The organism is Ensifer sp. Root278, from assembly GCF_001429285.1.
Taxonomy (GTDB): Bacteria; Pseudomonadota; Alphaproteobacteria; order Rhizobiales; family Rhizobiaceae; genus Ensifer.
Genome location: NZ_LMJJ01000040.1, coordinates 562,460 through 672,901 on the forward strand (window position 1 = coordinate 562,460; position 110,442 = coordinate 672,901).

The following is a 110,442-nucleotide window of genomic DNA, read 5'->3' on the forward strand; positions in this document are numbered from 1 at the left end:
CCGATCCTCGGCGCGAACGAAAGAAGATGTTGCTGCGACGGCGTCCCGTGAGATGTCAGGGACTAGCGACTTGAGCCGTCCGAGCAAGTCCGTGGCAGCCTCCTGGTTGTCCAGAAGTCCGGCACAGGCCGTGCCGATGATCAGCGGAACCGCGTGGCCGGACCGCAAGCGATGCGCCTCCCGTGCGTAACTCAATCCAAGTTCGTAATTCGCGCCCTGGAAATAAGCCATGGCGTAGTAAAACTGAAAGTCGCCGAGAAAAGCCTCGCGGGGGCTCAGTCTGAGGGCGTAGTCGATGCAAGGAATGGCGTCCGCCGCGCGGCCCCCGTTGGCATGCGCAAGCCCCAACTGGCCGTGCGCAAACGCGGAGTTGGGGTTGATCGCGACAGCCTGGCTGATCGCTGCCATCGCCAGGACATTGTCACGCGTCGCAAAGGCTATCATCGCCTGCGCAAGGTAAGTCCACTGTTCCTTATCGTCCGCGGCAATGGCTTGTTGGACGAAATCCCTGGCAAGGGCCAGGGCGTGTCCCATGTCCTCCCACCCCTGGAACGCGCGCCACACGGTAATCCAACCTTTCATCGCGAGCGCCTGGGCATAACCGGGAGCCAGTCCGATTGCCCGATCGAGCAGGGGGAGCATCTTGCCGCTGCTCTCCTCAGACAACTGGGAACACAGGAACACCGCCCGCACGACACATTCCCAAGCATCAAGGCCATGATGCGGCTTGGGGCTTTCGCGGGCATGCTCTGCCGCCAGGAGTTCCGGCCCGATGCGGCCGACGACGCTTGCAGTGATTTCGTCCTGAATGACGAAGATGTCGCCGAGGTCGCCGTCGTACCTCTCGGCCCAGAGTTGGACTTCGGAGGCCGCATCGATGAGCTGCGCGGTCACCCTTACCCGGTTGCCGGACTTGCGCACACTCCCCTCGAGAATATAGCGGATCCCGAGTTCGCGCCCGATGGCGCGCACATCCACGGGCTTTCCCTTGTAGGTGAACATCGTGTTGCGGGCGATCACGAAGAAGCCCTTGAGCTTGGATAGCGCGGTGGTGATGTCCTCGGTGAGTCCATCGCTGAAGAAGTCCTGCTCCGGGTCGGCGCTCATGACGTTGAACGGCAGCACGGCAATGGATGGTCGATCCGGAAGTGCGGGCCTGGGCGATACCGTTCCTGCGGTCGTCCTTTCCAGAAGGGGGCGGTACAGTCGCACCGGCCGCTCCATGTTCTTGAGCGCGCGTTCGCCGAGGTACTCATAGCCGCAGTCAAGCTTGCCCGGGAGGTGATCGTACGCCGTGCCGGAAATGCAAATGCCGCCTGGATCCGCCAAGGTCTGGAGGCGGGCCGCGATGTTGACGCCATCGCCGTAGAGATCCCCATCAACCTCATGGATCACATCACCGAGATTGACGCCGATCCGGAAGATGATGCGTCGCTCCGTCGGGATATCGGCCTGGTTCTCGGCAACCCCCTTCTGGATGGCGACCGCGCACGCGACGGCATCGACGACCGAGCCGAACTCCACGAGCGCACCGTCGCCCATCAGCTTGACAATACGGCCCTGATGGTCGGCCAGCAGCGGATCGATCACCTCCCGGCGCAGAACCTTGAGGGCCGACACCGTCCCAGCCTCGTCATGTTCGACGAGGTGGGAATAGCCGACGACATCAGCGGCCAGGATCGCGGCCAGCCGCCGCTCTGCTCTTGCAGTTGCCATGGCTGTCTCCCCCTCAGGAGATCCGCCGGATGAAGCCAGGCAATTGACGCGACATGCACCATCCGGCTGCCCGACACCGCGACCGTGCTGGTTCATGATACCACTGAGACGGTCGTATAGCGACGCTTCACGAGAGTACCGCCTTCAACAGGAACAGGATCCGCGAAGCGGTCACTGCAAAGGTCTGTTGCGGTCCAATGGAGAAGGGAGGTCGGTTTTCCTCACGAGATCGCGTCGGCCTTCATCGGAATCTTGTGGCACTTGCTCCATGATGCTGAAGAGGCGTTGGCGAGCCGGATAGGGCACCTTCCTCTACAAATGCGGCCCCAGCAGCGACAGATCCGCTTCGCCGAGCCGGTCCTTGGCGCTCCGGAGCTGGTGCCAGTAGGGGTAGATCACCGGCGGCAGGCTGACGGCGTCGAGCAGTTCCTTTTCCTCGTCGGAAAGCTTCAGGCCGGCGGCGGCGAGGTTGTCGCTGAACTGTGCTTCCGTGCGGCCGCCGATGATGACGGACGTGACGCCCTTGCGGCCGATCAGCCAGGCGAGCGCCACCTGCGCCGGGGAGACGCCGCGCTCGCCTGATATCGCCACCAGCATGTCGACGATCTTCCACAGCCGCGCCTCGTCGCGGATCGGCGGCTCGTTCCAGCCGGCGAGCTGGCGCGTTCCCTCTGATGTCTCGCCCGGCCGATGCTTGCCCGAGAGCAGGCCGCCTGCAAGCGGGCTCCAGACGAGCACGCCGAGCCCCTGATCGATCGAGATCGGCATCAGTTCGTATTCGGCCTCGCGGGCTTCCAGCGTATAGTGGATCTGCTGGCTGACGAAGCGCTGCCGGCCCTCGAGCGCGCTGATGCCGAGCGCCTTCATGATGTGCCAGCCGGAATAGTTGGAGCAGCCGATGTAGCGGACCTTGCCGCTTCGGACGAGGCTGTCGAGCGCTTCCATCGTTTCTTCGAGCGGCGTCTGGCCATCCCATTCATGCACCTGGTAGAGATCGATGACGTCGGTCTTCAGCCGCTTCAGGCTCGCCTCGCAGGCGGCGATCAGATGGTGGCGCGAGAGCCCGCCGTCGTTCGGTCCGGGCCCCATGGAGAAGCGTGCCTTGGTGGCGACCAGCACGCCGTTCTTGCGCTTGCCGCCAAGCACCTCGCCGATGATCTGCTCTGAGTAGCCGGTCGAATAGATATCGGCGGTGTCGATCAGGTTGACGCCGGCGTCGAGGCAGAGATCGACGTAGCGGCGGGCGTCCTTGAGGCCGACATTGCCGACCTCGGCGAACTTGCCGCGGCCGCCAATCGTCATCGTGCCCATGGTGATAACAGAGATTTTCAGGCCGGAGCGGCCGAGCAGCCGGTATTCCATGGTCTCGGATCCTTTGCTGATGCGCTGGGAAAGCAACGAAAACGCAAGCCTCCGTTGTGGAACAAACCGAAGGCGACAGGCGGTAAGGTAGCGGCCTGTGCCGGGCGGGCAAGATGTGTATGCCTGCACCGTCCTGCAATCGGATGTTGCGGTTCTTGAGGCTCCTGTTTCTTAGGGCTGGCTTGAAGATGGCGGAATGCTATCGTCTCTGCCGAGAGATGAGGGGGGTCACTCGATGAGCGTTGCCAAGAGTTTGCTGTCCGCATAGGCAATCGCTGCCGGCCTGTGTTGCGTGGTCGCGCCTTCGACGGCGAACGCGGCTGAAAACGGTGCCGGCTTCTATCTGCTCGGTGCCCGTGGCCCGATGGCCGGCCTTCTCGCACCGCCCGGAACCTACTTTCAGAACGACACCTATTTCTATGTCGGTGAAAGCAGCTTCCGCTCGGCGGCCAGATCGTCGGCGAAGTCGACGCGACCCTGATCGGCGTCTTCGGCACCGGCCTCTGGGTCATGCCCGAGGAGGTGCTCGGCGGCAATCTCGGCTTTACCGCGATCGTGCCTTTCGGCGGCCCCGACATCGATGCAACGCTGTCAGCGCCGAGGGCCGGCCGTTCGGCCTCCGCAAGCGACTCGATCTTCACCATCGGCGACCCGGTGGTTGGCGCCGTGCTCGGCTGGCACGAAGGCGATTTCCACTGGACGGCGAACGCCAGCCTCAACGTGCCGATCGGCGACTACCAGAAAGGCGAGCTCGCCAATCTCTCCTTCAATCGCTGGGCAGGCGACTTCACCCTTGCCGGCACCTGGTTCAACCCGGAAGCCGGTTTCGACCTTTCGGGTGCGGCGGGCTTCACCTTCAACGGCGAGAACCCGGCGACGGACTATCGCACGGGTACGGAATTCCACGCGGAATGGGCGGTTACCAGGCACTTCGGCCAGGATTTCTCCGCCGGCGTGGCGGGCTACTTCTACCAGCAGGTGACGGGCGACAGCGGTCCCGGTGCAAGCCTCGGCGACTTCAAGGGCCGTATCGCCGCAATCGGCGGCACCATGGGCTACAATTTCAAGATGGCCGAGACGCCGGTCTCTCTGACGCTGAAGATTTTCCAGGAATTCGGCGCCAAGAACCGGCCGGAGGGTACCGCCGGCTTCGTCACCATCGCCTTCCCAATCGGCACGCCGCCGGCGCAGGTGAAGTAGCATCGACTATAGAGGGAAGCCCCTCATCCGCCTGCCGGCACCTTCTCCCCGCGGGCGGGGAGAAGGGACATGTGGCAACCGCTCGTCTCAACAGCAAGCATCTTCGATTTTTCTCTGACGGCGGCTCCGCTCGACAACGCTGCGAAGGGGCACGTTCCCTCGCCCCGCAGACGGGGAGAGGGTTAGTCCTCGGGTTAACCCCGAGGAGAGGGGCAAGCTTCGCTCATGCTGGCGCTTTCAGGAGCGGACGGGGCGGTGGAAGGCGTCACCGCGTCTTTCCCATATCGATTCACGAAGGCGCTCTATCTCCCTGTATCCCCTTGTGTTTCTAGCGCTTGGCTCACATCTCGAAAAACCGCTCGGGCATCAGGTTCCGGTAGGGAAACATATGGAAATAAGGCCGCGCTTCGGTGAGCACGCGGCGCACGGAGGCGCGCTCAAGCAGGCGCTCGAAATAGGCTGCGAGATGCGGGTATTTCTCATCGAAGGGCTCGACGATGCCGCCATAGAAGAGCGCAGGCGTGGCCGCGCAATCGGCAAGGCTGAAGGCATCGCCGGCGGCGAAGGTGTTCTCAGTGAAATGCTTGTCGGCCATGCCATAGGCAACGGCAAGGGAAGCGCGGGCGTCGGTGACGCCGCGATGGTCGTTTTCGCCTGATGCACGCAGCGTATCGGTGACGATCTTCTGCATCGGCACATGGATGTAGAGATCGAAGAAGCGATCCCAGAGGCGCGCCTTGAGGGCGGTATCCTGATCGTCGGGGATCAGCCGCTGGCGGCCGGGATAGTGGCGGTCGAGATATTCGATGATGATGGAGGTTTCGGGCATCACGACATTACGGGCGCTGTCGGTCAGAACCGGCATCTTGCCGACCGGCCAGAGTGCTGCAAAGCGGGCCGCTTCCTCAGGATCGAGCAGATCGACAAGGCTGCTCTTGAAGGGGGTATCGTTCTCGTAAAGCGCGATCAGCACCTTATGGCAGAAGGACGCAAGCGGATGCTGGTAAAGCGTGAGGGACATGCGGACGGTCTCCGGCTCGGACGGTTCCAATGAATGGATGGCGCTTCGATAGAACTAGCGCCGCGCTTTCGATTGTCGATCTCGACAATGATATAATTTCACAACCGGTTTAAATTGACAATCAGATTATGGGCATCCGGCGACGCCGATTGTCGACGCAGCGGGCACCGGAACTGTGCCGAATTTGCGCATAGCCATTGAAAGCGCAAAAGCTGCCCTAGAATTAATAGAGTAAGGGCGTCGCAACGCTCGGCGCCTTCTGGCAATCGCGACAGGGGAGGATCGCCGATGCGCTGCTTCACGGTACTTGGGCCCTCACAGACCGGAAAAACCACGCTGGCAGAAAAGCTGGCCGGTCTGGAGGGGGCCTCCAGAAAAGCTGTTTCGCCCTATGGACTGAACCTCACGGAATTCGAGTTTGGCGGCGAACCCTGGTGCGCGCTCGATGCACCCGGCGGAACCGAGGCGCTTGGCCACGCGCAGCATGCGCTGATTGCCAGCGATGCCTGCGTGCTCTGCGTCTCGCCGGCGCCGGAGGAGGCGGTGCTGGCCGCGCCCTATCTCAAGGTGATCGAGGCCTCGGGCACGCCCTGCATTCTCTTCATCAACCGCATGGACGAGCCGCGGGCGCGGCTGCGTGACGTGATCGCCGCGCTCCAGGACTATTCCGGCCACATGCTGCTCCTGCGCCAGGTGCCGATCCGCGAAGGCGACAAGATTGTCGGCACCTGCGACCTGATCTCCGAGCGCGCCTGGCGCTACCGCGAAGGCCAGACCTCGGCGCTGATCGAGATCCCCGATACGGTGATGGAGCGCGAGAAGGAGGCGCGCACCGAACTGCTGGAACATTTCTCCGAGTTCGACGACTGGCTGCTCGAGGAGCTGATCGAAGATCGGGCGCCGGCAAGCGACACGATCTACGCGATCTCCACGCGGCTCTTGAAGGAAAACCGGATCATCCCGGTGCTGGTCGGCTCGGCGAGCCATGCCAATGGCATCATGCGGCTGATGAAGGCGCTGCGTCATGAGGCGCCCGCTGTCGATGCGCTTCGAAACCGGCTGGCTGCGGCCGGCTCGATTGCCGAGACCGCCCTTTCGGCTGTCAGCTTCCATGCCTACCACCGCGCCAATGTCGGCAAGACCGTGCTGGTGCGGGCGCTGACATCGGGGATCAAGCAGGGCATAACGCTCGGCGGCGGCAGCCTCGGCTCGCTGCAGGACCCGGCGACCGGAAAACCGCTGCCAAACGCCACGCCGGAGGCGGGCGCGATCATCGCGGCGGTCAAATCCGAGCACCTGCCGGTGCCGGCGCTGCTTGCCGGCAATAGCACGGCCGAGGCGCCGGACTGGACGGTGCCGCCGACGCCGATGCTGGAGCGCATCCTGGTGCCCGACAGCGAGCGCGACGAGACCAAGCTTTCCGGCACGCTCGCCAAACTTGCCGAGACCGACCGCGGGCTTGCGGTCATGCAGGAGGAGGGAACCGGCGCCCAGCTCGTCTGCGTGCAAGGGCCGATGCACCTGCGCGATCTCTGCAAGACGCTCGCCGACGTCTTCCACGTCGGCGTCACCGACAAGCCACCGAGCCCGACCTATCGCGAGACGGTGCTGAAACCCTCCGACGTGCACTATCGCCACCGCAAGCAGACGGGTGGCGCCGGGCAATTTGCCGACGTCAAGCTCAGCGTGCACCCGAACGAGCGCGGCACCGGCTTCTCCTTTGCCGAGACGGTGAAGGGCGGGGCGGTGCCGCGCAACTTCATCCCGGCGATCGAGGCCGGGGCGCGGGAGGCGATGGAGAAAGGCCCGCTCGGCTTTCAGGTGATCGATGTCGGCGTGACCTTGACCGACGGCCAGCACCATTCGGTCGACAGCAACGACTTCGCCTTTCGGGCGGCGGCCAAGATGGGCGTGCGCCAGGCGCTGTCGCAGGCCTCCGCCGTGCTGATGCAGCCGGTCATCCGCATCGAGATCCACATCCCCTCGATCTATTCCGGCAGCCTGGTGCCGATTGTCTCCACCTACAAGGGCCAGGTGCTCGGCTTCGACCGGGACGAGACCGCCAAGGGCTGGGACATCTTTCGCGCACTGGTGCCCGGATCGGCGCTTGACGATCTCGCCCGGGCACTGCGGGCGGCCACGCAGGGGATCGGCTACTTTTCCAAGAGCTTCGACCATTTCGAGGAGCTCTACGGCAAGGAGGCCGATGCGGTGATCCACGCGCATGGGGCGCAGCAGGCGGGGTGAGGCGAGCGGCCCTTCGGGCAGATGTCGGTGTTCATGGGGTGGTGCGGACGGCTCAACTCGATTGCCGGGCTCTACGGCGCCGCGCGTCTTATCAGACGCGCAAAGGTCGCTGTAGAACTTTGCTTGGCTGCATGTCGCGCAAGAGCGCCGCGCTTCAGGCTGCCAGGCTGGCGATCCTGGGAATGAACCAGAGCATCGCGCTGGTGCCGATGCCGTAGGCGATTGCCCGGCGCGCGAAGGCGGCGTGGTAACCAACCACCGCGCGCCCCGCCCAGGCAACCGCCAGAGCCGCGGCAACGAAGATGATCTGTCCCGCCTCGACGCCGAGGTTGAAGGTCAAGAGGCTCAGCGGCACATCCGACTGCGGTAATCCGATCTCCTTCAGCGCGCCGGAGAAGCCGAAACCGTGCAGCAGGCCGAAGGCGAAGGCGACGACCCAGGGATAGGTTTCCGACAGGCGCGCTTCGTTCGGTCTGGCCTTGAGCAGTTCGCTTGCGACGAAGGCAATGCTGAGGGCGATCGTTGCTTCGACCGGCTTCTGGGGAAGGCTGAAATAGCCGAGCGATGCTCCGGCGAGCGTGATGCTGTGGGCGACGGTGAAGGCCGTGATCGTGTTGAACAGCATCCAGCGGTCATGGATGAGCAACATGAGCGCAAGCACGAAGATCAGATGATCGAAGCCCAGGAGTATGTGCTCGATGCCGAGCAGGAAATAGGTTCGGGCCACTTCAAGGCGGGTCTGCGCGCCGGCCGCAGTGAAGGAGGGCGCCTCGGGCATGAGGCGCCCAACCTCCGTGTCGCCATTCTCGTATTCGATGCGCACCAGTGCTTCGGTCAGCGTGGCCTTGAGCCCGTCGATGACGATCGTGCCATTCCGCAATCCCCCCGCGCAGTCGACGGTCCACCGCTCCAGATAGGCGCTGCCTTCGAACCACCGCATCGGCGTGGCCCTTTCGATGCACTGTTTTGGCAGATGCGCGTCGAGCGCCAGCCGCATCCTGCCCTGCGCCGGCACCTTCCAGAGAACGGCGAAGGTGTCGTGCGCGGTTTCGCGTATGTCGAGATAGGCCGGCCGAACCTCATGAGCGATAGCGGAAGCGCCGAGCAGCAGGAGGATCGGCAAGGCGAGAAGGGCACAAGGCGGTCTCATCTGCCGTCCCCCGCGGCAGTGGGGGCTTCGACGCTGACCTGGTAGCGAGCGAGCAATTCACCGAAGCGTTGCTGCTCAAGTTGGGCACGCTTGGCGTTTTCCCACTCCCTTGCCACTTCGTCGCGGACGTCCTTGAGTTGCGGCACCCGGCCCGGCGCATGCTCGGACACCCGGACCAGATGGAGGCCGAAGCTGCTGGCGATCGGCCCCGTCCACTGACCGAGCGGAGCCTTTTCGAGCCCGTCCGCAAGGTCGCCGCCGAAGGTCTGGTCGATCGCCGCCTTGCTTGTGAGCAGAACTGCCGCGGGAAGCAGGGACGCATCGCCAAGCGAAGCGGGGTCGGCCGTGTCGTTGCTGCGGAGCTCCGCGAGCAAGGCGGCGGCGTCCTCAGCAATCGTGTCGCCGTGCCGGGCGGGATTGAGAAACACCTGCTCGAATGCCAGCTTCGCATCGGTGGCGAAGGTTGCCGGATTGGCCTCGAGATAGGCTTCCAGTTCCGGATCGGTGACCGTCACGGGGACGGCGTCGGCGGCGTTCAGGAACTCCATTTTCTGCCGCAGGCGGCGGCGCACGACCGTGTCGTCCCGGTCGAGCCCGAGTTCGAGCGCCTGGCGCACCAGAATTTCCTCCTTCACATAGTCGTCGATCATGCCTTTCAGCTCTTCCGCCGTCGGCGAGCGCTGCCAGGTCTTGGTGAAGACCGTTGCCATCTGCTCGATCTTCGACGCACTGACGACCATTTTTTCCGGCGCATCGGCGCCGGTGCGCAGAAGGCCGTGCGCGGCGAAAATCAAAAGTGCAAGTGCCAGGAAATGGACCAGCGGCTCTCGTAAGATGCGTTTCAGCATGGCCGTGCTCGCTCGCTTGACGGAGGGCGGCGGGCGCATGGTCTTCGTGCGTCCGCCCGCATGCGGTCATCCATCTCCCGGATTATGGCGTGTACCAGATCGGAGAGGTGTAGGCGCGCTCGGTCACGGTCATGCGCGTGCCTTCCAGCGGCCTCGTCCCGAAACGCTTGGCGTCATAGGCCGTCCACCGGGGCGTCGGGATCTCGATGACGCGGCCGTAGTAGAAGGCCTTCTGCTTCGGGTCGAACTCCGGGTCCTTCCAGACGGCGATCAGCTCGGGCGCGCCGATGGTGTTGGTCCATGTGGCGTTCTCGATGTCGACCGTATCGCCGACAGACGGCACTTTGCTGTCCGGGCCCGGCTTGCGGTCTCCGCCCCAGGCGACATCGTAGACCTGTTCGTGCGTCTCGCCCTTGTCGTCAAGCCAGCCCTTGACGACCTGGTAACGATCGAGATTGGCGCCGATCGGGTCCCTGAGCGCGGCAACGAGAAATGTCGGTGCCTTGCCCTCAGGCGCCGCCGTCAGATCGCCACCCATGGGCACGCCCTTGGCATAGCCGATGGCGCCGGGATTGCGGCCTTCGGCATCGGCCGGTTCGAAGTCCCAGCCGCCGAAGAAGCGCACGAGCATGCGCGGTCCTGTTGTCGCATAGGTCTCCTTGCGCTGCATGGCGTCCCAGATTGACTCGCGGGTGTTTTCCACCGCCCAGACGGCTGCGTAGCCAGACGCCCCGACCTCCCAGTCCATCACCGTTATGTTGGTCTTAGGGTTCTTGACGAAGGTTGCAGTCAGTCGTTCCGGGCTCGGTTCCTGGGGGGTCGTCTTGCCGAAGAAGTTCTCTTCCTCCATGGCCGACAGACCGGTATGCGAGTCCGAGCTGCCCACCAACCCGAACTTGTAGGGATTGGTGCCGAGTTGAGCCTCGAGCTTGAGGCCGTTCTTGAACGCCGAGCGCGCATATTCGAATTCGAGCATGTCCGGCGTCTTGCGCTCGCTGGCATCGAGGTTGCCGAAGTCCCAGATCTCGAAGTTTGCGAACTCGTCATTGGGCGCGAGCGCCGGGTGCGCCTCGCCGGTGCCCTTGGTCTGGGTTGTCTCATAGAGCCGTTCCCAGCGGGCGCGTTGCTCGACATAGTCCTTGTCCACCGGCTTGCCGGTGAAGGATTCGATCATCGGGAACATGCGCCCGTTGGACAGGTTGCCGTTGTGGGCGATCGCCAGCACACTGCCACCGGTCTTGTCCTCGTAGGCCTGCATCCACTTCCACAGGTCGCGCGGATTGTCGCTGCCGAGCGGCTTCAGCGTCGTGTAGGGCAAGACCTCGTTCGCCTTGTCGGCATTGTCGCGGAAGATGACGTTGCGGTGCAGGTTGTTGCCCGCTGTGTTCGATGTCCATTCGTAGCCGATGAAGGCGGTGAAGCGGCCGGGCTCGTTATATTCCTCGGCCGCCTTGATCGTGTCCTGCCAGGCGTTCTTGTAGGGGCGGGTGTCGGGCCCGTAGATCATCGACTGCGGCAGGGTGCCCTCGCTGAACCCGACGATGATTTCCATCGCCGCCTTGCCGCCCTGGCCCGACTTGATCATGTCGTACCAGGTCTTGGCCTGCGGATCGGAGATAACCTCCGGCTTGCCGGCGAAGAGGTCCGGAAACATGCCCATGTTGTCGGAGTGGTCGGAGACCACCAGGAAGTCGAGCGGGCGCGACAGCTTGGCGGGCTGGCCGCTCGACGCCATGACCTCTTCGCCGCGGGCGAAGCGATAGGCGTCGCGCGGCGTCAGCCGCGCCCCGAACGCGCCGGCGTCGAATGAGGCTCCGGTGTGAAGATGCGTGTCGCCGAACAGGGGGCGGGTCGGAAAATTGCGGCCTGCGTAGGGCGAATAGAGCGGCTTGGCGGCAAAAGCCTTTTCGGCCTTGGCCGTGTCCAGCGTGCCGGTGTCGTTATGTTCCTGTGCGGCTGCCGGGAGCGCCGGGCCAAGGCTCAGAATGCTTGCAAGGATCAATTTGGCAGACTTGTTTCTCATCGCTTTCCCCTCCGTGCGGCACGGCCGCTTCGCGAAAGACTGAGCTACTGCACGGAAACAATCGCACGGCGCTGCGGGGATTTCCTTGACTTTGATCAAGATCACCAGGGCGATGAGGGGGCGGGCCAGCGAGCAGGACAAGCGGGCAAAAGCTCGCCCGCCGCCCTCCGATGCCAGCTAACGGTCAGTTGGCAAACTCGGCGTTGCGACCTTCCCGTTCCTCTGACTGCAGGCGATCGCCTCCGGGCAGGCGCGCGTCTCCGGCACGGCGGTGGCGCCGGAGGCGGTATCGGCCGCACCCTTCATCGTGCGGATCAGGCTGGATGACGAGGCCTTTGCCGCAAGGCTGCCCGCGGGCGCGGCAGGGGTTGCCGCTGTATTCACCGACCGGGTAAAGGCGGCGCATGTGATCCGCCGGGTGCTTTTGCGCCAGATCGCGATCACCAACTATATCAACCCGTTCTGATGGAGCAACGGAAGCCTGATCTGGCAGCGGAAGCAAAGGTGGCGATCAACTGCGCGCCCGCCGTTGTTAAGCCGCCTGTTGCGACGTAGCATGGCCACCCCATGCCGAGGTCCAGGTCGCAGCAGGTCATGTCACTTTCTTCCATTCAACCATCGCCACAGATCCTGCTCACCAGTGCCGGGCGGGCATGGAACGTGCTTTCGGCCGACTTCATCCATATTCCGCGCGGCCGGGTGCATGTGCCGGGCGGCGAGATGCACCGTCTGGGCATGCATTTCGGTCCGCCGGTCAACGCCGATTGCCAATGCGGCGGTCGGCGCATGCGGCGGGTGCAGAAGCCGGGCGATATCGACATCATTCCGGCCGGCGTCGACGGTTCCTGGGAGGATGATGCCGACTGCCGGATCCTGCGGCTCAGTTTCTCGCGATCGCTGCTCGACCGGGTCGCGGCCGACCTCGGGCGGCATGGCGACAGGGTGGAATTGATGCCGCAATTGCAGCTGCGTGACACCAGGCTCGAAGCGATCGGCTGGGCGATCAAGGCGGATCTGGAGGCCGACACGCCATCCGATCCGCTCTATATCGACCTTCTTGCCAATGCGCTTGCCGTGCGGCTGATCGAGACCGCGACGGGCGGACCGCAACGGCCGGAAGGGCGGAGCGAACCGAAACTCTCGGCGCGGCAATTGCGGGTTCTGACCGAGTTCATCGAGACCCATCTGGACAAGAGGCTTCATCTTGCCGACCTTGCCGCGGTCGCGGGCTTGAGCGCCACGCGGCTGAAGACGCTCTTTCGCAACAGCACCGGCCTGCCGGTGCACCAATATGTGATCCGCCGCCGCGTCGAGCATGCCCGTGCGCTGATGACCACGACGATGATGCCGGCGAGCGAGATTGCGGTCGCCGCCGGCTTCGCCCATCAAAGCCATATGGCTTCAACGATGCGCCGGCTTCTGGGCGAGACGCCTGGCGAGATCATGCGACGCGCGGCCGAAATCTGACCGAAGCTGCAAAATCCTGGCCGAATCTGTGCGACGAGGGCCCTCGCGGTCCCTAGAACTTGCCGATCTTCAGCAAGGAACGAGATCATGTTTGTTATCCTCGGGGCCGCCGGAAAGGTGGGCTTTTCAACGGCATCGGCACTGCGCGCGGCGGGCCTGCCGGTCAGGGCGGTGCTGCGCGACGCGGCCAGGGCGGACAAATTGCGCGCGATCGGTTGTGACGTCGCGCTCGCCGATTTGCAGGACCCGGCGGCACTCCGTCAGGCATTCGCGGGTGCGCAAGCCGTGCAGATCATCCTGCCGCCGCCGCTCAGAGCCGAGGACGCCAGAGCTGAAATGCGCCGGATGACGGCGAACATGGCCGAGGCGATTGCGCGCGCAGGGCCGGAACGCGTGCTGGCGATCTCCGACTACGGCGCCCATGTCGACGAAGATATCGGCATGCCCACTGTGTTCCGTCACTTCGAGGATCGCCTTCGCGAGCTCGCCATGCCCAAGGTGTTCCTGCGCTCGGCGGAGCATATGGAGGGCTGGGCCCGCAGTATCCCCACGGCGATCGCGACGGGCATTCTGCCGAGCCTGCACCACCCGGTCGAGCGGACATTTGCCGCCGTTTCGACCGGCGATGTGGGCCGATCGGCAGCCGACCTCCTGCGCCGCCCGAGCATGGAAAAGGTCGAGCGTATCGTTCACGCCGAAGGACCGCGCCGCTATAGTGCCGCGGATGTTGCCGGCGCCCTCAGCCAGTTGCTGGGCCGCACGATCACCGCTCAGGCCGTGCGGCGCGAGCATTGGCAGGCGGCGCTTGAGCGGGCTGTGAGCGCGAGCACCGCCGGGCTCCTGGTCGATCTCTACGACGCGCACAACAAAGGCGGGCTGATCGACATCGAGCCGCAGGGCGAGGTTTGCTACGGCACCACCGAACTGGTCGAGGCTCTCCGGCCGTTCGTACCGGCATGACGGGACAGGGCGACAGGTCGAGGTTTCCGCGATAGCCTGACGGCGGGTTTTCGAATTCGAACCGGGTGGCGTCATGGATAACCGCGCAGGCGAGATGATGGTCTTTGTCCAGGTGGTCGAGGCCGGCAGTTTTTCCGAGGCGGCGCGGCAGCTCATGATGACGCCGTCGACCGTATCCAAGCTCATTCAACGGCTGGAAGCTCGGCTCGGCATCCGCCTGGTCGAGCGTTCGACGCGGCGGCTGCTTTTGACGGATGAAGGCGCGTTCTATTACGAGCGGAGCCAGAGGCTGCTTGCCGATCTCGACGAGACCGAGCAGCAGATCGCCCAAGGAGGTGCAGCACCCGAGGGGCTGATCCGGGTGAGTTCGTCCGTCAGCTTCGGCACGGCGGCGCTGGAGCCGATCCTGCCCGCTTTCTTTGAAGCCTATCCGAAGATCGTCATCGACCTCTCGCTGTCCGACGAGGTGGTCGACCTCTATCTCGAACGGACCGATGTCGCGATCCGGGTCGGGCGCCTGCCGGATTCCAATCTGGTGGCGCGCAAGATCGGCACGACAAAAAGGCGCATCGTCGCTTCACCCGCCTATCTCGCCAGGTGGGGCGTGCCGAAAACGCCGGAGGATCTGCTGAGGCATAATTGCCTGGGGTTCAATTTTCGCCGGGCAAACCCCGTCTGGCCGATGCGCGAGGGCGGGCGGATCGTCGAGCGGATGCTGAGCGGCTCGCTTCTGACCAATAACGGCGAAACCATCCGCCGCATGGCGATGGCAGGCGTCGGGATCGGGCGGATCGCCGACTATCACGTCCGCGGCCCGATCGCCCGCGGAGAACTCGTCGAGGTGCTTGCCGACAGCGCCATTGCCGAGGCTGATGAAATTCATGCGCTCTATCGCGGTGCCCAGCATCTGCCGGCGCGCGTGCGCGCGTTCCTCGATTTTGCCGTGCCGCGCCTGCAGCGCTTTCTGGCGGAGGATCCGGTAGCGGCTGCCCCGCCCGCAAGATAGCGGGCGGGCACAGTTCACGCTCTCGCTCAGGCTATCGGCAGGGGAGCGGCGGGATTGACCAGACCGGCTTCCCTGAGTTCGCGCCAGAAATCGGCGGGAATGACCTCGTTCAGTGCCGCGCGATCCTCCGCAATCCGGCTCGGCTGGCTGGCGCCGGGGATGACGGCGGCGACCGCCGGGTTGGCGAGCGCGAATTGCAGACCCGCGGCCTTCATGCTGATGCCGTGGCGGTCGGCGATCGCCTTGATGCGCGCGACCTTTGCAAGGATTGCGGGCGTGGCCGGGGCATATTCGAAGTTCGGTCCGCCAACCAGGGCACCCGAGCTATAGGGGCCGCCGACGATGATGCCGAGGCCGCGCTCTGCAACCATGGGCATGACGCGCTGGAGGGCGCGGTCGTGATCGAGCAGGGTATAGCGGCCGGCAAGCAGTAAGCCGTCGGGGCGGGGGCCTTCGAGCGCGAGCAGCAGTTCGATCGGCTCGACACGGTTGACGCCGAGGCCCCAGGCCTTGATCACGCCCTCGTCGCGCAGCCGGTCAAGCGCCTTGAACGCCCCCTTGCGGGCGGTCTCGAACACATCCAGCCATTCGTCGCCGTAGAAATCCTGGGCGACGTCGTGGACGAACGCGATCTCGATCCGGTCGGTCTTCAGGCGCTTCAGGCTGTCTTCGATCGAGCGCAGCGTCGCGTCATAGGAATAGTCGTTGACGATCTTGTTGGGCCGGCCATAGCGGAAGACGTCGCCCTTTTCCCCGAGATCGCGGGCGCTGACATCCTCGATCTCGTCGAGGATGACCCGGCCGACCTTGGTGCTGATGACGTATTCGTCACGCGGACGGCCGGCCAGCGCCTCGGCCATGCGGATTTCGGCGAGGCCGGCGCCATAGAAGGGGGCGTTGTCGAAATAGCGGATGCCGTCGTCCCAGGCGGCCTCCACGGTGCCGAGCGCTTCCCGTTCCGGGATTTCGCGGAACATGTTGCCGAGCGGTGCGGCGCCAAAACCAAGCTTGCCGGGAAGAATGTCCTTGAGTGCCATTCACTGTCCTTTGCTGATCAAATGGGGCAGGCCCTGCCTGCGTGGGGATGCTTCAGCGATGATCGCTGCGGTGCGTTGCCGTTGGACAGAGAAATAGGTCAGCCCGTGGATCGCCGGTAGGCAGACCGGGTTCGCAGGTATTAGGAAGCAAATTCACAGATGCCGAGACGGTCGATCTGTTGGGGGCGGCATGGCGCTCGCAATCTTGCGCCGCAGGGTCGATGCCGAATGGGACCGCCCGGCCAACGCTCCAGGCGCAGGGTGGGGGCGATCCGTTTGGCCGCGCAGGGTGCGCTCTCTCGTCAGCCTGATGCAGCGCGCCATCTCCATAAGACGAACGGCTGTAAGCCGGCCGGGCAAAGCTCCGGCGGCAATAAGGCAGCAGGTGCTCGGGCGGTTCAAAGGGGGCGAGCCGAAGGGCCCTGTCGTCACGGTGTTTGGAAGGCGCCAGTATCGTCCGCCGACGGATGAGGTTCACGCCGCGGGCCGGCCAGCCGTTCGCAGTTGGGGGTGGAGGAGAGGCCCGGGTTGGGCCCGTCCACCCGGGTGGGGGCGAAGATCGCCCCAACCGTCGACGGAAAACCCCCAATGCATTTTACCAGTTGTTATAGCCGCGAACCGGGCAGTTGGGCTGAAGGCCGAAGACGATCGTGCGACGGTGCGACCCTCTAATTTCGATCCACTGATTGGTGGTTCGACCGACTCTGGCGCCCTGCAAGCCCTCGGCCCGCGCTATCGCCAAAGCGCGTTGCGGGGTACAAATGCGGCGCTGGGCGCGGCGATCGCGATACTGGCGGTCGCGATAGTAGCGGTCGCGATAATAGTCGTCGCCGTAGTCCTCGTCGTCGTAATAGCGTCGGCCATCGTCATATCTTGGCCCACCGCCATCGAGATAGAGCTCTACGCCTTGGGCCAGTGCTGTGCCCGGCGTCAGTGCTGCGCCCGGTATCAGCGACGCGAGCAGCAGGCTGATTGAAATGATCTTCTTCATGTATGTTACCTCCTAAACGTCGGTCCCATTTAGCGCTCGTAATTATGAACGCAGCCAGAACGGAATTGTTCAGGCAACGAAAGACGCGACGCCCGCGTCGATCGCTGGGATGCTTGCATCGCTATACGTGAGTCCCGCTCAAACGAGCATGTTTTTGCGTGATTCATGTTTGCCTGTGGCGGCATCAGCCGCCTTGGGACATTGAACCTAACGCGCGCGAGTTTTACGACCGGTCTTTTACCTTTCCCACACGCAGTGATATGCGTATATTAGACCGTTCTAATTCGGAGAGAATTCAACGATCTGCAGTAGAGGTGTTCGCCATGACCATTGGCCAGAGCATGCTTGCGGGTGCAGCCTTCTTCGCGCTTGGTTTTACGTCCGCATGGGCACAGCAGGTTTCAGGGACGCTCGGCGCACCCGGAGCGACCACGACAATTACGGGTAAGCAGCTTCCGTCGCCAAGTCCGGCTTTTGGCGGCGTGATCAAGGAAAAAGCCTCGGAATCGACGCCCTGGTGGACGCCGCGTGTCGTGCCTCCGAAAGGCGCTCCCAATGTGCTGCTCATCATGACGGACGACCAAGGCTTCGGCGCGCCGAGCACCTTCGGCGGGGTCATTCCGACACCGGCGATGGACCGCATCGCCAAAGAGGGGTTGCGCTTCACGAACTTCCACTCGACATCGCTTTGCTCGCCGTCTCGTGCGGCGCTGATCACCGGGCGCAATCACCATTCCGTCGGTTTCGGCGTGGTCGGCGAAATCGCTACCGGGTATCCCGGTTACGATTCAATCATTCCCATCGAGAAAGGAACGATCGGCACGATCCTCAAGGAAAATGGCTACGCCACCTCATGGTTCGGCAAGAACCACAACACGCCGTCCTATCAATCGAGCCAGGCGGGGCCCTTCAACCAGTGGCCGACGGGCATGGGCTTCGATTATTTCTACGGCTTCGTCGGCGGCGATGCCAGCCAGTGGCAACCGAACCTGTTCCGCAACACGACTGCCATCTATCCGTTTGAAGGCAATCCCAAATGGAACCTGGAAACGGCCATGGCCGACGACGCGATCCAGCACATCAAGCAACTGAGCGAGATCGCCCCCGGCAAGCCCTGGCTCGTATATTACGTGCCTGGCGCCACCCATGCGCCGCACCACCCGACGCCCGAATGGATCAAGAAGATCAGCGACATGCACCTCTTCGACGAGGGCTGGAACAAGGTTCGCGAGACGATCTTCGCCAATCAGAAGCGGCTCGGCATCATGCCTGAGAACGCGAAGCTCACGCCTTGGCCCGACAGTTTACCGCAATGGGATTCGCTCAGTTTCGAGCAGAAGAAACTGTTCATCAGGCAGGCCGATGTGTACGGCGCCTACCTTGCCTATGCTGACAACGAGATCGGGCGGGTCATCCAGGCGGTGGAAGACCTCGGAGAGCTCGACAACACCCTGATCATCTACATCGGCGGCGACAACGGAGCGAGCGCCGAGGGCATGCTCAACGGCACACCGAATGAGTTCACCACATTCAACGGTGTCGAAGTTCCGGTTAAGGACCAGTTTCTCTGGTATCCATTCTGGGGTTCGGAGCGGACATTCCCGCATTTCGCAGCCGGCTGGGCCTGGGCAATGGGGACACCGTTCAAGTGGGTAAAGCAGGTGCCGTCGCATTTCGGCGGGACGGCGCAGGGCATGGTCATGTCCTGGCCCGGCCATATCAACGACGCGGGCGGGATCCGCGCGCAGTTCCACCACTTCATCGACATCGTGCCGACGATCCTGGAGGCGGCAGGCATCCCGCAACCGGAGACGATCAACGGCATCAAGCAGGAGCCGATCGAAGGCGTCAGCTTGGCCTACACATGGGACAAGGCGAATGCCACTGCCCCGACGCAACACCAGACGCAGTACTTCGAGATGCTGGGAAACCGCGCGATCTATCACGAGGGATGGGTCGCCGCGACGACGCCCGCAACACTGCCGTGGGAACTCAGCACCAAGACGCCTCCCGACGTGATCACCGGCTACAATTGGGAACTCTACAATGTCGACGAAGACCCGACGCAGTTCACCGATCTTGCCGCCAAAATGCCTGACAAGCTCAAGGAGTTGCAGGACCTCTTCTATGCCGAAGCGAAGAAGTACAACGTGCTGCCGCTCGACAATTCGACGCTCGCACGCTGGAACGCCCCTCGACCCAACCTGACCGCCGGACGGACGGAATTCACCTATCAGGGAGAATTGAGCGGTGTGCCGGGCAGTGCTGCGCCCAGCACCTTGAACAAGTCCTATACGATTACTGCCGACGTCGAGATACCGGACGGCGGTGCGCAAGGCATGATCGTCACCGAAGGCGGCCGCTTTGGCGGTTACGGCCTCTTCCTCAGCCAGGGAGACTTCGGTGTCGGCAGTGGGAAGGTCGTGTTCCTCTACAATCTCCTCGACCTCAAGCGCACCATGTGGGAGGGACCGGAACTCGAACCCGGCAAACACACGATCGTCTTCGACTTCAAGTCGGATGGAAAGGGACTTGGCGCCGGCGGCACAGGCGTTCTGTCGGTGGACGGCCAGGAAGTCGCCACGAACAGCATCGACCACGGCATCCCGGTTACCTTCCCCGAGGATGAGACCTTTGACGTCGGTCTCGACACACGCACCGGCGTTGCCTTGCTGGAATACCGCTACGACACGCCCTTCCGCTTCACGGGCAAGATCGACAAGCTGACTTTTGAACTGAAGCCAAACGCAACGCCCTAGAGCGCCGTGCGTTCAAGCGAACGCACAAAGGACGCTCTAGCACTTTGAATCTAGGCCATTTTTCCGCTTCCAGTGATTCCACTTGAGAGCGGGATGCTCTAGCGCCGGTGCATCGCAAGGCTTGGACATAAACGGCTACAGCGCCGCGCGTCTTATTAGACGCGCAAAGGTCGCTGTAGCACTTTGATTTTCTGCATGTCTTTGTCCTTAAATCGAGGTCGATTTAAGGAGACATGCAGTAGCAGAGGTGCGTTCCTATGATACGCGTGCTTGATCTCGCCGCCTTCGCGGAGATGGCAACAGGGCTCGCGCTGGTGGTGGTGCCTTCGTTCGTGGGGCAGGTATTGCTTGGCGAGGTGCTGACCGGGCCCGCTATCCCGACGGCCCGGGTGGCCGGTATTGCCCTGATCGCACTCGGCGTTGCCTGCTGGAGGAACTCAGGGCTCCTCGGCATGCTGATCTACAGTGCGGCAGTCACGCTCTATCTGGCCTATTTCGGACTGACTGGCTCCGCGGGCTTCCTTCTGTGGCCCGCGGTCGCAGTTCATGCGGTGCTGTCGGTCTTGCTCTGGCGCAGTCGCAACTAACCCAACGTCACCTAGAGTGCCGTGCGTTCAACTGGACGCACAAAGGACGCCATAGCACTTTGATTCTAAAGCATCTTTCGCCTCCAGTGCTTCCACGTGAGGAGCGGGATGCTCTAGGCCGTGAACCCATAAATCAACCGGGCGGAAGACTTGCCGGCGTCCGCTATGCACCGAAAGCGACCAACGTTTGCAGGGCAGCTAAAAGAAGCAATGGGCCACAAGCAGAAGTTAACTCAACTTGCTCGTAAGGGGCGCACATACTGCTCCGGCAGCCCCGCCTTCCGCAGGGCATCAATCAAGTGTTGCTGAGCTTCAGGGCGTGCGTAGTGCAGTACCTGGATCACATTCCGAAGCGATAAATCCGGTTTCACCAGCTTCACCTTGGCGATCACCTCACTTGCACCAGTTAAGTCGCCTAATTGCGCGCGCGCGGCGGCTAGGTACAAGAGGCCACTGGAGCGTTGTACAGGGACACTCTCGAGCGCTTCGACTGCGTCAGCATATCGAGCGAGGTCAAAGAGCGTCAGGCCGCGAACCGCTGCAAACCAATCGGGCACGAAGGGACCCAAGCCTATGGCGGCATCGATTGTGGCCAACGCATCGGCCGGCCTGCCACTGGCGCGCTGCCAGTTCGCGTAGTCACCCTTAATCTGTATATCGGCCGGATTGAGGGTCAGCGCCCTGTCAAAATGGAAGCGTGAACGGTCATGGTCGCCTGTCCAAAGGTAGTAGAGCGCTCTTGCCCAATGAGACGTGGCGTCGTTGGCATCTAGTTCCAGCGCTTGTTTCGAAGCGCTCTCAGCCTTGGCCATCTGATCGTCATCGAGCACAATGATATTGCTGATGGTAAGAGCTATCGCCAGCCAGGCATGCGCAAGTGCAAAATGCGGATCGACGGCAATTGCCCGCTCAAGTAGGGGTACGGCTTCGGCATCACGCTGATGGTCACATAGATTGCGGCCTTGTAACAGACAGTCATAAGCCGACCAGCTAGTAGTTGGTTTTGCACGGGCTTTTGCTGCTTCTGCAGCGTACATACGGCCCTCCAGCATTGTTACGATTGCCGCGACAACAAGGTCCTGGACAGCGAAGATATCCTGCGCATCGCGATCGTAGCGGTCGGCCCAGACGTGAGTGCCGGTTATGGCATCGACCAACTGGGCTGTGATGCGTATTCGGTCGCCCAATTTGCGTAGACTACCCTCAACTACATAGGCAACGCCCAGTTCCCGCGCTACTTCGATATGACTTTTTCCTTTGTTGGCAAAATGAAACGACGCGTGGCGAGCTACTACGGATAGGCCGTGAAAGCGGGCGAGTTCGGTAATGATATCCTCGGTGATCCCATCGGAAATGTACTGTTGCCCGGGATCACCACTCATGTTGGTAAATGGCAGTACTGCTATGGACGGTTTGATTCGTTCTACCGCTGTTGGTCGCACCGATGTTCCTGAGGGAGCTCCCAGACTATAGACCCGGACCGGCTGGGCGATATTCTTGAGTTGCTGCTCACCCATGTCTTCAAACGAGAGATCAAGGCGACTTCCTACGTTGTCGTGAACCATGCCGGTGACTGCAATGCCGCCCGCCGGGGCAAGTCCCTCGATCCGCGCAGCGACGTTCACGCCTTCACCGAAAACATCGCCATCCTCAGCAATCACATCCCCCAAGTTGACGCCAATGCGGAGTTGGATGGCTCGGTCCTCTGACAGCTCTGCGTTCCGTGCTGCCATATCCTTCTGTAATGCGACTGCGCAGGCCACGGCCTTCACGACGCTGGGGAATTCCGCGAGAAAGCCATCCCCCATAGACTTAAACAGCCGACCTTGGTGCTCGGCGATCCTGGTTTCGATCACTTCGGCGCGGAGGTTCCGCACGACCGCCAAGGTGCCGTCCTCGTCCACGCCCATGAGGCGACTGTAACCGACTACATCGGCGGCAAGGATGGCAGCCAGACGGCGCTGAACGGACTTGTCCACCACTCGATAGTGTCCCTGTTGGTCACCTGGGCTCCCTTGCAGAGCCTGGTTGATGACAGGATAGCATACATAGCCGCGCCTGGCCGCAACCAGTTGTCCCAGAGCGAAGTCAGGCTGCTACGCGTCAGGTCTGCTAGGAGTCATTCGCGACGAAGCGGCGGTCGATTTTTCTTTCGTACCTGTCGGCGCGCGGCGCCTTCGTTCGTCTTCATGACGTGCACCAACGGAGAGCCACCGCATGAAGCTCTACTTCAGCCGCAATCCTAATCCTCGCCTGGCGGTTGCCGTCGCGCGGTATCTGCAGGCCGGGGTCGCGTTCGAATTTGCCGAACCCATGGCGCCGGGCCAGGCCGAACGTTTCCGGTCACTCAATCCGAACCTGCTGCTGCCGATCCTGGAGCGCACCGGCCGGTCGCTCTGGGAGGCGGATGCGATCGCCTGCTATCTTTCCCGCCAGACCGGTTCCAATTTCTGGCGGACGGATGACGACGAGCCGGAGATGATCCGCTGGATCAGCTGGGGGAAGGAGAACTTCGTGAAAGCCTGCGACATGGTGCATTGGGAGCGCGGCACCAAGCTGCGCTACGGCATCGGCCCCTGCGAGGAAGCGATGGTGGAGGAGGGGCTGCGGGAGTTTCATAGGGCGGCGAGGATACTCGAGGCTGAGCTCTCCGGTCGCGCGTGGCTGGTCGGCGACACGGTGTCCTTCGCCGATTTCCGCATGGCGACATTCCTGCCCTTTAACGACGCGGCGCGGCTACCGATCGGTGATTATCCGGCGCTCATGCGCTGGTCGCGGCGGCTTGAAGAGATCGAGACGTGGCGTGATCCTTTCCATGGTCTGGTCGCGCCTGAACTGCCGCCGCTGCCGGGGTGAAGGGTACAGATTTTGCCTTTGGTTCGGACGGCGCTGGCAGCGGCCCGCGTGGTGATGCCGGCGGTCGCCGCTGCCGAGCTTCATACCCTCGGCGCCTATTCGACAGGTGTCGCTTTGTGGACGACAACGCCCGCGACCAGTCCTGCGGTTTCTTCGCGCCACTGTTTGATCGAGGGGCCGTCGAGATGCAGGTCGAAAGCGGCTGCATCCTGATAGACCTCGTGGATGTGGATTTTCGCCTCGTCATCGTTCGACGTCATGATGTCGAAGCGGAGCGTTCCTTTCTCATCACGCAGGCAGCGAGCCCGATGGGCTTGCAACAGGGGGATGAGCTGTTCTCGATGGCCGGCAACGGCTTCGATTGTTCCAAGTACTACGAATTTTGACATGGTCATTTCCCTGGTCACTGGGGACGGCGCGACAAACCGGCGTGCCGTCCGTGTCTCTTCGTTTCAGAGCAGCGGGCCCGAGGCTCTCGCCGGCGCCTTTCGTCACGAAGCCGGCAGGGCCTCGAGCAGTTCGCCCGTTGTCAGGATCGCGTGCGCGAAAGTGGGGCCGTTCAGATCGTGGGCGGCATGCATCATTTCATGCGTGAAGGCGGCCGTCGCATCGCGCACAAGGGTCACGTGATAACCGAGCTCCATGCCGTAGCGGGCCGTGGATTCGATGCAGGTATTGGCGAGCAGGCCGACGATGATGAGATGCGTGATGCCGCGTTGCCGCAGCTGCTGGTCCAGGTCGGTATTGGCAAAGCCGCTCTGGCCCCAATGCTCCTTGGCCACCACGTCCCCCGGCTTCGGCGCAAAATCCGGATGCCATTCCCCGCCCCATTCGCCGCGGGCGAACGAGTGGCGGTGCATGATGGCCTGCTGGGTCGGACTGGGATGCGCCCAGTCTTCGTAGTCGCCCGGTTCCCAGCGGCGATGCGGGGCGATGAAGACGCGTATTCCGGCGGCGCGGATTGCGGCATCGATCGACTTCAGGTTCTCGATCAGCCCGACGTCCTCGGCGATCGGCTTGATCCGGTCCCAGATCTTGCCGCCTTCCGAAAGGAAGTCGTTATAGGGGTCGACAAAGAGCAGGGCTGTCGTCTCTTTGCTGTAATTCGGCTTTGACATGGTCGTCTCCATTTTTATTGGTTCATAGAGACCTAGTTTCGAAGCGCCGCACGCTCGATGCTGGCAGCAAACAGCGGTGTCTCGCCCTTGTTGTGCGCAATCGACATCGGCTGTCGCTGCGCGCGGAACACGTCGAAGGGGATGCCTTGCCGGTCGAGCGAGGCCTTGAATTCCTCCGTCGCCCTGGAGCGAACGTGGTTGGTGAATTCGCACGTGTGCTCGTCAATGCGCCTGACGCTCAGTTCCCAAAGCACATGGATCGTGGTCCGGCCCGAAGGCGGGAAGAGATCCGAGACCGACTCCAGCACCAGGTGATGCTTCTCGCTCAGCGTCTCCACATAGTGCTGCACCATCAGGGTGCCGCCAATCGTTTCGACGTTGATCGACATGCGTCTGCCGTCGGGCGCTGTGGTAACGCCGGCGGCAATATGGGCCGGGGAGCAAAGCCGGTATTCCTCCTCGGCAAGCGTAAAGCACCAGCTCGGTATGTCGACCTTCTCGAAGGGGGCGTTGATGATGGCGCTGAAGCTGGAATCGACGATCTCGAGATCGCCGGTCTCGTGGCTGTTCATGGCAGACTCCTTTTCATGTCTGGCCTTTTCATGCTTGGCCTTTGAATGCCTGGCCGCATCGCGGGGGCCCTCATGGCCCGTTGCATTCCGTGCGACATCGCTTATATTAGATATGAAAATCATAGTGACAAGTGCCTATGAAAAAGAAAGTGACAAAGTGGAAAAGAATTCTGCCGAACGCACCTTGTGCCCGGTGGCGCGCTCCGAGGCCGTCGTGGGGGACCGCTGGACCGTGCTGATCCTGCGCGAGCTGTTCATGCGCGGACATCGCTTCGAGGAGATCCAGGCGCAGACGGGGGGCACGCCTCAGATGATCACCGCGCGCCTGAAGGCGCTGGAAACGGAAGGCATGGTGGAACGCCGCCAGTACAACCAGCGCCCGCCGCGCTTTGAGTATCACCTGACGGAAAAGGGAAACGCCTTCTACCCGGTCATCCTGGCGCTGCGCGCCTGGGGCGAAGCCTGGGTGAAGGCACCCGAAGAGGGGCGGGCGGTCAACTACACCCATCTGACCTGCGGCAAACCGGCAGGGCTGGGTCCGCTCTGCGAGAGCTGCGGCGAGCCCTTGAAGCGGGCGGATCTCAGCGCCGAGCTCAATCCGGCCTATGCCCAGGAAAGGGAAGAGCGGTGGGAACGGTTCAAGGAGAGCCGGTAGTCCGCATTCCGCTGCCGGGCGGGCGGCACGCCTGAGACACCACTGCCAGGCCATTGCGGAATGCGATCATCTCTGCTCTCCTCTGGACGTGCCGGGTGACGGCGCCAGACCGCCCGGGCGGTCGGACGCTTGCGGCTGCAATCGCCGGAAATGGCCGAGAAGCGGCCTGTCTCGCCGACTTTCCCGCCCAACCATTCCCGCCCAAAATCCGAAAGGTGTTTCGCGTTTTTTAGGCAAGCGCGATTTGCCCTCCTTCAGTAGCCTTTGCCTTGTCCCGCTGGAGACGGGACGCGTCGCAAAGGGATGGAGGAGAGACCCTTGGCAAGCATTTCAGAGGACACTACGCGTACCCAGAATCTGGCCCAGAATCCGGCCCAGAATCCCGAAGACGAACGGCTGAGCATCGGCGCCAACCTCGCCTATGGTCTGCAGCACGTTTTGACCATGTATGGCGGCATCGTTGCCGTCCCCTTGATCCTTGGCCAGGCGGCGGGCTTGAATTCCGCCGATGTCGGCCTGCTCGTCACCGCATCGCTCTTTGCTGGCGGTCTCGCAACTATCCTGCAGACGATCGGCTTGCCTTTCTTCGGCAGCCGCCTGCCGTTGGTGCAGGGCGTTTCGTTCTCGGGCGTCGCGACGATGATCGCGATTTCAGGCAATGGCGGCATTCCGGCCATTCTCGGCGCCGTCATCGCGGCCTCGCTGATCGGTCTTCTGATCACGCCGATATTCTCGCGCGTCACGCGCTTCTTTCCGCCGCTCGTTACCGGCATCGTCATCACCACCATCGGCCTTACGCTGATGCCGGTGGCAGCGTTCTGGGCCATGGGCGGCAACAAGGCGGCGCCGGACTTTGGCAGCACCGCCAACATTCAGCTTGCGGCGGTGACGCTCGTCATCGTCTTGCTGCTCAGCAAGCTCGGCAGTGCTTCGATTTCCAGGCTTTCGATCCTGCTTTCGATCGTGATCGGCACGGGCATCGCCTACGTCGCCGGCATGACCGACTTTTCGCAGGTGGCAAACGGCCCGGTCTTCGCGCTGCCGAAGATTTTCCACTTCGGTTATCCGACCTTCGAACTGGCGGCGATCATCTCCATGCTGATCGTCATCATCGTGACGCTGGTCGAAACTTCGGCGGATATTCTCGCCGTCGGCGAGATCGTCGAGACCAAGGTGGATTCGCGCCGGCTCGGCGACGGCCTGCGCGCCGACATGCTGTCGAGCATCCTGGCACCTGTCGTCGGCTCCTTCACCCAGAGCGCTTTTGCCCAGAATGTCGGCCTCGTGGCGGTCACCGGCGTCAAGAGCCGCTATGTGGTGGCAACGGGCGGAATGTTCCTGGTGACGCTCGGCCTTTTGCCGATCATGGGGCGCGTCGTTGCTTCCGTCCCGACCTCCGTTCTCGGCGGCGCCGGCCTCGTGCTCTTCGGCACGGTCGCGGCTAGCGGCATCCGTACGCTGTCCAAGGTCGAGTACAACAACAACATGAACCTGGTGATCGTCGCCACCTCGATCGGCTTCGGCATGATCCCGATTGCGGCCCCCGGCTTCTACGAGCATTTCCCGGCCTGGGTCGCGACGATCTTCCATTCGGGCATCTCGTCGGCCGCCGTGATGGCGATCCTGCTCAACCTCTTGTTCAACCACTTCACGGCAGGCAATTCCGATCAGCAGTCGGTCTTCGCCGCGGCAACGGAGCGCACGATCCGCTACCAGGACATCGCCCGTCTGCATGACGGCGACTACTTCCTCAACGGCAAGCTCTACGATGCCAAGGGCGCGGAAGTGCCGCTGATTGCGGCGGAGGCGCACTGAGCCGGCCCGATCTTTGGAACACGCAATCCCGGGCGGAAGTCGCTTCAGACTTTTCCTGGGATTGTTTTGAAACACGCAATCCCGGACGGAAAACCGCTTCGCACTTTTCCTGGGATTGCTCTGAAATACGCAACTCCGGACGAAAAACCGCTTCGCACTTTTTCTGAAGTTGCTCTGAGACCCGCAATCCCGGACGGAAAACCGCTTCGCACTTTTCTTGGGATTGCTCGGAAATACGCAACTCCGGACGAAAAACCGCTTCGCACTTTTTCTGGAGTTGCTTTGAAACCCGCCATTCCGGGCAGGAAGCCGTTTCCTGTTTTTCCTGGCGTTGCTCTCAAAACCCAACAAAAGGACACTGGGAATGACACAGCAGACCGATAACTACCAACTCCTCGATGCACTGCTTGGCACGATGGAGCGCGGCATCATCCCGGCAACGGAAGCCGGTGTTGCTGCCGGCAACAAGATCTTCGGCGCGGCACTGATGCGCAAGTCCGATCTTTCGACCGTGCTCGTCGAGACCAACAACGAAACGGAAAACCCGCTCTGGCACGGCGAAGTGCACACGCTGAAGCGCTTCTACGAGATCGAGGGTACTGAGCGCCCGGACTCCCGCGATCTCATCTTCCTCTCCACGCATGAGCCCTGCTCGATGTGTCTGTCGGCGATCACCTGGGCGGGCTTCGACAATTTCTACTACTTCTTCAGCCACGAGGATTCCCGGGACAGCTTCTCCATTCCGCACGACCTGAAAATCCTGAAGGAGGTCTTCACGCTGGAGCCCGGCGGCTACAACCGCACGAACGCGTTTTGGAAGGGCCAGTCGATCCACGCGCTGATCGACGGCCTGCCCGAGCCGCAGCGCAAGGATTTGAAGGCTCGCGCAGACGCGATCCGCGCGAAGTACGACGAACTCTCCTCCACCTACCAGGACAGCAAGGACGGCAACGCCATCCCGCTGAACTGAGGCCTGAAAGACGGCCTGCGCATCGGACCATTTCATTGTCTCCTGCAGCGCCGCGCGTCCTATCAGACGCGCGGCGCTGTAGCGCTTTGAAGTGCTGCATGTTTGTGTCCTTCAATCGGCTACGATCGAAGGAAACATGCAGTTGATTCAATGAAATGGTCTATTTGTTTGAAAGATTGCGCATTCCTGCCGGCCCGAGCAGGTGATAGTTTCGCCGAAATAAAGTCACGTTTCGGGGGAGTTGCGTGAACTGGTCCAGGCCTCTCAGGGTGCACCTCAGCGTTCTGGTCGTCGCCTTGCTCATCTGCACGGCGACGCCGATCATCTGGATGGCGTTCAGCCAGGGCAGGGCGGCGGCCGTTCTCGGCGGCGCCAAGCACATGCGCGAGATGAGCTTTCGGCTGATCGAAGGCTACAGGAATGCGTTGGAAGGCGGACATGAGGCCGTCGGACTGGCGTCCGCGGTACCTCAGCTCATACCCACGCCGCCTGCGGAACTTGAGGCAAAACAGCAGTTCTTCCTGGAGGTGCTTCGAAGCGTGTCCAACGCGACGAGCATCTATGCCGGTTATCCTGACGGTTCCTACGTGCAGGTGATCAACACCGAGAGGGACTATGTCCGCCAGAGCCTTTCGGCGCCGGCGGAGGCGAACTTCGCCATCCGGACGATCACGCCCAGGCAGGGTTCGCAGGCTCAGTCGACCCTTCAGTTTCTCGACCGCGAGACAAGGCCGATCGGAGAGCCGAGGTTTGAGCCGACATCCTTCGATCCACGGCAACGTCCGTGGTATCAGGCCGCCGTTTCAAGCGGTGCGCCGGTGTCCGTCGGGCCCTTCGTCGCGGGAACGCTCCGGGTTCCGACGCTCGCTTTGGCCGCGCCGATGAAGGGCGACCACCGGGTCGTGGTTGGCGTCAACATTCACCTGCAGACCGTCAGCCGGCTGCTCGATCCGCGGGAGATTTCGCCGCGCGCCCGGTCCTTCATCATCGGCGACGGCGACACGATCGTCGCCCATTCCGACCCGGCGATCATGGGCAGGATCTTGGGAACCTGGTCGGGCGGGCGCGCCGTCGACATGGGCAGCCTCGACATGAGCGTGGAGGCCGTGGCGCGACTGCGCAAGGATCCGCGCTATGCCAATGGTGGCCTTGCCGAGATTGATCTTGAGGGCGAAAGCTATCTGGCGCAGGTCGCGCCGGTCAGCGTTGACGGCCTGTTCAAGGGGAGCTCGGTCGCAATCGTCGTGCCGCTCGACGATCTCGTGGCGCAGGCCAACCGGTTGCTGGTGCGCAACCTGTTGATTGCCGCCGGCCTTCTGGTGGCCGGCGTGTTCGGATCGCTGATGCTGTCGCGGGTGATCAGCCAGAAGCTTTACCGGCTTGCCGACGAGGCGCGCCGGATCGGCGATCTGAATTTCACCGGCAAGGGCGTGGCGCATTCGTGGATCACCGAGATCAACACGCTCGGGGGCGCGCTTGCTGCCAGCCGCCGTGCCATCGTGCAATTTGCGCTCTACGTGCCGCGCGAGGTGGTGCGGCGGATCATAGACCCTCAGGGCGGGGCGGTGGTCAAGGGCAGGCGGCAGGAGGTGACGGCACTCTTCACCGACATTCGCGACTTCACCACCATTTCCGAGCAGCATTCGCCGGAGGATGTGGTCGACATTCTCTCTGCCTATTTCGAGCTCCTGAACGGCATCGCCGAAGAGCATGGCGGGACCGTGGTGCAATATCTCGGCGATTCCATCTTCGTCGTGTGGAATGCGCCCGTCGAGGATATCAGGCACGCCGAACACGGCTGTCGTTGCGCGCTGGCGATGAAGGCGGCGGTCGAGGGCCTGAATGCTGCCAACCGCCAGGCGGGCCGGCCCGAATTGTTCACACGCTTCGGTCTGCACACCGGTCCGGCCGTCGTCGGCAGCATCGGGGCGGCCTCGCGCCAGCAATACACGGCCATGGGCGACACCATCAACGTCGCCTCCAGGCTCGAAGGGTTGAACAAGGAGTTCAATACGTCGATCCTGGTGAGCGTCGCCGTGCACGACGCGGTCGCCCGCAGCTTTGTTTTCCGCGAAATCGGGCTAGTGCAGGTCAAGGGACGCGCTGCGAAGATCGACCTTTGGGAACTGGTGGGGGAACGCGGCGGGTAGGGCCGGCGGATCGCGCCGCCTGCCTCATCGATCCGCCAGAAAGCCCGAGACCAGTGCGCGGAAAGCATCAATCGCCTTCGGCAGCACGGCCTGCGGATCATCACTGGCGGCGACCCATAGGGCGGCGTTGAGCGCGGCACCGCTCAAGAGCCTTGCGGCGGCTTCCGGATCAACCGGCTTCAGCACGCCTTTCTCCAGCAGCTGCTCCACCGACCGCTTCGTCGCCACCAGGCAGCTGTTCTGGCTCGGCCATTTCGAGGGGTCGCCGAGCACGGCGGGGCCGTCGAGCAGCACGATGCGCTGGACCTCCGGGTCGAGCGCCATCTCGATATAGGCGGCACCTTCCGCAAGCATGGACTGCCAGGCGTCGTCGTTTGCGCCGCCGATCTCCTTGGCGCGCGCGGCCATTTCGCCGTCGATCTCATTGACGACGGCGGCGAGCAGCCCGCGTTTGTCGCCGAAATTATGGTAGAGCGCGCCGCGCGTCAGGCCGACATCGGCGGTGAGCTCATCCATGGAAGCGGCGGCGTAACCCTTTTCGGCGAAGGCCTTTCGGCCCGCCGCTATCAGCTTCACGCGGTTTTCTTCCATCGTTTCCTGGCGCGTTCTGGCCATGTTGTCCTCAAATTCATATACGATGCGTATATGAATTTGACATACGCGCCGTATTTGGTTAGTTCATATACGTGGCGTATATCAAATGAAGCAGGTTTTGTGAAGTTCTGCCGGATCGGGCAGCGCTCGCCCGTTTCTGCGCCCTGGATTTAGCAAAGGACCAGACAGATGACTTCACGCGACGCAATCTTTCCCGCAAACAGGCACGCGCTTTACGAGGCCCACGGCTATTCGGCCGCGATCCGCTCTCAGGATCTGCTGTTCGTGTCCGGGCAGGTGGGGAGCCGCGAGGACGGCTCGCCCGAACCGGATTTCGCCCGCCAGGTCGAGCGCGCCTTCGACAATCTCAAGGCAACGCTCGCCGCGGCCGGCTGCAGCTTTGACGACATCGTCGATGTCACCACCTTCCACACCGACCCGGAAAACCAGTTCGAGACGATCATGACAATCAAGAACCGGATCTTCCCGGAAAAGCCCTATCCGAATTGGACCGCCATCGGCGTCAACTGGCTTGCCGGCTTTGATTTCGAGATCAAGGTGATTGCGCGGATTCCGGAGAGTGCTGGAGTTGGGCGCGAGCGGGCGGCCTGACACCGCCGGTAGACCGCTGACAAAGCCGAAATGCTTTTTGGCGAGGGTTGTCCCATTCTCCCTCATCCTCGCCCCTGTTGTTCAGTCCGGGGAGATACCTGACAGGTGTTCGGGGAGATAGCTGACACATCATCGGCTGGATTTGGTCTTGAGGAGATCGGTCCATGCCCTGGCGAGAGGTGTCGGCGATGGAAGAACGTCGCGAGTTCGTTCGTCTGGCGATGATGGAAGGAGCGAACCGGCGGGAGCTTTGCCGTCGGTTCGGCATCAGCGCGGATGTTGGCTACAAGTGGCTGGCGCGATGGGCGGCAGGCGATGGCGATCTGGGGGACCGGTCGCGTCGTCCTCATGCCAGTCCCGGCCGCTGCAGCGAGAGGATCGAAGCTGCGGCGCTTTCGGTGCGCGACGCTCATCCGGCCTGGGGCGCCCGCAAGATCGCCGCCTGCCTGCGGCGCGACGGGCTGGAGCCGCCGGCGGTCTCGACCGTCCACGCGATATTGCGCCGTCACGGCCGGATCGATGGCTTCCCGACTTGTCCCGGCAAGGCCTGGCAACGCTTCGAAAAAGCCGAACCCAATCAGCTCTGGCAGATGGACTTCAAGGGCTGGGTCAAGCCGACGGGAGGCGAGCGTTGCCATCCCCTGACCATCGTCGACGATCATTCCCGCTTCTCGCCCTGCCTGAGGGCGTGTGCCGACCAGCAGGGCGTGACGGTCAAGGCTGAGCTGACGCGGACCTTCCGGCGCTATGGCCTGCCCCAGGCCTTCTTCGTCGATAACGGCCAGCCCTGGGGCGAACCGGGCGGCGAGCGGTGGACCCGCCTGTGCGTCTGGCTGCTCAAGCTCGGCGTCGAGGTGTGGCACAGCCGGCCCTACCATCCCCAGAGCCGCGGCAAGATCGAACGCTTCCACCGAACTCTGGAGGCCGAAGTCCTCGATCTGCGCGGCTTCAGCGATCTGGGCCAGGCCCAGATCGCCTTCGATCGCTGGCGTGAGATCTACAATCACCAACGGCCCCACGAAGCCCTGGGCCAGAACCCGCCAGCCAGCCGTTACCGACCGAGCGCACGGGCCATGCCCGGCTGCCTCCTCGACCCGCATTACGACAGCGGCGACGTCGTCTCCACCACCAAGGCCTATGTCAGCTTCAAGGGCAGGCTATGGCGTGTGCCAAGAGCCTTCTGCGGAGAACGCCTCGCTATCCGCCCCCTGACCCGGGACGGCACCTATGGCGTCTTCTTCGCCTCACACAAGGTCGCAACCATCGACTTGACCAAACCCAAAACTGTCAGTCATCTCTCCGAACAGGTGTCCGCTATCTCCCCGGACTGAACACCTGTGGCGGGGATCCAGCGGCCCGACGTCGGTCGGGTCAAAAGACCTTTCAGCCCAAGGACTTGGGCTGGTCCGCAGTTCCATTGGAACTGCTAGAGATTCCTGTGACGAGCACAGGAATGACGGAGATTTTGGCTGACGCACCGGCTTCTCCCGCAAGCTTACAATGATCAAACATAGTTTTGTCAGCAGTCTGTCGGGTGGCTTAGTGCCGCCCGGAACAGTAACGCCGGATAATGCCCACGCCTAATGCAGATGCACCAGCTTGTCCGGGTTGCGCACCACATAGATCGCCACCACCTTGCCGTCCTCGATCTCAAGCGCGGTCGTCTGCAACTCGCCGTCGGCTTCCCTCGTTACGAAGCCGGGGAGACCGTTGATGAAGCCGGTGCGCACCAGGGTTGAGCCGTGTTTGGCAAAGAGGGCGGCCAGTTGCTGGTGCACCTTCATGACGGCATCGAAGCCGAGGATTGGCCGCATCGCCGCCGGGCGTTTGCCGCCGCCGTCGGAATGGACGCTGACATCGGCCGCCAGCATCGCGCCGAGCGTCTTCATGTCGCCGTTTCTGGAGGCCGCGAAGAAGGCATTGGCCAGTTCGAGCCCACGCTGTTGTTCGATCTGGAAGCGCGGTCGTTCCTCGCGCACATGGGTACGGGCACGGGCCGCGAGCTGGCGGCAGGCGGCGGCATCGCGGTCGATCGTCGTTGCGACTTCGTCGAAACTCAGGCCGAAGACGTCGTGCAACAGGAAGGCGGCGCGCTCCAGCGGGGAGAGCCGTTCAAGCGCAAGCATCAGGGGCAGGGTGACGTCATCCTCCGGCTCCTCCTCGACCACGGGGTCGGGCAGCCAGGGGCCGACATAGGTTTCGCGCTTGAGCCGCGCGGATTTCAATTGGTCGAGGCAGAGCCTGGTCACGGTACGGCGCAGGAAGGCTTCGGGTTCGCGCACAGCCGCACGGTCGGCCCCCATCCAGCGGATGAAGGCCTCCTGAACCATGTCCTCGGCATCGGCGACCGAGCCGAGCATGCGGTAGGCGACGCGGATCAGCTTCGGACGCAGCGGGTCGAAAACCGCCGCTGCGTCCTCTTGGGGGGTGCCCGTCATCAGGCGGCCTTCTCGGCTGCGGCCTTTGCCTCTGCCGGATCGACCCAGAGGCCAAAGCCGACGGCCAGGCGGTTCCAGCCATTGATGACGTTGATCATCAGCGTGAGCTTCACCTGTTCCTCCTCGGTGAAATGGTCCTTCAGCGCTTCGTAGGCCTGTTCATGGGTGTGGCCTTCCGAAAGCCGCGTCAGCGCTTCGGTCCAGCCTAGCGCGGCGCGCTCGCGATCGGAATAGCACGGCGCCTCGCGCCAGGCCGCAAGCAAGTAGATGCGCTGCTCGGTCTCGCCCTTGGCGCGCGCTTCCTGGGTGTGCATGTTGATGCAGTTGGCGCAGCCATTGATCTGCGAGGCGCGGATCTTGACGAGTTCGATGATGGTCGGGTCCAGGCTCGCGGCAACGGCGACGGAGGTGCCCATCCAGTTTTTCATCAGCTGGGGGGCGGCAGCGAAAAGGTCGATCTTGGCAGTCATGGTTCCGTTTCCTTTCGTTGGTTCCGATACCATGACGAGCGAGCTACGGCCGGTGTGACATCGGCGCGAAATTTTTTACGGAATCTTTTGCGGCGGGCTCGTCGGTAGCTTGGTTGATGCAACATTTGAAGGCGCATCTGGCGGCATCCTTCCCCGTCCGATCACGCCCTTTCCACCCGCGATCCACACGGTCGGCAGCGCCTATTCGGCGGAAGGTTGGCTGCGGCGTTCCAATATGGACTGAAACAGATCGGCCTGGCGCTCGGCGGCGAGGCGAATTTTCTTGAGCTGTCCGAGCAACGAGCCGAAGGCCGCAAGCGCGATGCCTGCGCCGACGGTCGGCAATGCCGACTGCACGGCAAGAATAATGCCCAGCCAGCCGAAAGACGGCACGATTGCGTGCAGCGCATCCGCCAGCGATACGACGATAAGCACCGCTCCGGCAATTTTCAGAAAAGTGTCCATGGCAGTTTCTCCACTCGCATTCCGTGCAAACTTTCTCCGTCTGCACGTCTTGTCAAGGGAGCGTGCGTTCTCTCGCTAAGGGAGCGCGACAGGGGGCTTGCGGTTCTGGTCTGTCATACCCCTGTAAAACGTCCTCTCTATCCCTCGGCGCCAGTTTCAACACGAGGGTATATCCATGAAATCCTTTGTTTCCGTCCTTGCCGGCGCTCTCGTCGCGGGCCTGCTTTCGACCGCGGCCTACGCCGAAAGCCTGGTGCTCTATACCAGCCAGCCGAACGAGGACGCGCAGGCGACCGTCGATGCGTTCCAGGCGGCCAATCCGGGCATCGAGGTCGAATGGGTGCGCGAGGGCACGACGAAGATCATGGCGAAGCTGATGGCCGAGATCGAAGCCGGCAATCCGGTCGCCGACGTGCTCTTGATCGCCGACACCGTGACGATGCAGCGGCTGAAGGAAGCCGGGCATCTGGCCGACTACAAGTCGCCGGAAGCGGGCAACTACGATGCTTCGCTCTATGATGCCGACGGCGCCTATTACTCCACCAAGATGATCACGACCGGCATCGTCTACAACACCGCGGCCGCGATGAAGCCTGCCGGCTGGCAGGATCTCACAAAGCCGGAAGCCAAGGGCCTCGTGACCATGCCGAGCCCGCTGACCTCGGGCGCGGCGCTGATCCATGCGCAGACGCTGACCAACATCGATGGTCTCGGCTGGGACTATTACAAGGCGCTCGCGGCAAATGGTGCCACGGCCGCTGGCGGCAACGGCGGCGTGCTGAAGGCGGTTGCGACCGGCGAGAAGGCCTATGGCATGCTCGTCGATTTCATGGCGATCCGCGAAAAGGCCAAGGGCGCGCCGGTGGAATTCGTCTTCCCGGCCGAGGGCGTTTCGGCTGTGACCGAACCAGTCGGCATCCTGAAGACTGCCAAGAACGTCGACGCCGCCAAGAAGTTCGTCGACTTCCTGCTTTCCGAGGAGGGCCAGAAGACGGCGGTGAAGATGGGCTACATCCCGGCCCGCAACGGCGTGGCGCTGCCCGAGGGCTATCCGGCCCGCGAGACGATCAAGGTGTTGCCGGTCAACGCCGCCGACGCGGTGAAGAACTCCGACGCCGACCTCAAGACTTTCTCCGGCATCTTCGGCACGAACTGATATCGGGAATGCTTGAACGCAATGACCTGCGCAGCCGGCCCCGCTGGCTGCGCTTTCCCTTTCAAAGCCGGACGCAGGACGTGCCGCAGGCGAGGGTGGGTGCCAGACCCGCCGCCGAGCCGCGCTGGCTGGTGCCCTTCGTTTTCGCCTGCCTGTTTCTGCTGTGCCTGCTGCCGCTCATCAGCCTGGCCAAGGCCGGCTTTGCCGGGCTCGTCTCCGGGCAGTCGATCGGCGTGCTCACCGAACCCGCGACCTTTGCAGCGATCCGCAACACGCTGATAACGGCGACCGGCGGCATGATCGTCTCCGTCGTTATCGGCGCTATCTTCGCCTTCGCCGTGGCGCTGACGGATGTGCGCGGCAAGCAGAGCTTAAGCTTCGCCTTCATGCTGCCGATGATGATCCCGCCGCAGGTGACCGCACTCGCCTGGGTGGAGATGACCGGGCCGGCGAGCCCGCTTCTGAAGACGCTGGGGATCGCGCCGCCGCTCGGCAGCCCGCAGCCGCTCTATTCGCTCGCGGGCATCTCGCTGCTTCTCGGCGTACAGCACGCACCACTGGTCTTCTTGGCGCTGAAAGCCGGGCTTTCAGCTTCCCCGCGGGATGGAGTGGAGGCGGCACGGCTTGCCGGTGCCACGCCGTTCCGCGTTTTCCGCGATATCGTCGCGCCGCTGTCGCTGCCGGGGCTGATTGCCGGGGCGGCGATCGCCTTCGTTTCGGGTGTGGGCAATTTCGGCATTCCGGCGATCCTCGGCATTCCCGCTGGGATCGAGGTGCTGCCGACCTTGATCTACACGAGGCTGGCAAGCTTCGGTGCCGGCACCTTCGGCGAGATCGCGCTGCTTTCGAGCCTCATCGCCGTGATCGCCGCGGCCGGGCTGATCCTGCAGCAGCGGGCGCTCTCAGGGAAGGACTACCGCATCATCGGCCTCTCCGGCGCCAATGCCGCTTTCGCGCTCGGGCGTTATCGCCTGGTCGTGGAGATGGCGCTGGTCGCGATCCTGTTCTTCGTGCTGGTGGCGCCGCTGGCTGCGCTTGTCGCAAGCTCGATGGTGCCGGCCTATGGCGTGCCGCTCAACCTTCAGACCGTGTCATTGCGCGCTTACGAAGAAATCCTCTTTCGCCAGTCGATGACGCTGAAGGCGCTTGGCAATTCGACGTTCCTTGCGACCACCGCAGCACTTGGCCTGCTCGCGGTCTCCGTACCCGCGGCCTACCTGATGACCCGGCGCAAGGGCTTGCTTGCCAATACGCTCGGCATCCTTATCGAGATCCCCTATGCGCTGCCCGGCATCGTGCTGGCTGTCGCCTTCATTCTCACCTTTGCGGCTCCGTTGCCTCTCCTCAGCGTCTCGCTCTACGGCACCATCTGGATCATCCTGATCGCCTATTTCTCCTCGTTCCTGGCCGTCAGCCTGAAACCCGTCATGAGCGCCTTTCTGCAGATGGATCCGTCGCTCGAGGAGGCCGCGCGTCTCTCGGGTGCCGGCTTCCTCAGGCGCATGCGTGACGTGATCCTGCCGCTGGTGGCGCCCGCCGCCGGGGCTGCGATCATCCTCGTCTTCCTCATCGCTGCCAACGAACTGACGGTCTCCGCACTGCTCTGGTCGGCCGGCACCCAGACGCTCGGTGTCGCCATCTTCAATCTCGACGACAGCGGTTCGTCCGATCTTGCCGCAGCGCTCTCGGTGCTTGTCGTGGTGATGGTCGTGCTGTTGATGGCGGCGCTCGAGGCGCTTGCGAAATATCTTCCCGAGGGCGTGCTGCCGTGGCGCAACTGATCCTCAATCACCTCACGAAACATTTCGGCGGCGGGCGGCCGGCGGTATCGGATGTTTCGCTGACCGTGCGGGAAGGCGGCTTCCTGGCGCTGCTCGGTCCCTCGGGCTGCGGCAAGACCACGGTGCTGCGCATGATCGCCGGCTTCGAGCAACCAACCGACGGCTCGATCGATTTCGGCGAAAGGCGGCTTTCCGACGCATCGCGGGCGCTGCCGCCGGAACGGCGCAACATGGCGATGGTGTTTCAGTCCTATGCGCTGTGGCCGCATATGACGGTGGCCGAGAATGTCGGCTATCCGCTGAAGGTGCGCGGCATTTCCGGTGAAGCCTGGCGACGAAACGTCGGCGAGGCGCTGGCGCTGGTGAAGCTCACCGATTATGCTGATCGCCGGCCCGCGGCCCTTTCCGGCGGCCAGCGCCAGCGCGTGGCGCTTGCCCGCTGCCTGGTGACCTCGCCGGATGTGGTGCTGCTCGACGAGCCGCTCGCCAATCTCGACCAGCATCTGCGCAAGTCGATGGAGGAGACCTTCCGCATCTTCCACGAGCGCTCGGGCGCGACGATGATCTACGTGACCCACGACCAGGCCGAGGCGATGGCGCTCGCGACCGATGTCGCCGTCATGTCCGAGGGGCGGCTGATGCAGATGGCGTCGCCGGCGGAGATTTACGCGAGGCCTGAGGGTGCCGTCGTCGGCGGTCTGATTGGCCGCGGCTCGGTGCTCAGGCTGCCGCTGTCCGAGGGGGCGCCCAGGGCGCTGGAGTGGCCGGCGCTGCGGACCGCACTTGGCGGCATGGGCAAGACAGGCGCTGCCGATGAGGCAGTCCGCGATGTGCTGGTGCGGCCGGAGCATGTGAGCCTCGACGGCGAGGGGATGGCGTTTCGCGTCATCTCCTGCGTGTTCGAGGGTGAGCGTTTTGCACTGACGCTTTCGCTGCCCGACGGGCAGGCGCTGAAGGCGTATTGCGACAGGGTGACGACGCCGGGCGAGACAGCACGCTTCGTCATCAGCCGCGGGTGGCGGCTTTGAAGAATGAAGTGGGCTGCTCGGCGCCTGTTCAACCTTTGATTAGCGCGATCATGTTAGCAAATCCTGCGTGCTAGGATTGATGCTGAGCGAAGCGTGAAATGCCGGGAATGGATGAACAGAGCCTGTGGGACCTGCGGTCCCATCATAACGGAAGAACGGGATACATTGATCGCTCCGGCAACTGGGCAATCGAGCCGCGTTTTGACCAAGCCTATGCGTTCGACGGCGACAGAGCGGCGGCTGTGTTCCAGGGGCGGTGGGGCACCTTGGACCGGAAAGGTCAATGGACGCATGCTCCCGGCGAGGTTTCTCACATCTCAACTTATGGCGAAGGTCCATTGCGTGCCCAAGTCGGTCAGAAGTGGGGCCTCCTGGATGAGCGCGGCCGCTGGATTGCACAACCACAGTTCACGTTCATACGCGGCTTCTCGAATGATCGTTGCGTCGCCATGCATGACGGCCTTTATGGCTGCCTCGACGCAAATTTCAGATGGATCATCGAACCCCGTTTCCAGTATCTCGGAGCTTTTTGCCGCGGGCTCGCGGTCGCGAAGTTACCCGGTGGCAGCTACGGCTACATCGACGAGAATGCCAACTGGATCATTCAGCCGCAGTTCAGCACAGCCCACAGCTTTCAGGGCGATGAAACGGACACGGCAGTGGTGGGCTTGAGATGGAAGGATGGAAGCTACCAGGAAGGCTACATCGACCGCGGCGGGCGATGGTTCATCGAACCTAGCTTCAAGTCCGCCAGTGGATTCAAACAGGGAGCCGCCGTCTGCAGCCGAGAAGATCCCGGCGACCCATATCCGCTCGATTGGCCGTGTGGTCTGATCGACACATCGGGAGAATGGGTCGTGGAACCGCGCTTCGAAAACCTATGGATTGCGGGTGACGACCTGTTTGCCGCCAAACACGATGGCTGTTGGGGTTTCATCGATCGGTGTGGCAATTGGCTGCTCGAACCGGTCCTCGATATGATCTCACATGTTGAAGACGGGCTGATCGAGGCTGCGGACGACCGGCGCGGTATTCTCAGCAGGGCCTTCGAGTGGGTGGTCGACCCGATCTATGATGCGGTTGAAATCCGTGGCGAACTGATCAGCGCAGTTTACTTTGGTCGACAATGCTATCTGGATCGAAATGGAAAATCTGTCACCGGCTGGTTTTTATGATGGCGAGCGAGCTAATTAGCTTACCAGGGAGCGAGAAGGGGGACGAGCGCCCGCTTGCCGGCGGCAACGTCAACGCCGGCGTCGTGCGTGTGGGCGATACGGTGCGTCGCGCAACCGCGCCGCAGAGCGCAAGCGTCCACCGGCTGCTCCTTCATCTGGAGGCAAGGGGCTTTCAGGCGTCGCCGCGCTTCCTGGGCCTCGATGATCGTGGGCGCGAGGTCCTGAGCTTCCTTGATGGCGAGGCCGGCGGGTCTTCGGAGATCTGGCTTTCCGAGCGTGCCTTGACCGCCGCTGCCGCGCTGCTCAGGGCCTATCATGACGCGACTGCCGATTTCGAATTCACGGCGGCCGATCTCTGGGCCTCCCGGGATCCGGATCAAAGCCGCTCGGAGGTCGTCTGCCACAATGATTTTGCGCCGTACAATCTCATTTTCCGCGGCGGCGAACCGGTGGGGGTCATCGACTTCGATCTTGCCGGGCCCGGGCCTCGCCTGCGCGATCTTGCCTATCTCGCCTATTGGATGGTGCCGCTTTCCTTCCATACCGAGGAATTGAAGGTGGCGGCGCTGGCGGATCTCGACGACGGCAGCCGGCGTCTCAAACGCTTCTGCGAAACCTACGGCCTTGCCTGCGACGACGCGCTGCTTGCCATGGTGGTCGAGGTGCTTCGGCATATGGGCGACGAGGCGGCGATGCTGGCGATGATCGGCGCGGCCGCGACCGAGCGCCTGAAGCGGGACGGGCATCTCGATCACTGGCAGCGGGAACGGGAAGCCTTCGAGCGCCATAGGGCATTGCTGTCGCTAAACATTGCGTAGCGGCCTTTGACGCACCGAGGACAGGCCGATGGCTCAGTGAAAAGATTTGCTGTCCTTTGAAATAAACCATTGAGTTAAATGAAACCGGTTGCTATATACAACCAGTATCCCGCGTAGATGCGTTGGGGAAACGAGGCGGGTGGCCTCATCGACAGGAGGATAAGATGAAGCTTTATCAGGGCATGGGGCCGAATTCGTACCGCGTGCGCATCTTCATGGCGGAGAAGGGGATTTCGGTGCCGATGGTGGATGTCGATTTCGCCAAGGGCGAACACCGGGCGCCGGAGTTCCTGGCGGTCAATTCGCTCGGGCAGATCCCGGTGCTGGAGCTCGACGACGGAACGATCATCACCGAGAGCGTTGCGATCTGCCGCTATCTCGAGGAGACGAATCCCGAGCACCCGCTCTTCGGCCGCGATGCCGTCAGCCGCGCCAAGGTGGAGATGTGGAACCGGCGCGCCGAACTGGTGATCCTCGGCACCGTCGGCAATGTGGCGCTGCATTCGGACGCCTTCTTCGCCGAACGGCTGACGCAGTTTCCGGCTTTTGCCGAGACCGAGCGGGAGGCGGTGCCGAAGAAATGGGGCTGGCTCGACGACGAACTTTCGGATGGCCGGCCGTTCCTCGCCGGCGAGGAATTCTCGATTGCCGACATCACTGCAGGTGTGACGGCCTGGCTCTGCGATGTCTTCGGCATGGAGATCCCGGCGTCGGCCCGTCATGTTCAAAGCTGGCTGGAGCGGGTGCGCTCGCGGCCGAGTTTTGAGGCTTAGGGCTCAACAAAGGGCAGGGCGGTGGCCTGTACTGCGGATTTGCCCCTCATCCGGCCTGCCGGCCACCTTCTCCCCGTTGCCACGGGGAGAAGGAGACTCGTGGCGGCCGCTCGTTCCATCGTCCAATCTGGCAGCCACGTTCTCGGTCGCACGTTGCGGTTTGGGGGCCAGCCGTCGCCCGCGTTCCCTCTCCCCGCCTGCGGGGAGAGGGTTAGGGTGAGGGGCAGATGCGCCGCTAGGGACTTGATTGTTTGGCGTTTTTCGTCGTTCGGCAATGGATACCGTATGGGTGATCTTTCGTCTCCACGGACCCGCTAAAATTCATATGTGGATAGCCGTTTCGTCCTTTTTCCTTGCCTTCTCCATGGCTTTTTTCAATTCCTAAAATACAAGCTGCCCGATTCGCCGCTGCCGGTGCCCGCAGGGCGCTGGCTCTAGGAGACAAAGCCATGACCGATTTCAAGAAGCCCACGATCACCGAAATGCGCCCGAAGATCACCGTCATCGGGGTCGGCGGCGGTGGCGGCAACGCCATCAACAACATGATCAACGAAGGGCTTCAGGGCGTCGAATTCGTGGTGGCGAATACGGATGCGCAGGCGCTCGCCATGTCGAAGTCGTCGCGCATCATCCAGCTCGGTGCTGCCGTCACCGAAGGCCTTGGCGCCGGCTCGCTGCCGGACGTCGGCCGGGCGGCGGCGGAGGAATCGATCGACGAGATCATGGATCACCTCGGCGGCACGCATATGTGCTTCGTCACCGCCGGCATGGGCGGCGGCACGGGCACGGGGGCGGCACCGGTGATTGCGGCTGCGGCGCGCAAGGCCGGCATCCTCACGGTCGGCGTCGTCACCAAGCCCTTCAGCTTCGAGGGCAAGCGCCGCATGGAGACGGCGGAGCAAGGTGTCGAGCGGCTGCGCGAGGCGGCTGACACCGTCATCGTCATCCCCAACCAGAACCTCTTCCGCATCGCCGACGCCAAGACCACCTTTGCCGATGCCTTCGTGATCGCCGACCGGGTGCTTTATTCCGGCGTCGGCTGCATCACCGACCTGATCGTCAAGGAAGGTCTGATCAACCTCGACTTCGCCGACGTGAAGTCGGTCATGAAGGGCATGGGCCGGGCGATGATGGGCACCGGCGAGGCGACCGGCGAGGGCCGGGCACTGAAGGCTGCCGAAGCGGCGATCGCCAACCCGCTGCTCGACGAAGTGTCGATGCGCGGCGCCAGGGGCGTGCTGATCTCGATCTCCGGCGGCATGGACATGACGCTGTTCGAAGTGGACGAGGCTGCGACCCGCATCCGCGAAGAGGTCTATGACGAGGCCGATATCGTCGTCGGCTCGATCTTCGACCGCACCCTCGACGGCACCTTCCGCGTCTCCGTCGTCGCGACCGGCCTCGATTCCGCGCGCTCGGCCAACAATGCCGCCGGCGCCGCCGCCGGCCAGCCCGCACCGGCCCCGACCCGCACGCTGCAGTAGGGCTCACACGCCCCAAGCGGGCGTTGCTTCAAGACAACAGGACGCCATGCGCTCATCCGGGTGCATGGCGTTTTTGTTGCGCCCCTCATCCGGCCTGCCGGCCACCTTCTCCCCGCAGGCGGGGAGAAGGGACGTTGCGGCATGCTCACCGTTTCCTCTGCTCGCTTGCAGCCGCAGGATACCTTGAGGGAGCACAGCCGGCTTCTTGTTTCCGTATGCCAGAGGTGGCGGAAAGGAGACGTGGGAGCTGCGCGCGATTCCCTCTCCCCGCAGGCGGGGAGAGGGTGAGGGGCGGGGCCAACCGGAAAGGCTTCGTCACGGCTTTATGAAAATCCATGTCGCGCGCCCATGAGAGCCGCAAACCCGCCCGCGACGGGTGAAGCCGAGCGGTTCAATTCGAAGCCGCCGCATCCGCCCGAGGTGCCAGCCGGTAGATCAGCATCGTGTCGTCGTCGACGACGCGTTCGGCTGTCCGGTCGAGATGGGCGATCAGCCCCTTGTTGTATTCGAGGAACTTGCGCCGCTGCATGTCGCGGGCGTTCTTGGTGATGCCGAACCAGGTGGCGTTCCGGGCGCGCAGCTCCTCCAGCGCCTCGATCGCGTCGCCGTCTTCCATCAGCATCGACCATTCGGTTTCGCCGCCGCCGGGCGGGAAGACCCAGCCGCGGCGGCGGCTGTAATAGATCGCCACGGGATCGCCGATCGTCGGCGTTGCGGTGATGACGAGATCGCCGGGCTGGCTGAGCTCGCTGAGTTTCGTGCCGAGTTTTTCACCATGATCGGCATAGGGCGCCTTCATCAGCGAGAGGCCGGGGATGCTGCCGCCGAAGACGACGACTGCGGCGATCGCCGCGAGGCGCAGCGCGCGCGTGCGAAGGCCGTGTTCGCGGCCGATCTCGACCAGCAGGATCAGGCCGCGGCCGGCAAGTGCCGCCATCGGCACATTGAAGATATGGAAGTTCCAGGGGTTGGTCTTGATTTCGCGGGCGGCAAAGACATAGACGATCGCTGCCCCCAGGAACCAGACATGGAAGAACCATGGCGCGCGACCGGACCTTGCCTGCGTCTGCGCATCGCCTGCCGTCGGCGGCGCGGTCAGGAGCGCGATGCCGGTCAGCACCACCACCGGCAGAGTGAAGAGCCAGCTGCTGGCGATCCTCCACGTGGCGGGAATGTAGAAGGCTTCGTCGAGGAACCGGGAAAGCCCGTCGCTCCAGAGATAGCCGCTGCCGGCGACATGGTAGGGCGGGTAGTTGGCGCCGAGATAATGCGCCCACCAGTAATAGCCGAGAATGAGCGCACCGGCGGCGAGTGCGACGGGCAGGATTGCCAAGAGCCGACCGAGGCTGAGCCTGCCGCGTTGGTGCAGGATGGCGAATGTCGCGTAGGTCATCGGTACGACCACGGCGATGCCCGGGAGCTTGGCAAGCACGCCTGTCGTGGTGAGGAGGCCGGCCGCGATGAGAACGGGCAGGCGATCGTTCTGGAGATAGGCGACATAGGCCCAGGCGCCCGTTGTCACCAGCGCCAGCATGGCCGGATCCGGCAGAAACGAGCGGTCGATCATCACCGCGCCCGGCATGATCGCCAGCAGGAAGGCGCCGGCATGGGCGTGGGCCTCGTCCCAGAGCCGCGCGATCAGCCGATGCAGAGCGAAGACGCCCCAGATACCGAAGGCGATGGCGACGAGCCGGCCCCAGGTGTCGTCCCAGCCGAAGACGGCATAGAGAAGGGCGGTGATATAGGAGACGACCTGCAACTCGCGGCCCTGATAGGAAGGGTCGGGGCCGGTCCAGCTGACCTCCGGAAAGAAGATGTTCCAGCTGCGCAGGAAGAAATTGTCGGCCATCATCGCCGTGCTCGCCTCGCGCCAGCTGAAGGCATCGACCAGCGGCTGCTGAACGTCATGCAGGCGGAACAGGGCGGCTACCACCAGGATCGCGGCGAGTATCGCGCCATTCATGTGCCTGTGATCGAACCCCGACATATGCCTCCCCAGGCGCGCCGAACGACCCTGACGACGACCGCGAGCGAGATGGGTGCCCTCCGGTAGGCTTCCGCCATGCGCCGTCGCCTGTATCCCTTAGTCTAGGACGAATATAATTAAGTAATCGCTGATTGTCTTGGCGGGAAAAGCTGGAAAACGGCCCCGTTTTCGGGCCTCGATGCGTCGCCAAGACTAATCCCTGGCGTGTGCCGTAGCCCAAAGGGACAGCTTGTCCAGAAACGCGCCCGGTCCTATAAAATTAGTACAAGCAAACTGTTGAGCACGACGCTCGCAGTTGCGCGTTGCTTTCGACCTTGACCACGGATGTACTGGCACGCGTTTTGAGAGCGAAAGAACAGAAGGGCCGGAGCCGCGCGCTCCGGCCTTTTTTTGTTGGGACGGGTTCGCAGGGTTCCCGGCCAGACCGCCGGCGCGGTTCCAGTACGCTTCCATCATCGCGGGAAGCGTGGTTGCCGACGTTCAGCCTCCTCAAGCAAAGAGAGTGGAAAGGAGCCGGAGAGGTTGATCTCCGCGAGCGTAAGCCTGCCATCAATCACCACGGCGAAATAGCGCCGGCAGAGATCTTGCGCCATCTCGGCTCGATTGGAGTAGGACGTTTCCTTGAGGTCCGTCTCCTTGAGTTCGGATTCGATTTCCGGAGCGCACATCGCGATGAATTCCCGTGCGGCGTCCGGGCGTTTTCGCAAGGCGGGCAGTACAAACTCGTACTTATAATAGCTTATCGTCAGCGGTTCCGTTCGTGGCGCGAACAGAACGATGGCGATTGCGCACAAAAGCGCGACGGCCATGCCGCCGGCAACGAAACGAAGGTTCATGATGGTGATCGTATAAATTGTCTCTTCTGGTCTTCTATCGCAACTTTGCCGTTTGGCAAGGCGCCTGAGGATCGTGACACCAAGTGGAGGCGTGAACGCCGAACGGCGGACGCTCAAGTCTCGCGCGGTCGCTTTCACGAATTGTTCCTCACCCAATTGGGGGAAATGGTTAGAGCGAGACCGCTTTCGTGCTTGGAGCGTTCTCTCATCGTTCGTCGCGTATTAGTCATTGCGCAATTGGGCGCGACCAATTTCCGGGTGGCGGAACGATAGACAGGCCGCGGCTGGGGCAGGCGCGGCCACCCTGTGACGGCCGCCCGCGTCGCGGGCAAGGGGAAAGGTTTACAGGCCCAGCAACCAGAAGAGCGCGCCGAACACGAGGATGAAGGCGACGACGGCGCCGATGAATCGCAGCATGCCGGTGTTGGTGTCGCCCGTGCCGACAAGACAGTACCAAAGATTGTCATTGTTCATGTTGCAGCGCTCCGTTTTGCCTGTCTCGCTCTTACCAGAACCACCCGGGGATGTTCTTACCAGAACACCCCGGGGATATTCCTACTAGAATACCCCGGGGATGGAAGCGCAAGCCGGGGGTGCGCCCCGGCTGGCCATGTTTGCGGGATCCAGGAAGAGTTCCCGCCGGCGGCACGAAACCGCGCCCAGGGGGCGGTCGTCTGCCGCGGTCGCCTCTATGCGGACGGAGCCTCCTTCAGCTTCGGCAGTGCGCATAGGATGGCGACCGAAAGCAGGTGGATTGCGCTGACGACGAGTGCGAGGGCTGGCAGTCCCTTGGTGATGACAGGCGCTGCCGCCATCGTGCCCAATTTGGTCGTCATGAAGATGAAAAAGACGATCAGCGCCGAGCCGCGGGCATCATTGCCGCCGGAAGCGACGATGCCGCGGTAGAAGCCGATGGGGCCGCGCAGGCCCAGGCCAATGCCCATGGGCAGGAAGAGAACGGGCACGAACAGCGGGTTCGTTCCGCCGGAGAAGGCCATAGGCAAGGAGCGCGAGCGCGCTTGCGGCGGCCATCGCGCTGCCGGCCATGATGACCTCCTCCGTGCCGAAGCGCTCGGCGATCTTCGCGGTCAGATTGGCGGCGATGATGAAGCCCGCGACGCTGACGATCTGCACGATGATGAAATCATTGAGCGTGCCGCCCATCGTCTCGACGATCACCATGGGAATACCGAACACGAAGGTCAAAAGGCCGCCGAGCGTCATCGTCTGGCTTAGCGCATAGCGCATGAACACAGGATCCGTCAGCAGTTGCAGATAGGTGCCTTGCCTGCCTGACGTTCGCTGTTCGCGCGGAAGGCCGATCGCCAGCATCAGGACGAGGACGATCGCTCCGGCAGCGCCCAGAAGCTCGAACGACGATTGCCAGCCGAAATGCGCAAGAAGTGCCACGCCGGCGATGGGCACAAGCGCCGGAACCAGCGACTCGACGCTTCCGAGGAAGCCGACGGCGCGCAGGGCCGTCTTCTCGCTGAACAATTGCCGGATGACGCCCGGCGCAAACACGGGCGCAGCGCTGGCGGCGATACCCTGCAGGAAGCGCAGGCCGATGAGGGCGGCGACATCAGGCGCAAAGGCGCCGGCAAGGGAGGTGGCGGCAAAGGCGGCAAGGGCTGCGACCATCAGCGTCTTGCGATCGAAGTGATCGGCGAGGTGGCCGAAGAGCAGGAGGCCGAGTGCACTGCCGCCGACATAGGCGGCAAGCACCATCTGCGCGGTCGCTTCGCTGGCGGAAAACACGCCCGGCAGGACCGGCATGGCGGGCAGGATCAGGTCGGTTCCGGCAAGGGAAAGCGCGGTACAGATGATAAGCAGGATGAAGGTGAAGGAAGCGCTGGATGATCGTGTCATAGCAGGATCACCAGGCTGCGGGAGAGCGCATGTCGCATCGTCAACGTCTCGATATCAGTTGGAAGGATCGGCCTGATCTCCCGCCCCTAGAGCGAGAAGGTCGGCCAAGCCGTTCCCGCTGCTATCCAGAGACGCACATAGGGAGTGGGGCCGCCGGGGCGGTCAGACGTTTGGCAGCAATGATGAGCCGATACGATCGCATGCGATGAGGATTGCAGAAGACGGAGATCGCTGCAAGACGGAATGAAACCTGTGCGGGAGGGGCTGAACGACTTCTGCGAGCATCGCCCGAGCCGGTCCGGTGGTCAGGACCCGCTGGGAGCGGGAGGGGGCGACCGGTCTATTTGCAAAGACCGCTCAGAGGGCGGCAAGTTCCTCGGCCGTCGCAACGATGTGCGTGTTGCCGATGGAATGATCGGCATATTTGAACGCCAGAATGCTCATGACTGACGCGACGAGGGCTACCAGGATGATACGCATTGGGGCGCTCCGAGCTCTTCCTGCCTGACCATGATCTTTCGTTGGGCCAGGCGTTGACCGAACCGGAACCGATGCCCCGATTGAAAGGCCATCGGCCTTTGTGCATTTGTTTTAGCAACGGAAACCGGGTGGATGTTGTTCCCGCGGGGACAGGGCGCAAGGCGTTGCCCGATGGAAAGGCCATGCTGACACGAGCCGCGACGAGCACAGGAAGTCTGTCGCCGCGTCGCGCCGAGTTACCCTTCCGCGTCTGCTGCTTCCGGTGCCACCGGCTTCTTCGCCAGCGCCAGGTTTGCTGCCGCCGCCTCCGCTTCCGCCGCACCCGCTGCACCGGAGCGCACGGTCACGGCGTTGGAGGCGAGGTCGAGGCCGGCTTCGCGCAGCGCCGGAAGCAGGCGCTTCATCGCCTCGCGCTGGAGGATGCTGGGGTTGCCGGGGCGGGCGGTGAACTTAAGGCGGACGACGAGGGAGTTTTCGGTGACGTCCTGGATGCCCTGCATCTTCAAGGGCACCAGGAATTCGCTGCCGATCTCCGGGTCCTCCAGCATGGCGAGGCCAACCTTCTTGATGGCCTTGCGGATCTTTTCAGGGTCGGCGTCGCGCTCGAATTTCAGCTCGAACTTCACCGTGCTCCAGTCGCGGCTGAAATTGGTCACCGCCTGAAGCTGGCCGTAAGGGACGGTGTGGATCTGGCCGTTCTGGTGACGCAGCCTCAGCGAGCGCAGCGAGATGCGCTCGACCGTGCCCTTGAGCTTGCCGGTATCGACATATTCGCCGACGCGGAAGGCGTCGTCGGCGATGAAGAAGATGCCGGAGACGACATCCTTCACCAGCGTCTGCGAGCCGAAGGAAAGCGCCAGACCCAGCACGCCGAAGCCCGCCAGCAGCGGCGCGATGTTGATGCCGAGTGCTGAGAGGACGACGAGGCTGGTGACAGCGAAGATGGCGCCGAAGATGAGGTTGCGGACGAGCGGAAGGATGGTCGACAGCCGGCTTGTCTGATGAACCATCGTCTCGTCCTCGCTATCGCCGGGCATGGCGACGCGGGCAGACGGCGAGAAGGCTTCGAAGCTCCGCCAGAGGAAGCTGCAGATCACCCAGGCGGCCACGACCGCAAGGCTGATGCGCTCGAGAACGACGATCCAGCCGACGGCGGCGGCGGTGTCGTCCTGGACCATGATCGGGCGCCAGAGCTCGATGATGATGTGCAGGCCGATCAGCCAGGTGGCGCCGGCAAGCGCCGTCTGGATGCTGCCTGATATCGCCGCATGCAGGGCGTGCGAGGCCGGCGTGCGCCGACGCGCGGCGGCCGCACCGGCCAGCGAATGGATGCCGAAGGCAAGGATCGGCAGCGCAAGCAGGATGATCTGCGTGGTGCCGCCGGCAAAGCTCCAGGCCGCGCTATTAGGGCTGCCGGCAACGATGACGCTCATCAGCCAGAGCACGATGGCGCTCAGTGCGTAGAACTCCGGCACGCCGAAGGCGATGGCGCGGCGCACGGGGCCGGGGTTCTCGCCGGTAAAGAGCGCGCGGATATCACCCGCGCCACCGATGAACCAGTGGAGCTTCACCACCGTGAGGATGCTGACGCCGATCAGCAGCCAGCCATCGGTGGCGGAAAGGTCCAGCCCGCGCTGATGGGCGAAACGCATGCTGGCGCCGACGACGGCGCTGGCCGCGCCATAGGTGGCAAGCATGTTGGCGTGGAAGCGCGGATGGGCGATATCGAGCAGGCGGATTTCGGGTCGCGTCGGCGCGAAGAGGAAGCGGGCGCCGACGGCATAGAAGGCGGCGACGACGGCGATGGTGATCAGGGCATGGGCAAGCTCGGCCGAGCCCGTGCCGCGCGTCAGGAGCAGCTGGGCGATCGTGTGGGCGACGGCGGCGAAGATCACCAGATAGGCGATGTCGAAGCCGAGCCGGATCACCGAGGCGCGCACGCGGTGCAAGAGGTCGACCACCTCGAAGGAAGCGCCGAAGAGCCGATGAATAAGGGAGCGACTGGCGAAGGCGGCGGCGAGCCCCGCGGCAATGGCCAGCACGGAAATGGCGGCAACCGAGACGACCGACCAGCCTTCGGCGCGGATGCCTGCCGCGACGTCAGCCATCACCCCGGCGATGCCGGAGATGCCCGCAAAGCCCATCTGCAAGCCATTGAGAAAACGGGCGGAAAGGGTGTCGAAGGAATCCTCGGGGTCAGCGACCGGAGCGGCTTGCTGTGGCGTACCCGCCGGGTTCGCGGCGACGGCTGGTGTGGCGGCGTGGGCGTTGTCAGGTGTCGCCGCGCTGGCCGGCGCTGCGGCCTGATTTGCCGCGTCGCGCCATTCGACCGTGACCGGCCCGCCTGCCTTCGCCGCGGCGCGCAAGGTTTCCTCGATCTCGGCAGGGCTTTGGCCGGGCGTGAGAATGACGGTGATCGGCGCTGGTGCCGTCTGGGCAAGGGCGGGCAGGGCGAGCGCGAGAAGCAGCGCCAGGCTCGCCAGTAGGTGACGGCAGAAAAAGCAGTTATATGCCATGAATTTCACTCATCGAGCCCCGTCGCGCGCCATGCGCTCATCCGCATCACATTACACAACGTCCTAAAATTCCAATCCTATTTTGAATGGAAGGGGCGTCAGCAGCACGCACGCTCTGCCCGATCGCTTCGGGTTGGAAGCGAGCTCGGCCGGAATGCCCGATGGGTAAAGCCGACCAAGAGGTGGTCGCCTGGCCGAGCCGCGCAATTCCCCACAAGCATATGTGCATGAGCACTTTAACGGACCCGGCTGCTCCAGCCTTCCGCGCACCCCATCAACCAAGCAACTTCCTTGCCCAGTCCGAAACATCATCGCCGCTGCTGACGTCCGGTTGCACGATTCCGTCGATCATGAAGGTCGGGGAGACGTGGATGCCGTTCTGTCGCGCATATTTGCAATGCCACTTGATTTCCCGGTCGAGATCCGGGATCGCGAATGCGGCCTTGAGCTTGACGCCGCTATAGCCTTCCAAGCGCTCGATGATCTGGTGGGGTGTAGCGTCCAGATTGGGGCCGCCGGCATGATGGACGAATTCGAACTCTTCCCGATGCGCAGCGACTGCAGCGATGACTTTCTTCGCGGTATTCTTGCCGCCCTCAAGTGTCGAGGCCGCGATGATGCAGCGAACGATGACACCGGAATACATATGCCAGGGCTGCGACTGCAGGCGGATCTTAATAGTGACGTTGTCTTCGCCGGCCTGGTCGAGCAGGGCGTCGAGCTTGCTAAATGCCTTGGTGGAGTAAGGATCGGTCGGCTCCAGAAAGACCTCGAAGAGATGTGGACCGGTGCCCCAGGTGAGTGGATCGGCGTGCCAAGCTGAGTTGGTCATGGGACTTCCTCTCTTTTCAGGGGCGACGGGTTGGGATCGTTGAATTTTCAGAGTTTTCCAGTTTCGATTGTCGCTGAACCGTCCATGGGCAGAGCATGCATCAGGCTTGTGTGCCACGCTAGGTGATATCATTGGGGCGGGGCATCCCTGACAGCCGCTGCCCCTCTCCTCGGGTTTAACCCGAGGACTAGCCCTCTCCCCACAGGCGGGGAGAGGGGACGGCGCCGCGTGTGCTGCACTCTCGTCTTCTTGCCTTGGCCGCGAATACAGCCACACGCGGACGTCCTGGTTCCCGCGGTATGCCGTGGCACGACGCCTCGCGGTGCGCCGAAGTAGAGCGCGGAGAGAGCCACGTGTCCCTTCTCCCCGTGATTACGGGGAGAAGGTGCCGGCAGGCGGATGAGGGGCGTTTCACTCACCGCGCGGATGAGGGGCGCTTCCCACTTACTTCGTCGTGTAACCGCCGTTGACCAGGATCGTCTGGCCGGTCATCCACCAGCCGTCGGAAACGAGGAAGCGGATATAGGGGACGATGTCCTCGATGTCGGTAAGGCCGGTCTTCGAAAAGCCCGAGAGGGCGGAAGCGGTCTTGTGGTAGGCGACGGCGTCGGCTCCCTCGGCCGGGTAGAAGAAGGGCGTATCCATCGGGCCGGGGCCGATGGCGGTAACCGAGATGCCGCGTGCGCCGAACTCCTTGGCGGCTGCGCGGGTGAAATGCTCGACCGGGGCCTTGGTGCCGGCGTAGGCGGCGTAGAAGGGCGTGAAGGCGCCAAGCAGCGAGGTGACGAGCGTGCAGACCTTGCCGTTGTCGTTCACATGTTTGCCCGCTTCGCGCAGGAAGAAGAAGGCGGACTTGGCGTTGACCGCGCTCATCTCGTCATATTCGGCCTCGGTGATCTCGACGAAGGGCTTCTTCAGCACCTTGCCGACGGTGTTGACGGCGATATCGATGCCGCCGAGCGCCGCCTTGGCATCGGCGAAGAGCTTTTCGACATTGGCCGCGCTGGTGAGATCGCCGGCATAGGCGTGGGCTGCAGCACCGGCTGCCTTGATTGCCGCCACGGTTTCTTCGGCTGCCGCCCTGGTGGCGGCGCTGTTGTAGTGGATCGCGACGCCGCGGGCGCCATGTTCGGCGAGATCGCGCGCCAACAGGCCGCCGAGGTTCTTTGCGCCGCCGGCGATGAGAACGGATTTACCATTGATGCTGTGGTCTGCCATGGGTTTCTCCTGTTATCGGCCGCTTGCTGCGGCCGGTTTGCGGCGAGCGGGAACGCCGGCGCGAAAGGTGCGCAGGTCCCCGGTCTGCTCTGGCGCTGACGGCCTGTCCCGAACACGTTGTCTGTCCTGAACGCCGCACGCCGCGTTTCAAATAGCGCGGGCCTTGCCGCCGCCAACGCGAGAGGTCAGCGGTGCGACAGGCATCGCAGGGTTGAGAATACCGTCCGCGCCGCTGGTATAAAGCGCCAGTTCGTGACATGACTTGTCAGAATTGACGAACAATTGGCGTGGCCCGGCATGGACAGGATCGAGCTTTTCCGCATCTTCACGCGCGTTGTCGAAAGCGCGAGTTTTACCCGCGCGGCCGACACATTGGGGCTGCCGCGCTCTTCCGTTTCGGCCGCGGTGCAGACGCTCGAAACCCGGCTCGGCACACGGCTGCTGCACCGCACGACCCGTAAGGTGGCGCCGACGCAGGACGGGGCCGCCTTCTACGAGCGCTGCCTGCGGCTGATTGAGGACATGGACGAGGCGGAGAACCTGTTCCGCCGCAGCGCTTCCGACCCGACCGGGCGGCTGCGCGTCGACCTGCCGAGCCGCATCGGCCGGCTGATCGTGGCGCCGGCGCTGCCGGAGTTCCTGACGCGCTACCCCGGCATCGACATCGATCTCGGCATGACCGACCGGGCGGTGCACCTGATAGAGGAAAGCGTCGACTGTGCGCTGCGGGTCGGGCCGCTCAGCGATTCCGGCCTGATCGCCCGGCCGTTCGGCACGCTTCGCCTGATCAATGTCGCAAGCCCCGACTATCTCGAGCGGTATGGTATTCCGCTAATGCCCAGCGATCTCGCCAGTCATTTCGCCGTCAACTATGCCTCGCCCTCAAGCGGCCGGGTGGAGGACTGGGAGTGGATCGAAGGCGGCGAGGCGCGCACGGTTGCCGTTCCCGGCCGCATCAGCGTCAACAGCGCCGAGGGCAGCATCGCCTGCTGCCTCGCCGGCCTCGGCCTCATCCAGATCCCGGCCTTCGACGTGGTCGACCATCTGAAAGAGGGGCGCCTGGTGGAGGTCATGCCAGGCCATTCAGCCGCACCCATGCCGATGGCGCTGCTCTACCCGCACCGCCAGCACCTGTCGCGCCGGCTGAAGGTGTTTGCCGACTGGCTGGAAGGGCTGATGCGGGGTGTGATGGCGGCGTGAATCGTACGGAGCGAGGCGAAACGATGAAGGACGATAGATTGCTTACGGCGATAGCTGACGTCCACAGACATATGGGTCAGGAGGGAGGTATAGTCGGCGCCACACATTTGCAGCACATAGTCAGGCGCATCCACGATTCATGGAAAGCGCCACGCGCAGGCAAGCCCGTCAAGCGGTTCTCGCCCGATAGGCGTCAACCCATTCTGTCAGGGCTTTCTCCTTGGCTCTTGCTGACGTGAAACGACCAAGCATCAGGGCAGCCGCTATGAAGTACCAGCCGAAGAACCACGTTGCTACAACACTCAACAGCACAAGAAGTGCGGGAACTGCCAGCAGGGCCAAGACTATTTGACCCGCATGGCCGAGGTTCTCTGACAGAACGACAATTGAGAGAACGACAGGCAGTGCCGCCACGGCCCACCAGAGGCCGAGCACGATCCCGATTGGAAACATCGCTAGCAGAGGCACCCGCATCGCCACGCCAAGGCCCCAGAGTTCGCTGCGGTGACGGTAGTATGTAATCCAACGCCAAAATCTGCGCATCTCATCCGCCCAAGGGTCGTATTGCGACGACGCTGCAACTTTGCGCTGCTCTAGCTTGCTGCGAAGCGAGCCGTCAAGGCATGGGTGAAGCGCCCGGTTGTACATAAGGGACGCTAGCTGATCGTCTGATAACACCGCCGGCCGTTCCACGGCAGGAACTCCGATCCGCCGGCGTTCCATTTGCCTTCGAACTCGGAGAAGTCCGGCGTGAAGGTCACGACCAGCTGGCCGTAGCCGTATTTGTCGCGCCACATGAAGGTACGGGTCAGATCGCTGCCGTCGCCGTCGTCACCGGTCTCGGCAAGCTCGCCGTGAACGGCTGGCCCTGATCGGAGAACATATATTTCCCAATGATCGTGCCGCTCGCATCGGTCTCGAAGTGCGTTTGCGCATCCGACAGGACGCCGGCGGAAGAGAGCTGGCCGCAATAGGTTCCCGAGGGGGCTCTCTCGCCGGCCATCGCGGCAAATGCGAACGAGGCCGCAAGCAGCAGTGCGGCTGCCCATGAAATGCTTGCTATCAACGCGGCACCTTTGGTCTGTCGGGCAAGTTGCGATTTCTTCCTGCCGTGAGGCGGCAACGAGTCGCGACGGCTGTTGCCATGGGCGATGATCGCGGACGCAAAATCAAGAGCTCAGCAGTCCATTACCGGTGCGCTCCTCACGCCGTCGCCGAAGGGTGACCTTTCTTGGCGACGGGGTAACGGGCGAACACGCAAGCGCCGAAGAGGCGGAGGTTCACGTTGAAGAGTTCCTAGCGATGCGCGCTCGCGGCAATTGGCGGGGTTCGGCTTTGCGCTGAGTTCATCCTCATCGTCCAGGCGTGGTGCCTGACCCTAGTTTTCCTGAACCGAAATGCCGTCCTGGCCGATCTTGATCTCGACGCCCGGCTTCGTCTCTTCCTGGTAGATATAGAGGCCCAGGCCGACGACGGCGACGGCGAGCAAGGCGATGACGAGATAGAGGCCGTTTCGGTTCATGCCGAGCTCCTTTATGCGGTTTCGACAGGGAAGTAGGCGCTTCTGCAAGAAAGACAACAGGATAGCGGCGGAACCCACGCAGGGACGCCAGTCCAGCCGATCTTTGCGGCTGCGTCGAAGTGCATGGCGTGGCACGTCACTGGTGTTGACGAACTATTGGCCTCAAGCTTTGCAACCGCCGGCGGACATCGGCAGGCGCGAAATCGAAACCGATTGCCGTGGCGCTGCTCCAATTTATGCCGACCACCAAATTGTCCTTCTCAAGGCCCGGTAGCCAGCGATCGACAAAGACGTCCAGTTCTGGAGAGCGACGACCAGAACGGCATCGCGGTTTCATTCGACTGGTTCGTCGAGGTCGGGAAACCTGTTGCGTCACGAATCGTCCAGACGAAGCCGGCCTCCAGGACTTCTTCGAAGAAAGCATGTGTGTGGAGGGGCGCGACGCTCATCGCGCGACGTAAGCAGTGATATCAGGTGTTTGCAACCCTGTGAGGGTCACGGATCAGAGCGGGATGTCTCTCCTCATCCCGCTCCGACGCGTTGCCGCAACGTCATGTGACGCCGCGGCAAGGCCGTCCGATGGCGTCCGGTCGTCTCAGCGTCCGGGATGGCGAGCGCAGCGGCCGGGCGCCGGGTTGCTTTAGAGAAAATGCAAGTTCCCGAATCGGCAAGGGTGACGTAACCTGCGGCCATTCGGTCGAGGCGTGGTCCGGTGCAACTGAGACTGGCGACGCCGCCGCGGAAGCTGCAAGGGGGAATTGCGCGTGGGGCAGATAGGAGCCAGGCTTTGGGCGGCGATGCTTGTCGCCGCCGCCATGCAGGGGCAGCAGGCGCTGGCCCAGGATGCGGACGATCTCGCAAAGAAGCTCTCGAACCCGGTCGCCGACCTGATCAGCGTGCCGTTCCAGAGCAATTTCGAATTTCGCGCCGGCGCCGAGGAGGATGGCTTCTCCTATACGCTCAACGTCCAGCCGGTCATTCCCATCACGCTGAACGCGGACTGGAACCTGATCTCGCGCACGATCCTGCCGATCGCCTATCGCGACTACCTGCCGCCGCCCGACGGCAATACGTTCGGGCTCGGTGACATCACCCAGAGCCTCTTCCTGTCGCCGGCCAATCCCGGCCCTTCGGGCATCGTTTGGGGTGTCGGTCCGGCCTTTTTGATCCCGACCGCCACCGACGATTTCCTCGGCACCGGCAAGTTCGGCATCGGCCCGACGGCGGTCGTGCTGAAGCAGGAGGGACCGTGGACCGTCGGCGCGCTAGGAAACCACATCTGGAGCGTTGCCGGCGAGGGTGACCGGGCGGATGTGAGCCAGACCTTCCTGCAACCCTTTCTGTCCTACGGCCTCGGCCATGGTGCGACCCTGACACTCAACACGGAGTCGACCTACGACTGGGAGGCCGATCAATGGACCGTGCCGATCAACCTCAGCGTTTCGCAGGTCTTCAAGGTGGGCGACCAGATGCTTCAGGCCCAGATCGGTGGGAAATATTATGCCGAGGCGCCGCAGGGCGCGCCGAGCTGGGGCGTGCGCGCGACGCTGACCTTCCTGTTTCCGAAGTAAGTCGTTCGCGCCGACGCTATGTTTCAGCGGCGCCGCGGCTTTTGCCGCCGCGCCGCTCTCCGGCGTCTTCCGCCCTCACACCGAGCGCGTCAGGCCGCCGTCCACCTTCAGGTTCTGGCCGGTGATGTAGCCCGCACCTTCAGAGGCGAGGAAGGCGACGGTTGCGGCAATTTCGGCGCTGGTGCCGTAGCGCTTCATTGGCACGGCGTCGCGGCGCTCTTCGGTCGCCGGCAGGGTGTCGATCCAGCCGGGCAGCACGTTGTTCATGCGCACATTGTCGCCCGCATAGGTGTCGGCGAAGATCTTGGTGTAGGAGGCAAGGCCGGCGCGGAAGACGGCGGAGGTCGGGAACATCGGCGAGGGCTCGAAGGCCCAGGCAGTGGAGATGTTGACGATCGAGCCGGACTTCTGCTTCTGCATGATCGGGGCGACGAGGCGGACCGGGCGGATGACGTTCATCAGGTAGACGTCGAGGCCGGTGTGCCACTGTTCGTCCGTGATTTCGAGGATCTGGGCGCGCGGGCCGTGGCCGGCGCTGTTGACCAGCACGTCGATCCGACCCCACTTCTCCACGGTCAGGTCGACCAGGCGCTTGAGGTCGTCATTCGACTGGTTGGAGCCGGTGACGCCGATGCCGCCGAGCTCAGCGGCCAATGCCTCGCCCTTGCCGGAGGAGGAGAGGATCGCGACCTTGAAGCCGTCGGCGGCAAGACGCTTCGCGCTCTCGGCGCCCATGCCGCTGCCGCCGGCGGTGATAACGGCTACTTTTTCTACTGCCATGTGTCCATTCTCCTCGTCGCATTCAGGATGAAGCCGGATTTTGCGGCTCTCGCGATTGAAATACCATCTCCTTCATGCGACGACGAGAAAGTTTCGCTTTCAAATGGCAGTAGAAAAACTATTCAATGAGTGACGCACCGGGAAAGCTTCCTTCGCTGAATGGGCTGAAAGTGTTCGAGGTGGCGGCGCGCCATCTGAACTTTCGGCTGGCCGCCGAGGAGCTTGGCGTCACGCAAGGGGCGGTCGCCCAGCAGATCCGCGGGCTGGAGGCCGAGCTCGGGGTGAAACTCTTCGAGCGGCTGCCGCGCATGCTGGCGCTGACCGGCGAGGGGCGGGCCTATATCGCCGATGTCAGGCGCGCGCTCGACATCATCGCCCGGGCGACGGATGAGCTGAAGCCGCAGCCGGTGCGGCTGACGATCAGCACCACGCCATCCTTCGCCTCGAAATGGCTGATCCCGCGCCTGCCGGATTTCACCGCGCGCCATCCGGACCTCGACCTGCATATTCTCGCGACCGATCGCATGTCGAATTTCCAGGCCGATGGCGTGGACCTGGCGGTGCGCTACGGGCGGCCGCCCTTCGGGCCGGGGCTGGCGGTCGAGCTGCTGTTCGAGCAGGAGATCGTCGCTGTCTGCAGCCAGATGCTGATGGCCGGCCGACGCGTGCCTGAGACTGCGGACGCGCTTGCCGGCTATACGCTGCTGCACGATGCGCATAATTTCTGGCCGGAGTTCATCGAACGGCATTTCGGCGGGAGCCGGCAGGCCTCGTTCAAGGGCATCAGCTTCAACCAGACCTCGCACGCAATCGAGGCGGCGATCGCCGGCCAGGGCATCGTGCTCGCCAATGGCGATTTCGTGGCGCAGGATATAGCCGAAGGTCGGCTGATCCGCATTTTCGCGGGGTCGATGTCCGGACCTTCGGATTTCTACCTCGTCTGGCCGCGCTATCGCAAATCACCGGCGCTGCAGACGGTGATCGCCTGGATCGGCGAGGAGGCGGGCAAGGCACGGGAGCGCGCCCTGGCGTGATCTGCGCTTGGCCGCGGGCGCCGTCAGAGGCGCAGAGCGGTATCGAGCCGGTAGAGCAGGGCGTGAAACGCGCCCTTGCTGGGCTTGCGCTCCGGCATCTTCGCGACAATGCGCCGGATCTCTTCCGATGCGGAGGCGATCACCCAGCGCAGTTCGGTTTCCATGGTGCCGGCTTCGTCGTCCGCACCGAACGAGAGCGCCTGGACGGCATAGGCGGCAGGCCCGAGGATATGATTGATCTGATGCGGCGTTTCGATCGGGTGGGTGTAGGGCGCACCGGCTGCGGCAATGGCTGCGCGGGCGGCAGCCTTGGCCGAGGGATCGTCGACCGCGCGCGCCGCCGCTTGAGCGCCCCACGCGGTCTTGCGCAGATGCGCGGTGCGCGGCCCCCCTTGCGCAAAGGCGCGGGCCGCCGCGATCGCCTCGCGCGGGCGGTCGTCGCCCGGCATGGCCGCCTCGAAGACCGGGAGCGCCCGCTCGGCTGTGAGCACCGCCCATCCGGTAATGTGGCGTAGGTCGTCTTCGGTGAGGAGCGGTGGCAGTGGGTCGTTGGTCATTGGAGGCGACATCGGTGTTTTGAGCGAGCCTGCGGCGGCAGATCCAGCGGAAAGCCGGCGGCTTTGTTGACGGGCTTCAGGGATCCGAAGCGGAGAGGACTAGCGCTCCCAGCCGGGCGTGAAGGGGAAGCGTTCGGCCCACAGGGTCGCCAGCCGGGGATCGGCGTCGACGCGGCGCACGGTTTCCGCGAGCCCCGCTGCAACCTCGTAGAAGCGCCGCCGACCGGGAGACCAGCGCGACGCCGTTGCCACATAGAGGTCGAGCACCGACACGTCGTCGCCGAGAAGGTATCTGCCCGGGCGCAGCTCCGCTCCCATCCGCGCCCAGCAATGGGCGATGCGCTCGAACAGGCGCGCCTTGACGGCAGCGTGGTCCTCTTCCCGTTCGACGATGCGGGATGGGTCGTCAATCCAGTAGAGGGCGTAGATGGCCGCGGATACGAAGGTCATCCATCGCAGGAAGGCCGGTCGTGCCGGGTCAGTCACTCCCGGCGCAAGCCGCCCATCGGGGTAGGCATCGGCCAGCCAGATCAGGATCGCGGCGCTTTCGGTCATCAGTTCGCCCGTCGGCAGCGCCAGGGCCGGAACCTGGCGTAGCGGATTGATGCGCGCGAGCCTGTTTGCTTCCTGCTTGCCCTCCCAGGGCGCGTGTTCCTCGACGCGATAGGGCAGGTTGAGAAGGGTCAGCGTTGCCTCGATCGGAACGGATCCCGAGGCTGACGCGCCATAGACGATAAACGGTTCGGCCAACGATCTTTCTCCTTCGCATGACGCAGCAGGGCTTCGGGCTCAAGCCTGCCCAGGTCCGTTCGAGACCCACCTGCACGTTCCCTCAAACGCTATGCGATTCAAGGGAAAACATGCAGTAATACCAAAGCGGTGCGGCGGTATTCGCGCCGCTGACACGTCGCGCGGGCGAAGCTCTCCATCGCATCGCTGTCGCATAGATCCCGGCTTTCGCGATACAATCAAGGCCTTGAGGTGCAAAGGCATGATCGCTTGCAAACCCCGGTTGCGAAAGGGCGCGCGCCGGGTCCTGTCCACGGGCTGCCAGCCTGGTCGCCTGTCGAGGCCGCGCCGGGCGAGGCGAGCGCTCGTGCGGCCGCGCCGCAGAAGCAAGACACGAGGACCAATTCGATGCCACCAGTGACCGCATCTGCCACCCTCGATCCCGATCTTTTGCTCAGGCAATCGCAGGCGCGTCTTTTGCGCGCGGAATGGTCGAGGGAGCGATTACTGGCCTTTCAGCGCAGCGAGTTGCAGTCCGCCTTGCGGCACGCTGTCGGGGCATCGACCTATTACCGCGAGAGCATTGGCGAGCTGGTGGCTAGCGGTGCGCCGTTTCATGCCTTTCCGGTGCTGACGAAGCGGGCGCTGATGGAGAATTTCGACCGGGTCGTCACCGATCCGAGGCTGAGTCGCGGCCTGATCGAGCAGCACCTGGATGGAGACGATCCCGGGTCGCTTCTTCTCGGACAATACCGTGTGGTGGCAACCGGCGGCACGACGGGCGAGCGGGGTATCGCAGCCTTCGACGATGCCGCCTGGCTTGCGGCAATCGCCAACATGGTGCGCTTCCAGGCGATCGTCGGCATTGACGACACCACGCGCAGCGTTGCCATCTTTGCCTCGTCGCCGGTGCATATTTCCTACCATATCGGCGTGGAGCTTCGCGCGATCCGGCCGGCTGCGCCACGCTTCAACGTGCTCATGCCGATCGAGGAGATCGTCGAGGGCCTCAACCTGCACCAGCCGGAGGTGATTTCGACCTATCCTTCCTTCGTGCGGGTGCTGGCGACGGAGCAGCAGGCCGGTCGCCTGCGGATCAGGCCCCGGCTGTTTCGCACCAGCGCCGAAACGCTGACGCCGGAGGTGCGCGACCTCGCCGCCGAGACGTGGCAGGCGGCTATCGCCAACAGCTATGTGTGCACCGAGGCGGGGCCCATGGGCCACGAGTGCATCTTTGGCGATGGGCTGCATCTGGCCGAGGATTCCTTCGTCTTCGAGGTGGTGGACGAGAATGATCGCCCGGTGCCGGATGGGACCGAGGGCGCAAAGCTTCTGGTGACGACGCTCACCAATCGCGTGCTGCCGCTGGTGCGCTACGAAATCTCCGACATCGTTGCGATGGCGACGGAACCCTGTCCGTGCGGCCTGCCGTTCTGGCGGATCGGATCGATCGCCGGACGCAGAGAAGAGACACTGCATCTGCCCGGGCGAGGCGGCGGCGTCGTGCGCGTGCACGCGCACCGGCTGCGCTCGCCCCTGACCGGCACCGCCGGGGTGCGACAATTCCAGTTCGTGCAATTGCCCGATGGGCTGGAGATCACCATCGCCGTGTTTGGAGGCGTGGATGCTGCCGCCGTCAGCGCTAAGGTCGATGAGGCCGCCAAGGCGGCGCTCGATGCGGTGGGCGCCGAGGCGGGCGGCGTGCGGGTGAGGGTGGTGGATGCCATCGAGCGCTCGGGGTCCGGCGCCAAGCAGAAACTGGTTGTCGCCTCGCCAGCCATCGAGTAGCCAGGACCGGTGACGGGAGCGTGAGAGGCGGCGACGGTCGGCTTTCTCGAAGACTTGCAGAATGGACATTTGCACCGCGGGACGCATCCTGAGGCGTTTCGCCCATGGCTGCGGCCGGAGACCCTTCGATGGTGGGGCAAGGTCGATGAATTCTGGGCGAGTGGAAAGCCGATCGTCTGAGATCCTTCGCGAGGCGGCGCCGTTGTTCTTCCACCCAGCGACCGCAAGTGCGTATAGTGTTGATTGGCAGGCAGCCGGCCGATAAGGACGCTGCGTGCCATACTGCCACACGGAGTTCTGAAGATTGAGCGTTGCCTTCACCAAGGAAGAAAGTGCCGAAACCGCCGCCGAGACGCTGTTGCCGGATCGTCCGATTTCGCCGCATCCGAACCTGGTGACGGAAGCCGGGTTGAAGGCGCTGGAGGCGCAGGTGCAGGAGGCGCGTGCGGCCTATGAGGCGGCGGCCGCAGTCGACGACGTGAACGAAAAGCGCCGCCAGCAGGCGGGGCCCTTGCGCGACCTGCGCTATCTCGCCGAGCGGTTGCGCACGGCGCAACTGATGCCGGAGCCAGCGTCCAACGATACCGTCGCCTTCGGCAGCACGGTCACTTTCAGCCGCGACGACGGGCGGGTGCAGACCTACCGGATCGTCGGCGAGGACGAGGCCGATCCCAAGGTAGGATCGATCTCCTATGTCTCGCCGGTGGCGCGGATGCTCCTGGGCAAGGTGGTCGGCGACGTCATGAGCGTCGGCGACCAGGAGCTGGAAATCACCGCGATCGCGTGAGCGCGCTCTTGCAACTATCGGGCGGAACCTCAGCCCCGCGGCAATCCCTCAGGATACTCACGCTTTGGTATAGCTATCTTCGCCGTGATTATTATCGTATGCGATTAAATCGCATTGTATTGACATTATGACACGCTTCAGTATTTATATCGCATCCGATTTAATGTGAGGCGGCAAGCCCATGGATGCCGGTGCGCCTCAAAGCGCTCGGGCATTCCCTGGAAAATCCCCGTCCACAGCGATCAGTCCGTCGACTGGAGGAAGCTGATGCAGTTTGAGCCCCAACGCGTGCAGGCCTATAGCGAGTTTTCGCTGGTGCTGGACCCAAATGCCTATGAGCCATTGCCCGACGACTGGCTGGTGGGGATCACCGATGTCGTCGATTCGACCGGGGCGATCAGGTCCGGGCGCTACGAGGACGTCAACTACACGGGCGCCTCGGCCATCGCCGCGATCGGCAATGCCTGGGGCAATTTCGATTTCCCCTTCGTCTTTCGCGGCGATGGCGCCGCCTTTGCGCTTCCGCCGGAAGGGGAAATGACGGCGACCGCGGCGCTCAGGCAGATCGCGGCCTTCGTGAAGGATCGATTTCGCCTCGACCTGCGCGTCGGCCTGCTGAGCGTCAGGGAAATCCGCGCCAACGGGCAGGACGTGACGATCGCGCGCTACGCCGCTTCGAAAGACGCCACTTACGCAATGTTTGCCGGCGGCGGGCTCAAATGGGCGGAGCAGCAGCTGAAGAGGGGGCGCTACCAGCTTGAGCCGGACAAGGATGGCACCGAACCTGATCTGACGGGGCTTGCCTGCGAGTGGCGACCGTTTCCGAGCCGGCGCGGGCAGATTCTTTCGCTGCTGGTCGAGCCGACGGACGATGTGGCGCCGGCGCGTTTCGCGGCGCTCGCCAGAGACGTGATTGCCGTCTTCGACGAGGCGGCGCGGCAGTCGCATCCGTTGCCCGCGGAAATGGGCGTGCCGAAGGATGAGCGGGTCTATATCGCGCCAGAGCGCTGGCTGGGCGTTGCCGCCAATTCGGACTTTCGCAAATACGACGATGGTCTTCGCCTGACGGTGGACGCCGCAGTCGGGCAGATCGATCGGGTCGAAGCGATCCTCCTTGCGGCAAGGGCAAGGGGTGAGGTCAAATTCGGGCTGCACCGGCAATCACATGCGCTGATGACCTGCCTGGTACCGTCAGCCCGGCCGGATGCGCATCTGCATTTTCTCGACGGCATGGATGGCGGCTACGCGCGAGCGGCCGAAATGATGGAGTCGCGCAGGCGCGTCGAGGCGTAAGTGCGATCGAAACGGGCCGCTTCAAAGCAGCCCCGAGCCGGCGACACGACAAAGGGCGGCCAGCGGCCGCCCTCAGACTGCTGACAAGGACATCTCTGATCATCCCAGGCATGCTGAAAAAGCCCGTCGCCAGCCAGCGGCGCCGCGTCGGTGGCGCGGGAAATCATCCTGATGTCGAGCGTCGGCATTCCGGCTCTGCATCTCCTGCCGTGCCGACGCACGGCTGCTGGATCTCTGTGACAAGCACAGAGATGAGGGTGGAGAGGACGGGCGGTCTCCCGTCGTCGTTGGTTGCCGGCCATAGGGATCGAAGCGACGGCTATTCCTTCTGGGATCCGCGTTGTATCGAGTGCAGCAGGTTGTCGCGCAGGCTTGCCACCGATTGCTGCACGACCGGAAAGTCGTCGCCGAGGCCGGTGGCTTCGAGGAGCGCCGAACCCGGCTCCGCGTCCACCAGTTCGCGACCGGCCGGCGTCAAGGTGAGGCGCACCTGCCGCTCGTCCGAAGGGTCGCGACGGCGCTGCAGATAGCCGTCTGCTTCGAGCTTCTTGAGGATCGGCGTTAGCGTGTTCGATTCCAGGAAGAGCTTTTCGCCAAGCATGCTGACGGTCTGGTTGTCTTCCTCCGATAGCGCCACCAGGGTCACGTATTGGGTGTAGGTCAGGCCCAGCTTGTCGAGCAGGGGTTTATAGGCGCGGCCAAAGGCGAGGTTTGCGGAATAGATTGCAAAGCAAAGGAAGTTGGAGAGTTTCTTGCCGCCCTTTGCAGGCGTGGTCTCAGGGCTCGCTGTTTTGGAGGCGGGCATGGGGGTGTCCTTTTTTCTCTTTCCGTATCTGCACTTAATATAAATCGTATCCGATTAAATCGCAATGGTGTTGACGTCGCCTTCAGCTTCATCTATATAAATCGCATCCGATTGAAGCGGATACGCTTAATAAATCAAACAGAGAGGAAATGACATGACCACGAAGCTCGTATTCACTGGCAAGACCCACAACACCGGCGGCCGCAACGGCGGCACCCGCAGCCAAGACGGCATGCTGGAACTGAAGCTGTCGCAGCCGCATCCGGCCGCGGAAAACCTGTTCGGTGCCGCCTGGTCGGCCTGTTACATCGGCGCGATCGAGCTTGCTGCGCAACAGCGCAAGGTGAAGCTGCCGGCCGGCCCCGAGGTTGAGACCGACATCAATCTCAACGTCGACGACGGTTCATACTTCCTCAGCGCTCGGCTGAATGTCAGCCTGCCGGGCCTCGATCGCGACCTCGCCCATGAAATTATTCACGCCGCCCACGAGATCTGCCCGTACTCCAAGGCGACCCGTGGCAACATCGAAGTCGAGACCAATCTCGTCTGATCTCGCCCTCCGAAAATCCTATTGATATCATCGGGATGTGCCGGACCTGGATCTCCAGCCGCGGCGCATCCCGATACCGTTTCAGGGGCTTCGTCCTTGCGCGCCGATCGCGGGCGGAGGCGGTCTTCCGGTCCGACCTCAGGGGAATGTAATTGGGCTGATCGGCAGAACTCCCGTTGTATGGAACGTGTCGCCTCCCGGGCCGATGCCCTCCGTCGCCGCTTGACAAAGATGGAGGACTGTTCGAGTTTCGCCTCATGATCTGCCGTCTCGCCAAACTGACGACCTCGAAAAAAGCCCCGTACCCGGGGCTGTCGGTCGTTGCGCGCAGAGCATAGCAAGCACAAGGATCAGATCGACCCCGCCGGTTCGGACGGGGTTTTCGCTTGCGCTCCGTCTCCGGTTTCTTGAAGGAGATGGAATTTCATGGAAACCACATATTCAATGCCGAGCGGCCTCTGGCTGCCGCTGATCACGCCGTTTCGTGATGGCGAACTCGATGAGCGCTCGCTGCGTCGGCTGGTGACGCACTATGCCGCAGAGCCGATCGACGGCTTCATCCTGGGTGCTACCACCGGGGAGGGCATGGCGCTCGGCGAGGCGGAAGGCGAGCGGCTGGTTGGGATCACCAACGAGACCCTGGCTGCGGCGGGCAAGTCCATACCGGTCTATTTCGGCCTTTCGGGCAGCGACACGCTGAAGACGGTAAAGGCGCTGGAGCGGACGGCGCCTTGGGATATCACCGGCTATCTGATCGCCTGCCCCTATTACACAAGGCCGTCGCAACGCGGGCTCTTCGCCCATTTCTCGGCACTTGCCGATGCCACCGCACGGCCGATCCTGATCTACAACATTCCCTACAGAACCGGGGTGAACCTCGGCAACGAGACGATGTTGCAACTGGCGGAGCGGGAAAACATCGTCGGCGTCAAGGATTGTTCGGCGGATGCGACGCAATCCTTCGATCTGCTGCGCCACAAGCCCCAAGGTTTTTCGGTGCTGACCGGCGAAGACCCGCTGTTCTACACGGCGCTGACTCAAGGGGCGGAAGGCGGGATCACGGCTTCGGCGCATGTTCAAACGGCAGCCTTCGCCGCCATTCGCAACAGGCTGATATCCGGCGATCAACCGGGGGCTTTGGCCGACTGGCAGCGTCTTGCCGATCTGCCGAGGCTGCTGTTTGCCGAGCCGAGCCCGGCTCCGATCAAGCACTGGCTCTGGCGCTCAGGGCTCATCGACAGCCCGGAAATGCGCCTGCCGATGGTGCCGGTCAGCCACGAGCTGGCAGCACGGATCGACCGGGCGATCGCCAGCCAGGACCGCGAAGGCTGACGGGCTTGCTGGAGCCCGGCCATTGTCGCTCGGCTAGAGCATCCGCTCTCAAGTGGAATCACTGGAGGCGGATAGATGCTCTAGAATCAAAGTGCTACAGCGACCTTTGCGCGCCTGATAAGGCGCGCGGCGCTGTAGTGCGTCTTTCCGCTTCAAGCGATTACGCTAGAAAGCGGGATGTTCTAGCCAGGGCCTTCAGCGCGCTGCAGTCACGAACGCCGCTTTGGTAGATCGCAACAAGCCGCTTTGCGATCCGCTCTGCGGCTTCGCAGCGTCGCGTCAGCCCGCGATCACGCAGGATGTCGTCGAAGATGCGCTCGATCTCCTGCATGTCATGGGGGTGTATCGCCTGTTGGCGGGTCGTGGAATGCATCGCGCGACCTCCAGAACTGGGGCGAAAGCGCGAATGAACTTTCAGCCGTTGGAGCCCGTATAAACAGTCCAACGATGGGCGTGAGTATGCGCCGTTTCCCGGCGAATACAATGAAGCCTTGCGGTTGTGTGCGATGGCCGGGTCGGCGCGACCGTGGCTCAGCGCCAGAAGCGCTTGGCGTCGATCACGTCGTCAAGTGCGCTCTGCGCGTGGTCGATCAGCTTGTCCTTGTCGGCGTGCACAACGAGCGTTTCGGCGTCCGGATGATCCTCAAGGCCGATCTCGCCGAGCACGAGGGGACCGGACACGAGATCGTTCAGCGTGCCGAGCCTGTCTTGCAGTCCGGCCATCGCATCGATGAACCGCTTATGGCGCCGCGTGCCCCGCTTGTCGTCAAACAGCGCGGCAAAGAACTCGGCGGCATAACGCAGCTTCTTGGCATCCTTGCGGGCCTCGTGCCGCTCCTCGTCGCTGACCTTGGCGAGTGCGCGGCCATGTTTCTTGAGCTTGCGGCGCGCGCGGTCGAGAACGGCTTCGGCGAAATCGGCCACCGGCCGGTCGCGAAGCTCGGCGGGCGGCGTCGACAGATAGTCGCCGCAGTGCAGCCATTGCTGGATATCGAGAAGAAGGGCGCGGCCGCGTGCGCCGTCGAGGGCCTCGAAGACTTCGACGTAGCGGGCGGCGCGCGCCGTCTTCAGGCGGTCGCGCAACTCCGGCTCCGGATCACGCGTCAGGAGAACGTCAACATCGCGGGCCTTGCCGAAAACACCGGCCAGCCATTTCAGCTCGCCGTTGAGGCGCGCGCTCTCCTCATCGCCAAGCACATCCTTGTAGAGCGAGATGGCCGAGCGCAGTCGGCGAAGGGCGACGCGGACCTGGTGGAGCGCCTCCGGGTTCTTTCGTTCACGCAGCACGTCCTCGTTCAGGCGGTAGTGCCTGAGACAGGCAAGCGCGATGGTGCGGAAACTCTTCGTCACCCGCATCTCGCGGTCGAGCACGACCGGCTCCGCCTTGAAGACGATCGGCCTGGCGTCGATCAGACGGAAGCCGCGCTCGGCCTTGGAAAGAACGCCCAAGCGGAAGGGAACGATCGCCTCGATGCGGCGGGCGAGGGTGAAAAGCGCCTTCGGGTCGCCATCCTTGAGCTCGAGTTCGATTTCGCCGACGGCGGTCTGGCGATTGCCTGAGGCGATCATTCCACGGTCGAGGGCCACTTCGATCTGCGTGCCGTCCTGGTCAACCTCCCAGGTCCTGCGCTCGACCTCGACGGTAAAGTGCGGCTCCAGATCGTCGGGCTCAAGGTCAAACGCGGCGGCAAGCGGGGTGGTGTGATCGACGACCGGCTCATCGGCGGAAAGCGGCTGCTCCCATTCCGGACGGGCAAAGACCGATGCGCCGGGGCCGGTCGCCTTGATCGTCTGGGTGCGTGCCGCGCCGACCGTGCGGATGCGCAGCGTGAAGCCTGACTGATAGAGATCACGGCCGCGCGTATCGAAATAGACGGACCGTTGCTGCTCCGTGCGCGCCGGCTCACCAAGGAGGCCGGATGCGGCAAAGCGGTCAAGATCTTCGGGAGAGAGCTCGAGCTTGAGTTCGATTTCGGTGTTCAAACCATCCTCCATGAGCGCGAGGTCATACACTAACGCCATTTGAGCACATTGGTTCGCGTTCTGGATGACATGGATCATATTGCGGGCGCAGAGACGGAAAGCCGATCGGCCGGGAAGTCGCGCTCGCCGAGACGTGACTGGCCGACAAGGAAATCAGGCTCGACATTTGCCGCTCGATGCCTGGATCATTTGCGCAATTCCGGACGGAAAACCGCTTCGCACTTTTCCTGGAATTGCTCTTTGTATTGGACGCAATTCCAGGCGGAAAACCGCTTCACACTTTCCCTGGAATTGCTTTAAGCTCCCGGCATTTCATGCCACGGAATTGATAAATGTCGCTTCGCCTTGCCACCTTCAATATCGAGAACCTTTTGAGCCGCTTCGATTTTTCCGGCTTTCGCAACCAACTCAAGCAGGACCGGGTCCTCAGGCTCTTCGACGTGAAGACGGAAGCCGAATACCAGCGGCTGGAGGAGGCGCGCACCATCGCGCACACCGATGATACGCGGCAGATGTCGGCGCTCGCGATCGCCGATTGCGATGCGGATATCCTTTGCCTGCAGGAGGCCGACAACATGGCCTCGCTGCAGGCCTTCGAATACAACTATCTCTTCCGCATGGTGGGTAACGGCTATCGCCAGAAATACCTGATCGAGGGCAATGATTCGCGTGGGATCGACGTGGCCGTGCTGATGCGCGAGGAGACGCGCGACGGACAGCCGATCGAGTGCCTGGATGTGAAGAGCCATGCGGGGCTGACCTTTGAAGATCTCGACCTCTTCAACGACCAGCTCGCGCTCACCAACCGGCCGGCCGACCGGATCTTCAAGCGCGATTGCCTGGAGCTCGACCTGCGCATCGGCGGGCGGCCGCTGACGCTTTATGTCGTGCACTTCAAGTCGATGGGGCCGGCGCGCGAAGGGCTCGACGGCCGGCAGGCGACGATGCCGCTGCGCGTGGCGGAGGCGAGCGCCGTGCGCCATATCATCGAGAGCCGCTTCGGCCGCGGGAAGACCGCCGACAAGATGTTTGCGATCTGCGGCGACATGAACGACTACCAGGAGAAGGTGAACATCCTCGGCGACCGGCGCAACGGCTACCAGTTCGTGCCGCACGAGGAGGAAACGAGCTCGCTCGACGTGTTCAGCCATGACGGCTTCGTGGAAAACCCGATGCTGCGCCGGCCGGTGATGGACCGCTGGACGCTGTTTCACAGCCGCGGACCGCAGGAGCGGCACCTCTGCCAGCTCGACTATATCTGGCTGTCGCCGGCGCTTGCCAAGCGCAACCACTCCCAGGTGCCCGAGGTCATCCGCGGCGGCCAGCCGTTCCGCACGATTTTTCCGCCGGGGCTCGACGTGGAGCGCTACCCGCGCACCGGCTGGGACCGGCCGAAGGCGTCGGACCATTGCCCCGTGGCCATAACGCTGGATGTGTGACCATGGGCGCTCTTGAAAGCAATAGGGCAGCGTGGCCGGCCGAAGGCGTCATCATCCCGATCGACGACGTCGATATCCGCGTCAACGGCGCGGCGCATCCGTTTCACCTCGGCGAGGTCGAGCGGGCGCAGGAGAACTGGCACCGCGAAATCGCGGCCAACCCGCATCTCTTCGATGGCCGGATGGTGCTGCAGCGCGCGCTTCGCATCGAGGACGGGCGGATTCGGGGCGAGGGGCATGTCGTGCCCTATTCGACCTTTCTCTGGTGGCGGAAGACGCGGGCCGAAGGCGCCTTTCATCTCTTCGCCATGCCGGCGATCCTGTCCTCCGACGGCGCGTTGATCCTGGTGCGCATGGGGTCGCACACCGCCAATCCGGCCCGCGTCTACAGCCCCTCCGGCTCGCTGGAGCCAGAGGATATCGTCGACGGCTGCTGCGACATCGCCGGCAACATTCGCCGCGAGGCGCTGGAAGAAACCGGCATCGATCTCGCGCTTGCGACGGCCGAGCCCGGCTATCACCTCCTGCATATGGACCGCGCCGTGACCGTGCTTCGCGTCTACCGCTATCCGGAAACGGCGGCGGCGCTGGTTGCCCGCGTGGCGGCGCATGTCGCTGGTGATCCCGAGCCGGAGATCGACGAGGCGATTGCCGTTTTCGGGCCGGATCCGGACGCGAACAACTATCCGCCCTTCATCCTGCCTATCCTGAAGTGGCTGTTTCGGTAACATCCGCTCGCCACGGCCTTGAATCAATAAATCGCGCTATCTTTTTGTATTTGTAGTGCTTATGCCGCGCGCGTCTGCTTGCGCCTTAGGCCCTGTTGATGCGCAGGAAGAACTGCCACGCCTTCACACATGCCCGCGCCCCTCGGTCCTCACATCCCAACAATCAGGAAGGACCGCGCAGGGTGGAAAGCGGACTTCCGCCGGACCAGCCACCGACACTGCAGTCTCACAACGTGAAAGCAATATCGTCGGCAGATAAGTCCGCAAGCGAAACGCCTTCGATGAGGATACCTTCGGTTTCACCATGAAAGGCTACATAGAGACCCTCCTCTGTGTCATGCGAGGCAGCCACAAAGGAATCGAAATTATAGATGTTGGTGTCGCCAGGATAGAAGCCCCCCAACTCGATCACGTCGCCACTTTGGGTGTCAAAATCGACGATATGGTCGATGCTGCTATGGCGAACCTCAAATCCACTCCAGTGGAATGTGTCAGCGCCCTCACCGCCGATCAGACGATCCGCACCGTCGCCTCCAGAGAGGTGGTCATCGCCTTCACCCCCACTAAGTGAGTCGACTCCGGCACCGCCTTCAAGGCGGTCATCATCGCCTTCGCCATAGAGATAGTCATTATTTTCGCCGCCAATCAGGCGGTCGGCCCCATTGCCGCCGAAGAGGTTGTCGCGACTGAGGCCACCGAGCAAAGTATCATTGCCGCTGCCGGTATGTGCGTAAACCCGCTCAAAATTGTGAAAGGCCGTACCGGTCGATGTAACGCCATTGACCACATCGACCGTGACATCATCGGTCCGATCCGCATCCTCGAACCGTAACGTGTCGTCACCGTCGCCGCCGTCGAGTTTGGCAGATGAAAGTGTCGTTGTGATGCTGTCGTCGCCACTGCCGCCAGAAAGATGATTGGCCCCGAACCGATCGATTATCGTGTCGTTGCCCGCACCGGCGTCGATAACATCAGCACCCAGGGAACTCATTTGATTATGGGTGTTCGGCAATGACTGGCCGCCGATGATGTCCGCGCCGTCTCCGGTCGAGATCACGTCGTCACCCGTGCCACCCTCAACAATGTCCTTGCCGCTACCGGTCGTCAGCTCCAGCCGCTCAATGCCGCGGTAGAAGATGTGATTGTCGGTCTCAGCCGGGTCACCGAAGGTTACGTGGCGGTTCATGCCGTTAAACGTGACTCGGTTGCCCGTCCCTGAAAGATTGATGACCAGCGTATCGATGCCGGCACCTCCCCGCGCCACGCCGCCCGTTCCGTTGAGTTCCAGCCGGTCATCGCCATCGCCGCCATCGAGCTCGTCATAGCCGCTGAAGCTCACCAAGCCGTCGTTACCGGCCCCGCCATAGAGAAAATCGTTCCCAAGCCCGCCGTCCAGCGTGTCATTGGCGCCGAGACCCCAGATATTGTCGTTTTCGTCTGTCCCGAACAGGGTGTCGTTTGCATCAGTGCCGACTATCTTTGCCATTGTTTTCATCCTCCTGAAAGCAATCTATAAGCAAACAACAATTGCAAACAAGTATTATATTTATCAAGTGCAGTCATTTATTGTACTTCAATTATAATTCAAAACTTAAATTAATATCCATCACTGTCATTCAAATAACTGAAAGCCGGCGCGATCCTGGAACAACTGGCGTTGAGATCGATTACGCTAGCCCGAAGCGCCCGAGCCAGGCGCGGGACGGCTGGCAAGACTCGGATCTACGATTGTTAGTAGTTGCTGATGTTTCCTTCAACTTTTGCTACTGATCTCGAGATGATGGAAGGTAGCGCGGTAACTGTGTGCCGCAGGCTGTTGAGCAAGATGGGAGAGCGCTCATGGCAACGGGGACAGGTTTCATGCCCGGGGAATGGGGGCAGGTACACTGCGTCCAAAACGTGGGTTGGTACCGTTTCCGACTGGGGGTATTCGAGGGGATGGTTATATCCATCACAGCTACGAGGGCTTCTACCCAGATGCTGATCCGGCCGAAATCGCCCGCCTGAAATCCGTCCATCGGTTGCCCATCGACCACATTCCAATGGATATCAACCCAGTCGTGATGAACACGGGCGACAGATTGTTTCTCATCGATGCGGGCGCGGGGCGGACACTTACATGGCGTGGCGACATGGGTCGTCTGATAGACAATCTCGGCGCGGCCGGTACTGATCCGAAAGACATCGACGCGGTCCTGATGACCCACCTGCATCCGGATCACGCCTTTGGCCTCATCCATCCCGACGGTAGCGCGACCTTCCCCAACGCGAAGCTTTTCTGCACCGATCGGGAATGGGCTGAATGGACCGATCCGGAAAACTTGAATCGGAATGACTTCCGATCGGAGTGGACGGGAGGAGCACATGAAGCAGTGGCTCCTTATCGCGACAGGCTGAGGCTTTTCTCAGTCGGCGAGACCCTGTTCCCGGGAGTGTCCACGTTTTCCGTCGCGGGTCATACCGCCGGGATGTGCGCCTACATCTTCGAGAGCGAAGGGCAAAAAATTGTCTTCACCGGTGACGTCTGCCACCATCAGGTATACGACCCGGCTCATCCGGAATGGTATTTCCATATGGACTACGATACCAACCCGCAGCAGGCCGCGGATGCGAAGACCGCGATTTTCGCCAAGGTCGTGACCGAGGGTATTCGCTATCATGGCTACCATTTCCCTTTCCCGGGAATTGGGGACGTCGTGCCATTGGGCGACGGCACGTATCACTTTCATCCGGAGGCTGTTGCACCGCGCCATTAAGAGCCAAGTTCAGCCGTCGGTGGCTCGCAACCGGCGAACGATTGGTATTGGATTTTCCCGAGGAAGTCCGACGAGGGCTTACGCGGAAGACAGCAAATAAGCTCGGTCAATGTCTGCAGGTATTGCGACATAATCCCGGAAGTTTGGACGGCTCTCGTGAGCCTTTAATAGAGGTGCGTAGCGCTACGAACCCATGACACCTGCTCCGAGTTGTGCACGGGTGCTTTTTAACACTTGCCGCCCGCGCCCCGACGCTGCAAAGTTCGGGGCATCTTCGCAAGGGGACATGAATGGCGCTGAGTTACGCGATCTACGACGTCTTTACCGACAGGCAACTCGAAGGCAATCCACTGGCTGTGGTCTTCGGCGCCGACCGGCTGGACGACGAGGCGATGCAGGCGATCGCGCAGGAATTCAACCTGTCGGAGACGGTGTTCATCCGCAGGCCCGGGGGTGCTGCGCATACGGCGAAGCTCCGGATCTTCACCCCCAGCCAGGAACTGCCCTTTGCCGGACATCCGACCGTTGGCGCGGCGATCGCGATCGCCGAGGCGCAGCATGGCGCGATCGAGGAGGGGATCGACCTTGTGCAGGTGCTGGAGGAGAAGGTGGGTCCGGTGCGCTGCGCCGTCCGCCTCAAGTCGAGGGCTGCGAGCTTTGCCGAGTTCGACCTGCCGCGCAAATCGGTACGGCTCGATGCCCGCTTCGACCGGCAGGCGATCGCCGATGCGTTGAGCCTGAAACAATCACAGATCGGCTTCGAGAACCACGTGCCTTCGTTCTGGAGTGCCGGCGCGCCCTTCGTCATGGTGCCGGTGCACGATGTTGCGGCGGTTTCTTCGATCGAGTTCGATTCGCAACGCTGGGAGCAACTGACGCCGATGGCCGAGGGGCGGCTGGCCCCGGCCTATGTCTATTGCCGCGGCGGCGTGAACCACACGGCGCGCTTCCACGCGCGCAAGTTCGGCCCCGGTGCCGGCAACCTCGAGGACCCGGCGACCGGCTCGGCCGTGGCCGCTCTCTCCGGCGCCATCCATTTTTTCGATCAGTTCGTCGACGGTCATCACCCGGTGCTGGTCGAGCAGGGGGTGGAAATGGGACGGCCGTCCTTCATCCACCTGCATCTGGATATCTCGGGCGGGGAGATCAGCAATGCCCGCATCGGCGGCCACGCGGTGAAGATCGGCGCAGGCGAACTTTTCGTCTGAAGCGGGAGCCAAGCGTTTTGGAAAAAAGAAATTCAATCAGCGTCTTAGGAGAATTTGGTGGGTGATCACGGGCTCGAACCGTGGACCCGCTGATTAAGAGTCAGCTGCTCTACCAACTGAGCTAATCACCCATCCGCGACCGCGTCGGTCAAGTCCCGTCGCTGTCGTGAGGGGGCGTATAAAGGCGTTCGATTGGCTTGTCCAGCGCCTTTGTGAAAATCTTTTGAAAAACTTCATGAGGCCAAGGCGCGCCCTGTGGAGAACGCCCCGCACACCTCCGTGGTTGCAGGGAACACGGGAGTCACGACGAAAGACGCGTTTGACAACTGCCGCTTTGACCTGGGCGGCCGCTTCATCGGCGTGCGCTGATCGCGCGGCCAGGCGAGAGCAAACGCAATCAACTCGGAGCCGGATGGAAACGCTGTGGGTTTATCGTCGCGTGACGCAGATACCCTCTTGAGTGTCATCGGCCCGTGCGCTAAAGCGACGCCACGGATGGGTGATTAGCTCAGTTGGTAGAGCAGCTGACTCTTAATCAGCGGGTCCACGGTTCGAGCCCGTGATCACCCACCAAAACTTCTCCTAAGACGCTGATTAAATTCCAATTTTTCCGGCAGGCATATTGGTGCGCTTTCCAGGTTCTGGGAGGTATCCACGGCCCGTTCCTAAGCATCCGGCGTGACCGCGTGCCGTCCTGTCCGCCGACACTTGTTGCGATGGCCTACGAGGCGCATCAGCGGCGCCATAATCCCGACCGGCGATATGTGCAGCGCTCGACCAGCGCGATTGGTCGCCTGGTCGAGCCGGTCGCGGGCGACGCCAACGGCACCGACCACGCCCTCATCAAACGGTGCGCCGAACATTCATAACGGCGTGACCAATATCGTCGTCAGACGCTGCTGCCGTTCATTTGGCGGGAAAGTATCGGAGCGTTCCGGCGAGCCGCGGGCCGGTCGATCCCTGGGTGTCCATCGGGTGATTGATGCCGTCGTTCACGGGCAATTCTTCAAAATCAAAGGGGCTCACGCCTTCGAGACACGCTGCATTGACGCCGTAGAAATCGGGGTTCGCGCGCGGCCTGTGGAAGGTGTAGATGCCGCATTTTGAGCAAAAGAAATGCTCGGCCGCCTTTGTGTTGAACTGATACCTGGTCAGCGCCTCACCGCCTGAAAGCACAGTGACGCCGTCCTTTGCGGCGGAGACGGCAACCGCGCCCTTCAACTGGCAGTAAGAGCAGGTGCAGCGGCGGGCCGTATGAAGACCGTTCTTCAATCGAACATTGAAACGAACTGTTTTGCAGTGACAGGCGCCGTTGAGGTCCTGAACGTCGAGATTCATGGAAGCATCCATCTGATTTTGAAGCGCAATTGACGTCCTTTTCTTAGGGGCTGGATTGCGGATGCTCAAGTGCGGGCAAAGCGAATGGCATGCCGGGCGGAAGGTGAGGACAGCCGTGACGACCCTTGGAGGCCTCTCCGCCTCATCGCGGCAGCGCCTCGACGTCGTGGCGTGAGGGGCGTGGCTCTGTGGTCGCGATGTCAACGATGCTGCCGATGCAGATCAGTGCGAAGAAGACGAAGAACGAGACAAAGACAATCAATGGCTCCGTTTTGAACTCTTCGCCGCGGTGGAAAAGCCGCGTCTGTTGGCGATAAAGGCCGGATCGACCCCTGCGGCACGCTCGCACCCGTCACCTGTTGCTCCCGTGCAACAGGCGCTTCGTCATTCCGGCAGTTTGCGATTGTGCTCTTGCCGCAGAAGTAAACTCGTGTAATTTTCACCAAATCGGAGCTCAAACTAGAGGAGGCATACGATGAATCATAATTTTGTTCAGATGCTCGCCTCTGGTGGAATGGCTTGCTCGTCACGACGAGTGTGCCACAATTCTGTGAATTACTTCGGCGCATAAACGCGACCCGAGTTCCGCCTTTTCGTATTTTCCATTTTGACTTGATGTGTTCGGTTCCCGGAACGCGTTTCCGTGTCCGCGCGCATCCATAATCTAGAGGACCCGGCCGCTCGCGGCGGCGGGAATAATCATGCGCGAATTACAACTCACCTCCGCCGGCACCCTGCCGGCGATCATGGACGACCTGTTTCGAACGTTCGGCTTCCGGCAGACCGTCGGTGCCTTCCTTGTTGCTGCCTGGAGGCGTCGTCGGACGCTCAACCAGCTCAGCCATCTCTCCGATCACTTGCTCCGCGATATCGGCGCGGAGGAAGGCGTGAAGAAGCCCGAGATAGCCGACATATCCCTCTGGCAAATGCCGGTCGGCTATCCGGTTACGAGACACAACTGAGGCCCGCGTCAGCGGGCCTCAGGCTGCTGGCAAACCTAAAGATGGCTTTCTGCCGCGAAGGGTGTCCCATTCTCCGTCATCCTCGCCCTTGTGGCGGGGATGTGAGCGACCCGACGTCCGTCGGGTCGAAAGACCTTTCAGCTCAAGGACTTGGGCTGGTCTCGCAGTTCCAGCGCGCAATTCGGTGGCGGCGCCGGTTGTGTGTGGACGCGGCTGATCCTGCAACGCCGCGCATCAACTCAGGCGCGCAAAGGTCGCCGTAGCACTTTGAATTGCTGCATGTTTTTGCCCTTTAACCGGCTACGAACAAAGGAAACATGCAGTCGGCAAGTCATCTCTCGTCACCAGCGTGTTGCAGTCGGATCGGAGATCAGGGTGCCAGCGCGGTCGCCGCTGATTGTTGTTCGGCGGCGAGCTTGGCGGCGCAGTCGTGTTTTATCATCGCCGCTGCGAGGTTCGCTCGCCCGGTACCGGTGGCCTTCGCCTTTGCTGCCGCCATGTCCCTGCACCAGTTTGCGTCGAGAACCTCTTCCGGGATGTGCGGCATGCAGGACGAGAGAAGCAGCAGCAAACATAGCAACGCGACGCGCATTCAAGGCTCCTTTGCGGGTGCCGGATTCTTATCATCAGCGAACCGAAAGGAAACACGTGCTTGTGCTTGGGGGGCTGCCTGATAGCCCTTGTTTCATGCGACCACCCGCTGGCCGGCGGTGCGGCAGGGGTGGTCGCGTTTCGTGGCCGTTACGGTGTCGTTGCCGGCTGCGTCGTGGACGGCTGCGTCGTTGACGGTTCGGTCGTGGACGGCTGAGTGGTCGAGGGCTGCGTCGTCGACTGGTCAGTCGTTGCCGGCTGCTGCGTCGTTGCTGGCTTCTGCTCGGTCGTCGCGGGCTCCGTCGTCGTCGTCGCCGGTGCCGTCTCGGTGGCTTGCTTGGCCCCCGGTTTCAGGTACACGACGCCAAGAATGATGAGCACGATCACAACCACGATGCCGATGACTGTGTTTCGATTCATGCAGGCTTCTCCTCAGGTTAAGTGCCTCAGAGGTGTAAATGGAGCGGTCGGTCGAATAATCAACGGCCAAACTCGCGGATCGGTTGAAAAACGATCCATCCGGTCGCGCAGCGACCGGCCGTGCCGTTGATCTTCGGCCTGGAGACATAGCCGGGAGCGGCGCGGTGATGAGTTCTCGAGCGTGCCTGTGCCGGGAGAGCCGGTGCTTTTCCGGTGTGTGAAGGCTGACTGGTAAGGGCCGCGGACCGCGAGCCTAGCGCTCGCCGCCGGCGGTGGATTTGGGCACGGGGGTGATGAAGCCGAGCCGCAGCAATTGCTTCGAACCGCCGAATTTCACCGAGGAATGGGAAAAGAGCTGCAGCGCGCCGGTGCCGGCGAGGGCTTCCGTCATCTTCGCATAGGCCGCCGAACCGTCGAAGTATTGGCCGTCGGCGACGGCATCCTCGATGACCTTTTCGTAGTCGGCGAAGAACTTGAAATGCAGCAGCGCGCCGAGCACCGAGGAGAAGTTGCGTTGATAGGGCAGCGGCTGATGGATGCTGGCGCCGAAGCGACAGTCCTCGTCCCAGAAGATCAACGGATACTTGATCAGTTCCAGGTCGGATTCAAACTCGCGGTGGCGCGCGCCGCCCTTGACCGTGATCGCGCGCGCGGTCGTTGCCAGCGAATAGCCACGGCTATCGAAATGATCGGCGACCTCCCACGGGGCTCGGGTTTTCAGCTGATTGACGTCTGCCGTGCGCAGATTGACCGGATACATATCCAGCATCGGTGCGGGCAGCCGTGAAATCTTCAGATTCTCGAGCGTATGGATCACCGACCACAGCGTGCGGTTCTCGCAATCGTCGTAGATCAGGAACTCATCGGAATCGACGTTGACGTACCAGCGGTCGCCGCCATAGCGCGCAAACAGCGCCTCCCTCCAGAGGCGGCCGCGCCGGGCTTCCGCGTAGCGAAGCGCAGACGCCCACAGGTCGACATCGGGCTGGCCCAGCAGATATTCACGCGTCCCATCGGTCGAGGCATCATCCACACAGATGAAACGGGTAACGCCCAACGACCGGTAATGCGCCAGAAAGCCGGGCATCAGCTTCGCGTCATTGCGGCTGAGGAAAACCAGCGGGAGATCATCAGGGTAGAGCGACGTTTGCCCCTGCGGGCTGACGCAGCGCAGGTCGACTTCGCGGCCCTCCGTCCGTTCGCGACGCTCGACCTTGGCGGATTCGTACCAGGTGATGAGGCGATCGAAGAGGTTTCGGTCCGAGATCATCTCGGCGTCGGATTGATCCCTGAAGGGATAGGTAATGTCTTTCATTCCCATTCCGATATGTATTCTTCATACATAATATGGGGCGACTTAGATCAAAAACACCGGTGAGGCAATTGCCTGATGGCATCGACCCGGCGATGCCGCGAGTGGCGCATTGCCTGTCTCTGGAGCGCGAAATCGCACTAACTGGCGGGGAAAAGATCCTTGAGGCAAGGCATGAAGCGTCTTCTTCGTTCGATCCGAAAGAGAATTCGCTACTTCACCAATGCGCGCACGGTGACGATCGACGGCATCCGGCTGGTGTCCGACGCGGCGCGCGTTCCGGCCGTCGTGCGCGACCTGATGTATCGCGAAGTCTACGAGGATACGGAGCGCAACATCCTGCTTCGGCTGCTGAAGCCCGGCTCGAAGGTGCTGGAAGTCGGCACCGGCGTCGGCTTCATCGCGCTGCTTGCGGCAAGGATCTGCGGCGCTTCGAACGTGCTGACCTATGAGGCCAATGCGTCGCTGGAGCCGCTGATCCGCGAGAACTTCCGGCTGAACGGCATCGAGCCCGCCTTGCGGCTCAGAGCGATGACGGCCGAAGGGCGCAGGATCTCCTTCTTCCGGAGCGACAACATCATTTCGTCGAGCGCCTACGACCGTCAGCTGCCGGGCGCGAAAGTGGAGCGACGTCTTCTCCGAGGTACTCCAGACCTATCGCCCCGATGTGCTGATCATGGATGTGGAAGGCAGCGAGGATGAATTGCTGCGCGTTGCCGATTTCGGCTCGTTCAGGGATATCCTGGTGGAACTGCACCCGCATGTCATCGGCGAGGCGAAGGTCGAGGAATTGAAGGCGATCCTGGCGGACAAGGGGTTCCGGCAAGGCGAGACCGACCGCAAGACCTTCCATTTCCACCGGAACCGCGCTTGAACGCAGCCGATTTCGCTCGCCATGACGCGACCATCGCAACTTTTTGGCGGGTCGTTGGTTACTCCTGCATTCACGTTCACTGGGCTAGCCTTGAGGTCCTCTCAATGGGTAGCGGGTGGAGGAGACTGATATGACACACAAGATGAGCAAACTTCTGGCCGTGCTCCTGGTCGCCGCAGGCGCCGTAGGCGCCGTCACGGCGCTGCCTTCGGTATCTCCGGCGCAGTCCCTTGATCTCTACATCGGACCTCGCGGCGACGATGGCGACTGGGATCGGGACTATCGGCGCGAACGCCGCTATGACGACGATTACTACAGCCCGCGGCGCGGCTGCAGCGCCCGCCAGGCCATTCGCCGCGCCTATGGCTATGGCATGCGTGATCCCGAGATCGCCGGAATGAGCCGCAACCGAATCGTCGTCGAGGGCATCGGACGGCGTGGACAATACGCCAGGATCTATCTCGCCAACCGCAGCGGTTGCCCGCGCATCCGCTAGATCACTTCATTGTTTCATCGAAACACTGAAGTGATCTAAGTCTTTGAAATTACGCAATTCTGGACGGAAAACCGTTTCGCACTTTTCCTGGAATTGCTCTAACGTGTCTCCCTGTCTCGACCGCGCGCTTGGTGCGGTCAGGGGGCGCGGTCGAGGGCGCAGTCGGGAATTGCCTGCGCCGCGCAAAGGACACGCGGCAAATGCTCCTCGTTCCGTATTCCGCAGTGCGAGGCGGCGGCGTGATGCTCGTGCCTGGCTCGCCGCAATGGGGTGAACGCCGCTGGTCCGTTCCCTTGAGGAAGGGCAATGTGATATAGCGTCCGCCGATGATCATTCCGACCTCTTCGACATCCACACCGCTCGGCGAGCGTGCCTGCGGCACCTGCACCCTTTGCTGCCGGCTGCCGGATATCGACGCGTTGGAAAAACCGGCAAACGACTGGTGCCGGCATTGCATCGACGGTGAGGGGTGCCGGATCTATGAGCAGCGGCCGCAGCTCTGTCGCGACTTCCTCTGTCTTTGGCGCACGGATGAGGGCCTGGACGACACCTGGGATCCGGCGCGCTCGCGCATGATGATCTATCGGCAGGGGCCGCAGGTCACCGTTCTCGTCGATCCCGATTATCCGGAAATCTGGAAGCAGACGCCCTATGCCGAGACGCTGCAGCGCTGGGCGCGCGCGGGCGAAGGCGGGCAATATGTGATCGTCTTTGTCGGCGACGCCGTATTCAAGGTCGTCTGACGCGCGCGACAAAGCGCGAAAAAGAAAGAGCCCCGCACGAGGGCGGGGCAAGCGAGCACCCAAAATGGCTCGGGGTGCGGGGAAGCGCAGTCAGAAAGAACGTACTGCGCGGTACGGAAGCTAACGCGCATCCGCCAGCCGGGGGAAGGCCTGATTCGGCGATTCCGGTACGCTCGCCAAAATAAATCCTGAGAAGAGCCGAGCGGCGGGCCATGGCCGCCGCGCCCGTCTTTCGCGGTCCCGGTCTTGAGCAGCGCCGATTGACTTTGCCGCGTTCCGCCTCATTTCCGAAAGGAGAAACTGACGGAGACGATGATGTCAAAGACGATGCTCATGGTCCTCTGCCTACTGCATGTGTCCTTTAATCGTACCCGATTAAAGGACAAGAACATGCAGCAATTCAAAGTGCTACAGCGACCTTTGCGCGTCTGATAAGACGCGCGGCGCTGTAGCGCTTCTTGCCCTTTCGGCCTGTGGCAACACGGCGCGCGGCTTTCGGCAGGATGGAGCCGAGACCGGCCACGCACTCGACGACGCGACGCACCGGGTACTGAAGTCGACCTCGAAATAGAGCAAATCCAGGAAAAGTGCGAAACGGTTTTCCGTTCGGAATTGCGTAATTTCAAAGACTTAGATCACTTCAGTGTTTCGATGAAACAATGAAATGATCTAGGGCGCAAGAACCCGATGCAGGAAAGGCACTTCGGCCTTTCCTGTGTTCGCGCTCGATGGTGGTGCGGTCGGTGCCCGGACGAGCGTTATCGCGGCCGCAAGGCGTTCGGCTGAGCGACCGTTTCGCTGCTCGAAAAGATGACGACTGCAAACAGCAGCACGCCGACGAAGGCGACGATCGAGGCCGCGGCGACGATGGGCTCGATCTCGGGCCTGCCGGTGACCATCAGATAGAGCGACGGCACCAGCACGGCGACGCCTGAGGTGTAGACGTAATATTGGATCATGGCGAGCCGGCGCTCGGCCTTGGCGGGATTGAGCGCATAATAGATGCCGAAGATTGCCATCGTGACCCAGCCGAGCAGGTTTGTATGGGCATGCGCCGGCGTGGCGGCATGATCCTGACTGATAGCCATGTGCAGGCCGATACAGAGGCCGATGATCAGGAATATGATTGCGGTCTTGAAATACAATTGAGCAAGGCGCGGCATCGATTCTCTCCTCTTGATGCTCCCCGCTTACTTTATTAGCATTTTTGCAAATTAATAATGATTGCCAATATTGGGCACTTTGCGCCGTCGTCATGCCCGCGAGCGGATCCATGCGACCGGGCGGTTGCCGCGGCCAATGCGGCGCGCTTGCGCGTGGCCATGTCGTTGAAAGCGGTGAGGTTCTGGCGCTGCAGATAGGCGGATATCGCGGCTTCCACGCCGCGCTCATTGCCGCCTTCGGCTTCCCAGAAGGCTTCCATGGCGGCGAAGAGGGCGGACTTGTCGAGCGTCATGGTCATCTGAGATCGGCACCGAACTGCTGGCGGTGGTTGAGGGTGCCGTGGACGGCCTGGCTGTAGGGGGAGCGTTCCGCGTCGAAATCCGCGCACCAGCGCTCCCAGGCGTCGGAGGTGCGGACAAAGGCCGGCAGCTTGTGCTTCCTCTTGCGGGCTCTGGTCGTAGCCTTCGAGCCAGGCGTCGGCGACCGTCTCGGTCACGTCTTCGCCGTGGAGGACGTCGAGATCGAAGCGGATCAGCTTTGCGACATGCTCGCCATCGTGGACCCGAAGCCAATCGGCAGCGGTGCGGTAGGTGGTGCCGACCGTGTCTGTCTCCTCGCAAAAATAGCCGGTGCCGAGCGTCATGACGGCGAGAATGACCTCGCGCCCGTGAAGGAACGGGGCGGGGCCTGTCACAGCATCCGCGATCAACACGTCGGGCATCGTTCACCTCGGCCTGTTCGAGGTGCGCGCTGGCGCGCCCTTGCGGGTGCCATCGGTCCCTCCGGTTTCGTTCTGTGGCAATATAGGAAAATTCCTATTTATACTTCAATAGGAAAGGCACTGCCGGCAGGAATTTTCTTCGCGCGGCCGCTTTGAGTTGTCGATAGGCGATTATTTGTTCTTGTTTTGTTCGATCGATTGCGCCACCTTGGAGCCGCCATTCCAGGTGGCGGAAAAGGAGCATGGGATGATCACCTATTTCGTGGTTCAGAGCTTCACGCTGGGGAGCCGCGGGGCGCTGCTTGCCGACAATCCGGTGCAGGCGACCGGGGCCGAACATGCGGTGCGGCTGGCCGAAAGGCTGGCAGCGACCAAGGTGGGCGTCGTGGCCTTCAGCCGCTCAGGCGATCTCGCGACCGGGGAGTTCGAGGACGCCACGCTGCTCTTCATGTCGGGCGACCTGCCGATGGAGATCGAGGAGGGGATGGCGGCCTGAGTGTCAAGTGGCAGGAGGCAGCGGACCGAACGCTTTGTGACGGCATGCGGAACGGCGGCGATTGCATGGCGAAGTGTTGAGGACTGCCCCGAGGCGATGCCTTGCCCGCGGCATCCTCGCCTGGCGGTGAGGGGCGAACCAGCCAGTGCCTGTGGCGTGCGGGATTTGTCCCTGGATCGGCTGGCACTTGGTGCAGAATTGACGTGCCTGTGGTCGGGACTCGCTACCCCACTGCCAGTCGTCGAGACAAGCTGGCGCCCATCGCGGCCCTGTTCAGGGGGTGAGCAGCTATGTGGTCGGCATGCTGCTTTGAATCAGGTAAGCGATATAGCGCGTTGAATATGCAAGGATATCGTCGCTTGGCCCTGCAGGCTCTAGCGGGCGCTGTATTTGCCGACCACCCGGTGGCAGAAGGACCACTCGACCCGGCTCTCGGTGAATTCCAGGAAAGGGTTGTACTGCCGGAGCGTCCATTCGCGGTCGTTGAAGGAGACCAGCCGCTTGATGATCGCTTCGGCGTCGTTGGCGGGCGGCACGTGATAGAGCACCACGTCCTTGTCGCGCGCCGGCGGCAGATGCGGGTGGACGAGCGCCATGTCGCCGGGCTCGTATGCCGGGATCATCGAGCTGCCGGTGAGGTAGATGCCGTAGGCGCCCTTGACGCCCTCAAGCACCGAGGGGCGCTTGACATATTCGACCGCATCGAAGGTGACGATCACGTGGCCGTCGCCGCCTTGCGCGGCGGCGAAGATCGGTAGGTCGCGATGGCCGACGAGCTGTTCGCCGGGCACGATCTGCGGTGCGAAGCCGGGCGCACGTCTCGGTGCCGCTTCGGCGGCGGGGGCGCCCTGAATCAGATCGACGATCGTGCGCGCGTCGCGCTCGCGCAGTTCCCGCGGTGTCTCGCGCTCGACGAATTGCTGGATATAGGCGTGGTTCTTCGCGATCGCGATCGACAGATCCTTGTAGGTCGTCTTCTTCGCGTCGACTGCTTCCCGGATAAGGCGGCGCAATTCGTCCATGGCACTGGCATCCCAGATTCCGTTTCTTACGTCCAATAGGAAAGTTCCTCTTGATGAGTGTAGGAAATCCTACTATGAATAGGATGTCAACGGAAATGAGCGGTGCAAATCGCCTGAGTTTCCGGCGGCGGCCGGCATCGCCAGCGTTTTTAAAAGACGCGCGGCGCTGTCAATGGCCCCACAGATCGGTCTCCGCAGCAATTGCGGTGAGCATTTTGAGAAAAGCTGCTGTCTTCCCGATCGGCAACGATTTCGGGGTGCGCAGCGGGCGAGAGGTTCCGCTTCCTCCCCGGAGCCTCTCGCTCTTCGATTACGATGATCTTGGGTCGGCTCGGCCCGGCAACATGAGCGCGATCGAAATTGGCGCGAGCGGAACGCGGGCGGGAAACCGTCAGCACTCCTCCTCTCGCTGCGATTCGTCGCCGGCAAGCCGTCACCGGCGCATGCCTCCGGAACTGGCAATGGTTGCGGCTGGCGGCGTGCGCGGTCCGGGCGCCGGGAGCAGGCGGCTGCGCTCCTTGGGGGTGCGGTGCCGGCTCACGAGCCCGAAGTGGCGCCCGTCGTCCCGCCTGCATTCCTTTGGGATGCGCGGCGCAAGGGACCGAAGGGCCTGACCGGTCCGCCCATCAGGGGCGGATGCTGGAAGCGGCTTGTCGGCGGGGTGGGGAGACAATCGGATTTGGCGCGCGATGAGCGCGATGGAATGGCCGTGCCAGACGGGGCGGCCAAAGGCGAAGGCATGGGAAAAGGCATGGCGCAGGACAGTCTGACAGGAAGGCCTGGAGCCTCCCGCTTTCAAGTGGAAACGCTGGAGGCGGAAAGATGCTCTGGAATCAAAGTGCTGGAGCGTCCTTTGTGCGTTCGGTCGAACGCACGGCGCTCTAGAGGACAGGCGGAAAGCAAGGGCGCGGGCGTCCTGCCGCCTTTGGTACGCGTCTGCGGCAGCGCTGTTGCCGCGGCGCCCGGCAAGGCCAGGGCCGGGGCCGCATCCCGGCCGAGCGGGGAGTAGCGGCCATGCGCATCACCGCGATCGTCGAGGCGCTGGTTCAATCCGGTGCGTCGCCGGAGATGATCCTTTGCGCCGTGCGCGCCGCCGAAGCCGGGCAGCAGTCGGAGATCGAGCGGCGCCGGGCAGGCGATCGCGAACGGCAGCAGCGTCACAGGGCGCGCGTGACGTCACGCGATGTCACGGCGACAGCGGCGGGTGTCCTCTAACTCTCCCGACACGACTCCGGCCGGGAGCGGCCCTCAGCTCGATCTCCACCTGGGGGCGGAAAATGCAGCGCGGTCGGGGCGCGGCCGCAGGGCCAGCCGGCTGCCCGCGACCTTCGAGCCCGACTGGGCGTTTGCCGCCGGGCTCGGCTTCGGGCCGGCCGAGGCAACAATCGAATTCGACAAGTTTCGCGACTACTGGACCGCCAAATCCGGCCGCAATGCCACCAAGCTCGACTGGGCGGCCACCTGGCGGAACTGGATGCGCAATGCCGGCCGACCAGCCAGGGCTGGCGGCCCCCAAGTCGCGAGCCGATCAACCGCGGCGGGCCGGGCCGGAGACGCCGGACCACCGCGACGCGGACATCGCCAGCAGGCGCCGCCGCACGAGACCGCCTTTGCCCGCCACCAGCGGGAATGCAGGCAAGCGATTGAAAGCGAAATCAAAGGAAACCGAAACAATGACCCTCTTGGAAATGATGAGTTTGCCGGCGCAGGCCCGGCTTTCGACCTTGAGCCGGGAGATTACCGCGCTCACTGAACGGCTGGCGCCGGCCAGCGAGGCGGCGGTGCTGCGCAGCCTCGACGCGATGCAGACGGCCGGCATGACGATGCCGCAGGGGATCGAGCCGAAAAAGATCCTCGCCGTCTACCACTATGCGCTCTCCGGCGTGCCGGGCTGTGGGCTAACGGCGGCGACGCAGAAGCTGATCCGCGGCGACTATGCGGCCAACGCCAATGTGCTGCTGGGCACGATCCCGAAGCCGCCGGTGCTGGCGGCACTGGCAAAGGCAGAGGCGCTGAGCATGCGGGCGGAGCTTGCCCGCAAGCGTGAGACGATCGCCGCCCTCAAGCCCCGGGATACCGGCCGTTCCGAAGCCAGTCGTGCCCGCGTTCGCGCCAGGCTCGAAGCGTTTCGGCGGACACACGCAGCGGCCAAGGCGGCCGCCCAGAACGTAAGCGCGCTTGCAACCCGGGAGATCCACCATGCAGCCTGAGGCAACGGAATTCATGACAGGGCAGACAGCTGCAGGCGGCAGGACAAGCGCCGTTGCGGCGCGGGCGAGGGCCGTGCCCGGGGCTGGCGGTGACGACGATACGGGAAAGCGCCACCGTGGACAGGCGCGCGCGGAAAGCGGCGCAGAGGCTATGGCAATGCGGATGACGGCAGGCGACGAGGTGAGGCAGAAGGCGGCCGCGCGTGGTCACGCGCAAGCCGAAGGTTCCGTGGGGATGGCCGCGGCTGACCGCGAGGCGGCGCCCGCCGCGACGCTGGAGGATCTGGCGGGCATGGTCGCGGTTCAGGTGCGCACGCAAACGCGGCGGATCGCGGAGCTGGAACTGGCGCTCGCCGATGCGGAGGCGCGGCTTCTGTCGCAGGCGCGGATGATTTGCGGCGCGGCGGATGCGGCAGGCGGCGATCTCTTCAGCCGGCGGCCGGTGCGCGAGATCATCGACGACGTGCTTGGCGCCTATCCCGGCATCACCTGGGAGGAGATCATCGGCGTTGGCCGCGAGCGCCGCCTGGTCGAGCCGCGCCATCGCTGCATGGCGGCAGTCTACGAGGAGCGCAAGGATCTGTCGCTGCCGGCGCTCGGCCGCATCTTCCACCGCGACCATACGTCGGTGCTGCATGCGGTGAACAGGCGCGGCGCCAGCCGATGACGGCAGCCTTTTGATTTTTGGATTGATTTTGCGTCAGCGCGAAGCCGGGGCCGGCGGTACGGCCAAGCAGCGATGACGAATGAATGAAACGAGGAAACGATACGATGACATCCAAGGCAGAACGCATCCGCATCAAGCGCGCCAGCCGGGCCGGCCGGCCGCGCAAGGCCGACGTGGCACGCTATCCCGGTGGGCAGATCAAGCACGGCGAGACCGAACGGGAGGTGCGCTCCGTGGCGCTCGACGCGCGCAAGCGCATGCATTTTTCCGGCAAGCGCGACGTCGATGTTGCGAGCCCCTTTGCCGGCTACACACTCGGCCGCATGTTCCTCGACGGCAAGCTGACGGCGCATGAGCGCGAGGCGGGCGACGAGTACGCCCGGCAGATGGCGCGCTATTACAGCCTCACCGGCATTCCCTTTCCGAGTGTCAGGGCGCAGTCGCTCTTCAGCGTCAAGGGTTTTGCCGGCGAGACCTCCGCCGAGCGTGCCCGGAGCGCCCGCCAGGCGGCGAACCGGATGATGGAACTGGAAGGCGTGCTCCTGAAACTGCAGGACGGACCGCAGGTGAAGACGACGGTCTTCAACGTCTGCATCATGGATTACGAGATGCTGCGCACCATGCCGGAACGGCAGCTCGCCTGGCTGAAACGCGGGCTGACCGAGCTGCACTGGCACTTGGGGCTGTCGCGGGAGAAGGAGGGGTGAGGTAGATGGCGCCCATCTTCTGGACCGCTCGTCCGGCCTGCCGGCCACCGTCTCGCCGCAGGCGGGGAGAAGGGACATATGGCGACGCCCCACCTAAATCGCTTCGTCACACCCGGCCGCGGGATACTTTTGCAGTCTAACTCCATCGGGCGCGCCGCATCAGCGGCGCCAGAAGGTCCGGTGGGGGCTGAGTAGTTCGTCCTCGATCTCGGGGAAGGGGCCAAAAACCTCGATCGGCTTCTGGCCGGAGGCAAGCACCGTGCGCGAGGCGAGGTTCATGGTCGGGTTTTCGGGGTGGTCGCTGGTTTCGGCAAGGAGCTTTTCCTCCTCGAAGCCGTAGACCAGGCGACCGATATTCGCCCAATAGAGCGTGCCGGTGCACATGGCGCAGGGCTCGCCGGTTGAAACCAGCGTGCAGGACCATAGGAATTTCGCCGGATAGGCGGTCGCGGCACGCCGGCTAAGCTCGGTCTCGGCGTGGCGTACGGTGTCGATATTGCCCTGGCGCATCAGGATGCTGTCGTCGGGGCCGACCAGGACCGCGCCGAAAGGATGATGGCCGTGCGCGGCGGCCTCGCGCGCGACTTCGTCGGCGGCGCGAAGGTGGGCGAGCATCTGATCGCGGGTCATGGTCTGTCGCTCCCCAACGTCGTGGACGCCACCGATTGGACGGTGCCGTTCGGACGATCGTAGCTCGAAAATCGAATGTCCGATATCGCCGCTGCCCGCAATTTCGCAAGACATCCGCCATGCCAGCGGGTGCTGCGCTTGCAAAGGGGAGTGTGTCTCCGTTCTCCTTGCGACAGGTGAGGCGGTCGCATTGCCCGGTCTTTCCCCAACCGCCGCAGCCTGCGCTGGCGGCGGGTCAATCTTGATCCGACCAGTCGGCAAGCAGGGTGATGCCGAACTTCGGCGCGGCCCTCCGAAGCCGATCAAGCTCTTCCGATGTCGGTGGCTTGACCGCTTCGCCCGGCCCAAGTTCACGGCCGGCTTCCTCCAGAAACCGGTCGAAGATGGCTGGCGTGCCGATCAGGATGTAGCGCGCCGGCCGGCGGCTGACGTTGAGGAGCTGGTGGGGTACGCGGCGCGGGAGAAAGATGCTCTGGCCCACGGTCAACCGGTGCGCGGTCCCGCCGATTACCGCAGTCAGTTCGCCCTCGAGGATGTAGACGGTTTCGTCGTCGCTGGCGTGGACGTGAATTGGCGTCCTGGTGTCGCCGCCGCTGACGTTTTCGAAGAGGCAGAACTGGCCGTCGGTCTGGCTGCCGGACAACAGACGCTTCATGACGACGCCGGCGAGGGCGAATGCTTTCGGTTCTGTGCTGCTCATCGCAAATACCCCATCGAATTTCGCAGGAGCGGTCCTGTCCGCTGCGCTCCCGAGGAAGCGCGGCGGCATGGTTGCATGCGTCGGCGGCGACATCAGGACGAAGGGTGAGGTGCGGCACGGTCCGATCCGGCGCCGATGGAGCCGGGGCGGCGCCCTGTCTGGCCGGCTTACCGAGAGGATGGCGAAATATCCACCGCGCGCGAATGGCGATCGGTTCCGCATGCCGGGGATCGGTCTCGAACCCAGTAAACCGATCGACGCGGCAGTTTGCCAGCACCGATGTCTCGGCTTGCCCAGCCTGTGGTAGAGTTCGCCCGTTCAGCTGGCTGGAGTGTGCTGTGATGGCTGCATCGACGTTCAATGCCAACACTGGCGACGGATATGAGTTGCAGATGGGGCGCTGGAGCCGAAGGCTGGCCGTGCCCTTCCTGGCATTTGCCGGAGCCGCGGCGGGCGAACGGGTGCTGGATGTCGGCTGCGGCACCGGCAGCCTGACATTCCTGTTGGCCGCGCGGCCCGACCTTTCCGCCGTCTGCGGGGTGGATTGCGCAGCGCCCTACATCGAACACGCCAGCCGCAGCAATCCGGATCCGCGCGTCTCCTTCCAGATTGGCGACGCATGCGCTCTGCCCTTTGAGGATGCGGCGTTCGATCGGGTCCTGTCGCTGCTGATGCTGCATTTCGTTTCTGAGCCGGAACGGGCCGTGGCGGAGATGCGCCGCGTTGCGCGGCCTGGCGCAACGGTCGCTGCCACCGTGTGGGACGGTCGCGGCGGTTTCGTTGCCAGCCGCCTGTTCCTCGATACGGCGGCAGCCCTTGATCCCGCCGCCCGCCGGCTTCGCGAGCGCGCCTTCACCCGCCCGATGACCCGGCCTGGCGAACTGGAGGCGGCCTGGCATAGGGCCGGCCTTGTCGAGGTCGAGACGGCTGAGCTTGCGATCCGCATGGAGTACGCTTCCTTCGACGACTACTGGACGCCCTATCTCGGCAAGGATGGCCCAGGGGCCGAATATATCGCGACACTCAATGAGCCGGCGCGCACGCGGCTTCGCGATGCGGTCCGTTCTGCCTATCTCGATGGCGAGGTCGATGGTCCACGGTCCTATGTCGCGGTCGCCTGGGCCGTCAAAGGTGTGGTGCCAGGTTGAATTCAGGGCGGCGGCTCATACCCCTGGGATCGCTGGAGACTTGAAGAAAGAGGTCAACCGGGTGATGCGGCTCTGTCAGAGTGACGCAACTCGGTTGCCGCTTCCGGGTTAGCCTGCCGATGCGGAGGTGAAAACCGCCAACTGGGCCTCGAAGGCGCGCTTGTAGGCCGGCCGTGCTTCGCCGCGAGCGACATAGGCAGCAAGGTTCGGGTATTCCTCAAGAATCCCTGATCCATGCAGCCGGCGCAGCACCGTCACCATCAGGAGGTCGCCGGCGCTGAAGGCGCCATCGAGCCAGTCGGCATCGCCAAGGTGATTGGAAAGGCCGCCAAGCCGTCTGCGGATGGTTTCGTCGAGCGCACGCAGGCGGTGCTCGTACCAGGGCTCGTTGCGTTCGAGGATCTGGACGAGATTACGGTCGAAGACCGGCGGCTCGATGGTGTTGAGCGCGGCAAACATCCAGGCGATCGCGCGCGCCCGGGCATTGGCTTCGTCTGGCAACAGGCCGGCATGGCGCTCGGCGATATGGAGCACGATCGCTCCGGACTCGAAGAGGGCGAGATCGCCTTCCTCATAGGTCGGGATCTGGCCGAAGGGCTGAAGGGAGAGATGCGGCGGCTGCTTCATCGCCTTGAACGACAGAAGGCGAACCTCGTAGGGCAGGCCTACTTCCTCGAGCGCCCAGCGGACACGCATGTCGCGCGCGAGCCCCTTGCCGCGATCCGGTGACCGTTCGAAAGCGGTAATGGTGATCGTCATCGTTGTCCTCCATCGCTTGGTCTCCCTTGAAGACGGATGGCAGCCCGCGATCCCGACACGTCGTCGCGAAAGTCGCGCCTGGACGGGCCGCTCAGGCCGCTCCCGTCACCGTTCCCTGGTGGAACAGCATCTGCCACCTGGTTCCGTTTCGCTTCCAGACAGAGCTTCTGAGTGCGTGCCGCTCCGATCCATCGCTTTCTCTGCGATGGGTTCTGTAGGTCAAGAGCAATGCTTCCGGCGAAATGGCGGTCAGGCGGTAATCGCTCGCGCGCAGTTCGCCATCGTCTTGCTCTGGCTCCTGCACAAGCAGATCGATGATTTCCGCACGATGATAGATCGTACCGGAAGCCCCGAACTCGACGAAGCCTTCGGCGAGCAGCGCCTCGACGGCTGAACGCGACCGGCGAACCTCCGGGCGGTGCAGTGCTTCTTCAAGCGCACGGATTTCATCGAGAGGGGGCAGAGCGTGCATCATGATTGTTCCGCTGTGGGCGAGGGCTGCCGGTACACTACTGCATGTCTCCTTAATCGACCTCGATTTAAGGACAAAGGCATGCAGAAAATCAAAGTGCTACAGCGACCTTTGCGCGTCTGATAAGACGCGCGGCGCTGTAATCTGCTGAGACCTCGGACGGCAACTGCCAGAGCGCCGTGCGTTCAGATGAACGCAAAGGACGCTGTAGCCGTGGCGCACCAGTTCATCCGGGGCGGCGCGAGCCAGCCGTTCAAAGAGGAAGCGGCCGGTTCTGGAAGATGCTCTTCATCACAAGGGTAGAGGTCAGGCGCAGCACGCTCGGCAGCGCAAGCAGGCTCTCGTCATAGAGCGCCTGGAAAGCCTTCAGGTCCTCAGTCACCACGTGCAGCATGTAGTCGGGATCGCCAAACAGACGCTCGGCTTGCGTGATTTCCGGTATCGCCCAAAGAGCCTTTTCGAAGGCATGCACGTTCTCGCGGCTGCCTTCCCTGAGCGTCGCAAAGACGATCGCCGAGAAATTGAGGCCGACCTTGGCGGCATCGATATTGGCGCGATAGTCGCTGATCACGCCGGATTGCTCGAGCGCCCTGACCCGGCGATGGCAGGGGGAAAGGCTGAGCCCGATGCGGTCGCCGAGCTCGGTAACCGACAGTCTCCCGTCCTTCTGAAGCTCAGCAAGAATCTTGCGGTCCGTATCATCCATGAGGGAGATATTACCTCAAGATGCCACATCTCGGCAAGAGATAGGGAGCTAATCCCCGTGATGCAACGCTATTCTTCCTTTGATGGCGCGGGTATCCGAAGGAAGGTGGCGCGAGATGGAAATGGGTCTGTTGACGGCGTTTTGGGCGATATCGTTTTCGCTGGTGCTGACACCCGGCGCAGACTGGGCCTATGCGATCTCGGCGGGATTGCGAGACAGGGCGATCATGCCGGCCGTTTCCGGCATGCTGCTTGGCTATCTTGCGATCACTCTGGTGGTCGCGGCCGGCGTCGGCGCGCTCGTCGCCGGCGTTCCGGCGGTTCTGACGGTGCTTACCGTGCTGGGAGCGGGCTATCTCCTTTGGCTCGGCGTCGGGGTTCTGGCCCATCCGCCTGTTCCGGTGGCCGATGAAGATCAGGCGGCCAGGAGCTGGACCGGGTGGATCGTCCGCGGTTTCGCGGTGAGCGGCATCAACCCGAAGGCGCTACTTCTTTTCCTGGCGCTGCTGCCGCAGTTTACCAGCCGCGACGGGAGCTGGACGATCCCGAGCCAGATCGCGGCGCTCGGGGCCGTGCATATGCTCAACTGTGCGCTGATCTACTCGCTTGTCGGCACGGGTTCGAGCATGGTCCTCAGGACGCGCCCGCGCGTGGCCCGTCTGGTGAGCCAGTTCTCAGGCGCGGCGATGATTGCGATCGCGCTGTTCCGGCTCGCCGAGCAGCTTGTCATGGTCCGATGAGGCGTGGCGGCCGCCTCAGGACGCTTTAGCCAGCTTTTCTTCGCGACCGATGCGGGCGTCGAGGTCGCGCAGGCGAAGCGTGACGGCGGGGTGGCCGGGCAGGAGCGACAGGGCATTCGTCAGCATGTCGCGCGCCGTGACGAGGTTGCCGTCGCGGATATGGCGATTGGCGCGGTGGAAGAGGAAGTTGACCTGCTCTGTAGGGGCAAAGCGATCGCCGAAGCGGGCGTGCAGGCGATCGGCCCAGGCCGGGTGGCGGGCCATGGCGGCGACGGCGTTCTGGTAAGGCCGCATCGGCGCGTCGATCCGCGCGGAGCGGGCAAGGGCGCGCAGGGCAGCAAGGTCATTGGCGCGGCAGGCATCGATCAGCGAAAGCGCGCGCTGCGTTCCGGTGAAGACCCTGACCGTGCCATGACCGGTCATGTGTACGGGCACGAGATGCGTTTCCGCCTGCAGTTCCGCTATGCGCTCGGCATGCCTGCGATCGATCGCGTGGAACGGGTCGTAGAAGAGATAGGCGCGGCCGGCGGCATGGTCGGGGGCGATACTCATATTGGCGTGCAGGTCGGGCGAGAAATGCCTGAGAAAGCGATTGTCGTAGGGAACGGCTTTGGGATTGATCGAGATTTGCGGGCAGAAGGCGATGGCTGTCGTGGCGTTGAAACGCCGGCGGTAGCGAAGCGCTGCATAACCGCCCTGAGAATGGCCGTAGAGGATGCGCTCGGGTGCTGCCTTCAGGATCGGCGCCGCAGCCTCGACCGCCTTGACCACGCTTTCGGCCGGAAACCAGTTGGGACGCTTGCTGATGAAGCCGAGGGCGGCGATATCCGCCTTCTCGCAAAAGCGCTGGCCCCAGTAGCGGCTCCCGTTTGCCTGGATTTCCATCTCGTTGAAGGTGATGAGGAGGTAAGCCGAGGCGCCCGGGCGATGGATGACCTCAAGGTTTTCGTCCGAGTAGATAAGCACGGTTACTCCGAAGTATTTCAAGGTTTGCAGTAGTATATTTCCAATTTCCGAAGCTTGTTCGGCGACGTTATATTAGTGCGAATTCGCCTGGGATTTCCAGTGCCTAGGACTTTCTGCAAGAGGATTTCAATATTCATTTCGGCTGACGGCTTCAGCGGTCGTTCGTTTCGGCAGCTTTCGGCTCAAACCGGACATAGAGGTTCGCATCGCGGACGGCTGCTTTGCGCCCCCATTTGAGCCGTTCAGCGCGCCGATCGCCGAGCCCAGAAGCTGCCATTCATTCACGTGGAGCGGCGCTGAGCGGCAACGGCCTCAATGGGACTCTGCTGCCGTCCTCGGATGATACGGCGAACGGCAGCTTCCAGCGAGAGCGAACGTTCCGGCGTTTATGCAGATCATCGCCCGTGGCATGCGCTGAGACATCAGGGTTTCGTATCCTCCTTGAAACGCGATACTGGTTGACTACATGTTGTAGATGCATCATCGAGAGACTATGAACCTGCGTTCCCTACCCGACGATAGACGAGCAATGCTGCGGGAACTGGAAGATGCCTGCGTAATTTCGCGGGCGCGCCTTATCTCACGCGTTATGACCAACATCTTCGACGAGGAACTGCGGCCGTTCGGCCTAGTGTCGTCGCAACACACCTTACTCGGTTCAATCATGCGGATGGGCGTCGCGACGCGTGCCGAAATCGGCCGAGCCAACTGCCTCGATCGCTCCACCTTGACGAGAAACCTCAAGCTGATGCTGGACGCGGGATGGATCGAAGAGGTCCCCGACAAGGTTCAAGGTCGTCAGCGCCCCCTTCGGCTGAGCAAAGCTGGCGAAGACCTGCTGTTTTCATCCATGCCGGCCTGGCGGGCGGGGCAGGAACGAGCGTCCAAGCTGCTTGGGCAAGCAGGCTTGAGCGCAATCAAGACCGTCGCGGACGACATTCCGCGCGATTAGCCGGAATCTGAAATTATGGTATTGCATATACAACACTGCTTCCTATGTGTTGTATATGCAGCATTAGGACGCCGCGGAGCGCCTGATGCCATTATCGAAAGGAGAAATGCGATGACAACGATTCTGGTGACCGGTGCAACCGGAGATACGGGGCGTCCGACCGTGAAGGAACTGCTGAAGAAAGGCCTAAAGGTCCGCGCCCTCGCTCGTCGGGAGGACGCTCGCTCGCAGGAGCTGGCCAGTCTGGGTGCCGAGATCGTTTATGGGGACATCACCAGCCTGCGCGATATGCGGCTGGCTTTCGACGGCGTCGACCGCGCTTACTTCTGCTATCCCATTGCCGACGGTCTCGTGGAGGCGGCAGTCATCTTCGCACAGGTGGCGAGAGAGCAGGGCGTCGAGCACATCGTCAACCTGTCCCACAAGCAATCCAGGCCCGACGCGCGCAGCAAGGTGACCCAGAACCATTGGCTTTCGGAGCAGGTGTTCAAGTGGTCAGGCATCCCGACGACGAGCTTGCGCATCACCTTCTTCGCCGAGTGGCTCCTCTACATCTCGACATTCATCCAGCGCGGCCGCTACGTCATGCCATTCAACAAGGATGGCCGCTTTGCTCCGCTGGCCGCGGCCGATACGGCGAAGATCATCGCCAACATCCTGGAGAAACCGGAAGGCCACGGCGGCCAAGCCTACCAGCTGCACGGCCCGAAGGAGTATAGTCACGAGGAGCTCGCAGCAGAGGTTGGTCGGGTCCTCGGAGTCGATCTGCACTTCGAGCAGCTTACCGTATCGGCCTTTCTGGAGCTCGCGGGGCTCGAGGATGACACCGTCTTGCGGCGGCACTTCGAAGCTGCGGAGCTGGACCAGCAAGAGGGTCTCCTCGCCGGTCTCGATGACATCGGCACGAAGTTTATTGGTGGCCCGCTGATGACCGTAGAAGCTTTCGTCAACGCGAACCGGGCGCGCTTCGTCCGTGAAACGCAAACGTCAGTCGACCGAAATTAGAATCCTGTGCGTTTTGGGGCGGATATATCAGGGTGACTAATCCAGGTCGCTAACCGGGGCGATCCGGAACGCATGTTTCGGAGCTGCATCGTCCACCTCGAAAATGCCATGGCTTTGCGATTAATTCACCGGCCACTGAGCTGAATCCTCGAGTGCGTAGCGACTGGCAGCTGCGCACTCGATGGACGATAGCTTTTGGCCGAAGCAGATGCTCACATCCAGGTCAAGGTACGACCTAGAGGGGTCGACAGCAGTCAATGGCCGACCTGCTGATTTAAGCCGATAGCGAATGTCCGCTTTATCAATGCTGCTGCCCTGAACCTGCCGTCCCGCTCTCGGCCCCATATCGGCCACGGCGCCGCGGTCGGCGAATGTCTACTGTTGGCGCAAAGCGGCCAAGGCCACCATGACCGATTGGTGGGATTGCTGAGCAACTCCGAGCTTTTCCTACAATAGGGCAGCCTCAGACCCGCCTGAGAAAAGCAAGCACCCGATCCGTCAGCAGCGCCGTTGCCGTCGCGTCGTAGGACGGCAGCGAGCTGTCGGCGAAATAGTGCTGGTCGCCCGGATAGAGGAAGAGCTCGGCATCGTCGGCCTTCTCGACGAGTTCGCGGGCAGCGTCGATGTCGCCTTCGCCGACGAAGATCGGGTCGTTGTCCATGCCGTGGATCTGGACGGGCACGCCATCCGGCCAGGGGCCGAAGGACCACTGACCGCTGATCGGGATGCAGGAGTAGAAGAGCAGGGCGCCGCGGGCGCCGGGCCGGGTCTGGGCGAGCTTCTGTGCCGGCAGGATGCCGAAGGAGAAGCCGGCATAGACGAGGCCCTGGGGAAGAGCGTCGGCGAGGCGAACGCCGCGCTCGCGCATCTCGTCGAAGCCGACCTCGCCGATATAGGCAAGGCCTTCTTCGATGCTGTTGAAGGTGCGCCCCTCGAAGAGATCGGGCAGGTGCACGGTATGCCCGGCGGCCCGGAGGTCCTCGGCGAAAGCGTGCATCCCCGGGGTCAGCCCCTGGGCGTGATGGAACAGCAGGACCTCGGCCATGGACGACTACTCCTTCAAATTATCCTTCGCGTTCCAATTGTGTCTCGCCGCCTGAAGGGTCAAGCGGTGTTGCGGTCGATTGAGAAAATTTTCCTGTCGCAGCGATAGCACGTTTCCTTGACGTCTTGTTGCCATCTTCGACCGCTTCCTTGCGGATCAGCATTGGTCACGATTCTGAAGGAAAGACGTCATGACAGGGAAGTTGCGCATTGCCGTGTTGTTTGGTGGGCGTTCGGCGGAGCATGAGGTTTCGCTGATGTCGGCGCGCAATGTCGTCGCCGCGCTTGACAGAGCACGCTACGAGATCGTGCCGATCGGCATTGCCAAAGATGGGCGTTGGCTGTTGCTCGAGCTTGAAAACGGCGAGCTGCCCCGGACCATTCCGGCGGCAGGAACGCAAGTTGCGCTGATCCCGGGCGGCAAGGGCCGGGCGGTCACCATTGCCGCCGACGGAACGCAAGGGCTGCTGCCGGCCGTCGACCTCATCTTTCCGGTGCTGCACGGGCCGTTCGGCGAGGACGGGACGGTGCAGGGTTACGCCGAGACGGCCGATGTCGCCTATGTCGGCTGCGGCGTTGCGGCTTCGGCGGCCGCCATGGACAAGGTGCTCGCCAAGCGCCTGCTTGCGGCTGAGGGGCTGCCGGTCGCGCGTGCCATCGCGCTGCATCAGGAGGACGCCTATTCCGGCGAAACCATCCTGGAAACACTGGGATTGCCGGTTTTCGTTAAGCCGGCGCGGCAGGGCTCATCCGTCGGCGTCAGCCGTGTCAATAGCCTCGACGGGCTTGCGGCTGCGCTGGAAGAGGCGTTTCGCCACGACGACAAGGTGCTGATCGAAGAGTTCGTGCAGGCCCGCGAGATCGAGTGCTCGGTGCTGGAAGACGCCAAGGGCAGGCTCACCGTGTCGCGGCCGGGAGAGATCATCCCCGCCGAAAGCCACGGTTTCTACAGCTACGACGCCAAATATGTCGACGCTGGCGGCGCGATCGTGAATGCGCCGGCGGACCTTGCCGAAGAGGTGGGCGCGCGGGCGCAGGAGATGGCCGAGCGGGCCTTCCGGGCACTGGCCTGCGCCGGCATGGCGCGCGTCGATTTCTTCCTGCGGCCAGATGGAAGCCTCGTCATCAACGAGATCAACACCATTCCCGGCTTCACCAATATCAGCATGTATGCCAAGGCGCTTGCGGCAGACGGAATCTCCTATGTCGCGGCGGTGGAAACGCTGATTGCGCATGCGCTCGCGTTGCGTGGGGATGGGGCCGCGCGCGCATGAAACACTGGCCGCGGATGCCGCCTTTGGGTTGTATTACATATTAGATGTATCGCATTCATTGTGGGTTCACGTCATTCCGCGAAACTGCCGCCTGTTTCCAAACGGACAGGTGATGAGATGAAGAAGATTGCCATCGTCATAATGGCGGCGGTTACGGCTCTTTCGGGCATCACGCCGGCGAATGCCGTGCCGGCGGTTGCCATCGAGCGGGTGCAGAAGAGCGACGTCGAGTTGGTGCAGCACCGGGAATGGAACGGCGGCCATTATCGCCGGCGTCCGCCCGGTTGGCATGGCGGCTATCGCCCGCGCCCCGGTTGGGACGGCGGCTACCGCCCGCGGCCAGGCTGGCATGGCGGCTATCGTCCGCGCCCGGGCTGGGATGGCGGCTACCGCTATGGACACTATAACGGCTACCGCGGCTATCGCTACGAGCGCTACGGCTATCGTCGCCACAATGACGGCTGGTGGTATCCGCTGGCGGCCTTCGGCACCGGCATCATCATCGGCGGCGCGATTGCCGCTCCGCCGCGCAGGGCGGATGCCGGGGTGAACCCGCGGCACGTGGACTGGTGCTATGCCCGCTACCGCTCGTACCGCGCTTGGGACAATAGCTTTCAGCCCTATGGCGGCCCGCGCCAGCAGTGCTATTCGCCCTACTTCTGAGCGAAGCGCGTTCCAAAAAAAAGGCCCGTCGGTTGTGGTGACCGGCGGGCTTTTCTGTTCATGCTTGCAAGTCAGTTAGCCGCATGTCGTTTATCGCAAAACCGCTGCCCACTTTTGCGCGACATGCCTATCGGCTGCTCTTCGGAAGCCCCTCGTCGAAGCGGGTCTTTTCGCGCGCCGGGTCGTCGTCGAGGATTTTCTCCTCGCCGTCTTCGGGCAGGGCGTCGTCCGGGTTCACATTGGCCTCATCGCGGCTCGGAACCGGCGGCACCCGGCCCTGGTCACCCGGCGGAATGTCATCGCCCTCAGGAACCAGATCGACCGGCAACGGCGGGATCCTGCCGATCGGCACGACGGTCGGTTCTGCGGGTTGCGACAGGTCTTCGGGTGTCTGCCTGAGATCACGTGATTTCGGGTTCGCCTTGCTCATCCTCGCATCTCCTCGGTTGGTCATGTCGAAGGAGTAAGGCGAGGAGGCGGGAAAGGTTCCCGGCTGCCGGGCAGGGGAACGTCTGTGAGAGGAAGGGAGCCAAAGTGCTCGCTGTCGCCAGTCGACGCTGTCCGCGCTCAAGATGGTGCGGCCCGGCGAACGAGTGGCGCTGCGAAGCGGGCGCTTGCGCGCTTAGCACGTTTCATGGAAGAGCCAGCGGCTCTAAAGCGTCGCGATCTTTCAGATTCGCTCCTTGCGCTTTAAGTTCTTGATATTTCGCATGTCGTTGTCGCAAAACCGCTGCGCACTTTTGCGCGACAGGCTTTAGAACTTCAACCGGGCGTCGTCATGCTCGGGAGGACGGTGTGCGTCCTTGCGGCGCATTCCGTAGGCAAGCGCAAGCCCCAGGATGGCGGAGCCGACGACGATGGCGGCGAGTGCGAAGAAATTCTCCATGGCATTTTCCTCCCAAGGGGAAGCTTAACACAGAATGCGCGCAAACAAATGGCGTGGCACCGAGATTGCGCGTCATGGTTACTCAACGCGTTTCGGCGCCGGAGGTTCAATCAGCAAGCGCCGAAGCGAGGCGAACGGTGCCGGCAGGCTCCGTGCATGGCGGTGCTGTCATACGCGGACTGGACAGGCAGCCTGCGGTCGGCGACGCTCGTCACAGGGCCGTTCAGTTTTGGGTTGTCGCAGCAAAACCGCTGCGCACATTTGCGCGACGTGCTTTATTGGTTTGTCGCGTGTCGTTATCGCAAAACCGCTACGCACTTTTGCGCGACATGCTTTAGTAGCCGGAGCTTCCGCCGCCCTGGCTCATGCCTTGGCCGCCTTGCGTGCCCTGGTTTCCCTTGCTTGGGGCAGGGGCGGTGCTGCGGCTGGCCTGGTCGGTGGTGCAGCCGGCAAGCGCGACAAGCGCCGCGATAACAGCGGCAAGCAGATATCGTGGGGTCATGGGATCCTCCCGTCGTCGTGGGAACGGCCTTCGACCGCCTCGCCATCGAACCGGACATGGCACGCCTGGTCCTGGCCGGCGGCCCATCGCCGCGGGGCAAAGGCAGTGTCGCGTGCCGGGCGTAACTATATCACCAAACGATGGGAGCGGGCGGGCGAGACGGCAGGTGGGCGTGAGGCGAGCGACGCAGGCGGCTCGCGAAAAAAAAGAACAAAACAGAAACAAATTTAGGTGGCGGGGCTTGCCAAGCGCCCGGAAGCGGGCTAAGGATATTACAGGCTGGCCGTTTCGTCATTGAAGCGGCCTTTTTGATTCCGGGTCAGCTAAGGCGAGCGGCCTACAGCGCCGCGCGTCTTATCGGACGCGCAAAGGTCGCCTGACCGTTGCGGATCGTTACGGTGCTTCGCGAAGGCCGGTTGGCGCTTGCTATGCTTCCTGTTTGGCGATCTTGCCGGAAACGGCGCGGGCGGGCTCAATTCGCGCGCGCGGTTGCCCAATGTTGCGAAGCCAGCGCGAGGCCTCTTTCGGATCGCGCTCGACGCCGAGCCCCCTTTGATAGATGGTGACGAGACGGGCCTGCGCGGCGGGATGACCCTGGCGGGCGGCCTGCCGGTTCCAGTGAAGCGAGGCGGCGTAGTGTTCCTCGCCGCCGTCGTTGAAATAGATTTCGGCCAGTTTTGCCTGGGCGTCGACGTTCCCCGAGGTGGCCAGTTCAAGCAACCTGGGCGAGATATTCGTTGCGGAGGGCCGCGGGGTGAAAATGGTCTTCAACTTACTGAACGCGTTGCGGATCATCTGACACCTGTTGCATCCATCGCACGGTTCCCGCAGCGGGCCTGCTAGGCTGATAAATTACTCAAAATCTTGAACTACTTTGGCTTTTCCCTGGCTAGCAGGGCGCTTGCGATGCATTCCGCCAAGAGGACCCGAAACGGGGCAACCCGGTGGGCCGCATTGATGACCGGATACAACCTGAAGTCAAGGTTGCAAGCGTGACATCCGGCGTGACACCCGCAATTTTCTGTGATCGGCTGTCACGCTCGGCGCGCGTTGCGCTGTCCGCGGTGACGGCGCTCGACGATTGGCAGGTGCGCCGAGCCATTCGAGCAAAGACGAGGTGACGGACCGAAGTCGAGGCCGAGTGCCTTTTCTGTCAAAGCCGCGGCTGCCAGCAGGCTCAGCGGCTCAGCCTGCCCGGAGTAATTTCCATGACAAGCAAACCAGCCAAGGACCCGAAAACCGGGCGTTTTTTGCCGCGCGCCGACCGGGCAGGTGCGGTCATCCGGCCGCGCGCCCGCAAGGCGGTACGCACCAAACTCGGCGAGCTTTTCCTCGAAGACATGCTTTCGGCCTGGGAAAGCCGCGGGGCAGCGGCGATCCACGCGCTGATCGAGAAGAACCCGCATGATTTCCTGAAGGCCGTCGCGGCGCTGATGCCGAAGGACGTGACCATCAATGCCAACCAGATCGGCGAGATGACGGATGAACAACTCCTTCAGCGGATCCGCAAGCTCGACCAAACCATCCGGCCTTTCCTTGCTGCTCAAGGAGCGGATGGAGCTGGCGATGGAGATCGGGCGCCGGCAGAACACGAATAGGCTGCTCTATTACCGGCCCTATGCGAGGCAGACGGCATTCCATGAAGCAGGGGCCACGTTCCGCGAGCGGCTGTTCATGGCCGGCAATCAGCTCGGCAAGACGCTGGCCGGTGCTGCGCAAGCGGCGATGCATCTGACAGGCGACTATCCCTCTTGGTGGGCGGGCCGACGGTTCGAGCGGCCGATCACGATGATCGGCGGCTCGGAATCGCACGAGCTGACACGCGATGGCGTGCAGCGGCTGCTCGTCGGCCCGCAGATGAGCGAGGAGGATTGGGGCACCGGCTATATCCCGAAATCGAATATTTCAGGCTGGACCCGGCGTTCCAGCGCTTCCGGCGCGCTCGACAGCGTGACGGTGCGCCATGCTTCGGGCGGCACCTCGACGCTGCTTCTCAAAGCCTATGAGCAGGGCCGGGCGAAATGGCAGGCAAACACGGTGGACTATGTCTGGTTCGACGAGGAGCCGCCGGAGGATGTCTATTTCGAGGGCATCACCCGCACCAATGCGACGGGCGGCTCGGTCGCCGTGACCTTTACGCCGCTGAAAGGCATGAGCTCGGTCGTCAGCCGCTACCTGCTGGAACCCTCCGAAGACCGGACCGTGGTGACGATGACGATTGACGATGCCGAGCACTACACGCCGCAGGAGCGCGCGAAGATCGTTGCGAGCTACCCGGCGCATGAGAAGGAAGCGCGCACCAAGGGTGTGCCGACACTCGGCTCCGGCCGGATTTTCCCGGTGACCGAGGAACAGATCCGCGTCGAGCCGTTCGAGATACCCAGGCATTGGGTGCAGATCGGCGGGCTCGACTTCGGCTGGGACCACCCCTTTGCCGCAGCGCTTTGCGCCTGGGACCGGGAGGCCGATGTCTTCTATGTGACCCGGGTCTACCGCGAGCGCGAGGCGACGCCGATCATCCATGCGGCGGCGCTCAAACCTTGGGGGCCCTGGCTGCCGTGGGCGTGGCCGCATGACGGGCTGCAGCACGACAAGGGCTCGGGCGAGCAGCTGGCGGCGCAATATCGCGGGCAGGGGCTGGCGATGCTTTTGGAGCGTGCGACCTTCGACGACGGCACCAACGGCGTCGAGGCGGGGATCTCCGACATGCTGCAGCGCATGCAGACCGGGCGCTTCAAGGTGTTTTCCACTGCGAGCGAATGGTTCGAGGAGTTCAGGCTCTACCACCGCAAGGATGGCCGGATCGTGAAAGAGCGCGACGACGTGATTTCGGCCTCTCGTTATGCGCTGATGATGAAACGCTTTGCCCGGGTGAAGGCGGACGCCGCCGCCTGGGCCTTTACCGATCGGAAGGTTCTCTGATGGCAGAGAACACCCTTGCCGGAAGCGAACTTTTAACGCGGGCTCGCTACCAGTGCGGGTATGTATTTTTTCTGGGGAAGCAAACGAAGGCTGATTTGGGCGCTGCTTGGCGTGCTGTTGGCGATTTCGATTTCAGCCGACCTACTGCACCAGAGCGGCATCGTAACGGCCAGGAGCGCCACGCTCTCGGTCTATGCCTGGACAATACTGTCTTTCACCTTCATTGCCGCGTTGATACTGTGGCGCGAGCCCGACTACGTTTCCAGGTTCTTCGACGTTATTCCGGTGGCAGAGATGAAGCGAGCCTACCTGGGGCTCGGAGGCTTAGTGACGTTCGCTGCCCTGTCGAGTGGCATGGCGCGGCAAGAGGGGTTCATGCCCATCGCTCAGTTCGTCGCGTCGGCCAGTGGCATATTCGTTCTCCCAGACTGGTTGGCCGCGGTCAGGTCTCATCGAAGGTCTCGCCGCAAGGGGTGATGCAATCGATCGACGGCTGCCCTCCGTTGCCGACCTGTCCAACATTCTGCAACAACAAGCGGTGAGCTGGCGACCTAAGGTTTCTCACCCCGGTGTTCGCCGTCACCAATCCCTCACGACAAACGATGTTCATGCGACATCTTTCCGCTGCCGATCAACCCCAGGGCGCGGCCGCACCGTTCGGGCCGCGCGTGACAACGGCAGCATCTCAACCATATTCCTCCCTGAAAGGTTCTCTGATGGCAGCGATGACGAAACCGGAACTGACGGAGCTCGTGAGCCAGCTCGTCAGGGATTGCGAGGACTATCGCGACCAGCTTTCGGCCACGCGTGTGCGGGCAATGGAATACTACGACGGCGTGATGGCCGACGTGCCGGCGGAAGCGAACCGCTCGAAGGTGGTTTCGCGCGACGTGCGGGCGGCGGTGAAGAAGGTGCTGCCTTCGCTCATCCGCACCGTGCTTGGCAATGACAAGGTGGTGGAATACCAGCCGGTCAACCAGGGCGACGAGGCAGGCGCCGAGCAGGCGACCGACTACATCAACTACATCGTCTTTCCCGAAAGCGACGGCTATGACGCGGTGCAGGATGCAGCGCATGACGCGCTGAAGCTCGGCAACGGCGTGATCCGCTGGTGGTACGAGAAGAAGAAAAGCGTCGAGGTTTCGACCCATAGCGGGCTCGACGAGGCCGCCCTGGTGCAACTGATCGCCGACGACACGGTGGAGGTGCTGGAACAGGCGCAATCGGTCGAACGGATCGAGCTGCCCACCGGGCCGGTGGAGCAGCCGGTCTTCACCGTCAAGATCCGCCGTACGGCCGAGCGTGGGGCGACAAGGCTTGCCGCCGTGCCGCTCGAGGAATTCCTCGTTCATCCAGATGCGATCTCGATCGACGACAGCCCGATTGCCGGCATCAAGCGGCGGATGCGCCGCTCGGATCTGATCGCCATGGGCTACGACCGTGATCTCGTCGAAGGTTTTGCCATTGCCGGTAATGCCGATGGCGAGGACGAAGAATTTGCCCGCAGGCGCGGCATCTTCGGCGACGGCGAGGAGACCGCGACGGCGCTGCAGGAGGTGGACTACTACGAGCTCTATGTGAAGGTGGATGCGGACGACGACGGCATTGCCGAGCTTCGGCGCCTGGTCTTTGCCGGCGGCACCGGGGCCGACAACCTGCTCGAGGATGCGGAATGGGACGAGGTGCCCTTTGCCGATCTCATAACCGAGCGGCGGCCGCACCAGCGCGAGGGCAATGCGATCACCGACGACATGGCGGAGATCCAGCGGGTGAAGACCGTGCTTCTGCGCCAGACGCTCGACAATCTCTACTGGCAGAACAACCAGCAGCCGATCGTGCAGGAAGGGGTGATCCAAAACCCGGAATCGGTGCTGAACCCGAAGTTCGGCCAGCCGATCCGCGTCGGCCAGGGCGTCGATGTGCGCGGCGCCGTTGGCTACACGGCGGTGCCGTTCGTGGCGCGGGAATCCTTCTCGATGCTCGGCTATCTCGACCAGGAGGCGACCGATCGCACCGGCATTTCCGATGCCTCGAGCGGCATGGCGCCGGATGCGCTGCAGAACATGACGGCGAAGGCGACCGCGCTCGTCGAACAGGCGGGCATCGGCCAGACGGAGCTGATGGTGCGCACCTTCGCGCAAGGGCTGAGGCGGGTGTTCAAGGGGCTGCTTGGGCTGACCATCAAGCACCAGGACCGGCCGCGGGCGGTGCGTCTGCGCGGCAAATGGGTGACCTTCGACCCGCGCCACTGGAACGCCGGCATGGATGCGACCGTCAACACCGGGCTTGGTGCGGGTACCCGCGAGCGCGACATGCTGATGATCCAGATGATCCAGCAATTGCAGGAAAAGCTCTTGACGACGCTCGGGCCGGACAATCCTTACGTCTCTCCCGACAATCTCTACAACGGCATCGCCAAGACCGTGGAGGCGGCCGGGCTGAAATCGCCCGACCTCTACTTCACCAAGCCGACGCCCGAGGACAGAGCCGCGCTCGCGAAAAGCGCTTTGATTACGATTCCTGCCTTGATGCAGGCGGGTTGTGGAACTTCGCAACCGGCCAGTGTTCCGGGTCTGCGGGGCGTCGTCGGAACTGATCTCGTCGGCGCGCGCGGCGCGACTGCTGCCGATCAACGCCGGATTGATCGCACGGCCGTTGGCCTCTGTGCTGCGGAAATCTGGACACGGGCGGAATGCGCCAGGCATGGGGGGCGCGCCGATGTCGGCAGTTGAAATCGATGTTGCCGTTCACCGCCAGCTCGGCGAATTGGTTGCGGGCATGCGCGGCTTGCAAGAATCCATCCGCCGGATCGAGGAGGGCAGCCGCCGTGCCGAGGACAAGTACGCCGCCATTCATGGCAGCGTACATCTACGCATGGAGCAGCTGGTCGATCGCGTGGGTGAGATCGAGGCGTCTGTCTCGGCGATCGGTGCGGACGTCGCGGAGATGAAGCCGGTGACCGACGACGTCAGGCGCTGGAAGCTGATGGGGATCGGCGCATTGGGCGTCACCGGCATCGCGGCGATGGCGCTGGGCGTCAGCTTCGCCGAGGCGATCCGCCGCGTCGTCTTTGTCATCATGGGCAAGGGCTGACGGGGCCGTCTGAGATCGGAGGCGCCGCGAAGGCCTAAGCTGGGTCGACGAGATTTGCCGGCCGAGTTCCGAGACAAGTCAGATCTGGATTGACCGCTCGTCCAAGGAAGATCGTTCCAAACCACTATATTCAATGCACGCCGCGCGCCCCAACGGGCGCGCGGCGGTTTTTGCGTTTTCTATCCCTTCGGGGTCACCAAGACGGCGTTGCCGTCGCCCATGATCGGCTTGTTGTCCTTTATCGGGGGAGCGCCAGGTGGGGAGAACCTACCAGGAGATGCGCTGTGGGCTGTCACTTTGGTCGGGTCTTGAGCGGATGCAGCTTGCTGGCGCGCTCAATCGACGGAGCGCCCTAGGTCACAAAGCCGGCACCGCATTCGGCGCTCCTGCGGCCATTCGCCGGGCACCATCCGATACCGAGAAGCGGAGGCGATATTCCTTTGGCGAGAGACCGAGGATCTTGCGGAAGATCTTGCGGTAGGCGTTGGTGTCGTCATAGCCGCTCTGCCAGGCGACCTGCTCGATCGACAGATGCGAGCGCTCCAGCAGATCGCGTGACTTGGCGATCCGCAGCCGCTGGCAATACTCCGTCGGGTTGAAGCCGGTCGCCTTCTGGAAGCGGCGCAGGAACGTGCGGTCGCCGAGCCCGGCGCGCTCGGCCATCATCTGCAGCGTCACGCCCTTGGTGCTGGTGCCATGCAGCCAGTGCTGGATCTTGAGGATGACGTTGTCGCCGTGATCGAGCTTCGGCGCGAAGACGCTGTAGTAGCTCTGCTCGCGCGCGCCGGGATCGATAATCATATACCGCGCCGTTGCCAGCATGACGTCGGTTCCGAGGAAGCGGTCGACGAGTTTCAGCCCGAGATCGATCCAGGCCATCATGCCGCCGGCGGTGATGATGTCGCCCTCGTCGATCAGCAGCCTGTCGGTGTCGACGCGGACGTTGCCGTAGCGGTCGGCGATCAGGCCCTGGTGCGACCAGTGCGTGGTGATGGTGCGGCCAGCAGCGAGGCCGGATTCTGCGAGCAGATAGGCGCCGCCGCAGACGGAGCAGATGGTCGTGCCGCGTTGATGCTGCTCGCGCACGAAGGCGGGCAGGCCGCCGATCCTTTCGCCGACGGGCAGATCGGCGAGCGTCGGCGGCAGGATCAGCGCCACCAGGCCCGAGGAGGGACCCTGGTGGGTGTCGCGTGATTTCGCCACCGAGCCGTCTTCCTGCAGCTTCCAGTGGCTGATGCGGATCTGCGGAGCGTCTACCCCGCTCTGTTCGACCGATTGCATGCTCGCCACCTGGAACATGTCGGTCAGCCCGTGGATCGCCGACATCAGGGCGCGCGGGTAGACGACGATGCCGATCTCCGCCGGTTCGCTTTCCGCTCGTTTTGTCACTTCTGCCCCCATCGTTGTCAGCTTTGCCGGTCGAGAGGTTAGGCCCGCCGTTTTATCAATTCAACCATCGCTTCCACGGGATGGAAGCCGGGCAACAGAGATCGAAAAGGTGAGGACAATGACACAGGCAAAAGCAGTTTCCGCAAGCGTTTCCAATGGCGTTTCTCGCCGCACGGTTCTTTCAGCCGCCTTTGGTGCGGCGACGACCGCAGCCGCGGTCAACGCCATGAACAATCCGGCCAAGGCCGCATCCACAACCGCATCAACCGCCGGCGCGTCCGGCACCGAGGGAGCAAATACCATGGGCAGCCGTATCACCACCCGCGATGGCGTCGAGATCTACTACAAGGACTGGGGTCCAAAGGATGGCCCGGTCGTCGTGCTCAGCCACGGCTGGCCGCTGTCATCGGACAGCTGGGAAGCGCAGGCCTTCCACCTCGCCGCCAATGGCTTCCGCGTCATCACCCATGACCGCCGCGGCCACGGCCGCTCGTCGCAGCCCTGGGACGGCAACGACATGGATCACTATGCCGACGACCTGGCCGACCTCATCAATGCGCTCGATCTGAAGGCCATCTTCCTTGCCGGCTTCTCCACCGGCGGCGGCGAGATCAGCCGCTATATCGGCCGCCACGGCACGGGCCGGATCGCCAAGGCCGGGTTGATCTCGGCAGTGCCGCCGCTGATGGTCAAGACCGACAAGAACCCCGGCGGCCTGCCGAAGGAGGTGTTCGACGGGCTGCAGGCGGGAAGCCTCAAGGATCGCTCGAAGCTCTACCGCGATATCGCCTCGGGTCCGTTCTTCGGCTTCAACCGGCCGGGTGCGGTTGCTTCCCAAGGCATGATCGACAGCTTCTGGCTGCAGGGTATGATGGGCGGCCACAAGAACACCTACGACTCGATCGTCGCCTTCTCGCAGACCGACTTTACCGAGGACCTGAAGAGGTTCGATGTGCCGACCCTGATCATCCATGGCGACGACGACCAGATCGTGCCGATCGATGCCGCCGCACGGGCCTCGAAGAAGCTCGTCCCGCATGCCGAACTCAAGGTCTATGCCGGCGCGCCGCACGGCATCACCGACACGCACAAGGACCAGCTCAACGCCGATCTGCTCGCCTTTGCCAAGGCCTGATGCTTGCTCGCCGGTGGCGCCCAAGGGCGCACCGGCACCTTTCCTCAGATGTTTCAGCCAAGGACCAGAGCCATGACCTCTTCCCGCAATTCCACCGACGCATCCGGTCCCGACCGTCGTGAATTCCTTGCCGGTTCCAGCGCGATTGCTGCTTCCGCCCTCCTGCCGAAAGGTGCCTACGCCGCTGACGTCCATCGTTTTCAGCACGGCAGTTTCGATATTTCCGTTGTCAGCGACGGCTTCATCATGCTGCCGGTGAGCATCGTGCTGCCGGATGCGACGGCGGAGGAGCGGCCGGACATCATGCATCGCCTCGGCGGCACGCCCGAACGCGCGCCGTTTCATACCAATATCCCTGTTATCCGCACCGGCGGTGATGTCATCGTGGTCGACGACGGTTCGGGCAACCACTTCCAGGAAAGCGCCGGCAAGCTGCGCGCCAATCTGCTGGCTGCCGGCATCGATCCGGGTGAGGTCACGAAGGTGGTGCTGACCCACGCGCATCCCGATCATGCCGGAGGGACCCTTGGTGCCGATGGCAAATTGACCTTTCCGAACGCGCAGTATTTCGTATCGGAGGCCGAGTGGCAGTTCTGGACCGATCCGAACTTCGAAAAGACCATGCCGCAG

The 110,442-nt window shown here is 62.9% G+C and carries 114 protein-coding genes, 2 tRNA genes and 3 pseudogenes (2 of these 119 only partly in view); 61 read left to right on the top strand and 58 right to left on the bottom strand.

Annotation, left to right across the window (positions count from 1 at the left end):
• Both ASE60_RS24525 and ASE60_RS24530 read right to left on the bottom strand, forming a co-directional pair.
• A protein-coding gene (locus ASE60_RS24525; RefSeq protein ID WP_057253850.1) for an adenylate/guanylate cyclase domain-containing protein crosses the window boundary here: on the bottom strand, positions 1–1,716 show its 5' portion. 42 nt of this gene lie to the left of the window's left edge; only the first 1,716 of its 1,758 coding nucleotides appear in the window; the start codon lies at positions 1,714–1,716; its stop codon lies off the left edge, out of view.
• Positions 1,717–2,028: 312 nt separating this feature from the next.
• Positions 2,029–3,078, bottom strand: coding sequence for an aldo/keto reductase (locus tag ASE60_RS24530; protein WP_057254418.1), 1,050 nt, complete (start codon positions 3,076–3,078; stop codon positions 2,029–2,031).
• 292 nt (positions 3,079–3,370) lie between these two features.
• Between ASE60_RS24530 and ASE60_RS35840 the strand changes: the two genes are divergently transcribed.
• Positions 3,371–3,559 carry a hypothetical protein gene (locus tag ASE60_RS35840; protein ID WP_244495692.1) on the top strand — a complete coding sequence of 63 codons (189 nt, stop codon included), beginning with the start codon at positions 3,371–3,373 and terminating at the stop codon, positions 3,557–3,559.
• Positions 3,559–4,278: a transporter gene (locus ASE60_RS24535; protein WP_244495712.1), complete on the top strand. Its 720-nt coding sequence runs from the start codon at positions 3,559–3,561 to the stop codon at positions 4,276–4,278. Before ASE60_RS35840 ends, ASE60_RS24535 begins: the two co-directional genes overlap by 1 nt.
• Positions 4,279–4,618: 340 nt before the next feature.
• Here the strand turns inward: ASE60_RS24535 and ASE60_RS24540 are convergent, their stop codons facing one another.
• Entirely contained in the window at positions 4,619–5,299 is a 681-nt protein-coding gene (locus ASE60_RS24540) for a glutathione S-transferase family protein (RefSeq protein WP_057253852.1), read from the bottom strand.
• A gap of 288 nt (positions 5,300–5,587) precedes the next feature.
• On the opposite strand from ASE60_RS24540, the gene ASE60_RS24545 reads away from it, so the two are divergent.
• Complete coding sequence (locus tag ASE60_RS24545) at positions 5,588–7,546, top strand: elongation factor G (protein WP_057253854.1); 1,959 nt, start codon at positions 5,588–5,590, stop codon at positions 7,544–7,546.
• Between the two features lie 154 nt (positions 7,547–7,700).
• Here ASE60_RS24545 and ASE60_RS24550 read toward each other — a convergent pair whose 3' ends face one another.
• The 3 genes from ASE60_RS24550 to ASE60_RS24560 form a co-directional block, all read right to left on the bottom strand.
• Complete coding sequence (locus ASE60_RS24550) at positions 7,701–8,696, bottom strand: HupE/UreJ family protein (RefSeq protein ID WP_057253856.1); 996 nt, start codon at positions 8,694–8,696, stop codon at positions 7,701–7,703.
• On the bottom strand, positions 8,693–9,544 hold the full coding sequence (locus ASE60_RS24555; RefSeq protein WP_057254420.1) for a peptidylprolyl isomerase: 852 nt from the start codon (positions 9,542–9,544) through the stop codon (positions 8,693–8,695). The genes ASE60_RS24550 and ASE60_RS24555 overlap by 4 nt, the downstream gene beginning before the upstream one ends.
• An 82-nt stretch (positions 9,545–9,626) precedes the next feature.
• Positions 9,627–11,567 (bottom strand): DUF3604 domain-containing protein, encoded by a 1,941-nt coding sequence (locus ASE60_RS24560; RefSeq protein ID WP_057253858.1) that lies wholly within the window; start codon positions 11,565–11,567, stop codon positions 9,627–9,629.
• A gap of 226 nt (positions 11,568–11,793) precedes the next feature.
• Between ASE60_RS24560 and ASE60_RS24565 the strand changes: the two are divergent.
• The 4 genes and pseudogenes from ASE60_RS24565 to ASE60_RS24580 all read left to right on the top strand — a co-directional run.
• A pseudogene (locus ASE60_RS24565) lies at positions 11,794–12,033 on the top strand (efflux transporter periplasmic adaptor subunit); the annotation flags it as partial.
• Positions 12,034–12,161: 128 nt separating this feature from the next.
• Positions 12,162–13,034 (top strand): AraC family transcriptional regulator, encoded by an 873-nt coding sequence (locus ASE60_RS24570; protein WP_057253863.1) that lies wholly within the window; start codon positions 12,162–12,164, stop codon positions 13,032–13,034.
• 87 nt (positions 13,035–13,121) lie between these two features.
• Positions 13,122–13,994, top strand: a complete 873-nt coding sequence (locus ASE60_RS24575) for an NAD(P)H-binding protein (RefSeq protein WP_057253865.1) — start codon at positions 13,122–13,124, stop codon at positions 13,992–13,994.
• Positions 13,995–14,067: 73 nt separating this feature from the next.
• Positions 14,068–15,000 (top strand): LysR family transcriptional regulator, encoded by a 933-nt coding sequence (locus ASE60_RS24580; protein ID WP_057253867.1) that lies wholly within the window; start codon positions 14,068–14,070, stop codon positions 14,998–15,000.
• Between the two features lie 26 nt (positions 15,001–15,026).
• On the opposite strand, the gene ASE60_RS24585 is transcribed toward ASE60_RS24580, so the two are convergent.
• Both ASE60_RS24585 and ASE60_RS24590 read right to left on the bottom strand, forming a co-directional pair.
• Positions 15,027–16,037, bottom strand: a complete 1,011-nt coding sequence (locus ASE60_RS24585) for an aldo/keto reductase (protein ID WP_057253868.1) — start codon at positions 16,035–16,037, stop codon at positions 15,027–15,029.
• Between the two features lie 595 nt (positions 16,038–16,632).
• Positions 16,633–17,028 carry a hypothetical protein gene (locus ASE60_RS24590; protein WP_057253870.1) on the bottom strand — a complete coding sequence of 132 codons (396 nt, stop codon included), beginning with the start codon at positions 17,026–17,028 and terminating at the stop codon, positions 16,633–16,635.
• A gap of 323 nt (positions 17,029–17,351) precedes the next feature.
• Here ASE60_RS24590 and ASE60_RS24595 point away from each other — a divergent pair, with 323 nt between their 5' ends.
• Together ASE60_RS24595 and ASE60_RS24600 are read left to right on the top strand one after the other, a co-directional pair.
• Positions 17,352–19,787, top strand: coding sequence for an arylsulfatase (locus ASE60_RS24595; RefSeq protein WP_110878545.1), 2,436 nt, complete (start codon positions 17,352–17,354; stop codon positions 19,785–19,787).
• Between the two features lie 257 nt (positions 19,788–20,044).
• Positions 20,045–20,374 carry a hypothetical protein gene (locus ASE60_RS24600; RefSeq protein ID WP_057253872.1) on the top strand — a complete coding sequence of 110 codons (330 nt, stop codon included), beginning with the start codon at positions 20,045–20,047 and terminating at the stop codon, positions 20,372–20,374.
• Positions 20,375–20,607: 233 nt separating this feature from the next.
• Here the strand turns inward: ASE60_RS24600 and ASE60_RS24605 are convergent, their stop codons facing one another.
• Entirely contained in the window at positions 20,608–22,356 is a 1,749-nt protein-coding gene (locus ASE60_RS24605; RefSeq protein WP_057253874.1) for an adenylate/guanylate cyclase domain-containing protein, read from the bottom strand.
• Between the two features lie 235 nt (positions 22,357–22,591).
• Between ASE60_RS24605 and ASE60_RS24610 the strand changes: the two genes are divergently transcribed.
• Positions 22,592–23,230, top strand: coding sequence for a glutathione S-transferase family protein (locus ASE60_RS24610; RefSeq protein ID WP_057253876.1), 639 nt, complete (start codon positions 22,592–22,594; stop codon positions 23,228–23,230).
• A 95-nt stretch (positions 23,231–23,325) separates the two neighbouring features.
• Here ASE60_RS24610 and ASE60_RS24615 read toward each other — a convergent pair whose 3' ends face one another.
• The 3 genes from ASE60_RS24615 to ASE60_RS24625 form a co-directional block, all read right to left on the bottom strand.
• Positions 23,326–23,625, bottom strand: a complete 300-nt coding sequence (locus ASE60_RS24615) for a putative quinol monooxygenase (protein WP_348272234.1) — start codon at positions 23,623–23,625, stop codon at positions 23,326–23,328.
• 96 nt (positions 23,626–23,721) lie between these two features.
• Positions 23,722–24,348 (bottom strand): isochorismatase family cysteine hydrolase, encoded by a 627-nt coding sequence (locus ASE60_RS24620; RefSeq protein ID WP_057253880.1) that lies wholly within the window; start codon positions 24,346–24,348, stop codon positions 23,722–23,724.
• A gap of 32 nt (positions 24,349–24,380) precedes the next feature.
• A complete protein-coding gene (locus ASE60_RS24625; RefSeq protein ID WP_057253882.1) occupies positions 24,381–24,920 on the bottom strand; it encodes a hypothetical protein in 540 nt (179 codons plus the stop codon).
• A gap of 157 nt (positions 24,921–25,077) precedes the next feature.
• On the opposite strand from ASE60_RS24625, the gene ASE60_RS24630 reads away from it, so the two are divergent.
• The 4 genes from ASE60_RS24630 (at position 25,078) to ASE60_RS24645 (ending at position 30,510) form a co-directional block, all read left to right on the top strand.
• On the top strand, positions 25,078–25,575 hold the full coding sequence (locus ASE60_RS24630; RefSeq protein ID WP_057254424.1) for a helix-turn-helix domain-containing protein: 498 nt from the start codon (positions 25,078–25,080) through the stop codon (positions 25,573–25,575).
• Between the two features lie 303 nt (positions 25,576–25,878).
• Positions 25,879–27,390: a nucleobase:cation symporter-2 family protein gene (locus ASE60_RS24635; protein WP_113133629.1), complete on the top strand. Its 1,512-nt coding sequence runs from the start codon at positions 25,879–25,881 to the stop codon at positions 27,388–27,390.
• 364 nt (positions 27,391–27,754) lie between these two features.
• On the top strand, positions 27,755–28,360 hold the full coding sequence (locus tag ASE60_RS24640) for a nucleoside deaminase (RefSeq protein ID WP_057253886.1): 606 nt from the start codon (positions 27,755–27,757) through the stop codon (positions 28,358–28,360).
• A 245-nt stretch (positions 28,361–28,605) separates the two neighbouring features.
• Positions 28,606–30,510: an adenylate/guanylate cyclase domain-containing protein gene (locus ASE60_RS24645; protein WP_057253888.1), complete on the top strand. Its 1,905-nt coding sequence runs from the start codon at positions 28,606–28,608 to the stop codon at positions 30,508–30,510.
• A gap of 24 nt (positions 30,511–30,534) precedes the next feature.
• Here ASE60_RS24645 and ASE60_RS24650 read toward each other — a convergent pair whose 3' ends face one another.
• Complete coding sequence (locus tag ASE60_RS24650) at positions 30,535–31,125, bottom strand: TetR/AcrR family transcriptional regulator (protein ID WP_057253890.1); 591 nt, start codon at positions 31,123–31,125, stop codon at positions 30,535–30,537.
• Between the two features lie 168 nt (positions 31,126–31,293).
• On the opposite strand from ASE60_RS24650, the gene ASE60_RS24655 reads away from it, so the two are divergent.
• Both ASE60_RS24655 and ASE60_RS24660 read left to right on the top strand, forming a co-directional pair.
• A complete protein-coding gene (locus ASE60_RS24655; RefSeq protein ID WP_057253892.1) occupies positions 31,294–31,716 on the top strand; it encodes a RidA family protein in 423 nt (140 codons plus the stop codon).
• A gap of 164 nt (positions 31,717–31,880) precedes the next feature.
• Entirely contained in the window at positions 31,881–33,047 is a 1,167-nt protein-coding gene (locus ASE60_RS24660) for an IS481 family transposase (RefSeq protein WP_057253894.1), read from the top strand.
• Positions 33,048–33,296: 249 nt separating this feature from the next.
• Here ASE60_RS24660 and ASE60_RS24665 read toward each other — a convergent pair whose 3' ends face one another.
• From ASE60_RS24665 to ASE60_RS24675, 3 genes are all read right to left on the bottom strand, one after another.
• The gene (locus ASE60_RS24665; RefSeq protein ID WP_057253896.1) at positions 33,297–34,154 is read right to left on the bottom strand and encodes a sigma-70 family RNA polymerase sigma factor; all 858 of its coding nucleotides are present in this window, start codon (positions 34,152–34,154) and stop codon (positions 33,297–33,299) included.
• Complete coding sequence (locus ASE60_RS24670; RefSeq protein WP_057253898.1) at positions 34,154–34,624, bottom strand: carboxymuconolactone decarboxylase family protein; 471 nt, start codon at positions 34,622–34,624, stop codon at positions 34,154–34,156. Before ASE60_RS24670 ends, ASE60_RS24665 begins: the two co-directional genes overlap by 1 nt.
• Positions 34,625–34,825: 201 nt before the next feature.
• The gene (locus tag ASE60_RS24675; protein WP_057253900.1) at positions 34,826–35,089 is read right to left on the bottom strand and encodes a hypothetical protein; all 264 of its coding nucleotides are present in this window, start codon (positions 35,087–35,089) and stop codon (positions 34,826–34,828) included.
• Between the two features lie 175 nt (positions 35,090–35,264).
• Between ASE60_RS24675 and ASE60_RS24680 the strand changes: the two genes are divergently transcribed.
• From ASE60_RS24680 to ftsZ, 7 genes are all read left to right on the top strand, one after another.
• Complete coding sequence (locus tag ASE60_RS24680) at positions 35,265–36,245, top strand: ABC transporter substrate-binding protein (RefSeq protein WP_057253902.1); 981 nt, start codon at positions 35,265–35,267, stop codon at positions 36,243–36,245.
• 8 nt (positions 36,246–36,253) lie between these two features.
• On the top strand, positions 36,254–38,026 hold the full coding sequence (locus ASE60_RS24685; protein ID WP_082616050.1) for an iron ABC transporter permease: 1,773 nt from the start codon (positions 36,254–36,256) through the stop codon (positions 38,024–38,026).
• Positions 38,014–39,054 carry an ABC transporter ATP-binding protein gene (locus tag ASE60_RS24690; RefSeq protein ID WP_057253904.1) on the top strand — a complete coding sequence of 347 codons (1,041 nt, stop codon included), beginning with the start codon at positions 38,014–38,016 and terminating at the stop codon, positions 39,052–39,054. Before ASE60_RS24685 ends, ASE60_RS24690 begins: the two co-directional genes overlap by 13 nt.
• A 107-nt stretch (positions 39,055–39,161) precedes the next feature.
• The gene (locus tag ASE60_RS24695; RefSeq protein WP_057253906.1) at positions 39,162–40,229 is read left to right on the top strand and encodes a WG repeat-containing protein; all 1,068 of its coding nucleotides are present in this window, start codon (positions 39,162–39,164) and stop codon (positions 40,227–40,229) included.
• Positions 40,229–41,047, top strand: a complete 819-nt coding sequence (locus ASE60_RS24700; protein ID WP_162261325.1) for an aminoglycoside phosphotransferase family protein — start codon at positions 40,229–40,231, stop codon at positions 41,045–41,047. Before ASE60_RS24695 ends, ASE60_RS24700 begins: the two co-directional genes overlap by 1 nt.
• Positions 41,048–41,211: 164 nt before the next feature.
• On the top strand, positions 41,212–41,820 hold the full coding sequence (locus ASE60_RS24705) for a glutathione S-transferase family protein (protein WP_057253910.1): 609 nt from the start codon (positions 41,212–41,214) through the stop codon (positions 41,818–41,820).
• Positions 41,821–42,269: 449 nt separating this feature from the next.
• The gene (gene ftsZ, locus ASE60_RS24710) at positions 42,270–43,304 is read left to right on the top strand and encodes a cell division protein FtsZ (protein WP_057253912.1); all 1,035 of its coding nucleotides are present in this window, start codon (positions 42,270–42,272) and stop codon (positions 43,302–43,304) included.
• A 391-nt stretch (positions 43,305–43,695) separates the two neighbouring features.
• On the opposite strand, the gene ASE60_RS24715 is transcribed toward ftsZ, so the two are convergent.
• The 9 genes from ASE60_RS24715 to ASE60_RS24745 all read right to left on the bottom strand — a co-directional run bounded on the left by ASE60_RS24715 (position 43,696) and on the right by ASE60_RS24745 (position 53,042).
• Positions 43,696–45,291, bottom strand: a complete 1,596-nt coding sequence (locus ASE60_RS24715; RefSeq protein ID WP_057253914.1) for a glycosyltransferase family 39 protein — start codon at positions 45,289–45,291, stop codon at positions 43,696–43,698.
• 452 nt (positions 45,292–45,743) lie between these two features.
• Entirely contained in the window at positions 45,744–46,265 is a 522-nt protein-coding gene (locus ASE60_RS24720) for a hypothetical protein (protein ID WP_156414714.1), read from the bottom strand.
• A 204-nt stretch (positions 46,266–46,469) separates the two neighbouring features.
• Complete coding sequence (locus ASE60_RS36075; protein ID WP_255571017.1) at positions 46,470–46,601, bottom strand: hypothetical protein; 132 nt, start codon at positions 46,599–46,601, stop codon at positions 46,470–46,472.
• 215 nt (positions 46,602–46,816) lie between these two features.
• The gene (locus ASE60_RS24725; RefSeq protein WP_057253918.1) at positions 46,817–47,071 is read right to left on the bottom strand and encodes a hypothetical protein; all 255 of its coding nucleotides are present in this window, start codon (positions 47,069–47,071) and stop codon (positions 46,817–46,819) included.
• Positions 47,001–47,996 (bottom strand): MFS transporter, encoded by a 996-nt coding sequence (locus ASE60_RS24730; RefSeq protein WP_057253920.1) that lies wholly within the window; start codon positions 47,994–47,996, stop codon positions 47,001–47,003. Before ASE60_RS24730 ends, ASE60_RS24725 begins: the two co-directional genes overlap by 71 nt.
• Before the next feature lie 357 nt (positions 47,997–48,353).
• A complete protein-coding gene (locus tag ASE60_RS36080; RefSeq protein WP_255571016.1) occupies positions 48,354–48,476 on the bottom strand; it encodes a hypothetical protein in 123 nt (40 codons plus the stop codon).
• A 236-nt stretch (positions 48,477–48,712) separates the two neighbouring features.
• Positions 48,713–50,992, bottom strand: coding sequence for a mechanosensitive ion channel family protein (locus tag ASE60_RS24735; protein ID WP_057253922.1), 2,280 nt, complete (start codon positions 50,990–50,992; stop codon positions 48,713–48,715).
• Positions 50,993–51,266: 274 nt separating this feature from the next.
• A complete protein-coding gene (locus ASE60_RS24740; protein ID WP_057253925.1) occupies positions 51,267–51,824 on the bottom strand; it encodes a hypothetical protein in 558 nt (185 codons plus the stop codon).
• Positions 51,825–52,268: 444 nt separating this feature from the next.
• Positions 52,269–53,042 (bottom strand): SDR family oxidoreductase, encoded by a 774-nt coding sequence (locus tag ASE60_RS24745; RefSeq protein WP_057253927.1) that lies wholly within the window; start codon positions 53,040–53,042, stop codon positions 52,269–52,271.
• Between the two features lie 297 nt (positions 53,043–53,339).
• On the opposite strand from ASE60_RS24745, the gene ASE60_RS24750 reads away from it, so the two are divergent.
• Positions 53,340–54,242 carry a LysR family transcriptional regulator gene (locus ASE60_RS24750; RefSeq protein ID WP_057253929.1) on the top strand — a complete coding sequence of 301 codons (903 nt, stop codon included), beginning with the start codon at positions 53,340–53,342 and terminating at the stop codon, positions 54,240–54,242.
• A gap of 168 nt (positions 54,243–54,410) precedes the next feature.
• Here the strand turns inward: ASE60_RS24750 and ASE60_RS24755 are convergent, their stop codons facing one another.
• The 4 genes from ASE60_RS24755 to ASE60_RS35290 all read right to left on the bottom strand — a co-directional run bounded on the left by ASE60_RS24755 (position 54,411) and on the right by ASE60_RS35290 (position 55,764).
• Positions 54,411–54,785 carry a hypothetical protein gene (locus tag ASE60_RS24755; RefSeq protein WP_057254428.1) on the bottom strand — a complete coding sequence of 125 codons (375 nt, stop codon included), beginning with the start codon at positions 54,783–54,785 and terminating at the stop codon, positions 54,411–54,413.
• A gap of 113 nt (positions 54,786–54,898) precedes the next feature.
• On the bottom strand, positions 54,899–55,039 hold the full coding sequence (locus ASE60_RS35845) for a hypothetical protein (protein WP_244495693.1): 141 nt from the start codon (positions 55,037–55,039) through the stop codon (positions 54,899–54,901).
• An 11-nt stretch (positions 55,040–55,050) separates the two neighbouring features.
• A complete protein-coding gene (locus tag ASE60_RS35850) occupies positions 55,051–55,245 on the bottom strand; it encodes a hypothetical protein (RefSeq protein ID WP_244495694.1) in 195 nt (64 codons plus the stop codon).
• A gap of 375 nt (positions 55,246–55,620) precedes the next feature.
• Positions 55,621–55,764, bottom strand: a complete 144-nt coding sequence (locus tag ASE60_RS35290) for a hypothetical protein (RefSeq protein WP_200964201.1) — start codon at positions 55,762–55,764, stop codon at positions 55,621–55,623.
• A 764-nt stretch (positions 55,765–56,528) separates the two neighbouring features.
• Between ASE60_RS35290 and ASE60_RS24765 the strand changes: the two genes are divergently transcribed.
• Positions 56,529–57,335 carry a transporter gene (locus ASE60_RS24765; protein ID WP_200964203.1) on the top strand — a complete coding sequence of 269 codons (807 nt, stop codon included), beginning with the start codon at positions 56,529–56,531 and terminating at the stop codon, positions 57,333–57,335.
• 75 nt (positions 57,336–57,410) lie between these two features.
• Here ASE60_RS24765 and ASE60_RS24770 read toward each other — a convergent pair whose 3' ends face one another.
• The gene (locus ASE60_RS24770; protein ID WP_057253935.1) at positions 57,411–58,115 is read right to left on the bottom strand and encodes an SDR family oxidoreductase; all 705 of its coding nucleotides are present in this window, start codon (positions 58,113–58,115) and stop codon (positions 57,411–57,413) included.
• A 125-nt stretch (positions 58,116–58,240) separates the two neighbouring features.
• On the opposite strand from ASE60_RS24770, the gene gcvA reads away from it, so the two are divergent.
• Entirely contained in the window at positions 58,241–59,149 is a 909-nt protein-coding gene (gene gcvA, locus ASE60_RS24775) for a transcriptional regulator GcvA (protein WP_057253937.1), read from the top strand.
• A 23-nt stretch (positions 59,150–59,172) separates the two neighbouring features.
• Here gcvA and ASE60_RS24780 read toward each other — a convergent pair whose 3' ends face one another.
• Both ASE60_RS24780 and ASE60_RS24785 read right to left on the bottom strand, forming a co-directional pair.
• Complete coding sequence (locus tag ASE60_RS24780) at positions 59,173–59,706, bottom strand: putative immunity protein (protein ID WP_057253939.1); 534 nt, start codon at positions 59,704–59,706, stop codon at positions 59,173–59,175.
• 99 nt (positions 59,707–59,805) lie between these two features.
• Positions 59,806–60,456: a glutathione S-transferase family protein gene (locus tag ASE60_RS24785; protein ID WP_057253941.1), complete on the bottom strand. Its 651-nt coding sequence runs from the start codon at positions 60,454–60,456 to the stop codon at positions 59,806–59,808.
• A 387-nt stretch (positions 60,457–60,843) separates the two neighbouring features.
• On the opposite strand from ASE60_RS24785, the gene ASE60_RS24790 reads away from it, so the two are divergent.
• The 3 genes from ASE60_RS24790 (at position 60,844) to ASE60_RS24800 (ending at position 64,303) form a co-directional block, all read left to right on the top strand.
• Entirely contained in the window at positions 60,844–62,223 is a 1,380-nt protein-coding gene (locus ASE60_RS24790) for a phenylacetate--CoA ligase family protein (RefSeq protein WP_113133747.1), read from the top strand.
• A 304-nt stretch (positions 62,224–62,527) separates the two neighbouring features.
• Positions 62,528–63,010: a transcription elongation factor GreA gene (gene greA, locus ASE60_RS24795; protein WP_057253943.1), complete on the top strand. Its 483-nt coding sequence runs from the start codon at positions 62,528–62,530 to the stop codon at positions 63,008–63,010.
• Between the two features lie 267 nt (positions 63,011–63,277).
• Positions 63,278–64,303, top strand: coding sequence for a DUF3095 family protein (locus ASE60_RS24800; RefSeq protein WP_057253945.1), 1,026 nt, complete (start codon positions 63,278–63,280; stop codon positions 64,301–64,303).
• On the opposite strand, the gene ASE60_RS35385 is transcribed toward ASE60_RS24800, so the two are convergent.
• A complete protein-coding gene (locus tag ASE60_RS35385; protein ID WP_058327081.1) occupies positions 64,252–64,491 on the bottom strand; it encodes a hypothetical protein in 240 nt (79 codons plus the stop codon). The genes ASE60_RS24800 and ASE60_RS35385 overlap by 52 nt on opposite strands.
• Positions 64,492–64,622: 131 nt before the next feature.
• Positions 64,623–65,108: a MarR family transcriptional regulator gene (locus ASE60_RS24805; protein WP_057253947.1), complete on the bottom strand. Its 486-nt coding sequence runs from the start codon at positions 65,106–65,108 to the stop codon at positions 64,623–64,625.
• 154 nt (positions 65,109–65,262) lie between these two features.
• Between ASE60_RS24805 and ASE60_RS24810 the strand changes: the two genes are divergently transcribed.
• Both ASE60_RS24810 and dapA read left to right on the top strand, forming a co-directional pair.
• Positions 65,263–65,658 (top strand): Ohr family peroxiredoxin, encoded by a 396-nt coding sequence (locus tag ASE60_RS24810; RefSeq protein WP_057253948.1) that lies wholly within the window; start codon positions 65,263–65,265, stop codon positions 65,656–65,658.
• Between the two features lie 426 nt (positions 65,659–66,084).
• The gene (gene dapA / locus ASE60_RS24815; RefSeq protein ID WP_057253949.1) at positions 66,085–66,990 is read left to right on the top strand and encodes a 4-hydroxy-tetrahydrodipicolinate synthase; all 906 of its coding nucleotides are present in this window, start codon (positions 66,085–66,087) and stop codon (positions 66,988–66,990) included.
• Between the two features lie 160 nt (positions 66,991–67,150).
• On the opposite strand, the gene ASE60_RS24820 is transcribed toward dapA, so the two are convergent.
• On the bottom strand, positions 67,151–67,363 hold the full coding sequence (locus tag ASE60_RS24820; RefSeq protein ID WP_057253950.1) for a hypothetical protein: 213 nt from the start codon (positions 67,361–67,363) through the stop codon (positions 67,151–67,153).
• 158 nt (positions 67,364–67,521) lie between these two features.
• A complete protein-coding gene (locus tag ASE60_RS24825; RefSeq protein ID WP_057253958.1) occupies positions 67,522–68,973 on the bottom strand; it encodes a CHAD domain-containing protein in 1,452 nt (483 codons plus the stop codon).
• 332 nt (positions 68,974–69,305) lie between these two features.
• Here ASE60_RS24825 and ASE60_RS24830 point away from each other — a divergent pair, with 332 nt between their 5' ends.
• Together ASE60_RS24830 and ASE60_RS24835 are read left to right on the top strand one after the other, a co-directional pair.
• The gene (locus ASE60_RS24830; RefSeq protein ID WP_057253959.1) at positions 69,306–70,412 is read left to right on the top strand and encodes an endonuclease/exonuclease/phosphatase family protein; all 1,107 of its coding nucleotides are present in this window, start codon (positions 69,306–69,308) and stop codon (positions 70,410–70,412) included.
• Positions 70,413–70,414: 2 nt separating this feature from the next.
• Positions 70,415–71,140 carry a DNA mismatch repair protein MutT gene (locus ASE60_RS24835; protein ID WP_057253961.1) on the top strand — a complete coding sequence of 242 codons (726 nt, stop codon included), beginning with the start codon at positions 70,415–70,417 and terminating at the stop codon, positions 71,138–71,140.
• A 226-nt stretch (positions 71,141–71,366) separates the two neighbouring features.
• Here ASE60_RS24835 and ASE60_RS24840 read toward each other — a convergent pair whose 3' ends face one another.
• Positions 71,367–72,626 carry a calcium-binding protein gene (locus ASE60_RS24840; RefSeq protein WP_057253962.1) on the bottom strand — a complete coding sequence of 420 codons (1,260 nt, stop codon included), beginning with the start codon at positions 72,624–72,626 and terminating at the stop codon, positions 71,367–71,369.
• Positions 72,627–73,044: 418 nt separating this feature from the next.
• On the opposite strand from ASE60_RS24840, the gene ASE60_RS24845 reads away from it, so the two are divergent.
• Positions 73,045–73,896: an MBL fold metallo-hydrolase gene (locus ASE60_RS24845; RefSeq protein ID WP_200964204.1), complete on the top strand. Its 852-nt coding sequence runs from the start codon at positions 73,045–73,047 to the stop codon at positions 73,894–73,896.
• 290 nt (positions 73,897–74,186) lie between these two features.
• Positions 74,187–75,104, top strand: a complete 918-nt coding sequence (locus ASE60_RS24850; RefSeq protein WP_057253964.1) for a PhzF family phenazine biosynthesis protein — start codon at positions 74,187–74,189, stop codon at positions 75,102–75,104.
• Between the two features lie 55 nt (positions 75,105–75,159).
• Here ASE60_RS24850 and ASE60_RS24855 read toward each other — a convergent pair.
• Positions 75,160–75,235, bottom strand: a tRNA-Lys gene (locus ASE60_RS24855).
• Positions 75,236–75,601: 366 nt separating this feature from the next.
• On the opposite strand from ASE60_RS24855, the gene ASE60_RS24860 reads away from it, so the two are divergent.
• A tRNA-Lys gene (locus tag ASE60_RS24860) sits at positions 75,602–75,677 on the top strand.
• 143 nt (positions 75,678–75,820) lie between these two features.
• Complete coding sequence (locus ASE60_RS34840) at positions 75,821–75,973, top strand: hypothetical protein (RefSeq protein WP_156414716.1); 153 nt, start codon at positions 75,821–75,823, stop codon at positions 75,971–75,973.
• A 37-nt stretch (positions 75,974–76,010) separates the two neighbouring features.
• Here the strand turns inward: ASE60_RS34840 and ASE60_RS24865 are convergent, their stop codons facing one another.
• The gene (locus ASE60_RS24865) at positions 76,011–76,442 is read right to left on the bottom strand and encodes a GFA family protein (protein WP_057254431.1); all 432 of its coding nucleotides are present in this window, start codon (positions 76,440–76,442) and stop codon (positions 76,011–76,013) included.
• 701 nt (positions 76,443–77,143) lie between these two features.
• On the opposite strand from ASE60_RS24865, the gene ASE60_RS24870 reads away from it, so the two are divergent.
• Positions 77,144–77,404 (top strand): DUF1127 domain-containing protein, encoded by a 261-nt coding sequence (locus tag ASE60_RS24870; RefSeq protein ID WP_082616056.1) that lies wholly within the window; start codon positions 77,144–77,146, stop codon positions 77,402–77,404.
• Between the two features lie 370 nt (positions 77,405–77,774).
• Here ASE60_RS24870 and ASE60_RS34845 read toward each other — a convergent pair whose 3' ends face one another.
• From ASE60_RS34845 to ASE60_RS24885, 3 genes are all read right to left on the bottom strand, one after another.
• Positions 77,775–77,996: a hypothetical protein gene (locus tag ASE60_RS34845; protein WP_057253966.1), complete on the bottom strand. Its 222-nt coding sequence runs from the start codon at positions 77,994–77,996 to the stop codon at positions 77,775–77,777.
• Positions 77,997–78,145: 149 nt separating this feature from the next.
• On the bottom strand, positions 78,146–78,415 hold the full coding sequence (locus ASE60_RS24880; RefSeq protein WP_057253968.1) for a hypothetical protein: 270 nt from the start codon (positions 78,413–78,415) through the stop codon (positions 78,146–78,148).
• Between the two features lie 253 nt (positions 78,416–78,668).
• Positions 78,669–79,685: a glycosyltransferase family 2 protein gene (locus ASE60_RS24885; protein WP_057254434.1), complete on the bottom strand. Its 1,017-nt coding sequence runs from the start codon at positions 79,683–79,685 to the stop codon at positions 78,669–78,671.
• A gap of 342 nt (positions 79,686–80,027) precedes the next feature.
• Between ASE60_RS24885 and ASE60_RS24890 the strand changes: the two genes are divergently transcribed.
• From ASE60_RS24890 to ASE60_RS35860, 5 genes and pseudogenes are all read left to right on the top strand, one after another.
• On the top strand, positions 80,028–80,429 hold the full coding sequence (locus ASE60_RS24890) for a hypothetical protein (RefSeq protein ID WP_348272235.1): 402 nt from the start codon (positions 80,028–80,030) through the stop codon (positions 80,427–80,429).
• A pseudogene (locus ASE60_RS35855) lies at positions 80,374–80,601 on the top strand (FkbM family methyltransferase); the annotation flags it as partial. The gene ASE60_RS24890 and the pseudogene ASE60_RS35855, both read left to right, overlap by 56 nt.
• A 130-nt stretch (positions 80,602–80,731) precedes the next feature.
• Positions 80,732–81,097 carry a hypothetical protein gene (locus ASE60_RS24895; protein ID WP_057253970.1) on the top strand — a complete coding sequence of 122 codons (366 nt, stop codon included), beginning with the start codon at positions 80,732–80,734 and terminating at the stop codon, positions 81,095–81,097.
• A 326-nt stretch (positions 81,098–81,423) separates the two neighbouring features.
• Positions 81,424–81,840: a hypothetical protein gene (locus ASE60_RS24900; protein ID WP_057253972.1), complete on the top strand. Its 417-nt coding sequence runs from the start codon at positions 81,424–81,426 to the stop codon at positions 81,838–81,840.
• A 454-nt stretch (positions 81,841–82,294) separates the two neighbouring features.
• Positions 82,295–82,411, top strand: a pseudogene (locus ASE60_RS35860) (entericidin); the annotation flags it as partial.
• Positions 82,412–82,598: 187 nt separating this feature from the next.
• Here ASE60_RS35860 and ASE60_RS24905 read toward each other — a convergent pair.
• Both ASE60_RS24905 and ASE60_RS24910 read right to left on the bottom strand, forming a co-directional pair.
• Positions 82,599–83,003, bottom strand: a complete 405-nt coding sequence (locus tag ASE60_RS24905) for a hypothetical protein (protein WP_057253974.1) — start codon at positions 83,001–83,003, stop codon at positions 82,599–82,601.
• 35 nt (positions 83,004–83,038) lie between these two features.
• A complete protein-coding gene (locus ASE60_RS24910; RefSeq protein ID WP_156414717.1) occupies positions 83,039–83,647 on the bottom strand; it encodes a hypothetical protein in 609 nt (202 codons plus the stop codon).
• A 325-nt stretch (positions 83,648–83,972) separates the two neighbouring features.
• On the opposite strand from ASE60_RS24910, the gene ASE60_RS24915 reads away from it, so the two are divergent.
• Positions 83,973–84,221, top strand: coding sequence for a hypothetical protein (locus ASE60_RS24915; RefSeq protein WP_057253978.1), 249 nt, complete (start codon positions 83,973–83,975; stop codon positions 84,219–84,221).
• Positions 84,222–84,595: 374 nt separating this feature from the next.
• Here ASE60_RS24915 and ASE60_RS24920 read toward each other — a convergent pair whose 3' ends face one another.
• Positions 84,596–85,243: a S24 family peptidase gene (locus ASE60_RS24920; protein WP_057253980.1), complete on the bottom strand. Its 648-nt coding sequence runs from the start codon at positions 85,241–85,243 to the stop codon at positions 84,596–84,598.
• A 1,014-nt stretch (positions 85,244–86,257) separates the two neighbouring features.
• On the opposite strand from ASE60_RS24920, the gene ASE60_RS24925 reads away from it, so the two are divergent.
• The 4 genes from ASE60_RS24925 (at position 86,258) to ASE60_RS24945 (ending at position 88,827) form a co-directional block, all read left to right on the top strand.
• A complete protein-coding gene (locus tag ASE60_RS24925; RefSeq protein WP_057253982.1) occupies positions 86,258–86,458 on the top strand; it encodes a hypothetical protein in 201 nt (66 codons plus the stop codon).
• Between the two features lie 458 nt (positions 86,459–86,916).
• A complete protein-coding gene (locus tag ASE60_RS24935; protein WP_143032972.1) occupies positions 86,917–87,453 on the top strand; it encodes a hypothetical protein in 537 nt (178 codons plus the stop codon).
• Positions 87,443–88,120 (top strand): helix-turn-helix domain-containing protein, encoded by a 678-nt coding sequence (locus tag ASE60_RS35865; protein ID WP_244495697.1) that lies wholly within the window; start codon positions 87,443–87,445, stop codon positions 88,118–88,120. Before ASE60_RS24935 ends, ASE60_RS35865 begins: the two co-directional genes overlap by 11 nt.
• A gap of 104 nt (positions 88,121–88,224) precedes the next feature.
• Positions 88,225–88,827 carry a hypothetical protein gene (locus ASE60_RS24945; RefSeq protein ID WP_057253988.1) on the top strand — a complete coding sequence of 201 codons (603 nt, stop codon included), beginning with the start codon at positions 88,225–88,227 and terminating at the stop codon, positions 88,825–88,827.
• 159 nt (positions 88,828–88,986) lie between these two features.
• Here ASE60_RS24945 and ASE60_RS24950 read toward each other — a convergent pair whose 3' ends face one another.
• Complete coding sequence (locus ASE60_RS24950; protein WP_057254438.1) at positions 88,987–89,457, bottom strand: nucleoside deaminase; 471 nt, start codon at positions 89,455–89,457, stop codon at positions 88,987–88,989.
• 235 nt (positions 89,458–89,692) lie between these two features.
• Positions 89,693–90,157 (bottom strand): cupin domain-containing protein, encoded by a 465-nt coding sequence (locus tag ASE60_RS24955; protein ID WP_057254440.1) that lies wholly within the window; start codon positions 90,155–90,157, stop codon positions 89,693–89,695.
• Between the two features lie 341 nt (positions 90,158–90,498).
• Here ASE60_RS24955 and ASE60_RS24960 point away from each other — a divergent pair, with 341 nt between their 5' ends.
• A complete protein-coding gene (locus ASE60_RS24960; RefSeq protein ID WP_057253990.1) occupies positions 90,499–91,305 on the top strand; it encodes a class I SAM-dependent methyltransferase in 807 nt (268 codons plus the stop codon).
• 108 nt (positions 91,306–91,413) lie between these two features.
• Here the strand turns inward: ASE60_RS24960 and ASE60_RS24965 are convergent, their stop codons facing one another.
• The 3 genes from ASE60_RS24965 to ASE60_RS24975 form a co-directional block, all read right to left on the bottom strand.
• Entirely contained in the window at positions 91,414–92,064 is a 651-nt protein-coding gene (locus ASE60_RS24965; protein WP_057253992.1) for a glutathione S-transferase family protein, read from the bottom strand.
• A 91-nt stretch (positions 92,065–92,155) separates the two neighbouring features.
• The gene (locus tag ASE60_RS24970; RefSeq protein ID WP_057254442.1) at positions 92,156–92,536 is read right to left on the bottom strand and encodes a DUF4440 domain-containing protein; all 381 of its coding nucleotides are present in this window, start codon (positions 92,534–92,536) and stop codon (positions 92,156–92,158) included.
• 253 nt (positions 92,537–92,789) lie between these two features.
• Complete coding sequence (locus tag ASE60_RS24975; RefSeq protein ID WP_057253994.1) at positions 92,790–93,242, bottom strand: Lrp/AsnC family transcriptional regulator; 453 nt, start codon at positions 93,240–93,242, stop codon at positions 92,790–92,792.
• A gap of 115 nt (positions 93,243–93,357) precedes the next feature.
• Here ASE60_RS24975 and ASE60_RS24980 point away from each other — a divergent pair, with 115 nt between their 5' ends.
• A complete protein-coding gene (locus ASE60_RS24980) occupies positions 93,358–93,981 on the top strand; it encodes a LysE family translocator (protein ID WP_057253996.1) in 624 nt (207 codons plus the stop codon).
• Positions 93,982–93,996: 15 nt separating this feature from the next.
• Here the strand turns inward: ASE60_RS24980 and ASE60_RS24985 are convergent, their stop codons facing one another.
• Positions 93,997–94,947, bottom strand: coding sequence for a hypothetical protein (locus tag ASE60_RS24985; protein WP_057254444.1), 951 nt, complete (start codon positions 94,945–94,947; stop codon positions 93,997–93,999).
• A 529-nt stretch (positions 94,948–95,476) separates the two neighbouring features.
• On the opposite strand from ASE60_RS24985, the gene ASE60_RS24990 reads away from it, so the two are divergent.
• Together ASE60_RS24990 and ASE60_RS24995 are read left to right on the top strand one after the other, a co-directional pair.
• Positions 95,477–95,899: a MarR family winged helix-turn-helix transcriptional regulator gene (locus ASE60_RS24990; RefSeq protein ID WP_057253998.1), complete on the top strand. Its 423-nt coding sequence runs from the start codon at positions 95,477–95,479 to the stop codon at positions 95,897–95,899.
• A 111-nt stretch (positions 95,900–96,010) separates the two neighbouring features.
• Positions 96,011–96,904 carry an SDR family NAD(P)-dependent oxidoreductase gene (locus ASE60_RS24995; protein WP_057253999.1) on the top strand — a complete coding sequence of 298 codons (894 nt, stop codon included), beginning with the start codon at positions 96,011–96,013 and terminating at the stop codon, positions 96,902–96,904.
• A gap of 463 nt (positions 96,905–97,367) precedes the next feature.
• Here ASE60_RS24995 and ASE60_RS25000 read toward each other — a convergent pair whose 3' ends face one another.
• On the bottom strand, positions 97,368–97,949 hold the full coding sequence (locus ASE60_RS25000) for a dienelactone hydrolase family protein (RefSeq protein ID WP_057254001.1): 582 nt from the start codon (positions 97,947–97,949) through the stop codon (positions 97,368–97,370).
• 19 nt (positions 97,950–97,968) lie between these two features.
• Positions 97,969–98,112 (bottom strand): hypothetical protein, encoded by a 144-nt coding sequence (locus tag ASE60_RS34850; RefSeq protein ID WP_156414718.1) that lies wholly within the window; start codon positions 98,110–98,112, stop codon positions 97,969–97,971.
• Between the two features lie 27 nt (positions 98,113–98,139).
• Here ASE60_RS34850 and ASE60_RS25005 point away from each other — a divergent pair, with 27 nt between their 5' ends.
• Positions 98,140–99,222 (top strand): D-alanine--D-alanine ligase family protein, encoded by a 1,083-nt coding sequence (locus tag ASE60_RS25005; RefSeq protein ID WP_057254003.1) that lies wholly within the window; start codon positions 98,140–98,142, stop codon positions 99,220–99,222.
• Positions 99,223–99,339: 117 nt separating this feature from the next.
• Positions 99,340–99,885: a BA14K family protein gene (locus tag ASE60_RS25010; protein ID WP_057254004.1), complete on the top strand. Its 546-nt coding sequence runs from the start codon at positions 99,340–99,342 to the stop codon at positions 99,883–99,885.
• A gap of 127 nt (positions 99,886–100,012) precedes the next feature.
• On the opposite strand, the gene ASE60_RS25015 is transcribed toward ASE60_RS25010, so the two are convergent.
• The 4 genes from ASE60_RS25015 to ASE60_RS25020 form a co-directional block, all read right to left on the bottom strand.
• Positions 100,013–100,315, bottom strand: coding sequence for a hypothetical protein (locus tag ASE60_RS25015; protein ID WP_113133113.1), 303 nt, complete (start codon positions 100,313–100,315; stop codon positions 100,013–100,015).
• Positions 100,316–100,639: 324 nt separating this feature from the next.
• A complete protein-coding gene (locus ASE60_RS36085) occupies positions 100,640–100,771 on the bottom strand; it encodes a hypothetical protein (protein WP_280137725.1) in 132 nt (43 codons plus the stop codon).
• 334 nt (positions 100,772–101,105) lie between these two features.
• Entirely contained in the window at positions 101,106–101,273 is a 168-nt protein-coding gene (locus ASE60_RS35300; RefSeq protein WP_200964205.1) for a hypothetical protein, read from the bottom strand.
• Between the two features lie 426 nt (positions 101,274–101,699).
• A complete protein-coding gene (locus ASE60_RS25020; protein ID WP_057254007.1) occupies positions 101,700–102,068 on the bottom strand; it encodes an SEL1-like repeat protein in 369 nt (122 codons plus the stop codon).
• Between the two features lie 413 nt (positions 102,069–102,481).
• Here ASE60_RS25020 and ASE60_RS34125 point away from each other — a divergent pair, with 413 nt between their 5' ends.
• From ASE60_RS34125 to ASE60_RS25040, 5 genes are all read left to right on the top strand, one after another.
• Entirely contained in the window at positions 102,482–102,871 is a 390-nt protein-coding gene (locus ASE60_RS34125) for a hypothetical protein (RefSeq protein WP_113133112.1), read from the top strand.
• The gene (locus ASE60_RS25025) at positions 102,756–104,195 is read left to right on the top strand and encodes a terminase large subunit (RefSeq protein WP_057254009.1); all 1,440 of its coding nucleotides are present in this window, start codon (positions 102,756–102,758) and stop codon (positions 104,193–104,195) included. The genes ASE60_RS34125 and ASE60_RS25025 overlap by 116 nt, the downstream gene beginning before the upstream one ends.
• Positions 104,196–104,255: 60 nt before the next feature.
• Complete coding sequence (locus tag ASE60_RS25030) at positions 104,256–104,672, top strand: hypothetical protein (protein WP_057254011.1); 417 nt, start codon at positions 104,256–104,258, stop codon at positions 104,670–104,672.
• Positions 104,673–106,723: 2,051 nt separating this feature from the next.
• Complete coding sequence (locus ASE60_RS34130; protein WP_082616116.1) at positions 106,724–106,927, top strand: hypothetical protein; 204 nt, start codon at positions 106,724–106,726, stop codon at positions 106,925–106,927.
• Positions 106,914–107,288: a DUF1515 family protein gene (locus ASE60_RS25040; RefSeq protein ID WP_057254447.1), complete on the top strand. Its 375-nt coding sequence runs from the start codon at positions 106,914–106,916 to the stop codon at positions 107,286–107,288. Before ASE60_RS34130 ends, ASE60_RS25040 begins: the two co-directional genes overlap by 14 nt.
• A 357-nt stretch (positions 107,289–107,645) precedes the next feature.
• Here ASE60_RS25040 and ASE60_RS25045 read toward each other — a convergent pair whose 3' ends face one another.
• Positions 107,646–108,677 (bottom strand): helix-turn-helix domain-containing protein, encoded by a 1,032-nt coding sequence (locus tag ASE60_RS25045; protein ID WP_244495699.1) that lies wholly within the window; start codon positions 108,675–108,677, stop codon positions 107,646–107,648.
• Between the two features lie 118 nt (positions 108,678–108,795).
• On the opposite strand from ASE60_RS25045, the gene ASE60_RS25050 reads away from it, so the two are divergent.
• Positions 108,796–109,812, top strand: a complete 1,017-nt coding sequence (locus tag ASE60_RS25050) for an alpha/beta hydrolase (protein WP_057254014.1) — start codon at positions 108,796–108,798, stop codon at positions 109,810–109,812.
• Positions 109,813–109,884: 72 nt separating this feature from the next.
• Positions 109,885–110,442: the 5' portion of an MBL fold metallo-hydrolase gene (locus ASE60_RS25055; protein ID WP_057254016.1), read on the top strand. 408 nt of this gene lie beyond the right edge of the window; the window shows 558 of its 966 coding nt (coding positions 1–558); it begins with the start codon at positions 109,885–109,887; the stop codon falls past the right edge of the window.

Bases quoted from the DNA above. Each gene is read 5' to 3' on its own strand.
- ASE60_RS34850 (WP_156414718.1), bottom strand. From the start codon at position 98,112: ATGCTGATCCGCAAGGAAGCGGTCGAAGATGGCAACAAGACGTCAAGG.
- ASE60_RS24635 (WP_113133629.1), top strand. From the start codon at position 25,879: ATGGAGGAGAGACCCTTGGCAAGCATTTCAGAGGACACTACGCGTACC.
- ASE60_RS24890 (WP_348272235.1), top strand. From the start codon at position 80,028: ATGTATCGCGAAGTCTACGAGGATACGGAGCGCAACATCCTGCTTCGG.
- ASE60_RS24735 (WP_057253922.1), bottom strand. From the start codon at position 50,992: ATGGCATATAACTGCTTTTTCTGCCGTCACCTACTGGCGAGCCTGGCG.
- ftsZ (WP_057253912.1), top strand. From the start codon at position 42,270: ATGACCGATTTCAAGAAGCCCACGATCACCGAAATGCGCCCGAAGATC.
- ASE60_RS24980 (WP_057253996.1), top strand. From the start codon at position 93,358: ATGGAAATGGGTCTGTTGACGGCGTTTTGGGCGATATCGTTTTCGCTG.
- ASE60_RS24625 (WP_057253882.1), bottom strand. From the start codon at position 24,920: ATGAACAGCCACGAGACCGGCGATCTCGAGATCGTCGATTCCAGCTTC.
- ASE60_RS24670 (WP_057253898.1), bottom strand. From the start codon at position 34,624: ATGACTGCCAAGATCGACCTTTTCGCTGCCGCCCCCCAGCTGATGAAA.
- ASE60_RS24810 (WP_057253948.1), top strand. From the start codon at position 65,263: ATGACCACGAAGCTCGTATTCACTGGCAAGACCCACAACACCGGCGGC.
- ASE60_RS24870 (WP_082616056.1), top strand. From the start codon at position 77,144: ATGCGCGAATTACAACTCACCTCCGCCGGCACCCTGCCGGCGATCATG.
- ASE60_RS24610 (WP_057253876.1), top strand. From the start codon at position 22,592: ATGAAGCTCTACTTCAGCCGCAATCCTAATCCTCGCCTGGCGGTTGCC.
- ASE60_RS24585 (WP_057253868.1), bottom strand. From the start codon at position 16,037: ATGGCACTCAAGGACATTCTTCCCGGCAAGCTTGGTTTTGGCGCCGCA.
- ASE60_RS24675 (WP_057253900.1), bottom strand. From the start codon at position 35,089: ATGGACACTTTTCTGAAAATTGCCGGAGCGGTGCTTATCGTCGTATCG.
- ASE60_RS25025 (WP_057254009.1), top strand. From the start codon at position 102,756: ATGAACAACTCCTTCAGCGGATCCGCAAGCTCGACCAAACCATCCGGC.
- ASE60_RS25000 (WP_057254001.1), bottom strand. From the start codon at position 97,949: ATGGCCGAGGTCCTGCTGTTCCATCACGCCCAGGGGCTGACCCCGGGG.
- ASE60_RS24600 (WP_057253872.1), top strand. From the start codon at position 20,045: ATGATACGCGTGCTTGATCTCGCCGCCTTCGCGGAGATGGCAACAGGG.
- ASE60_RS24900 (WP_057253972.1), top strand. From the start codon at position 81,424: ATGATCATTCCGACCTCTTCGACATCCACACCGCTCGGCGAGCGTGCC.
- ASE60_RS24745 (WP_057253927.1), bottom strand. From the start codon at position 53,042: ATGGCAGACCACAGCATCAATGGTAAATCCGTTCTCATCGCCGGCGGC.
- ASE60_RS24740 (WP_057253925.1), bottom strand. From the start codon at position 51,824: ATGACCAACTCAGCTTGGCACGCCGATCCACTCACCTGGGGCACCGGT.
- ASE60_RS24975 (WP_057253994.1), bottom strand. From the start codon at position 93,242: ATGGATGATACGGACCGCAAGATTCTTGCTGAGCTTCAGAAGGACGGG.
- ASE60_RS34840 (WP_156414716.1), top strand. From the start codon at position 75,821: ATGGCCTACGAGGCGCATCAGCGGCGCCATAATCCCGACCGGCGATAT.
- ASE60_RS24995 (WP_057253999.1), top strand. From the start codon at position 96,011: ATGACAACGATTCTGGTGACCGGTGCAACCGGAGATACGGGGCGTCCG.
- ASE60_RS34125 (WP_113133112.1), top strand. From the start codon at position 102,482: ATGACAAGCAAACCAGCCAAGGACCCGAAAACCGGGCGTTTTTTGCCG.
- ASE60_RS24805 (WP_057253947.1), bottom strand. From the start codon at position 65,108: ATGCCCGCCTCCAAAACAGCGAGCCCTGAGACCACGCCTGCAAAGGGC.
- ASE60_RS24830 (WP_057253959.1), top strand. From the start codon at position 69,306: ATGTCGCTTCGCCTTGCCACCTTCAATATCGAGAACCTTTTGAGCCGC.
- ASE60_RS35845 (WP_244495693.1), bottom strand. From the start codon at position 55,039: ATGTGGCGCGACAAATACGGCTACGGCCAGCTGGTCGTGACCTTCACG.
- ASE60_RS24590 (WP_057253870.1), bottom strand. From the start codon at position 17,028: ATGAAGAAGATCATTTCAATCAGCCTGCTGCTCGCGTCGCTGATACCG.
- ASE60_RS24835 (WP_057253961.1), top strand. From the start codon at position 70,415: ATGGGCGCTCTTGAAAGCAATAGGGCAGCGTGGCCGGCCGAAGGCGTC.
- ASE60_RS25005 (WP_057254003.1), top strand. From the start codon at position 98,140: ATGACAGGGAAGTTGCGCATTGCCGTGTTGTTTGGTGGGCGTTCGGCG.
- ASE60_RS24780 (WP_057253939.1), bottom strand. From the start codon at position 59,706: ATGACCAACGACCCACTGCCACCGCTCCTCACCGAAGACGACCTACGC.
- ASE60_RS25010 (WP_057254004.1), top strand. From the start codon at position 99,340: ATGAAGAAGATTGCCATCGTCATAATGGCGGCGGTTACGGCTCTTTCG.
- ASE60_RS25015 (WP_113133113.1), bottom strand. From the start codon at position 100,315: ATGAGCAAGGCGAACCCGAAATCACGTGATCTCAGGCAGACACCCGAA.
- ASE60_RS24725 (WP_057253918.1), bottom strand. From the start codon at position 47,071: ATGGGCATTGGCCTGGGCCTGCGCGGCCCCATCGGCTTCTACCGCGGC.
- ASE60_RS24885 (WP_057254434.1), bottom strand. From the start codon at position 79,685: ATGATCTCGGACCGAAACCTCTTCGATCGCCTCATCACCTGGTACGAA.
- ASE60_RS24705 (WP_057253910.1), top strand. From the start codon at position 41,212: ATGAAGCTTTATCAGGGCATGGGGCCGAATTCGTACCGCGTGCGCATC.
- ASE60_RS24915 (WP_057253978.1), top strand. From the start codon at position 83,973: ATGATCACCTATTTCGTGGTTCAGAGCTTCACGCTGGGGAGCCGCGGG.
- ASE60_RS24850 (WP_057253964.1), top strand. From the start codon at position 74,187: ATGGCGCTGAGTTACGCGATCTACGACGTCTTTACCGACAGGCAACTC.
- ASE60_RS24945 (WP_057253988.1), top strand. From the start codon at position 88,225: ATGACATCCAAGGCAGAACGCATCCGCATCAAGCGCGCCAGCCGGGCC.
- ASE60_RS24755 (WP_057254428.1), bottom strand. From the start codon at position 54,785: ATGCGCAGATTTTGGCGTTGGATTACATACTACCGTCACCGCAGCGAA.
- ASE60_RS34130 (WP_082616116.1), top strand. From the start codon at position 106,724: ATGCAGGCGGGTTGTGGAACTTCGCAACCGGCCAGTGTTCCGGGTCTG.
- ASE60_RS24965 (WP_057253992.1), bottom strand. From the start codon at position 92,064: ATGACGATCACCATTACCGCTTTCGAACGGTCACCGGATCGCGGCAAG.
- ASE60_RS24770 (WP_057253935.1), bottom strand. From the start codon at position 58,115: ATGGCAGTAGAAAAAGTAGCCGTTATCACCGCCGGCGGCAGCGGCATG.
- ASE60_RS24660 (WP_057253894.1), top strand. From the start codon at position 31,881: ATGCCCTGGCGAGAGGTGTCGGCGATGGAAGAACGTCGCGAGTTCGTT.
- ASE60_RS24570 (WP_057253863.1), top strand. From the start codon at position 12,162: ATGTCACTTTCTTCCATTCAACCATCGCCACAGATCCTGCTCACCAGT.
- ASE60_RS24935 (WP_143032972.1), top strand. From the start codon at position 86,917: ATGACCCTCTTGGAAATGATGAGTTTGCCGGCGCAGGCCCGGCTTTCG.
- ASE60_RS24715 (WP_057253914.1), bottom strand. From the start codon at position 45,291: ATGTCGGGGTTCGATCACAGGCACATGAATGGCGCGATACTCGCCGCG.
- ASE60_RS24790 (WP_113133747.1), top strand. From the start codon at position 60,844: ATGCCACCAGTGACCGCATCTGCCACCCTCGATCCCGATCTTTTGCTC.
- ASE60_RS24750 (WP_057253929.1), top strand. From the start codon at position 53,340: ATGGACAGGATCGAGCTTTTCCGCATCTTCACGCGCGTTGTCGAAAGC.
- ASE60_RS35385 (WP_058327081.1), bottom strand. From the start codon at position 64,491: ATGCCGACGCTCGACATCAGGATGATTTCCCGCGCCACCGACGCGGCG.
- ASE60_RS24920 (WP_057253980.1), bottom strand. From the start codon at position 85,243: ATGGACGAATTGCGCCGCCTTATCCGGGAAGCAGTCGACGCGAAGAAG.
- ASE60_RS25040 (WP_057254447.1), top strand. From the start codon at position 106,914: ATGTCGGCAGTTGAAATCGATGTTGCCGTTCACCGCCAGCTCGGCGAA.
- ASE60_RS24955 (WP_057254440.1), bottom strand. From the start codon at position 90,157: ATGAGCAGCACAGAACCGAAAGCATTCGCCCTCGCCGGCGTCGTCATG.
- ASE60_RS24990 (WP_057253998.1), top strand. From the start codon at position 95,477: ATGCTGCGGGAACTGGAAGATGCCTGCGTAATTTCGCGGGCGCGCCTT.
- ASE60_RS24650 (WP_057253890.1), bottom strand. From the start codon at position 31,125: ATGGCCAGAACGCGCCAGGAAACGATGGAAGAAAACCGCGTGAAGCTG.
- ASE60_RS24655 (WP_057253892.1), top strand. From the start codon at position 31,294: ATGACTTCACGCGACGCAATCTTTCCCGCAAACAGGCACGCGCTTTAC.
- ASE60_RS35850 (WP_244495694.1), bottom strand. From the start codon at position 55,245: ATGGCCGGCGAGAGAGCCCCCTCGGGAACCTATTGCGGCCAGCTCTCT.
- ASE60_RS35865 (WP_244495697.1), top strand. From the start codon at position 87,443: ATGCAGCCTGAGGCAACGGAATTCATGACAGGGCAGACAGCTGCAGGC.
- ASE60_RS24800 (WP_057253945.1), top strand. From the start codon at position 63,278: ATGCAGTTTGAGCCCCAACGCGTGCAGGCCTATAGCGAGTTTTCGCTG.
- gcvA (WP_057253937.1), top strand. From the start codon at position 58,241: ATGAGTGACGCACCGGGAAAGCTTCCTTCGCTGAATGGGCTGAAAGTG.
- ASE60_RS24595 (WP_110878545.1), top strand. From the start codon at position 17,352: ATGACCATTGGCCAGAGCATGCTTGCGGGTGCAGCCTTCTTCGCGCTT.
- ASE60_RS24620 (WP_057253880.1), bottom strand. From the start codon at position 24,348: ATGTCAAAGCCGAATTACAGCAAAGAGACGACAGCCCTGCTCTTTGTC.
- ASE60_RS25030 (WP_057254011.1), top strand. From the start codon at position 104,256: ATGTATTTTTTCTGGGGAAGCAAACGAAGGCTGATTTGGGCGCTGCTT.
- ASE60_RS24685 (WP_082616050.1), top strand. From the start codon at position 36,254: ATGCTTGAACGCAATGACCTGCGCAGCCGGCCCCGCTGGCTGCGCTTT.
- ASE60_RS24910 (WP_156414717.1), bottom strand. From the start codon at position 83,647: ATGACGCTCGGCACCGGCTATTTTTGCGAGGAGACAGACACGGTCGGC.
- ASE60_RS24555 (WP_057254420.1), bottom strand. From the start codon at position 9,544: ATGCTGAAACGCATCTTACGAGAGCCGCTGGTCCATTTCCTGGCACTT.
- ASE60_RS24615 (WP_348272234.1), bottom strand. From the start codon at position 23,625: ATGACCATGTCAAAATTCGTAGTACTTGGAACAATCGAAGCCGTTGCC.
- ASE60_RS24905 (WP_057253974.1), bottom strand. From the start codon at position 83,003: ATGCCGCGCCTTGCTCAATTGTATTTCAAGACCGCAATCATATTCCTG.
- ASE60_RS34845 (WP_057253966.1), bottom strand. From the start codon at position 77,996: ATGCGCGTCGCGTTGCTATGTTTGCTGCTGCTTCTCTCGTCCTGCATG.
- ASE60_RS24700 (WP_162261325.1), top strand. From the start codon at position 40,229: ATGGCGAGCGAGCTAATTAGCTTACCAGGGAGCGAGAAGGGGGACGAG.
- ASE60_RS36085 (WP_280137725.1), bottom strand. From the start codon at position 100,771: ATGGAGAATTTCTTCGCACTCGCCGCCATCGTCGTCGGCTCCGCCATC.
- ASE60_RS24540 (WP_057253852.1), bottom strand. From the start codon at position 5,299: ATGTCCCTCACGCTTTACCAGCATCCGCTTGCGTCCTTCTGCCATAAG.
- ASE60_RS35300 (WP_200964205.1), bottom strand. From the start codon at position 101,273: ATGACCCCACGATATCTGCTTGCCGCTGTTATCGCGGCGCTTGTCGCG.
- ASE60_RS25020 (WP_057254007.1), bottom strand. From the start codon at position 102,068: ATGATCCGCAACGCGTTCAGTAAGTTGAAGACCATTTTCACCCCGCGG.
- ASE60_RS36075 (WP_255571017.1), bottom strand. From the start codon at position 46,601: ATGAACAATGACAATCTTTGGTACTGTCTTGTCGGCACGGGCGACACC.
- ASE60_RS24560 (WP_057253858.1), bottom strand. From the start codon at position 11,567: ATGAGAAACAAGTCTGCCAAATTGATCCTTGCAAGCATTCTGAGCCTT.
- ASE60_RS24550 (WP_057253856.1), bottom strand. From the start codon at position 8,696: ATGAGACCGCCTTGTGCCCTTCTCGCCTTGCCGATCCTCCTGCTGCTC.
- ASE60_RS24580 (WP_057253867.1), top strand. From the start codon at position 14,068: ATGGATAACCGCGCAGGCGAGATGATGGTCTTTGTCCAGGTGGTCGAG.
- ASE60_RS24960 (WP_057253990.1), top strand. From the start codon at position 90,499: ATGGCTGCATCGACGTTCAATGCCAACACTGGCGACGGATATGAGTTG.
- ASE60_RS24970 (WP_057254442.1), bottom strand. From the start codon at position 92,536: ATGCACGCTCTGCCCCCTCTCGATGAAATCCGTGCGCTTGAAGAAGCA.
- ASE60_RS24880 (WP_057253968.1), bottom strand. From the start codon at position 78,415: ATGAATCGAAACACAGTCATCGGCATCGTGGTTGTGATCGTGCTCATC.
- ASE60_RS24820 (WP_057253950.1), bottom strand. From the start codon at position 67,363: ATGCATTCCACGACCCGCCAACAGGCGATACACCCCCATGACATGCAG.
- ASE60_RS24865 (WP_057254431.1), bottom strand. From the start codon at position 76,442: ATGAATCTCGACGTTCAGGACCTCAACGGCGCCTGTCACTGCAAAACA.
- ASE60_RS24895 (WP_057253970.1), top strand. From the start codon at position 80,732: ATGACACACAAGATGAGCAAACTTCTGGCCGTGCTCCTGGTCGCCGCA.
- ASE60_RS24950 (WP_057254438.1), bottom strand. From the start codon at position 89,457: ATGACCCGCGATCAGATGCTCGCCCACCTTCGCGCCGCCGACGAAGTC.
- ASE60_RS24695 (WP_057253906.1), top strand. From the start codon at position 39,162: ATGGATGAACAGAGCCTGTGGGACCTGCGGTCCCATCATAACGGAAGA.
- ASE60_RS24545 (WP_057253854.1), top strand. From the start codon at position 5,588: ATGCGCTGCTTCACGGTACTTGGGCCCTCACAGACCGGAAAAACCACG.
- ASE60_RS24575 (WP_057253865.1), top strand. From the start codon at position 13,122: ATGTTTGTTATCCTCGGGGCCGCCGGAAAGGTGGGCTTTTCAACGGCA.
- ASE60_RS35290 (WP_200964201.1), bottom strand. From the start codon at position 55,764: ATGAACCGAAACGGCCTCTATCTCGTCATCGCCTTGCTCGCCGTCGCC.
- ASE60_RS36080 (WP_255571016.1), bottom strand. From the start codon at position 48,476: ATGCGTATCATCCTGGTAGCCCTCGTCGCGTCAGTCATGAGCATTCTG.
- ASE60_RS24925 (WP_057253982.1), top strand. From the start codon at position 86,258: ATGCGCATCACCGCGATCGTCGAGGCGCTGGTTCAATCCGGTGCGTCG.
- ASE60_RS24640 (WP_057253886.1), top strand. From the start codon at position 27,755: ATGACACAGCAGACCGATAACTACCAACTCCTCGATGCACTGCTTGGC.
- ASE60_RS25050 (WP_057254014.1), top strand. From the start codon at position 108,796: ATGACACAGGCAAAAGCAGTTTCCGCAAGCGTTTCCAATGGCGTTTCT.
- ASE60_RS24840 (WP_057253962.1), bottom strand. From the start codon at position 72,626: ATGGCAAAGATAGTCGGCACTGATGCAAACGACACCCTGTTCGGGACA.
- ASE60_RS24680 (WP_057253902.1), top strand. From the start codon at position 35,265: ATGAAATCCTTTGTTTCCGTCCTTGCCGGCGCTCTCGTCGCGGGCCTG.
- dapA (WP_057253949.1), top strand. From the start codon at position 66,085: ATGGAAACCACATATTCAATGCCGAGCGGCCTCTGGCTGCCGCTGATC.
- ASE60_RS24665 (WP_057253896.1), bottom strand. From the start codon at position 34,154: ATGACGGGCACCCCCCAAGAGGACGCAGCGGCGGTTTTCGACCCGCTG.
- ASE60_RS24730 (WP_057253920.1), bottom strand. From the start codon at position 47,996: ATGACACGATCATCCAGCGCTTCCTTCACCTTCATCCTGCTTATCATC.
- ASE60_RS24530 (WP_057254418.1), bottom strand. From the start codon at position 3,078: ATGGAATACCGGCTGCTCGGCCGCTCCGGCCTGAAAATCTCTGTTATC.